The 115343-nt window shown below is 58.3% G+C and carries 95 protein-coding genes and 1 other RNA gene (2 of these 96 cut by a window edge); 57 read left to right on the top strand and 39 right to left on the bottom strand.

Annotated features, from left to right (window positions below; translation table 11 throughout):
* On the top strand, window positions 1–36 hold the 3' end of the coding sequence (locus R5R33_RS15555; RefSeq protein ID WP_318953615.1) for an arylsulfatase. 2442 nt of this gene lie to the left of the window's left edge; 36 of the gene's 2478 nt are visible here — the last part of the coding sequence; the start codon falls outside the window, past its left edge; the stop codon is at window positions 34–36.
* 85 nt (window positions 37–121) lie between these two features.
* On the top strand, window positions 122–1873 hold the full coding sequence (locus R5R33_RS15560) for an arylsulfatase (protein ID WP_318953616.1): 1752 nt from the start codon (window positions 122–124) through the stop codon (window positions 1871–1873).
* Window positions 1874–1926: 53 nt separating this feature from the next.
* Here R5R33_RS15560 and tatB read toward each other — a convergent pair whose 3' ends face one another.
* The 11 genes from tatB to R5R33_RS15615 all read right to left on the bottom strand — a co-directional run bounded on the left by tatB (window position 1927) and on the right by R5R33_RS15615 (window position 13911).
* Window positions 1927–2235: a Sec-independent protein translocase protein TatB gene (gene tatB / locus R5R33_RS15565; RefSeq protein ID WP_318953617.1), complete on the bottom strand. Its 309-nt coding sequence runs from the start codon at window positions 2233–2235 to the stop codon at window positions 1927–1929.
* A 24-nt stretch (window positions 2236–2259) separates the two neighbouring features.
* A complete protein-coding gene (tatA, locus tag R5R33_RS15570) occupies window positions 2260–2472 on the bottom strand; it encodes a twin-arginine translocase TatA/TatE family subunit (protein ID WP_318953618.1) in 213 nt (70 codons plus the stop codon).
* 108 nt (window positions 2473–2580) lie between these two features.
* Complete coding sequence (locus R5R33_RS15575; RefSeq protein ID WP_318953619.1) at window positions 2581–4239, bottom strand: GMC oxidoreductase; 1659 nt, start codon at window positions 4237–4239, stop codon at window positions 2581–2583.
* A 439-nt stretch (window positions 4240–4678) separates the two neighbouring features.
* The gene (locus R5R33_RS15580) at window positions 4679–6250 is read right to left on the bottom strand and encodes an arylsulfatase (protein ID WP_318953620.1); all 1572 of its coding nucleotides are present in this window, start codon (window positions 6248–6250) and stop codon (window positions 4679–4681) included.
* Between the two features lie 45 nt (window positions 6251–6295).
* Window positions 6296–7303 (bottom strand): HAD family hydrolase, encoded by a 1008-nt coding sequence (locus tag R5R33_RS15585; RefSeq protein WP_318953621.1) that lies wholly within the window; start codon window positions 7301–7303, stop codon window positions 6296–6298.
* Window positions 7304–7423: 120 nt separating this feature from the next.
* Window positions 7424–8584: a BatD family protein gene (locus R5R33_RS15590; protein WP_318953622.1), complete on the bottom strand. Its 1161-nt coding sequence runs from the start codon at window positions 8582–8584 to the stop codon at window positions 7424–7426.
* A 68-nt stretch (window positions 8585–8652) separates the two neighbouring features.
* The gene (locus R5R33_RS15595) at window positions 8653–10281 is read right to left on the bottom strand and encodes a VWA domain-containing protein (RefSeq protein ID WP_318953623.1); all 1629 of its coding nucleotides are present in this window, start codon (window positions 10279–10281) and stop codon (window positions 8653–8655) included.
* The gene (locus R5R33_RS15600; protein WP_318953624.1) at window positions 10278–11279 is read right to left on the bottom strand and encodes a VWA domain-containing protein; all 1002 of its coding nucleotides are present in this window, start codon (window positions 11277–11279) and stop codon (window positions 10278–10280) included. Before R5R33_RS15600 ends, R5R33_RS15595 begins: the two co-directional genes overlap by 4 nt.
* Window positions 11276–11845: a DUF4381 domain-containing protein gene (locus tag R5R33_RS15605; RefSeq protein ID WP_318953625.1), complete on the bottom strand. Its 570-nt coding sequence runs from the start codon at window positions 11843–11845 to the stop codon at window positions 11276–11278. Before R5R33_RS15605 ends, R5R33_RS15600 begins: the two co-directional genes overlap by 4 nt.
* Window positions 11846–11849: 4 nt before the next feature.
* The gene (locus R5R33_RS15610; protein WP_318953626.1) at window positions 11850–12878 is read right to left on the bottom strand and encodes a DUF58 domain-containing protein; all 1029 of its coding nucleotides are present in this window, start codon (window positions 12876–12878) and stop codon (window positions 11850–11852) included.
* Between the two features lie 40 nt (window positions 12879–12918).
* A complete protein-coding gene (locus R5R33_RS15615; protein WP_318953627.1) occupies window positions 12919–13911 on the bottom strand; it encodes an AAA family ATPase in 993 nt (330 codons plus the stop codon).
* Between the two features lie 201 nt (window positions 13912–14112).
* Between R5R33_RS15615 and R5R33_RS15620 the strand changes: the two genes are divergently transcribed.
* Complete coding sequence (locus tag R5R33_RS15620; protein ID WP_318953628.1) at window positions 14113–16434, top strand: tetratricopeptide repeat protein; 2322 nt, start codon at window positions 14113–14115, stop codon at window positions 16432–16434.
* A gap of 69 nt (window positions 16435–16503) precedes the next feature.
* Here the strand turns inward: R5R33_RS15620 and R5R33_RS15625 are convergent, their stop codons facing one another.
* Both R5R33_RS15625 and R5R33_RS15630 read right to left on the bottom strand, forming a co-directional pair.
* Window positions 16504–18018, bottom strand: coding sequence for an arylsulfatase (locus R5R33_RS15625; RefSeq protein WP_318953629.1), 1515 nt, complete (start codon window positions 18016–18018; stop codon window positions 16504–16506).
* A gap of 270 nt (window positions 18019–18288) precedes the next feature.
* Window positions 18289–19308: an AraC family transcriptional regulator gene (locus R5R33_RS15630; RefSeq protein ID WP_318953630.1), complete on the bottom strand. Its 1020-nt coding sequence runs from the start codon at window positions 19306–19308 to the stop codon at window positions 18289–18291.
* Between the two features lie 283 nt (window positions 19309–19591).
* Between R5R33_RS15630 and R5R33_RS15635 the strand changes: the two genes are divergently transcribed.
* The 7 genes from R5R33_RS15635 to R5R33_RS15665 all read left to right on the top strand — a co-directional run bounded on the left by R5R33_RS15635 (window position 19592) and on the right by R5R33_RS15665 (window position 28901).
* Window positions 19592–22171, top strand: a complete 2580-nt coding sequence (locus tag R5R33_RS15635; protein ID WP_318953631.1) for a TonB-dependent receptor — start codon at window positions 19592–19594, stop codon at window positions 22169–22171.
* Between the two features lie 85 nt (window positions 22172–22256).
* Window positions 22257–23318, top strand: a complete 1062-nt coding sequence (locus R5R33_RS15640) for a zinc-binding dehydrogenase (RefSeq protein ID WP_318953632.1) — start codon at window positions 22257–22259, stop codon at window positions 23316–23318.
* Window positions 23319–23334: 16 nt separating this feature from the next.
* Window positions 23335–24315 carry an NAD-dependent epimerase/dehydratase family protein gene (locus R5R33_RS15645; RefSeq protein ID WP_318953633.1) on the top strand — a complete coding sequence of 327 codons (981 nt, stop codon included), beginning with the start codon at window positions 23335–23337 and terminating at the stop codon, window positions 24313–24315.
* Window positions 24316–24351: 36 nt separating this feature from the next.
* On the top strand, window positions 24352–24858 hold the full coding sequence (locus R5R33_RS15650) for a 2,4'-dihydroxyacetophenone dioxygenase family protein (RefSeq protein ID WP_318953634.1): 507 nt from the start codon (window positions 24352–24354) through the stop codon (window positions 24856–24858).
* 248 nt (window positions 24859–25106) lie between these two features.
* The gene (locus R5R33_RS15655) at window positions 25107–26930 is read left to right on the top strand and encodes a DUF3604 domain-containing protein (RefSeq protein ID WP_318953635.1); all 1824 of its coding nucleotides are present in this window, start codon (window positions 25107–25109) and stop codon (window positions 26928–26930) included.
* A gap of 40 nt (window positions 26931–26970) precedes the next feature.
* Window positions 26971–27867, top strand: coding sequence for a peptidylprolyl isomerase (locus R5R33_RS15660; RefSeq protein WP_318953636.1), 897 nt, complete (start codon window positions 26971–26973; stop codon window positions 27865–27867).
* On the top strand, window positions 27864–28901 hold the full coding sequence (locus R5R33_RS15665; protein ID WP_318953637.1) for a HupE/UreJ family protein: 1038 nt from the start codon (window positions 27864–27866) through the stop codon (window positions 28899–28901). Before R5R33_RS15660 ends, R5R33_RS15665 begins: the two co-directional genes overlap by 4 nt.
* Here the strand turns inward: R5R33_RS15665 and R5R33_RS15670 are convergent.
* On the bottom strand, window positions 28896–29897 hold the full coding sequence (locus R5R33_RS15670) for a helix-turn-helix transcriptional regulator (RefSeq protein WP_318953638.1): 1002 nt from the start codon (window positions 29895–29897) through the stop codon (window positions 28896–28898). The genes R5R33_RS15665 and R5R33_RS15670 overlap by 6 nt on opposite strands.
* A 181-nt stretch (window positions 29898–30078) precedes the next feature.
* On the opposite strand from R5R33_RS15670, the gene R5R33_RS15675 reads away from it, so the two are divergent.
* The 5 genes from R5R33_RS15675 (at window position 30079) to R5R33_RS15695 (ending at window position 35833) form a co-directional block, all read left to right on the top strand.
* Window positions 30079–30612 carry a 2,4'-dihydroxyacetophenone dioxygenase family protein gene (locus R5R33_RS15675; RefSeq protein ID WP_318953639.1) on the top strand — a complete coding sequence of 178 codons (534 nt, stop codon included), beginning with the start codon at window positions 30079–30081 and terminating at the stop codon, window positions 30610–30612.
* Window positions 30613–30636: 24 nt separating this feature from the next.
* Window positions 30637–31653 carry an NAD-dependent epimerase/dehydratase family protein gene (locus R5R33_RS15680; protein WP_318953640.1) on the top strand — a complete coding sequence of 339 codons (1017 nt, stop codon included), beginning with the start codon at window positions 30637–30639 and terminating at the stop codon, window positions 31651–31653.
* Between the two features lie 17 nt (window positions 31654–31670).
* Complete coding sequence (locus R5R33_RS15685) at window positions 31671–32489, top strand: SDR family NAD(P)-dependent oxidoreductase (protein ID WP_318953641.1); 819 nt, start codon at window positions 31671–31673, stop codon at window positions 32487–32489.
* A gap of 169 nt (window positions 32490–32658) precedes the next feature.
* On the top strand, window positions 32659–34233 hold the full coding sequence (locus R5R33_RS15690; protein ID WP_318953642.1) for an AMP-binding protein: 1575 nt from the start codon (window positions 32659–32661) through the stop codon (window positions 34231–34233).
* Between the two features lie 166 nt (window positions 34234–34399).
* Window positions 34400–35833 (top strand): phospholipase D family protein, encoded by a 1434-nt coding sequence (locus R5R33_RS15695; protein WP_318953643.1) that lies wholly within the window; start codon window positions 34400–34402, stop codon window positions 35831–35833.
* A gap of 87 nt (window positions 35834–35920) precedes the next feature.
* Here R5R33_RS15695 and R5R33_RS15700 read toward each other — a convergent pair whose 3' ends face one another.
* The 4 genes from R5R33_RS15700 to R5R33_RS15715 all read right to left on the bottom strand — a co-directional run bounded on the left by R5R33_RS15700 (window position 35921) and on the right by R5R33_RS15715 (window position 40828).
* The gene (locus R5R33_RS15700; protein ID WP_318953644.1) at window positions 35921–37219 is read right to left on the bottom strand and encodes an OmpP1/FadL family transporter; all 1299 of its coding nucleotides are present in this window, start codon (window positions 37217–37219) and stop codon (window positions 35921–35923) included.
* A 59-nt stretch (window positions 37220–37278) separates the two neighbouring features.
* Window positions 37279–38082, bottom strand: coding sequence for a transporter (locus R5R33_RS15705; protein WP_318953645.1), 804 nt, complete (start codon window positions 38080–38082; stop codon window positions 37279–37281).
* Window positions 38083–38272: 190 nt separating this feature from the next.
* Entirely contained in the window at window positions 38273–39163 is an 891-nt protein-coding gene (locus R5R33_RS15710) for a DegV family protein (protein WP_318953646.1), read from the bottom strand.
* Window positions 39164–39370: 207 nt separating this feature from the next.
* A complete protein-coding gene (locus tag R5R33_RS15715) occupies window positions 39371–40828 on the bottom strand; it encodes a sugar porter family MFS transporter (protein ID WP_318953647.1) in 1458 nt (485 codons plus the stop codon).
* 358 nt (window positions 40829–41186) lie between these two features.
* On the opposite strand from R5R33_RS15715, the gene tilS reads away from it, so the two are divergent.
* The 12 genes from tilS (at window position 41187) to rpoS (ending at window position 53544) form a co-directional block, all read left to right on the top strand.
* A complete protein-coding gene (gene tilS / locus R5R33_RS15720; protein WP_318953648.1) occupies window positions 41187–42491 on the top strand; it encodes a tRNA lysidine(34) synthetase TilS in 1305 nt (434 codons plus the stop codon).
* 125 nt (window positions 42492–42616) lie between these two features.
* Window positions 42617–44248, top strand: a complete 1632-nt coding sequence (locus R5R33_RS15725; protein ID WP_318953649.1) for a CTP synthase — start codon at window positions 42617–42619, stop codon at window positions 44246–44248.
* Window positions 44249–44339: 91 nt separating this feature from the next.
* Window positions 44340–45185, top strand: coding sequence for a 3-deoxy-8-phosphooctulonate synthase (gene kdsA / locus R5R33_RS15730; protein ID WP_318953650.1), 846 nt, complete (start codon window positions 44340–44342; stop codon window positions 45183–45185).
* Between the two features lie 100 nt (window positions 45186–45285).
* Complete coding sequence (gene eno, locus R5R33_RS15735; RefSeq protein WP_318953651.1) at window positions 45286–46572, top strand: phosphopyruvate hydratase; 1287 nt, start codon at window positions 45286–45288, stop codon at window positions 46570–46572.
* A 302-nt stretch (window positions 46573–46874) separates the two neighbouring features.
* Entirely contained in the window at window positions 46875–47189 is a 315-nt protein-coding gene (locus R5R33_RS15740) for a septum formation initiator family protein (RefSeq protein WP_318953652.1), read from the top strand.
* The gene (gene ispD / locus R5R33_RS15745; RefSeq protein ID WP_318953653.1) at window positions 47186–47932 is read left to right on the top strand and encodes a 2-C-methyl-D-erythritol 4-phosphate cytidylyltransferase; all 747 of its coding nucleotides are present in this window, start codon (window positions 47186–47188) and stop codon (window positions 47930–47932) included. The genes R5R33_RS15740 and ispD overlap by 4 nt, the downstream gene beginning before the upstream one ends.
* On the top strand, window positions 47929–48423 hold the full coding sequence (ispF, locus tag R5R33_RS15750) for a 2-C-methyl-D-erythritol 2,4-cyclodiphosphate synthase (RefSeq protein WP_404810372.1): 495 nt from the start codon (window positions 47929–47931) through the stop codon (window positions 48421–48423). Before ispD ends, ispF begins: the two co-directional genes overlap by 4 nt.
* Window positions 48420–49409 carry a tRNA pseudouridine(13) synthase TruD gene (gene truD / locus R5R33_RS15755; RefSeq protein ID WP_318953654.1) on the top strand — a complete coding sequence of 330 codons (990 nt, stop codon included), beginning with the start codon at window positions 48420–48422 and terminating at the stop codon, window positions 49407–49409. Before ispF ends, truD begins: the two co-directional genes overlap by 4 nt.
* Before the next feature lie 108 nt (window positions 49410–49517).
* Window positions 49518–50189 carry a protein-L-isoaspartate(D-aspartate) O-methyltransferase gene (locus tag R5R33_RS15760; RefSeq protein WP_404810373.1) on the top strand — a complete coding sequence of 224 codons (672 nt, stop codon included), beginning with the start codon at window positions 49518–49520 and terminating at the stop codon, window positions 50187–50189.
* Window positions 50189–51148 carry a DUF368 domain-containing protein gene (locus tag R5R33_RS15765; protein WP_318953656.1) on the top strand — a complete coding sequence of 320 codons (960 nt, stop codon included), beginning with the start codon at window positions 50189–50191 and terminating at the stop codon, window positions 51146–51148. Before R5R33_RS15760 ends, R5R33_RS15765 begins: the two co-directional genes overlap by 1 nt.
* A gap of 217 nt (window positions 51149–51365) precedes the next feature.
* Window positions 51366–52199 (top strand): peptidoglycan DD-metalloendopeptidase family protein, encoded by an 834-nt coding sequence (locus R5R33_RS15770; protein ID WP_318953657.1) that lies wholly within the window; start codon window positions 51366–51368, stop codon window positions 52197–52199.
* A gap of 244 nt (window positions 52200–52443) precedes the next feature.
* A complete protein-coding gene (gene rpoS / locus R5R33_RS15775) occupies window positions 52444–53544 on the top strand; it encodes an RNA polymerase sigma factor RpoS (protein ID WP_318953658.1) in 1101 nt (366 codons plus the stop codon).
* Between the two features lie 174 nt (window positions 53545–53718).
* Here rpoS and R5R33_RS15780 read toward each other — a convergent pair whose 3' ends face one another.
* The 3 genes from R5R33_RS15780 to R5R33_RS15790 form a co-directional block, all read right to left on the bottom strand.
* On the bottom strand, window positions 53719–54045 hold the full coding sequence (locus R5R33_RS15780) for a YdbL family protein (RefSeq protein ID WP_318953659.1): 327 nt from the start codon (window positions 54043–54045) through the stop codon (window positions 53719–53721).
* A 70-nt stretch (window positions 54046–54115) separates the two neighbouring features.
* Window positions 54116–54325, bottom strand: coding sequence for a YnbE family lipoprotein (locus tag R5R33_RS15785; protein ID WP_318953660.1), 210 nt, complete (start codon window positions 54323–54325; stop codon window positions 54116–54118).
* Window positions 54326–54496: 171 nt separating this feature from the next.
* Window positions 54497–57613: an intermembrane phospholipid transport protein YdbH family protein gene (locus tag R5R33_RS15790; protein ID WP_318953661.1), complete on the bottom strand. Its 3117-nt coding sequence runs from the start codon at window positions 57611–57613 to the stop codon at window positions 54497–54499.
* A 183-nt stretch (window positions 57614–57796) separates the two neighbouring features.
* Between R5R33_RS15790 and ggt the strand changes: the two genes are divergently transcribed.
* A complete protein-coding gene (gene ggt, locus R5R33_RS15795) occupies window positions 57797–59485 on the top strand; it encodes a gamma-glutamyltransferase (RefSeq protein WP_318953662.1) in 1689 nt (562 codons plus the stop codon).
* Window positions 59486–59523: 38 nt separating this feature from the next.
* Window positions 59524–62172, top strand: coding sequence for an aminopeptidase N (gene pepN, locus R5R33_RS15800; protein ID WP_318953663.1), 2649 nt, complete (start codon window positions 59524–59526; stop codon window positions 62170–62172).
* Between the two features lie 74 nt (window positions 62173–62246).
* Here the strand turns inward: pepN and R5R33_RS15805 are convergent, their stop codons facing one another.
* Together R5R33_RS15805 and R5R33_RS15810 are read right to left on the bottom strand one after the other, a co-directional pair.
* Window positions 62247–62837 (bottom strand): histidine phosphatase family protein, encoded by a 591-nt coding sequence (locus R5R33_RS15805; RefSeq protein WP_318953664.1) that lies wholly within the window; start codon window positions 62835–62837, stop codon window positions 62247–62249.
* A 145-nt stretch (window positions 62838–62982) separates the two neighbouring features.
* A complete protein-coding gene (locus tag R5R33_RS15810) occupies window positions 62983–64605 on the bottom strand; it encodes a carboxylesterase/lipase family protein (RefSeq protein WP_318953665.1) in 1623 nt (540 codons plus the stop codon).
* A 618-nt stretch (window positions 64606–65223) separates the two neighbouring features.
* Here R5R33_RS15810 and R5R33_RS15815 point away from each other — a divergent pair.
* The gene (locus R5R33_RS15815) at window positions 65224–66537 is read left to right on the top strand and encodes an MDR family MFS transporter (protein ID WP_318953666.1); all 1314 of its coding nucleotides are present in this window, start codon (window positions 65224–65226) and stop codon (window positions 66535–66537) included.
* A gap of 113 nt (window positions 66538–66650) precedes the next feature.
* On the opposite strand, the gene R5R33_RS15820 is transcribed toward R5R33_RS15815, so the two are convergent.
* Window positions 66651–68699: an oxidoreductase gene (locus R5R33_RS15820; protein WP_404810374.1), complete on the bottom strand. Its 2049-nt coding sequence runs from the start codon at window positions 68697–68699 to the stop codon at window positions 66651–66653.
* A gap of 172 nt (window positions 68700–68871) precedes the next feature.
* The gene (locus R5R33_RS15825) at window positions 68872–69765 is read right to left on the bottom strand and encodes a LysR family transcriptional regulator (RefSeq protein WP_318953667.1); all 894 of its coding nucleotides are present in this window, start codon (window positions 69763–69765) and stop codon (window positions 68872–68874) included.
* 197 nt (window positions 69766–69962) lie between these two features.
* Between R5R33_RS15825 and R5R33_RS15830 the strand changes: the two genes are divergently transcribed.
* Genes R5R33_RS15830 through R5R33_RS15870 form a run of 9 tightly spaced genes read left to right on the top strand, consistent with a single transcriptional unit; the run spans window position 69963 to window position 78269 of the window.
* On the top strand, window positions 69963–70634 hold the full coding sequence (locus R5R33_RS15830) for a histidine phosphatase family protein (protein WP_318953668.1): 672 nt from the start codon (window positions 69963–69965) through the stop codon (window positions 70632–70634).
* A gap of 48 nt (window positions 70635–70682) precedes the next feature.
* Window positions 70683–71897, top strand: a complete 1215-nt coding sequence (locus R5R33_RS15835) for an acyl-CoA dehydrogenase family protein (protein ID WP_318953669.1) — start codon at window positions 70683–70685, stop codon at window positions 71895–71897.
* Window positions 71898–72947 (top strand): phosphotransferase, encoded by a 1050-nt coding sequence (locus tag R5R33_RS15840; RefSeq protein WP_318953670.1) that lies wholly within the window; start codon window positions 71898–71900, stop codon window positions 72945–72947.
* Window positions 72948–72978: 31 nt separating this feature from the next.
* Entirely contained in the window at window positions 72979–73755 is a 777-nt protein-coding gene (locus R5R33_RS15845; RefSeq protein ID WP_318953671.1) for an SDR family oxidoreductase, read from the top strand.
* Between the two features lie 2 nt (window positions 73756–73757).
* Window positions 73758–74552 carry an SDR family NAD(P)-dependent oxidoreductase gene (locus tag R5R33_RS15850; protein WP_318953672.1) on the top strand — a complete coding sequence of 265 codons (795 nt, stop codon included), beginning with the start codon at window positions 73758–73760 and terminating at the stop codon, window positions 74550–74552.
* 48 nt (window positions 74553–74600) lie between these two features.
* Window positions 74601–75059 (top strand): MaoC family dehydratase, encoded by a 459-nt coding sequence (locus R5R33_RS15855; RefSeq protein ID WP_318953673.1) that lies wholly within the window; start codon window positions 74601–74603, stop codon window positions 75057–75059.
* A gap of 46 nt (window positions 75060–75105) precedes the next feature.
* A complete protein-coding gene (locus R5R33_RS15860) occupies window positions 75106–76032 on the top strand; it encodes an SDR family NAD(P)-dependent oxidoreductase (protein WP_318953674.1) in 927 nt (308 codons plus the stop codon).
* A gap of 25 nt (window positions 76033–76057) precedes the next feature.
* Window positions 76058–77239 (top strand): acetyl-CoA C-acyltransferase, encoded by a 1182-nt coding sequence (locus R5R33_RS15865; protein WP_318953675.1) that lies wholly within the window; start codon window positions 76058–76060, stop codon window positions 77237–77239.
* 40 nt (window positions 77240–77279) lie between these two features.
* Window positions 77280–78269, top strand: a complete 990-nt coding sequence (locus tag R5R33_RS15870; RefSeq protein WP_318953676.1) for an NADPH:quinone oxidoreductase family protein — start codon at window positions 77280–77282, stop codon at window positions 78267–78269.
* 107 nt (window positions 78270–78376) lie between these two features.
* Here R5R33_RS15870 and R5R33_RS15875 read toward each other — a convergent pair whose 3' ends face one another.
* The 4 genes from R5R33_RS15875 to dinB all read right to left on the bottom strand — a co-directional run bounded on the left by R5R33_RS15875 (window position 78377) and on the right by dinB (window position 81336).
* Complete coding sequence (locus tag R5R33_RS15875) at window positions 78377–78835, bottom strand: hypothetical protein (protein WP_318953677.1); 459 nt, start codon at window positions 78833–78835, stop codon at window positions 78377–78379.
* 3 nt (window positions 78836–78838) lie between these two features.
* Window positions 78839–79588: an RNA polymerase sigma factor gene (locus R5R33_RS15880; RefSeq protein ID WP_318953678.1), complete on the bottom strand. Its 750-nt coding sequence runs from the start codon at window positions 79586–79588 to the stop codon at window positions 78839–78841.
* 123 nt (window positions 79589–79711) lie between these two features.
* Entirely contained in the window at window positions 79712–80050 is a 339-nt protein-coding gene (locus tag R5R33_RS15885; RefSeq protein WP_318953679.1) for a DUF6116 family protein, read from the bottom strand.
* A gap of 203 nt (window positions 80051–80253) precedes the next feature.
* Window positions 80254–81336, bottom strand: coding sequence for a DNA polymerase IV (gene dinB, locus R5R33_RS15890; protein WP_318953680.1), 1083 nt, complete (start codon window positions 81334–81336; stop codon window positions 80254–80256).
* 96 nt (window positions 81337–81432) lie between these two features.
* Between dinB and R5R33_RS15895 the strand changes: the two genes are divergently transcribed.
* The 6 genes from R5R33_RS15895 to R5R33_RS15920 all read left to right on the top strand — a co-directional run bounded on the left by R5R33_RS15895 (window position 81433) and on the right by R5R33_RS15920 (window position 89331).
* The gene (locus R5R33_RS15895) at window positions 81433–81966 is read left to right on the top strand and encodes a carboxymuconolactone decarboxylase family protein (RefSeq protein ID WP_318953681.1); all 534 of its coding nucleotides are present in this window, start codon (window positions 81433–81435) and stop codon (window positions 81964–81966) included.
* Between the two features lie 243 nt (window positions 81967–82209).
* Entirely contained in the window at window positions 82210–84420 is a 2211-nt protein-coding gene (locus tag R5R33_RS15900) for a TonB-dependent receptor (protein WP_318953682.1), read from the top strand.
* Window positions 84421–84436: 16 nt separating this feature from the next.
* Window positions 84437–84976 carry a hypothetical protein gene (locus R5R33_RS15905; RefSeq protein WP_318953683.1) on the top strand — a complete coding sequence of 180 codons (540 nt, stop codon included), beginning with the start codon at window positions 84437–84439 and terminating at the stop codon, window positions 84974–84976.
* Window positions 84977–85044: 68 nt separating this feature from the next.
* Window positions 85045–86472: a PepSY-associated TM helix domain-containing protein gene (locus R5R33_RS15910; RefSeq protein ID WP_318953684.1), complete on the top strand. Its 1428-nt coding sequence runs from the start codon at window positions 85045–85047 to the stop codon at window positions 86470–86472.
* Window positions 86473–86577: 105 nt separating this feature from the next.
* The gene (locus R5R33_RS15915) at window positions 86578–88668 is read left to right on the top strand and encodes a protein-disulfide reductase DsbD family protein (protein WP_318953685.1); all 2091 of its coding nucleotides are present in this window, start codon (window positions 86578–86580) and stop codon (window positions 88666–88668) included.
* Window positions 88669–88704: 36 nt separating this feature from the next.
* Window positions 88705–89331: a thioredoxin family protein gene (locus R5R33_RS15920; RefSeq protein WP_318953686.1), complete on the top strand. Its 627-nt coding sequence runs from the start codon at window positions 88705–88707 to the stop codon at window positions 89329–89331.
* Between the two features lie 46 nt (window positions 89332–89377).
* Here the strand turns inward: R5R33_RS15920 and bioA are convergent, their stop codons facing one another.
* The 3 genes from bioA to R5R33_RS15935 all read right to left on the bottom strand — a co-directional run bounded on the left by bioA (window position 89378) and on the right by R5R33_RS15935 (window position 94084).
* The gene (gene bioA / locus R5R33_RS15925) at window positions 89378–90652 is read right to left on the bottom strand and encodes an adenosylmethionine--8-amino-7-oxononanoate transaminase (protein ID WP_318953687.1); all 1275 of its coding nucleotides are present in this window, start codon (window positions 90650–90652) and stop codon (window positions 89378–89380) included.
* 250 nt (window positions 90653–90902) lie between these two features.
* Entirely contained in the window at window positions 90903–93356 is a 2454-nt protein-coding gene (locus R5R33_RS15930; RefSeq protein ID WP_318953688.1) for an ABC transporter permease, read from the bottom strand.
* Window positions 93356–94084, bottom strand: coding sequence for an ABC transporter ATP-binding protein (locus R5R33_RS15935; protein ID WP_318953689.1), 729 nt, complete (start codon window positions 94082–94084; stop codon window positions 93356–93358). Before R5R33_RS15935 ends, R5R33_RS15930 begins: the two co-directional genes overlap by 1 nt.
* 57 nt (window positions 94085–94141) lie before the next feature.
* Here R5R33_RS15935 and R5R33_RS15940 point away from each other — a divergent pair, with 57 nt between their 5' ends.
* The 6 genes from R5R33_RS15940 to R5R33_RS15965 all read left to right on the top strand — a co-directional run bounded on the left by R5R33_RS15940 (window position 94142) and on the right by R5R33_RS15965 (window position 99482).
* On the top strand, window positions 94142–94846 hold the full coding sequence (locus R5R33_RS15940) for an arylesterase (RefSeq protein WP_318953690.1): 705 nt from the start codon (window positions 94142–94144) through the stop codon (window positions 94844–94846).
* 252 nt (window positions 94847–95098) lie between these two features.
* Entirely contained in the window at window positions 95099–96049 is a 951-nt protein-coding gene (gene ttcA, locus R5R33_RS15945; protein ID WP_318953691.1) for a tRNA 2-thiocytidine(32) synthetase TtcA, read from the top strand.
* A gap of 151 nt (window positions 96050–96200) precedes the next feature.
* Window positions 96201–96530, top strand: coding sequence for a hypothetical protein (locus tag R5R33_RS15950; RefSeq protein ID WP_318953692.1), 330 nt, complete (start codon window positions 96201–96203; stop codon window positions 96528–96530).
* 292 nt (window positions 96531–96822) lie between these two features.
* Window positions 96823–98292, top strand: coding sequence for a sodium/proline symporter PutP (putP, locus tag R5R33_RS15955; protein ID WP_318953693.1), 1470 nt, complete (start codon window positions 96823–96825; stop codon window positions 98290–98292).
* A gap of 71 nt (window positions 98293–98363) precedes the next feature.
* Window positions 98364–98876: an O-acetyl-ADP-ribose deacetylase gene (locus tag R5R33_RS15960; RefSeq protein WP_318953694.1), complete on the top strand. Its 513-nt coding sequence runs from the start codon at window positions 98364–98366 to the stop codon at window positions 98874–98876.
* Between the two features lie 141 nt (window positions 98877–99017).
* Window positions 99018–99482 carry an Mpo1 family 2-hydroxy fatty acid dioxygenase gene (locus tag R5R33_RS15965; RefSeq protein ID WP_318953695.1) on the top strand — a complete coding sequence of 155 codons (465 nt, stop codon included), beginning with the start codon at window positions 99018–99020 and terminating at the stop codon, window positions 99480–99482.
* A 124-nt stretch (window positions 99483–99606) separates the two neighbouring features.
* Here R5R33_RS15965 and R5R33_RS15970 read toward each other — a convergent pair whose 3' ends face one another.
* The 3 genes from R5R33_RS15970 to R5R33_RS15980 all read right to left on the bottom strand — a co-directional run bounded on the left by R5R33_RS15970 (window position 99607) and on the right by R5R33_RS15980 (window position 104864).
* Window positions 99607–102801, bottom strand: a complete 3195-nt coding sequence (locus tag R5R33_RS15970; protein ID WP_318953696.1) for an efflux RND transporter permease subunit — start codon at window positions 102799–102801, stop codon at window positions 99607–99609.
* Window positions 102802–102817: 16 nt separating this feature from the next.
* Entirely contained in the window at window positions 102818–104131 is a 1314-nt protein-coding gene (locus R5R33_RS15975) for an efflux RND transporter periplasmic adaptor subunit (protein WP_318953697.1), read from the bottom strand.
* A gap of 247 nt (window positions 104132–104378) precedes the next feature.
* On the bottom strand, window positions 104379–104864 hold the full coding sequence (locus tag R5R33_RS15980) for an Lrp/AsnC ligand binding domain-containing protein (RefSeq protein WP_318953698.1): 486 nt from the start codon (window positions 104862–104864) through the stop codon (window positions 104379–104381).
* Between the two features lie 278 nt (window positions 104865–105142).
* Between R5R33_RS15980 and ald the strand changes: the two genes are divergently transcribed.
* Window positions 105143–106288, top strand: coding sequence for an alanine dehydrogenase (gene ald, locus R5R33_RS15985; protein WP_318953699.1), 1146 nt, complete (start codon window positions 105143–105145; stop codon window positions 106286–106288).
* A gap of 171 nt (window positions 106289–106459) precedes the next feature.
* On the opposite strand, the gene R5R33_RS15990 is transcribed toward ald, so the two are convergent.
* A complete protein-coding gene (locus R5R33_RS15990; protein ID WP_318953700.1) occupies window positions 106460–107191 on the bottom strand; it encodes a 16S rRNA (uracil(1498)-N(3))-methyltransferase in 732 nt (243 codons plus the stop codon).
* A gap of 5 nt (window positions 107192–107196) precedes the next feature.
* Window positions 107197–108039 carry a 6-carboxytetrahydropterin synthase gene (locus R5R33_RS15995; protein ID WP_318953701.1) on the bottom strand — a complete coding sequence of 281 codons (843 nt, stop codon included), beginning with the start codon at window positions 108037–108039 and terminating at the stop codon, window positions 107197–107199.
* Between the two features lie 269 nt (window positions 108040–108308).
* Here R5R33_RS15995 and ffs point away from each other — a divergent pair.
* From ffs to R5R33_RS16010, 3 genes are all read left to right on the top strand, one after another.
* Window positions 108309–108405, top strand: an RNA gene (gene ffs, locus R5R33_RS16000) — signal recognition particle sRNA small type.
* A 314-nt stretch (window positions 108406–108719) separates the two neighbouring features.
* Window positions 108720–110663 (top strand): M2 family metallopeptidase, encoded by a 1944-nt coding sequence (locus tag R5R33_RS16005; RefSeq protein WP_318953702.1) that lies wholly within the window; start codon window positions 108720–108722, stop codon window positions 110661–110663.
* Window positions 110664–110908: 245 nt separating this feature from the next.
* Window positions 110909–111379 (top strand): Dps family protein, encoded by a 471-nt coding sequence (locus R5R33_RS16010; RefSeq protein ID WP_318953703.1) that lies wholly within the window; start codon window positions 110909–110911, stop codon window positions 111377–111379.
* Between the two features lie 98 nt (window positions 111380–111477).
* On the opposite strand, the gene R5R33_RS16015 is transcribed toward R5R33_RS16010, so the two are convergent.
* Window positions 111478–112383, bottom strand: a complete 906-nt coding sequence (locus tag R5R33_RS16015) for a LysR family transcriptional regulator (RefSeq protein WP_318953704.1) — start codon at window positions 112381–112383, stop codon at window positions 111478–111480.
* A 203-nt stretch (window positions 112384–112586) separates the two neighbouring features.
* Here R5R33_RS16015 and R5R33_RS16020 point away from each other — a divergent pair, with 203 nt between their 5' ends.
* Window positions 112587–114560 (top strand): acetoacetate--CoA ligase, encoded by a 1974-nt coding sequence (locus tag R5R33_RS16020; protein WP_318953705.1) that lies wholly within the window; start codon window positions 112587–112589, stop codon window positions 114558–114560.
* 151 nt (window positions 114561–114711) lie between these two features.
* On the opposite strand, the gene R5R33_RS16025 is transcribed toward R5R33_RS16020, so the two are convergent.
* On the bottom strand, window positions 114712–114855 hold the full coding sequence (locus R5R33_RS16025) for a DUF3149 domain-containing protein (protein ID WP_318953706.1): 144 nt from the start codon (window positions 114853–114855) through the stop codon (window positions 114712–114714).
* A gap of 275 nt (window positions 114856–115130) precedes the next feature.
* Between R5R33_RS16025 and R5R33_RS16030 the strand changes: the two genes are divergently transcribed.
* Window positions 115131–115343: the 5' portion of a hypothetical protein gene (locus tag R5R33_RS16030; RefSeq protein ID WP_318953707.1), read on the top strand. The gene runs 174 nt beyond the window's last position; 213 of the gene's 387 nt are visible here — the first part of the coding sequence; the start codon lies at window positions 115131–115133; the stop codon falls past the right edge of the window.

The following is a 115343-nucleotide window of genomic DNA, read 5'->3' on the forward strand; positions in this document are numbered from 1 at the left end:
GGCGAAATTGAGAAAGTTGTGGTTGAAATGAAGTAACCACTTATACGGGGAATGCAGACACAACGTGACAGTGAATGTTGCTTGTATGCGACCCGACACCGCATGAACAAGGAGTTTCGTTATGCGTGTATTGCTATCGGCGTTATTCATTCCTCTCGTTATCGCCGGGTGCGGCGATAGCGGCGGAGATTCGGGAATCCGGGCGAGTTTACCCGGTGTCGCATCCGCCAAGGCCGCGCCCCAATTCGTAGAGCCGGAATCGGACCAGACGGCACCGGTCAATGCCGATACCAGTCGCACCACCGCCGGCACCAAGCCGAATATCCTGCTGATCGTGTCGGATGACACCGGCTATGGGGACCTTGGGCCTTACGGCGGCGGTGTGGGACGCGGTATGCCGACACCGAATATCGACCGCATGGCGGCAGACGGCATGACCTTCTTTTCGTTTTATGCGCAGCCCAGTTGCACGCCCGGGCGCGCGGCGATGCAGACCGGTCGTATTCCCAACCGCAGCGGCATGACCACGGTAGCCTTCCAGGGGCAGGGTGGTGGCCTGCCCAAGGCCGAGTGGACACTGGGATCCGTCCTGCAAAAAGCTGGCTACAAAACCTACTTCACCGGCAAGTGGCATCTGGGAGAGTCGGACTACGCGCTGCCCAATGCCCAGGGGTACGACGTGATGGAGCACGCCTTCTTGTATCACGCCAATGCCTACACCTACGGTGATCCGGACTGGTTCCCGGATATGGACCCGGAACTGCGCAAGATGTTCTGGAATGTCACCAAGGGTTCACTGTCCGGAAATGCGGGCGAAACCGCCAAAGAGGACTGGAAGGTAAATGGCTCCTACGACGATACCCCGGACAAGGGCATCGTCGGGCTTCCCTTCCTCGACAGCTATATCGAGAAATCCGGACTTAGATTCCTGGACGATGCGGCGCGCAATCCGGGCCAGCCGTTCTTTATCAACATCAACTTTATGAAGGTGCACCAGCCCAATCTGCCGATGCCGGCGTTCAAACACAAATCCCTGTCCAAGACCAAATATGCGGATTCCCTGGTAGAGCTGGATACCCATATCGGCAATGTGATGAACAAGCTGAAGGAGCTGGGGTTGGATAAGAACACCCTGGTGTTCTACACCACCGATAACGGCGCCTGGCAGGATGTGTACCCGGACGCGGGCTACACACCGCTGCGCGGCACCAAGGGGACAGTGCGTGAAGGCGGCAACCGGGTGCCGGCCATTGCCATCTGGCCGGGCAATATCGCCCCGGGCGTACGCAACCACGATATCGTCGGTGGCCTCGACCTGATGGCGACCTTTGCGGCACTGGCCGGCATCGACCTGCCGAAGGACGATCGCGCCGGTGACCCGATTTATTTCGACAGCATCGACATGTCGCCGGTATTGTTCGGCACCGGGAAAAGCAAGCGCAATTCCTGGTTCTACTTCACCGAAGACGAATTGACACCGGGTGCCGCCCGGGTCGGCAACTACAAGGCGGTGTTCAACCTGCGCGGGGATAACGGTATGGCTACCGGCAGCCTGGCGGTGGATACTAACCTGGGCTGGAAAGGTGCGGAAAAATATGTGGCGATTGTGCCGCAGATTTTTGACCTCTGGCAGGATCCGCAGGAGCGCTACGATGTGTTTATGAACAACTACACCGAGCACACCTGGACCCTGGTGACGTTCAACAAGGCAATCACGGATTTGATGAAAACCTACGTCAAATACCCACCGAGAAAACTGCAGAGTGAGGGCTACAGCGGACCGATTACGCTCACCGAATACCAGCGCTTCAAGTGGATTCGGGATCAGCTGGAGAAGGAGGGCGTGAAGATACCATTGCCAACCGGAAACTGATTTTATCGCCGTACGTCGAAGTGTTCATGTCAAGGGGGATGGGAATGTATTTCCTATCCCCTTTTTTCTTGCAACCGTTCTGCGCTGTCAAATCGATGGCTTAGGCTGTCTTTTTCAATGAACTCTGAAAAAGTCGGCATTTGATCTACACCCACCTCATAGCGGGTCTGTTTCAGCTTCTCTTTGATTTCTTTCGTGTTTACTTCCCGCTCGATTTCTACAGTAAACTGCCGGACCTGCCTTTTTATCTGCCCAATCATCCTGCCGGTTTTGACTACCGCCTCTGGCAAACGCTCCGGTCCCAAAACCATCAATGCGATGGTGCCAACAACCAGCATTTCGAAGAAACCAATATCAAACATAAGATTTTTCTCTGATATGCGCCATCAGTGCATAGAGTCTGGCCGATGTTCGGCTCGGTCATTGCCGTTATTGGCTGGCATAGTTGCCAGGCTGTTGTCTTCGTCGCTCATGGACTTCTTAAAGCCTTTGATGGCGCCGCCCAGATCCGAGCCGATGGTTCCGAGTCGTTTCGAGCCAAACAACATGATCGCGATTGCCAAAATAATAAGAAGCTGCCAAATGCTAATGCCTGCCATTTTTCCTTCCTGCCATTGTTGATTTCTGCATGGTGATCACAAACGATCAGGCGCCCAGGGAATAAGATATTCACAAGGGCGCTGATTTTATTGTCAACGTATCGTTTGTTAGATTGCGATGCCAATATCGTTGCGGACGATATTGTCCATGGCGCGCTCAGCAACCGCGGCAATGGTCATTGAAGGATTGCAGGCGCCGGTATTTCCTGGGATCAAGGCACCGTCCAGGACATAGAGGCCGGTATGATTGTGTACCCGGCCATCCAGGTCACAAACGGATTCCATACATGCGCCACCCAGCGGGTGCCAGGTGCTGGGAAGAATGGAATGCGTATCCCCAAGCACTGCACCGGCCCCGGCGATCTTGAACATCTGCGCCATGATCTTGCTGTGAATCTTCGCGTCGCCTTCTTTTTTCCAGTCCAGGGTGAACTCGCCGGTTTCCGCGTCGTAACTCCAGGTTCCCCGCTGGTCACTGACCCCAAAGCCCACCAGTACCGTGGTTTTAAGGTCCATGCCCAATGGCGGCAGAGATGCCTGGATAATCGTGCTGGCCCAGTTTGGATTACCCCAATCCTTGCTGCCGTAAATGACGGGGCCACCCTGGATCTCGTTGCCAAACCCGTTGATCGGTCGGGTCCAGGTAACGATTCTGTCAGCATTGGTACCCCATCCCTCACCGAGTGCCGATGGCAAATTCGGGATGGTTTGCTCTGCGTCTGCTTTCAATAAAAGCTTGGTGGTGTTCACACTTCCCGCGGCCATAACCAGTGCTGTGGTCGTGATGATTTTCTTTTCCAGCAGGGTGCCGGCTTCGTCGGTGATGTTGACGTAAACCTTCCACTTGCCATCTGCATCTTTGGCAACGCTGGTGACATTGTGCAAGGTTCTTACATCGACCAGGCCGGTTGCCTCTGCCTGCGCGATGTAGGTCACATCCACAGAGTGCTTGCCGCCATTGTTCACCCCTAGCGCCGCATCGCCATTGGTGTATGCGGGGGCCATCTCGCCATTCAGTTCGCGCAGCGCAAAATCCCAATCGATCGGCATGGGAATTTTTTCGACCTCATACCCGGCTTTCTCAACACGCTGGGCGAAAATTCTCGCTACTTCGTAGTTCGGGCTGTTAATCAACTCGTCCGGAGCGGTTTCCAGCTTGAGCATTTCGGCGACACGGGGGTAGTACACTTTATCCATCGTGTCGTAATCGAGTGCTTCCGGTAGCACACGATTAAATACTTCTTTCGACGGTTGCAGCGTCATGCCCTGGTAAACCAGGGATCCGCCACCGACGCCTGCCGCACACATGACAGTCATGTTTTCACTGAATACCGGCTCGATTAACCCGGCAAATTTGATGTCGGTGTCCAACGGCAGGCCTAGCAGGCCGGGGGCTTCACTGATATCAAGATTTTGCGGTGCATTTTCTCCGAGGCTGTCCAGGGTCTCGTACCATATCGCTCGTTCATCCGGCGAACTTGCCCTGGGGAACGTATCTGCATTCGGGCCGGTCGGCCAACGAATTCCGCGCTCCAGTACCACCGATTGAATGCCCGCTTCGGCAAATCTCAGGGCGGCAATTCCACCTCCAAAACCGGAGCCTATGATCGTCACCCTTTGAATTTCTTCTGTCGTCGGAACATCGGCTATTTCTGTGTTTGCATTCACAGAATCGTCCGCATGTGTAAGGCCCACGCCACCTAACATTCCTACCGCAGTCGCGCCTACGGCGCCTCCCAAAATTAATCGACGTTTTTTATCAACCATAATAATTCCCAGTATTTTTGGTATGCGCCATTCAATAGCGCATGGAGCTTGCATTGAAGTTGGACTGTAAAGTCACTCCCGGCATCGCTAGGTTTCGAACATCGAAATTTATTTTTTTGAGAATCAGATAATTCGTGAAGCGGAAATTATCAGTGGGAAATTGGACGCTCAATCAAGAAATTATTTTTGTTTTATAAATGTGAGGGTAATCGCCGAAAAAAAAGAACGGGTTCAACTTTTTGTTCGCGACTAATTGTTCACGCGATTGCAGTTTGTCGTAGTTTTAAACCTGTAAAAAATTGACTTTTAAGTCAGGCTGAAGGCGAATTAACGAAAAATTTTTTGTGGTGTGAAAATTGTGACAACGGGGCTGAGACGTTGATCACTAAAAAGGCCCCGCATTGCGGGGCCTTTTTTACGGGTTTACTGGTGCACCATTTTAATGGGTGACGCCTTCAGTACCTCGACGCAGATCCTCTTCAATTTTCTTCAGGTTGAATGACCCTGGAGTCTGGCTTGGGGGGTAGTCCTGCATGGTTTTCAGGAACTGGGCGGCCATCTGTTGTAATGGCACCAGCACAAAGGCGCGGTCAAGCAGCCAGTTGTAGTAGCCATTGGCGTTGTGCTGGGCGCGCTCCAGCGGATCGCGGCGCAAGTTGAAGATCAGCGGTACGCGCAGTTCGGTAAAGGGTTCCATCCACACGCCAAACGCTTGCCCGCGGTTTTCCAGGAACACGGCTTTCCAGGCGTCGTAGCGCATCGCGACGATCTGACCGTCGTCATTGACATAAATGAACTGCTTGCGCGGTGATTCCTCGGTTTTGCCGGTGAAATAATCCAGCATGTTGCTGCCGTCGATATAGTTGCGGTACTTGCGACCGTTCAGGCTTACCCCTTTCAGCAACTGATCCTTAACGTTGGGGTTGCCGGCGGCGGCGGCAAAGGTGGGCAGCCAGTCTTCATGGCCAACAATGCCGTTCAGGGTTTTACCCGCGGGGAACTTGCCGGGCCAGCGCGCAAACGCAGGTACCCGGTAGGCGCCCTCCCAGTTGGAGTTTTTCTCGCTGCGGAAAATGGTTAGCCCCGCGTCCGGCCAGGTATTGAAGTGCGGGCCATTGTCGGTGGAGTAAAACACGATGGTGTTGTCGGCGATCTTCAGTTCGTCGAGCAGATCCAGTAATTTCCCCACATGCTGGTCGTGCTCGACCATGCCGTCGGCGTACATGTTGCTTTGCGGGCCGGCCAGGTTTTTGTGCGCATCCTTCACATAGGTGGGGAAGTGCATGCGGGTTGCATTCCACCACACGAAGAAGGGTTTTCCGGCATTGACCTGCTGTTTGATAAAGTCCATGGCCGCGGCGAGGGTTTCCTCATCCACGGTTTCCATGCGCTTCATGGTCAGCGGACCGGTATCCTCAATTTTGCCATCGGCCGTCGCGCGGATAACACCACGGGGGCCAAATTTTTTGCGGAACTCCGGGTCTTTCGGGTAGTCACGGTTTTCCGGTTCCTGCTCGGCATTCAGGTGGTAGAGGTTGCCGAAGAACACGTCGAAACCGTGGTTGGTTGGCAGGTGTTCGTCGCGGTCACCGAAGTGGTTCTTGCCAAACTGGCCGGTGGCATAGCCCTGGCTTTTCATCACCGTGGCAACGGTCACATCGGTCTTCTGCCACCCTTCTTTGGCGCCGGGCAGGCCGACCTTGGTCATACCGGTGCGAATGGGCACATTGCCACCCACGAACGCGGCGCGTCCGGCGGTACAGGACTGCTGACCGTAATAGTCGGTAAACGAAATCCCCTCGTTGGCGATGCGATCGATATTCGGGGTCTTGTAGCCCAGCATGCCGCGGTTGTTGAAACTGATATTCCAGAAGCCGATATCGTCGCCCCAGATCACCAGGATATTCGGTTTGTCCTGGGCCTGGGCGGCGCTATTGCCGAGGCACATCAGCGCTACGGAGGTGACCGCAATCGGCACGCGCAGCATTCGTTTCAGGTAAGAGCGAACCATTTTTTCCTCCTGGAGGATTACAGCAAAATATGTTCGATGGGAGGATTACTGTTTGGCTGGTGGGAAAACGGTTTTCCAGTCGTTTTGCATGTCGATGACGGTCCAGCCTTTTTTCCCGGCATCATCCAGTGCCTTGTCCAGTTTTCCGACATGGGATTCGCGATCGTAGGCCCACTCCCGCTCGGCATCGGTGTGGTGCAGGATGATGCCGAAGCGCGGACCGGCTCCGGCGGTGGTCCACTCCAGCATTTGATAGTCGCCATCGGAGTTGCCGGCGGCGAAAATGGGGCGCTGGCCGATGTACTGGTGAATGCCCACGGGCTTGCCCTCCTTGTCATCCACCAGATTGATTTCCGGCAATTTGATGATGATCGGCTTGCCGTCTTTCACCTCATATTTGGCCTTGAGGCTGGAACCGATTACCTGATCCGGGGGGATACCGTAGGTTTTCTCGGCAAACACCCGCATAAAATCCACTCCGCCACCGGAGACGATAAATGTCTTGAAGCCGTTTGCGCGGAGGTAGTCGAGCAGTTCCAGCTGAGGTTGGTAAACCATTTCGGTGAAGGGGCGACCGGTTTTCGGGTGGCGCGCGGTCTTCAGCCAGTCGCTGACGTTCGCGCGGAATTTTTCCGCCGTCATATTGGCGTGGGTGGCGGCGAGGATTTTCATCAATCCCTCCTTGCCACTGGCAATGACGTTTTTCATATCACCCTTGAGTACCGAGGCAAAGGGTTCCTCGGTTTTCCACTCCGGATGCTCGGGGGCCATTTTTTTGACCTGGTCGATCGCATAGATCAATTGGAAATAAACTGGCTGTTCCGCCCACAGGGTGCCGTCGTTGTCGAAGGTGGCGATGCGCTGGTTTTCCGGCACAAAATCCGGCGATCCTTTTTTCGTGACCTTTTCCACGAATTCAACAATCGCGCTTTTGGTCGGCCCTTCGTTCCAGGACGGCAGTGGGGGCGCGGCCTGGGCTGGAATGGCGTTGACCAGGAAAAAAATCAGCAGGCCCACCGTGAGCCAGGACTGGCGTCTGTACCGTGTGTTCATGAAATTTCCTCTAAACGGCGCGAGGATTTGGCAGCTAGTACCTCTATCTTTATTTACTGTAGACGGATATTTCTACAATGGCGTGTAAAGGCAAACCGGAAACCGGCTAGATGGGGTTTGTCAGGGATTCAGTGGTGGCAGTGATAGCGGATGCGGATGAGTAGAGGCCGGGCTCAATACCTCGACGGCCTGTGCCAGTTGCTGCCATGCGGTAGCGACTGCAGAACCGCCGGGTTTGCAGCCATACTGCGCCGCACCCAGGACAAGTAGTGCGGGTTGCAGTGTTTTTGCGGCGCAAGGGCGGTAGCGTTTGAATTCGGACACTGCTTTGAGGAGCGCCGGGTAATCCTGTGCTGCGCAGGCAGTTTGCAATTGCTGCCAGGCAATTTTTCCGGATGCTTTGGCCTGTTGTGCGCGTTGTGTTTTCAAGGTGCGCAGCCGGGGGACGCCCCAGCGTAGGAGCAGCCAGGTTGCCAGCCCCGCGGCGGCGAGTATGAGAAGTTTTTCCCACAGATTGGTGCCCGCCAGTGGCCCCGGACCCCGGGCGTGCACTTTGATCGCATCGATACTACTCGTCTTGATGGTGCGGTCGTCCAGGTCGTACCAGCGCAGGGTTACTGCGGGAAGGGTGCCGCGCACGCCGCTTTCGGCCACATAAGTTACGCGCTCTGTGCGGACACCGCTGGTGTCGTCGGTGCGGGGATCGATTTTGTCTTCTGCCTGGTGCGCGTCGGCGTAGGCGGCGAGGCCTTGCGGGCTTTGCGTATTCAGCAGCTGGGGAATCAACCGCACCGTCGAGCCGTCGATGGTGGCGGTGACGGTGCGGGAAAAGGCATCGCCGGCACGCAGCTTTTCCGGCTCGCCTTCAATTTCCTGTGTAAGCGTTAACTCCCGCGCGGCAATAAACGGTTTCAGTCCCTCGGCGCCTTTGGGCGTGGCGACTGCGATCGGGGGCGGCGCGAGCTTGAGGCTGGCTTCCCGGTCGCCACCGCCTGCGGGGTTCTTGTAGGTGACCTTGATCTCCCCGGCGGGGAGGCGGTAATTGCCCGGGGCCAGGGGTACGATCAGGTATTCACGGGTAACGCCCGACCAGGTATTGCCGTCGATGACACGGCTGACCGCGAGCGACGAGCGTGCGGGCAGGGTGACGGAGAGATTGGGCTGGTCAAATTCGGGAAAATCCGCCGGCCTGGTCATCCAGGTCGGCACCAATATGGTGACAAAGAGCGAAAGCGACTGGCCGGGCACGGCTTGCTCCGCCGACAGTTTGGATTCGATCAAAGGTTCATCCGCGGCGAGAACTGCTGATGCGCTAAGTAAGCAGATGACCAGTGTGAGAAAACACCGCTTCACGGACGACGCTCCGCGTTGCTCTTTGGCAAACTGTTGGCGCCGGCCGCTTCAGCGGCAAAACGCTGTTTGAGATATTCGCTGGTGCCGGTGTCGAGGGTGGACATCCACTGTTCGGCATTGACTGGATTTTCTTTCTTCGCTTTTTCCTGGGGTTGTTGCTGCTGTTCAGGCTGTTCCAGTTCGGATTCCTCGCTGTCTTCGTCCGCCGCCTGCAGTTCGTCTTCCTCCTCCCCGCGGGTGGCTTCCATATACGCGAGAATTTTCTGTGCCAGCTCCAGGTTTTTCTGTGCCCCCGGGAATTCCGGATCCAGCTGCAGCACCTGCTGGAAGGCCGCGATGGCATCCTCGTATTGCCCGGTTTTTATCTGCGCCATTGCGCGAGTGAACAGGGCTTCCGGTGTATCCAGATCGGCGAGAACGCTGGCCGCGTCTTCGAACTGTCCCGCCTGGTACAGGGCGTAGCCCTTGCGGTAAGGATCCTGAAAACTGGCAGCAGCGTGCCGGTAGTCTTGGCGGAAGCTTAACCACTGCCCCTGCTGGTCGGCGGTGAGCAGCAGGCTCAGCAGCCCGCCGTTTACTGAGGAGTTTTGCGCGCTGGTCTGGTCGGGCGTCTGGGCGGTGGCACGGTCGGGTAGATACTGTGCGCACATCAGAAACAGGGCGATGCCCGCGCCGCGGGCAAGCGCGCTGCGCGATCCATCCCTTCCAGACATCGCCCAACCGCGGCGGAACCAAAGCAACGCGAGCAGTGCGGCCGGCCACCCCAGCCACCAACCGCGGTCTTCCCATTGCAGGTTTTTGTCGGATGCCAGTGCCTGGCGGAAGGCACTGTCGAAATAGCGGTTGAGCGCGCGCAGATCACTTTTGTCCGCTGTCACCCGCTCCACCCGCGCATCGCGCACCTGGGAAACGGCGCCGCCATTCTGGTTACCCGGCGCCACCAACAGAAAACCCAAGCCATTTTTAGTGTCGCGCTGCGACAGGGCGCTGGCATCGCCTTCGCTGAGACTGTCGAGTAAAAACAGGATGCCGCCGGGTGTTTCATTCTTGGCGAGAATCTGTTCCGCGAGTTTCAGCGCCGCTGCGGCGTTTTCTCCTGATACCGGCATGACCTCTGGACTCAGTCCCTCTAAATAAGGGCGCAGCAACGCCTGGTCTTCGGTCAAGGGCACCACGCGGTGAGCACTGCCGGCGTAAGCGACCAGCGCCGTGGGGGCGCCGTCACGGGTCTCCAGCAGGTCGAGCACTTTCTGTTTGGCGCGCGCGAGACGCTCGGGCGGTACATCTTTTTCCAACATGCTGTCGCTGACTTTCAGCACCACCACCAGCGGTGTGGTTTTGGCCATCAGCGGATCCGGCAGGCGAGTCCAACTGGGGCCGGCGGTGCCGAGGGTCAGCAGCGCGAGCAGCAGGGCAATAAAATCCACTGGTTTTAAATAATGCCGGCTGCGATCGCCCACTACCAGGGCCTCGGCCAGGTGCGGGGCAATTTGCCCGCTGGTTTCGGCATCGCTGCGCTGGCTGCGGCGGAAGTGCCACCACAGCCATAAAATCAGCGGCAACAGCAGCAGCCACGCCGGGCGCAGAAAGTGGAACGCGGAGAAACCGGCGAACAGTGCGCTCATGGCGTTGTCCTGCGTTGCGCTATCCGCGCTGTACCGGGTAGCAGGCGGGCGACCAGAGCGAGTAGGCCCAGCAGCAGTGCGAGGCCCATGGGCCAGTGCGCCAGGGAGTGGTGGGGGCGGTAGGTTTCACTGTCGACCATTTTGGGCGCCAGCTTGTCGATCTGGTCGTATACCGCTGCCAGGGCCTTTTCGTCGTTGGCGAAATAAAACTGGCCGCCTGTGCGTCTGGCGATGGCCTTGAGGGTGTCCACATCCACGCGGTTTTCTTCCACTTCGCTGTCGGGGTCTCCGACGCCGATGGTGAGAATCTTGACCTTGCGCTGGGCGGCGATGGCGGCGGCGTTGATCGGGCTCATGGTACTGGCGGTGTCGCTGCCGTCACTCAACAGGATCAGCAGGCGCTGTTCCACCTCACTGCTTTCAAACTGGCGGATCGCGAGGCCGATGGCATCGCCCAGCGCGGTGTGTGGGCCGGCCATGCCCACATCGGTCTCCTGCAGTAATTCGAGCACGGTATCCAGATCGGTGGTGAGTGGCGCCTGCACGAACGCCTTGGTGCCAAATACGATCAGCGCAACGCGCTCGCCTTCGCGGCCTTCGAGAAAAGGCGTTAACACCTGTTTGACGCCGTCGAGACGCTGCAATTTTTGGCCGTCACCGGCGATAAAGTCCTCCTGCTCCATGGAGCCGGAAATATCTACGGCGACAATCAGATCCCGCGCGGGTTTTTGCAGCGTCACCGCATCGCCCTCGTATTCGGGACGTGCCAGCGCGGTGACGATCAGTGCCCAGATCAGGGCACCCAGCAGCCACTGCCAGCGACTGCGGTCGAGCACGACCGCTCCCGAGCCGGGTTTTATGCCGATGGCCTGCACCAGTTGCTGGAAAAACGGCACCCGCAGGGCGCGCACGCGCTCCCGGTGCGCGGGGGCGAATTTCCACACCAGCAGTGGCAGCGGCAACAGCACAAACGCCCAGGGCGCGGCAAAGTCGATCACGGCGGGGCCTCGGCGTTTTTGCGCGGCCAACGAAACTGACGAAAACTCGGACGCTCGACCTTGTGCTGGCGAATCCAGTCACGCGCCACCTGCGCCAGTGCGCCGGATTGCGTTGGTGCGGCTTTGCGGTAGGGGCTTTGCAACAGGGTGCGGCCAACTTCCCCAGTGAATGCGTTGCCGGGGTAGTGCTGGTTGAGAAAGCCGAGCCAGTCGTCGCCGGTCAGTGCGGCAACTTGGGTGCGCGGGTAGGCGACGAGCGCCGTGCGGCGCAGTATCTCGGCGATCCGCGCGGGATCATCCGCGGCCTGTTGCAGTTCGGCGAGCGCGGCGCGGCGATAGGCGTTGGCGCGATAGGTTTGTATTCGCCGCCAAACAAAAAATAGAAGCATCAGAAGCAGGAGCGCGCCGACACTTTTTGCGGCGGGAGTTGCCGGCCACATGGAGACCGCAGGCGGTTCCGGCGGCGGCACCAGCTGCGCGATCATATCCGGCAGGGTTTCTTCTGCCGCTGCGGGGGTGCTGTTCAGTTTGCTGCCAGTGTCTGGTTTGGCTTGGTCTTGCTGCATCCGCTTAATCCTGTGCCGAGCGCTCTTGCCCGGGTCGTGCCCGGTGGGGCATCAATCCCAGCAATCGCTGCAGTTGTGGCAGCGTGTCTTCGCCGGTGGAAAGCTGTGCTACTGGCAGCCCGTAGCGCAGATGCCAGTCGTGAATGACCTGGCGGCGTTGGCGGTTGAACTGATCCATCGCTGCCGACGTATCGGCACTGCGTGTATCCAGCGTGGCCTGCTGATCGCCGTCGGAAATGGCGCTCACCAGCGTTCTGGGTACCGCCTCGCCGGTTGGGTCTACCACGGGCACCAGAATCACATCGTTGTGGCGGGCGATGCCGCTCAACAAGCGCTCGGTAGCCGGGCCCACTACATCGAAGTCACTGATCAGAAGCACCAGGTGATCGCGCCGGGCGATATTCGCCACCGCTTGCAATACCTGGTCGAGGGAGGTGGGCTCGGCCACCGGGGCATCGGCGTGCAGCGCCTGATTCGCGCGCGCGAGTTCCGTAAGCAAGCGGGTGAGGGCGCGGCGATTGCGCTGCGGGCGCTGGCACAGCACAGCGGTGTCGGTGACCACGATGCCACCGACACGGTCGTCCTGTTCAAGAATGGCAAATGCCGCCAGTGCCGCCGCTTCCGCGGCGGTGACGGATTTCATCGCGTGGCGGGTACCGAAGAACATGGACATACGCTGGTCGACAACGATCAGCGCGGGGCGGTCGCGCTCTTCAGAGTAAACCCGTACATGGGGCTCGCCGGTGCGCGCGGTCACCTTCCAGTCGATGGCGCGCACGTCATCTGTGGGCAAATACTCCCGCAGTTCCTCGAAGTTGAGCCCGCGACCACGCAGAGAGGATACGTGGCGGCCACTCAGTACGCTGCGGGCTTTCTGCCGTGGCAGCAGCTGCAACTGGCGCGCGCTGGCCTCCAGGGATTGCAGGTGGGCGAGATCCACATGGATTCGCGAATCCTGCTCTGTGCTTTGCACCTGCCTGGGCAGGGTATCGGCGCGGGCGCGATTGCGGAAGTGTTGGTAGAGCTTGAACATTTTGGGTACTGCGGCATCTGCTCAGGTTGGCGCGGTGGATTCATGGAAGCGCCACGTTGCGCAGCAGCTCGTCGATGGCGCCATTGGCACTTATACCTTCGCCCTGGGCCTCAAACGTCAGACCCAGGCGGTGGCGCAGGGCATCGTGGGCAATGGCCTGGATATCCAGCGGGTCCACATAATCCCGCCCTTCCAACCACGCGTGGGCGCGGCTGCATTTATCCAGCGCGATGGAGCCGCGGGGGCTTACGCCGATATCGATCCAGCGACCGAGACTGTCAGAGATTTCTGCCGGCCGCCGGGTGGCATCTACCAGGTCCGCCATATACCGCACCATGGCATCGGAAACGTGAATGGTGGCGATTTCCCGGCGGGCATCAAAAATCGCCTGCTGGGGAATGACGGCAGAAGTTTCACTTGGAGTGTCAGGCGCCGCGGCATTTTCTGCCGCCATGACCTCCTCGCCGCGCACCAGGTTGATTACTTCCACCTCGTCGGTCACCGGCGGATAGGTGATCAGCACGTGCATCAGGAAGCGGTCCATCTGTGCTTCCGGCAGCGGGTAGGTGCCTTCCTGTTCAATGGGGTTCTGGGTCGCCATCACCATAAACAGTGGCGGCAATTTGTGCGTCTTGCCGGCCACGGTGACCTGCCGCTCTTCCATGGCCTCGAGCAACGCCGACTGCACCTTGGCCGGCGCGCGGTTGATCTCGTCGGCCAAAACCAGGTTGGCGAAGATGGGGCCGGAGTGAAAGCGAAACTCTGAGCCATGCTCGTCCCGGTAGAGCACATCGGTACCGGTGACATCCGCAGGCAGCAGATCCGGGGTGAACTGGATGCGGCTGAAATCCGCCTCCAGATTTTTCGCCATGGCCTTGATGGCGCGGGTTTTGGCGAGGCCCGGCAGGCCCTCCAGCAGCAAATTGCCGTTGGCCAGCAGACCGATAATCAGGCGACGTATGACATCCCGCTGGCCAATGATCGCCTGGCCGATATTGGCTTCGAGTTGCGCAATTTGCTCGCGAGCGGACATAGAAAATCCCAGGAACATAATTGGAGATAACTGGTAAAAATTAGCAGAGCGGGGACGAAACACTGGCTGAAGTCGAACGGCGCGACGTGGAGCCCTTTACTGGCGAAAAACGCGACGACACGCAGCTATACTCAAACGCCGCTGCAGAACTCGCGGCCCCCGGCCCGTTACGATAAATGCATAACAATGTCTGGATGTCCCATGCGTAAACTGTTGTGTTTCCTTCTGCCCGCATTGCTGATGCTCGGCTGCGACAAACAGAGTTCACCCGTCGATCATCGCGATACCTTGGCAGATAAAGACAAGCCTGTGCCAGCCGCGGTAGTGGAGGCCACGCAGACGGAGGTTGAGGCCAAGGCGCCTAACTTGGCCAAACGCACCTATATGGGAGCGGAAACCTGTGCAGGTTGCCACGCGTCAGAATTCCAGTCCTGGCAGAAATCCCATCACGATATGGCGATGAAATTGCCCACTCCCGAGACGGTAGTGGGCAATTTTGACAATGCGGAATTTGATTATTTCGGTACGGTTTCCCACTTCTTCAAACGCGGCGATAAATACGTGGTGCGCACCGATGGGCCGGACGGCAAGCTGCAGGACTTTGCGGTGGCCTACACCTTCGGCATCGAGCCGCTGCAGCAGTATTTGATCGAGCTGCCCGGTGGCAAGTTACAGGCGCTGTCTATCGCCTGGGACTCCCGCAGCAAGGAGGTCGGTGGCCAGCGCTGGTTCCACCTGTACCCGAATGAGGAAATCAAACCCGGCGACCCGCTGCACTGGACCGGGCTGAACCAGAACTGGAACTTCATGTGCGCGGACTGCCACTCCACCAACTTCCAGAAAAACTACGACACCGCAACAAAAACCTTTTCCAGTGCCTGGTCGGAAATCAATGTGGGTTGTGAAGCCTGCCACGGCCCGGCGTCGCGGCATGTGGACTGGGCCAATGCGCCAGAAGATCAGCGGGGTCGCTACGGCGAAAACTTGGGGTTGGAAGTTTCCTACCGGGATCGCTTGACGGGTGCCTGGCAGATGAACCTGGAAACCGGCATCGCGCAGTTGTTAAAAAACGCGGGCGGCGCTGATATCCAGAAGGAAATCCAGACCTGTGCCCAGTGCCATTCCCGCCGCAGCACCGCCTTCCCGGGTGCGCACCCGCAGAGCAATTTCCTGGACCATTTCAATCCGGCGCTGCTGAGTGATGGCTTGTACCATGCCGACGGCCAGATCAACGATGAAGTTTATGTCTACGGTTCCTTCCTGCAGAGCAAGATGCATGGTGCCGGTGTCACCTGCAGCAACTGCCACAACCCGCACACATTGAAAGTCCGCGCCGAGGGCAATGCCCTGTGCGCCCAGTGCCACCTGCCGCAGAAGTTCGATACCGCAGAGCACCATATGCACAAGGCCGACACGCAGGGCGCCCAGTGCGTCAGTTGTCATATGCCGGAGAAAACCTATATGCAGGTGGACGCGCGCCGAGACCACAGCTTCCGCGTGCCGCGCCCGGATCTGTCACTGTCGATCGGCTCGCCAAATGCCTGCGTTGGCTGCCACAGTGACAAAACGGATAGTTGGGCTGCACAAGTGCTGGAGAAAAAATACGGCAAGCCGAAGCCCCATTACGGCGAGGCGCTGTTCGCCGGGCGTATCGGCGCCCCGGATGCAGAGGGGCGCTTGCTGAAACTGGCCATGGACGACACGCAACCGGAAATCGTGCGCGCCACCGCGGTGTCCATGCTGCCACAGTACCTGTCGCAGACCAGCGCCCAGGTGTTGCAGGTTATTGCCCAAGGCGACGATGCGCTGTTGCATCTGGGGCTGGCACAGTCGCTGGAAAATGTGCCGGAGCGGATTCGTCCCGCACTGGCGATTCCGCTGTTGTACGAGGACGAAAAGGTAGTGACCGCACTGGCCGCCAATGCGATGGCCGGGGCGCCGATGGCGCAATATCCGGAGGAAGTGCGCCGGCAGTTCAATAACGGCCTGGTGAATTACCAGCGCTCGGAAGATTTCAACAGTGATCGACCCGAGTCGCTGGCGAACCTTGCCGGCATGTATTTCCAACAGGGGCAGCCGGCGAAGTCGGAAAAATATTTCCGCGACGCCATCGATCTGGAACCGAGCTACAGCCCGGCCTATATCAACCTGGCGGATCTCTACCGTGCGACCGGGCGCGAACAGGAGAGCGAGCAGGTGTTGCGCGAGGCCCTGGCAGCCGTCAACGATAAAACGCCGGTCGAGCACTCCCTGGGACTTTCCCTGGTGCGCCAGAAAAAAATGTCGGAAGCGTTGGAGTACCTGCGCGCGGCAGCACACAGCACCACAGCGCCATCACACTATGTCTATGTCTATGCCATTGGCTTAAATTCGCTGGGGAAATCCAACGAGGCGATCAAGGAGCTCGAGCAGGCGTTAGAGCGTTTTCCGGGAGATCGTCAGATTATCTCAGCACTGGCTTCCATCCATCATGAGCAGGGCAACGGTTCAGCTGCGCAGCAATATCAGCAGCAGCTTCAGTAGCGGGCGGGATACAAAATAGAAAACAGCGCGGCTAGGGTGGCCGCGCTGCTTAGGGGGTAGCAAGGACGATTAGTGGTTTTCCTGAGTCTCCATCGCCGCTTTGATCGCTTCGTTGATATTCAGCGAGGCCGCTTTCTGTCGGGGCGGGAATTCCTTGAACGTTGCCAAGTGCTCCTGCAGGATCGCAATAGCAGGCTGGAAAACCCAGCTCTTGCGCATGATCTGGTGGAAACCGGTGATGCCATCATAGTGCTCCAGCGGGTCTTTGCGCAGGTTGTACAGCTGGGGCATGGTGTGGACTACCAGGTCCCCGTAATAGCGACCATCGGGCTTGGTGGCAAAATGCATTTTCCAGGGGCCCACGCGCAGTGCGGTCAGTTGCGATTCGTAGTAGTAGAAGATCTTGTTGCGTGCGGATTTTTTGCTTTTGCCCGTCCAGTAATCCAGGTTGTTCTCGCCGTCGATATACACGTGGTCGGACTTCTTCAGCTTCTCCCGCAGGTTGGGTTCACCCAGGGCCGCAGCTATGGTCGGGAATACATCCTCGTGGGAGGAAATGCCATTCAGCTCCAGGCCAGCTGGAATATGCCCGGGCCAGCGCACCAGGAAGGGCACACGTACACCGCCCTCCCAGGTCGTCATTTTTTCACCGCGGAACATTGTGGTGCCGGCGTCGGGCCAAGAGCTCTGCTCGGGGCCGTTGTCGGTGGTGTAAATGACGATGGTATTGTCGGCAATTCCCAGTTCATCCAGTTTATCCAGCAGTTTGCCTACCTGGGCATCGTGCTCGATCAGTCCGCTGCCGAAGAGATCGTCTTCAGAGCTGATATCGGTGGCCAGATTGCGGCTTTCCGGCTTCAGGTGGATGTATACATGCATGCGACTGGTGTTGTGCCAGATGAAAAACGGTTTACCGGCCTTTTTGGCCCGTTCCATAAAATCCAGACTGCGCGAGAGAATCTCCTCGTCGAAGGTTTCCATGCGCTTGCGGGTCAGCGGACCGGTATCCTTGATGCGACCGTCGGCAAAGGACTCGATCACGCCGCGCGGGCCAAATTTCTTTTTGAACTCTGGATCTTTCGGGTAGTCTGCCTGCTCCGGTTCCTCGGATACATTGAGGTGATAGAGGTTGCCGTAAAACTCATCGAACCCGTGTTTAGTGGGCAGGTGTTCATCCAGGTCACCGAGATGATTTTTACCGTACTGCGCGGTCATATACCCCTGAGCCTGGAGGAATTCCGCCAGCGTGGGGTCTGCCTCCTTGATGCCTAGCGGGTTGCCCGGCTGCCCTACGGTGGTCAGGCCGGAGCGCACCGGTAGCTGGCCGAGGAAGAACGCGGCGCGCCCGGCGGTACAGCTGGGTTGCGCATAGTGATCGGTAAACAGCGCGCCCTCTTTCGCGATGCGGTCGATATTGGGGGTGGGGTAGGTCATGCCATGGGTATAGGCGCTCAGGGACAACGAGGCCACGTCGTCCACCATGATGGCGAGAATGTTGGGTTTCTCTGCCGCCTGCACTGCTGCCGCCGCACCTATCCCGATAAGTAGCGCAATGGAAGCAAATCGCTTACGTAAACTGCCCAAAGGATGTCCTCCTCTATTCGTAAGGAAATTCACTGTTAGTGATGCTTTTCAGCATAGTTGAGGAATTTCTACGAATGGGATTTTCGCGCCGAATAGAGACTCATAAATCGGCGTTCGGTGGAATGATTTTCGATGCGGGGGGCAATTTAATATTGGCAATCGGAATAAAAAAGAAAGGCGTCATCGCAATTCTTCCCTCTAGCAAGTATGGAATCGCGAACGCCTCGTGGTTAATTAACACAGGAATTGAAAGGAAATAAAAATTGGCCGCTAGCAGGTCTCGCTGCGTTGACGGTTCCGGTCAACCATTGACGGCGGGTGCCCAAACCAGCGTCGGAAACTGCGACTGAATACGGCGAGGTCCGCATAGCCCAAGTTGAGCGCAATACTGGTGAGCGACATGCTACTTTTGAACACAGCGGTTTCGGCGACTTCTTTACGGGTTTCTTCCAGCAATAGGCGAAAACTGGTATCGGAGGATTCCAGGGCGCGCTGCAGCTTTTTAGGGTGCATACCGAGGCACAGCGCAACGTTGGTCTTGCTGCAGTCGCCGGTGGGCAATAGTCCCAGAATGGCGTGTTTCACCAGGGGCGTCAGGTCATTATCCGCGTTGGTTTGCAGTTGTTCGAACTGGTTGAAGATGATTTCGTTTACCAGCCGTTCCAGTGCACGCGGTTTTTTTGCCAGCGTTTCGCGATCGATATAAAAACCGTCGTGTTCCGCATTAAATTCCACCGGACAGGAAAATAGCTGCGCGTACAGGTCTTTGCCTTTTTCCGGCGGTGGGTGGCGAAAGAAAACACGACTGGAGTGCCACTGGTGGCCGGCCATATCCCGAATCAGCTGGTAAATCAAACCGATACTGAGGGCCATCAACTGCGGAAAGCGACCGGTCTGGGCGATCAGGATATCCAGCTTGAGCTCGGTTTCGCCGGTTTGCGTTGGTTCCAGGGTGAGGATTGCGCCCTGTGCGTGCAGGTGGGTGTGTTTACTGCCGACGGCCAACGCGCTGGTAATACTGTCCTGGCGGGACATGTAGGCACCGAACAGACCGAGCACATACAGGCCCTGGTTGATGCCCAGCCGCAACCCGAAGGTTTCACTGCCAATCTCGCGGGCGGTGAGCTCCAGCAGTTTGCCGAGTTTTTCGTAGGGGATCAGGTTGTCGGGATCACGCAGTTGGCTGGAGGGGAGTCCAATGGCTTTCTGCAGCTGCACCGGGTTGGCACCCATCTTTCGTGCGAGCTCATCGTATCCATTGAGGGACCCGGCCCTGACAAATTCAGTCATGCTCGTCACTCATCGCTTGTTTATTGTTATTTGTTGCTATCTCGTCGCTGCGGTCGCGGTCTGTCGCCGCTTTCTGCCTAGCGTGACACATCACCGGTGTCATTGGCGCAGAGCTTATCGCCTGTGTCCCGTTTTGCAAAGTGGTTGTCCCAAATAATCAAACGGTCATTTTCGACCTCAATTACTCTCGTCGTCGTTCCTGTAGCAGTCATGGGCAATGCCGGCACCAGATCGGTAACTCCCGGCACATATAAAAATAAACGCTAAACGAGGACGCCTAGCGATGATCCAGTCACAGCTCAATACCAAACGTACCATTCTCAGCAGTCTGATTTTTACCCTGATCCATATGCCTGCACTGGCGCAGTCCACGGCAGATGGTGACGAACGCGACAGTAACGGCCGCGTTCTGGAAACCGTCACCGTTACCGCACAGAAGCGCGAGCAGTCCCTGCAGGACGTGCCGCTGTCGGTTTCGGCAATGACCGGAGAGACAATTCAGGAGGCGGGGATCGAACGCTTCGAGGATTTCTCGGCGTATATCCCCAACATGTCGGTCACCAAAAGCTCCATCTCCGACAAGATCAATATCCGCGGTATGCAGTCCGGCGAGCAGGCCGGCTTCGAGCAGTCCGTGGGTACCTTCGTCAACGGTATCTACCGCGGCCGCTCGGCGCAGTCGCGCTTTGCCTTCGTGGATGTAGAGCGCGTGGAAGTCCTGCGCGGCCCCCAGAGTATCCTGTTCGGCAAGAACACCGTGGCCGGTGCGCTGAACATCACCAGCGCCCGCCCCACCGAAGATTTCACCGCGAAACTGAGTGCCGGCTATACCCCGGAGTTCGAGCAGACCGAACTCGAGGGTGTGGTGTCTGGCGAGCTCACCGACGGTGTGCGCGGCCGCCTGGTACTGTTGTCCCGCGAGATGGACAAGGGTTGGGTTCACAACAATTTCTACGACACCAATGACCCCCGCAGCGACGAGATGATGGGGCGCGCCACCGTGGAGTGGGATGTCTCTGACAGCACCGTGATCACTGCGATCGCCGAAAGCGCGGACTTCGAAATGGGTGCCTTCCCCCACGCCACCATGGAGGCGGGTCCGCTGGCGGCTCTGGGGGCGATTGAGAGCTCCGATGTCACCAGCATGGGCAACACGAACCCCGTGCTGGATTTCGGCTCCACACAGAAAATGACCGGTAGCCATAACGAATTCACGCTCATGAGCACGACTGAGTTCGATAACAGCACCCTCAATATTGTTGCCGGCCACTCCGCTTACGATTACGAGCGCTACCTGGATGCGGATTATTCCCCGCTGGACGGCCTGCGTTTTGACGATACCGAAGACTTCTCCCAGAACAGCCTGGAAGTGCGCTTCTCGTCCAGCATTGGTGACAAATTCGAATACATGACCGGCCTCTACTGGCAGAAGCAGGACATGACCGTCGATGGCCTGTCGCTGTTCAATATCCCGGTACTGCAACAGGTGCTGTACGGCGGCTGTGCCGCAGGCGTCGGCGCAATGGGTGGCGACCTGTCCTCCATCTACGTGGCTGGTAACGCGGTTGCCACCGGTGTCGGTGTGATCGGCCTCGGCGGTCCCGCCGGGCTGGTCAATGCCTGTGGTACCGCGGCAGCGTTTGACGGTGTGCCGGATGGTGTGGGCCGCTATGCGCGCCTGGACCAGCAGACCGATACCCTCGGTGCGTTTGCCCAGGGCACCTGGAATATTACCGACAGCTTCCGCACCACCCTCGGCCTGCGTTTCACCAGCGAAGAGAAGTCCGCATACAAGGCCACCTATGCGGTGGACTTTGCCGAGCGCAATACCACGCCGACAGAAATGGCCTGGGTCAATGCGGTGGCGAGCGGGGTAGGGGAGTTCGCCAGCCACACCTTCACCCCGGACGATCCGGGCATGACCCGCAAGGAAGACAGCCCGACCTGGTCCGTGAACGTGCAGTATGACCTGAACGACAGCGTGATGACCTACGCCACGGTGTCTACGGGCTTCAAGGCGGGCGGTTTCAATTCCTTCTATATGCGCAGCCCGACCCGCAACAACGGTGCCTTCTCGGAAGACGTGAGCTTCGAGGAAGAAAAAGCGACCTCGTTTGAAATCGGCCTGAAGTCGACCCTGCTGGGCGGCGCGGCGGAACTGAATGTGGCGGCCTTCCAGACCCGCTTCGAGGATCTGCAGGCGGCGATTTTCAGTGGCAACACCACCTTCGAAGTGCAGAACGCGGCGGAGGCCACTTCCCAGGGTATCGAGATCGACGGCCGCTGGCTGGTGACCGAAAACCTGACCCTGTCAGGCGCCCTGGGTCTGCTGGATTTCTCCTACGACAAGTTCCCCAACCAGGCGTGCACCAGCCCGCAGTTCCTGTCCGAGCGCGAGGCGCTGTACCAGGCGGCTGGCGCGGCGGGCGATATTGCCGGTCAGCTGGGTGCGGCACTGGGTTACAACAACGCGCTGTGTGCGGCGGCGGGTACCAATGACCTGTCTGGCCGCGGCGCTTCCAACGCACCGGATACCACCGCGTCGTTCGCGGCTAACCACTACCTGGCACTGGGCGATTACGAGCTGAAGTCCAATCTGGCGGTCAATTACTACAGCGATACCTATCGCTCCGATGACCTGGATCCGATCAGCCTGGAGCAGGGCAAGGCGTTCCTGAATGCCGGCCTGATCCTGATGCCGACAGACGGTGACTGGCAGTTGTCCCTGACCGGTAAAAACCTGACCGACCGCGATCACTTCAACTACATCAACGATGTACCGCTGTTCGCAGGTGCCTACAACTACATGCCGCTGGCAGGCCGTTCCTGGACGGTCAAGTTCGCCTACACCCTGGGCAATTAATGTCGCCCGCGGCTCCGGTGCGCAATGACGCCGGAGCTGCGGTAGACACATTCACGAACGATAAAAAATTACGCGAGAACAGTTTATGCAAACCATGCAATCCGTGGTGCTGCGCAACGGCAGCATCCAGCTGGAAACCGTCGATGTACCACAACCGGGTCCGGGTCAGGTGCTGGTGAAATCCCTCGCCTGCGGTATTTGCGGTTCCGACCTGCACCTCACCCGCCACACCGACGAAGTCTTCGGCCTGTATAAAAAAATGGGCCTGATGCCGGCGGATCTCGAGGTGAATCCCGACATCATGCTGGGGCACGAATACAGTGCTGAAGTGGTTGCCTACGGCCCCGATACCAAAGGTGAATTGCCGGTGGGCAGCCGTGTCACCAGCGTACCGATCCTGATGTCCCAGAACGGCGCTGGCATCGGCGTGACCCCGGGCGTAAATGGTGCCTACTCCGAATATTTCCTGCTGGACGAGGTGCTGATGCTACCGCTGCCGGACGGCGTTTCCCCGCAGGCGGCAGCGATCACCGAGCCACTGGCGGTGGGCCTGCACTCCGTCAACCGTTCCGAAATCGGTGAGGACGACGTGGCACTGGTGGCCGGTTGCGGCCCCATCGGGCTGGCGGTGATCGCGGCACTGCGCCTGCGCGGTGTGCGTCATATCGTCGCTTCCGACCCGCAGCCGTCGAGCCGCGCCATGGCGTTGGAATTCGGCGCTACCGAAGCCGTCGATCCGACCCAGGACGACGAAGTGGTGAAGGCGGCAACCATCGCCGGGGAAAATCGTGTGGTGATTTTTGAATGCGTCGGCATTCACACCTTGCTCACCAGCTTTATCCAGCGCGCGCCGGCCAAAGCCCGCCTTGTGGTCACCGGGGTGCACACCACGGAAACCCCGGTGAACTTTGCCTTCGCGCTGGTGAAGGAAATGGACATCCGCTTTACCTATTACTACACGCCGGAAGAATTTGCCGAGTGCCTCGACCGCATTGCCAAAGGACAGGTGAACTGGAAAGCCCTGTGGACCGGTACCGTGGGTATCGACGGTGTACCCGGTGCCTTCAAGACCCTGATGCAGCCCAATTCCCATATCAAGGTCATCGTCGAGCCGTGGCGTTCCGGCGAACTGGAACACGCGGAATAACCCGGGGGACTCCACCATGAAAAATGTTTTTGTAACGGGTGCGGGCGGCTTTATTGGCCGCCATCTGGTGGCGCAATTGCTGGCGCAGGGCTGCAATGTCACCGCGCTGATGCTGCCCGGCGAGCCGGTACCGCACACTTGGGCGGGGCGTGTGCGCACCGTCACCGGCGATGTGCGCAAACTGGAAGCGGTCGCCGAAGAAATTGGTGAAGTGGATACCATCTTTCACCTGGCGGCGGTGGTGAGTGACTGGGGTTCGCGCCAGGAGCACGTGGACATCACCGTACATGGCACCGAGCAGGCGATTCTGTTGGCGCTCAAGTGGAATGCCCGCTTTGTGGTGACCACCAGCATCGCAGCGTTTGCCAGCGCCATGGGCGGCGGAAAATTGAGTGAGGCGACCCCGCGCGGTATTCCTGCCTCCAGTTATGAATATGCGAAGCAACTGCAGGAAGATGTCACTCTGCAGGCGGTGCGCGAGCAGGGATTGCGTGCGGTGATTATCCGCCCGGCGAACGTGTACGGTGTCGGCAGTGTATGGGTGAACCGCTTCCGCGAATTTCTCGCCGAGAAAAAGCCGGCACTGATGGGAACTGGAGAGTGGGATGCGGGTCTTGTGCATGTGCACAATCTGGTCAATGCCCTGACCCTCGCGGGTAGCCGCGAGGGAATCGACAGCGGGGAAATTTTCGTGATCTCCGACGGCCAGGGAGTGACGTGGAAACAGTATCTCAATGCACTGTCGCAGACACTGTCGCTGCCCGCACCGAAGAGTATTCCCAACGTTGTCGCGCGCCTGCTGGCACCGGTGCTAGAGTTTTTTGGCAATCTTTTAGGGCTAAAAAAAGCCCCACCGGTAACCCGTCTCGCCTATCGACTCACCGGCGTCGAGAGCATTTTCGATGCCTCGAAGGCGCAACAGATACTCGGTTATCAACCGACCGTAACCCTTGACGAAGCCATGCAGGAAATTCGTCAAGCTTACCCCCAGCCCTGATAACAATTTTTCTGAAAAAAGTGAGAGGAAAATAATATGGTACTTCCATTTCCGATACACCCGCAGGACGCCCTGCTGACGATCAATACCGACGAGCAGCCGTTTGTTAAAAATGCGCTGCCCGGGGTACACGTGTCGCCCTGTTTCCTGGATACAGAAAATGGCATATGGGTACTGCGCGTGCAGTTCGAACCGGGTACGGTTTTACCGCGACACTTCCACACCGGCTGTGTGCATCTTTACACCCTGTCCGGTAGCTGGCACTACACCGAGTATCCGGATCAGCCACAGACCGCAGGCAGTTACCTGTATGAGCCGGGTGGCTCCGTTCACCAGTTTCAGGTGCCTGCGACCAACACCGAAGTTACCGACACCTTTATGGCGGTATTCGGTGCGAACATCAATTTCGATGAAAACGACGAGTTCATGAATGTGATGGACGCCGGCTGGATCGAGACGATTATGCTGGAAGCGGCCAAGGCACAGGGTATTGTCCCGCGCTATATCAAGCCGAAGTCCAGCGCCGGTTACTCGGACGAGTAATGCCGTAGCCTGTTAAGGCATTTCTACGGTCTTAAATCATGCGACCTTGTTCCCGAGGGATAAGGTCGCATTTTTCTATGCCCGGCTTCCCAAACAACTAATCAAAAAAATACGAGATAAAACGGATGCGACATATTTCTGGCGCCTGCCTTTTGGCCCTCGGTCTTGTGGGGTGTGGCGAACAAGTAGCGGACGAAAAGCAACAATCACCCGCGGCAGATGCTGTTGTCGAACAATCAGCGCCTGGCGTGAGTGGCGAAACTACACCCGTTGCCAATGACACTGAGCATGAGGCGGAACTCGCCGAAAATGTCTACTTCGGCAATTTTCACGTTCACACCAGTTATTCCTTCGATGCACTGACCAACGGCGCCAACACCACGCCGGCGGATGCCTACCGCTGGGCGAAAGGTGAGGCGATTCCGGCAGCGGCCGCCGCGGGCGTTATGCAGATCAAGCGCCCACTGGATTTCTATGCCGTTTCCGACCACTCCGAATATCTCGGTGTATTCAAAAAAATGCAGGACCCGGAACACCCGGCCAGCAAACTGCCGATCGCCAAAGAAATTCTCTCCAAGGACAAGAAAGTCGCGTTTGATGCCTACGCGCGGGTACTGGATACCATGACCCCGGGTATGGAAGATCCGGCGCTGGCGGATCCGGCGATCATGAAACCGATCTGGCAGGAAGTGATACGCACTGCCGATGAATACTACGAGCCGGGCAAGTTCACCACCTTCCCCGCGTTCGAATGGACTTCCACCCCGGCCATGCGCAACCTGCACCGTGTGGTGGTGTTCGAGAATTCTGTTGGGGTGCCCGAGTTGCCCTTCAGCACCAATGAATCCGAAGATCCGCAGGATCTTTGGAAATATATGGACCGCGCCCGCGCCAATGGCGCGACGCTGCTGGCAATCACCCACAACGGCAATGCCAGTGATGGGCTGATGTTCCCCACTGCCACCGCAGACGGCGAGCCGCTATCGGCGGAATATATCGAGGCGCGTATCGCCAATGAACCGCTGTACGAAGTAAGCCAGATCAAGGGCACCTCTGAAACCCACCCGTCACTGTCTCCGAATGACGAATTCGCCGGCTTCGAATTGTGGGATTACCTGCTGGCTGCAAGTACCGCGGCGGTACCGGAACACAAAAAGGGCGGCTATGCCCGTCAGGCCTATCTCGACGGTCTGTCCATGGCGGCAGAGGGGCGTCTCAATCCGTACAAATTCGGCCTGATCGGCGACTCCGATACCCACAATGCGGCGGCCTCGGTAGAGGAAGACAACCACACCGGCAAATTCGGTTTTGAAGCCACACCGCAGAAGCGCCTCGACGGCCCGCTGCCCGGCGACGAGGTGAATAACCGCCGTGTGCGCGAATTCAGCTCCGGCGGTCTGGCTGCGGTCTGGGCTCCGGAAAATACCCGCGAAGCCATCTATGCGGCACTGATGCGCAAGGAAACCTACGCGACCTCCGGTACCCGGATGAAACTGCGCTTCTTCGGCGGCTGGAATTTCAATGAAAACACCCCGGGCAACCACAATTGGGTCGAGCAGGCCTACCGCGACGGGGTACCCATGGGCGGTGAGCTGCCGGCAGCGGAAGCCGGGAAAAAGCCGGTGTTCCTCATTAGTGCGATGAAAGACAACGCCGGCGCAAACCTGGATCGCATCCAGGTGGTCAAGGGTTGGATTGAAAACGGTGAACAGCGGGAAGCGATTTTCGATGTGGCGCTGTCCGATGGCCGCAGCGTGGGCGATGACGGCAAGGTTCCGCCGGTAGGCAATACCGTTGATCCGGACACCGCAACCTACACCAACGATATCGGTGACAGCCAGTTGTCCGCCGTATGGACGGATGAAAACTTCCAGCTGAATCAGCACGCTTTCTACTACGTGCGCGTGCTGGAAATTCCGACCCCGCGCTGGTCCACCCATGACGCCAAGGCCCTGGGACGCAAACCCCGTGAGGATCTGCCGGTATCCATTCAGGAGCGCGGCTGGAGTTCGCCGATCTGGTACACCCCAGAAGCAAAATATTTTGCCGAAGCCGTAGTTGCTGAACAGTAATTAGCGAAAAATCGTTGTTGGTGATGAGTAAGTGGTTGCTATGAGTCTGAAAAAAGTCCCGCTGCTGCGGGACCCCCTGATGCACTTTGCCCTGATCGGAGGGCTGCTGTTTGCGATCGATGGACTGTTCAATGCCGCAGGGGGCAGCGCAGAAGAAATTGTGATAACCCCCAACCGCATCGAACACCTGACGGCGGTGTTCGAACGCAGCTGGCAGCGCCCGCCGAACGGCGAGGAACTGAATAAGCTGGTGGACAATTTCGTGCGCGAGGAGGTGCTGTATCGCGAGGCGTTGAAGCTGGGGCTGGAAGCGGACGACACGGTAATTCGCCGGCGCCTGCGGCTGAAAATGGAATTTCTCGCGCGGGACCTGGTGGATGCGGTTGAACCTGAATCCAGCGAACTCGAGCGGTTTTTCCAGGATCACGCCGAGCGCTACCGCGCGCCGGCGCGTGTCAGCTTCCGCCAGATCTATTTCAGTCGCGATCACCGCGCGTCGCCCGCTGAAGATGCCCGCGCACTGATGGCGGCCCTGAACACGGGCGCAGATGCAGCAGCGGGCGGAGACAGTCATCTGTTACCGCGCCAATTTGCACAGGCGTCGCCAGCGGAGATAAACAACCAGCTGGGTGTCGGGTTTGCCGAACAACTGGTGCAGCAGCCGCAGGGCCTGTGGGCGGGGCCCATCCGTTCGGAATATGGCGAGCACCTGGTATTAATCGAGGCCTACACGCCAGAGGCGACCGCCGAATTTGCCAGTGTCAGGCCGCAAGTACTGCGTGACTGGCAGGCTCAGCAGCACACCGACATGCTCGAACGCCAGTACCAGCTGTTGCGGGATGGCTATCGTGTGCGTCTGGAGAGTCCGCTAGAGAGTCCCTTGGGTGGAAGTCCCTTCGGTGACACACCGGAAACCGAAGAGGTTGTCGCGCGATGACGCTGAAGTTGGTTCGGACGTTGATGCTGATCATGGTTTTCGCCGGGAGTGTTTTTGTCAGCGATGTATTCGCCCACGAACTGCGCCCCGCATACCTGCAGATCACCCAGGTTAGCGCTGAGGAATTCAACGTGCTGTGGCGGGTACCCGCCCGCGGCCAGATGAAACTGTCGCTCGATGTACAGTTTGAGGGTGCGGTTTCCCAACTGGACAGCGCCGTAGGCAGGCTGGCAAATGGCATGTATACCCAGAGCTGGCATATCGGAAGCCCGCGCGGGTTGTCCGATACCACGGTGGTGGTGAAGGGGCTGGAACAGACCATGACCGATGTGCTGCTGCGCACAGAGTGGCTCGATGGTACGGAGCAGGTTGGCCGCCTGGTGCCGGAAAATCCGCGCTATACCTTTGCCGCCGATGCCAGCGCCGACGGCTGGTTGCAGACCTATTTTGTGCTCGGCGTCGAGCATATTCTGCTCGGCATCGACCACCTGCTGTTCGTGCTGGTGCTGCTGTTGCTGGTCAGCGGCTGGCGTTCGCTGGCCATCACCATTTCCGCGTTTACTCTGGCGCACAGCGTGACCCTGGCACTTTCTGTGCTCGGCGTGATCGCCGTGCCCCAGGCGCCGGTGGAGGCGGTGATTGCGCTGAGCATTGTATTTGTGGCGAGCGAAATCCTGCTGAAGCGACGTGGCAAATCGACCCTGGCCGTTCGTCGACCGTGGCTGGTGGCACTGGGATTCGGGTTGTTGCACGGTCTCGGTTTTGCCGGTGCGCTGGCGGACATCGGTGTCCCGCAGCAGGCAATCGCGGGTTCGCTGTTGGCATTCAACCTGGGGGTGGAAGCGGGGCAGCTGCTGTTTATCGCCGCGGTTGCGGTGCTCGCGCTGCTCGTGCGCAAGCTACTGGAAAACGGCGGTTTGCCGTTAGCGCGGATGGCCCAATTTCGTGCGACCACTACGCTGATGCTGGTCTACGCTATTGGCGGTACCGCGAGCTGGTGGCTGATCGATCGCACGGTTGCACTGGTTTCATAAGGTGTTGGCGGTTTTTTTCCACGCACTCGGGGACACTCCGGTCCAGCGTTTGAAATTGCGGCTGAAGATAGCCACATCGGCGTAGCCCAGGTTGAGCGCCAGGTCGGTAACGCTGAGCTGGCCGTGCTGCAGGTTGCGCTTGGCGACCTCCATGCGGGTCTGCTGCAGTAGTTCGCGAAAGCTGATGCCGTCTTGCTGCAGCTTTTTTTGCAATACCCGCGGGTGCAGGTTTAGCGCCGCGGCGACGCGTTCAATATTGCTCTCACCACTCGGCAGCAGGTTGCCGATGATATGGCAGACCTGCGCCTGCAGGTTGCCCGGATAGATGGACTGCAGTAGCCGGATGCGCTGCTGGAAATGTTCCCGCAGCAGTTGTTCGTCGTACTGCGGTTTGCGCGGGAGCCAACTCAGCGGAAAGCTGATACCGGCAAAATTGCTGCCGTAGAGAATGTTTTCTTTATACGGCAACGGGGTGTCGATGCTCGCCGCCGGCGCGGGCTGCGGCAGGTGCAGTTTCAGGGCGCTGCCGGTATTGCCCACCATCTGCGCCACCAGATTGAACGCTTGCCCCGCGCTCAGCTGCATTAGCTGGGTGAGTCCGCTGGCATTGGTGAAATCGAAGGTCAGCTGCAGTTCCAGTATGTCGCCGCGAGGTCTCTGTTGTACGTGCACGCCGTAAGCGTGCAGGCTGATGTGGTGGTTTGAGTAGGTGAGGGCATCGGCGAGAGTTTGCTGCTGGCGAATGGACAGTGCGATTTCGCCCAGCGCCAGTACGCTCTGTTCTGCGGTCAGGTTTAGAGAGAAAAGTGGCTCATCGCAGGCGAGGGCGGTGGCATCCAGCAGGTCGGCGAGGCGGGTGTAGGAAATGTAGGTATTCGGGTCGCGCAATTGCGCACTGCTCAAGCCGAACTTTTGCAACAGAGTGGTGGGTTTCTGACCATACTGGCTGACCAGTGGTTCATAACCTTCAATGGCACCGCTGCGGATCAGGAACATGGTGAGTTCGACTTTTGTCTAGGTGGGCTGTTCGCAAATAGTCAAACTGTGTTCGTAAAAAGTCAAGTTGGGCTTGTGCCATCTTCTCTAGACTGGGCAAATTCCTTCGCGCCTGCGAACAGGCTCCGAAGGCAGGGGGAGACACAATAACAACTACCTACGCAACTACTGGAGAATGGCGATGAGTGAGACAAAGACCCCGATTCTGGAAATGCTGGCCGCAATGCAAACCGGCGGCGTTGTATCCCGCGACCACGCCCGCGAGGCGATCCTGATTCAGGAAGCCGACCTGCCGTGGGTTCCGCTTCCCGATGGTTCCCTGCTGCAAGTACTGCACGTAGACCTGAACCAGAACCTGTGGGTGATCAAAAACAAATTCAAACCCGGCTTCTGTGTAGATACCCACTACCACACCGGCCCCGTATTCGCCGTGACCACTGCGGGCGAATGGTTCTACAAAGAGTACCCGGACAAGGTCAACAAGAAAGGCTCCTACCTGTTCGAGCCCGCGCACTCCGTGCACACCCTGACCGTCTCCGACGATGCCAAGGAAGATGCGGAAGTCTGGTTCGCGGTGTTCGGCAGCAACGTCAATATCGACGATCACGGCAATGTCACCAGCGTGCTGGATGCGAAGATGGTGATGACCGTGTACCGCGCCCTGTGCGAAGCGGAAGGCAAAACCTGCGAAAACATGATCGTCGTTGGCGAATAAGCCTCTGAATCTGACGAGGTTTCAATGAGCCAGATGAACTCGGCTTTCGTCACCGGTGCTGGCGGCTTTATCGGTCGCCACCTGGTGCGCCAGCTGCTGACGGAAAAAGTACAGGTCGTCGCCCTGATGATGCCCGGTGAGCGGGTGCCTGAAGAGTGGGCGGCCTGGGGTGACCAGCTGCGCATGGTAACCGGCGACGTGCGTACCCTAACCGGTCTCGCGGACGAAATCGGTCCGGTGGATGCCATTTTCCATCTGGCCGCGGTCGTCGGTGACTGGGGCGCGCTGCAGTCCCACGTGGATATCACCGTGCACGGCACCGAACAGGCCATCGACCTCGCCTTGCGCTGGGGTTCCCACTTTGTGGTAACCACCAGCGTTTGCGCCTATGCCAGTGCGCTGGCCAAGGGCAAACTGGATGAAGAGAGCCCCGTAGGCAAACCCTGTTCCCCGTATGAATTCTGCAAGCAGGAACAGGAGCGGGTGACCCTGGAAGCGGTAAAGCAGGGTGGCCTCAAGGCGACCATCGTGCGCCCGGGCAATGTGTTCGGCGTCGGCAGCGGCCCCTGGGTAAATACCATGCTGGAACTGCTGCGTGCCGGGCAGCCCTGCCTGCTGGGCAAGGGTGACTGGGATGCCGGTCTGGTGCACGTAGAAAACCTGGTAGCGATCCTGATCGCCGCGGCGCGTTCAGACTGTCACAACGGCGACATTTTTATCGCAGCGGATGGTTATGATGTTACCTGGCAGCAATACCTGCAGCGCCTGGCAAATCTGGCCGGTGCTCCGGCGCCGAAGTCCGTCCCCAATCTTATAGCCCGCGGCCTGGCCCCGGTGTTGGAATTTTTCGGCCACCTGCTGCGCCAGCAACAGCGACCCATGATTACCCGGCAGTCCTACCGGTTGATGGGCGGCCCCAATGAATTCTCGAATGAAAAAGCCCGCCGTCTGCTGGGCTACGTGCCGGTGGTCACTTTTGATCAGGCGATGGATGAACTGCAAGCGCATTTCAACAAGACTGCCACGGCCACGACCGCATAAAGAGTTGTAAAGAAGTTATGAGCAATTGGAAACACGGTGTGCCCAAGGTGGCATTTGTATCTGGTGGCGGTAGTGGTATCGGCCTCAACCTGACCCGCGCCCTGCTGGCCGACGGCGCCTCGGTGGCCATCTTCGACCTGAAGGTTGAAGACGCACTGCTGAATGAACTGCGCAGCCTGTGCAAGGGTAACGCGCGAGTCGAACGCTATCTGGTGGACATCACGGATCCGAAAGCGGTCGAGAACGCGATGGACGATGCGGCCGCTACCTTGGGTGCGCCGGAGTTTGCCATCAACTGTGCCGGCATTTTGCGCACCGCATTGTTTACCGAAATGTCTTACGAGATGTTTGACCAGAGTATGCGGGTCAATCTGTACGGCAGCCGCAACTTTGCCGCCGGTGTGCTGAAACACATGCGCCCTGGCGGCCACCTGGCCTTGATTGCGTCACTGGCGGGCATGTGCGGCAGCTACACCCACGGTGCCTATGCCACCTCTAAATTCGGTGTGGTCGGTCTCGCGGAAGTGCTGCGGACCGAGCTGAAGCCAAAAGGCATCGACGTATCCGTGGTCTGCCCGGGTGAAATCCAGACCCCGATGCTGGTGGAAGAGCGCCGCGTGGGAAGTCGCGTGACCGAGATCGTGAACGAATTCGCGGGTGTCTTGCCGGTGGAGGTGGCGGTTCAGGGCATTCTGGATGGCCTGCGCAAGCGTACCTTTATGATTACCCCGGGGTTCAAGGCAAAACTGACTCGATACCTCGCCCGCAGTCATACCGGGCTGTTCCGCTGGATTGTTGACCAGAAAGTGGCGAAAGCACTGAAAGAAGTTCAGTGACCGGTCTTCATCCTGGCGTATTGGACATTCGCCGGACTTGATGAACGGAGTGCCGCAGTAATAGGATGGCTCACAGCTGCGCTGTGCAGCCACCTTTTACTGTCCACACCTGACCGAAAAATAAAACAATAATTTTCGGAGCGCGTAAGCGCCTATGAGAGAGCAAAATATGAATGCACGCGAGCTGAGTCTGGAATCCGCAAACCTTGCCGACTATATCGGCCAATGCCTGCAGCGCTTCCATGACAAACCGGCCTACCACTGCCTCGGTCAGACGCTGACCTTCGGCGAGATCGAGGAAAAATCCCGGCATCTCGCGCAGTGGCTGCAGCACGAATGTGGCCTCGAGGCCGGTGACCGCATTGCCATTCAGTTGCCGAATATTACCCAGTACCCGATCGCCGCCTATGCCGCACTGCTTGCCGGCCTGGTGGTGGTCAACACCAACCCCCTGTATACCCCGCGGGAAATGCAGCACCAGTTTTCCGATTCTGGTGCCAAGGCGCTGGTGATCCTCGCCGACTTCGTGGGCAAGTTTGAAGAAATCAAATCCGCAACCGGAATCGAACACGTGTTGGTGACCGGGCCTGCGGACCTGCTGGGTAACCCGGTATCGGCACCGGAGGGCTACCACAGCTTTGTTTCCGCCATCGAGCGCGGTGCGGCCTGTTCCGATCTGGTACAGAGCAAGGCTGCGCGCACGGATATCGCCGTGCTGCAGTACACCGGTGGTACCACCGGTGTCGCCAAGGGTGCGTGTCTGACCCACGACAACCTGCTCGCGAATACCCAGCAGATGCTGGAGCGTATTCTCCAGCGCGGTAACGAGGGCGAAGAGATTTTTGTCTGCCCGCTGCCGCTGTACCACATCTATGCATTCACCGTGAACATGCTGACATTTTTCGGCATGGGCAGCCTGAATGTTCTGATTCCGAATCCGCGCGATATCGACGGCTTCGTGAAAATGATCGCACCGTTCCGCTTTACCGGTCTTGCCGGCCTCAACACCCTGTTTGTAGGCCTGTGCCGCCACCCTGAGTTCAAGCAGCTGGATTTCAGCAGCCTGAAAATGACCTTCTCCGGTGGCACCGCGTTGACCAGCAGCGCCGCGGAGCTGTGGCATCAGGTGACCGGCTGCCCGGTGACCGAGGGCTGGGGACTGTCTGAGACTTCTCCAGTGATCTGCCTGAACGAATTCGGTCGCGAAGAAATCGGCACTGTGGGTACGGTCCTCGAAGACACCGAGGTGCAGGTGTGGGATGAAGACGGCAATGCGCTGCCCCAGGGCGAGAGCGGCGAGCTGGTGGTTCGCGGGCCGCAGGTCATGCTCGGCTATTGGAATCGTCCCGAGGAAACCGACAAGGTCATGCGCAACGGTTTTTTCCGTACCGGCGATGTCGGCCTGATCCAGGACAACGGCAATATCCGCATTGTGGATCGCCTGAAAGACATGATTATCGTGTCCGGGTTCAACGTGTACCCGAATGAGGTGGAAGACGTGCTGTGCCGTCACCCTCAGGTGGTTGAGGCCGCGGTGGTGGGTGTTCCCAGTGAGCAGACCGGCGAAGCCGTGCGTGCGCACCTGGTGGTCGACGGTGAAGTGGACGAGAATGAAATCATCGAGTTCTGTCGCACCCAGCTGACTGCCTACAAGGTGCCGAAGCAGATCGTCATTCAGAAGGAATTACCCAAGTCCACCGTGGGCAAAATCCTGCGCCGGGAGCTCAGGACAGAAACCGCCTGACACCAGTCGCACCATAAGAAACGCAGCTTCTGGCTGCGTTTTTTTATGCGCACCAACTAGTCTGTTACACATCAACCTGAAAAGATTTGACGCCGGAATGTCCCGATCGTCGCGCAATCAATCCCTCAGCCTTCCGCCGGCGACAGAGTCCGGGCTGGCAACGGCAGTGCAACGAGAGTTGCAGCCTCAATGTGACCAGGATTCCGGGTTCTATCTGTTGCAGGACGGACTCTCGGCTTTCGTCGCGCGTGCCGCGCTGATTCAGGAAGCCAGTGTTTCCCTGGACCTGCAGTACTACATCTTTGAAGACGACAGTGTCGGTCGCATCCTTGTCAGCCTGTTGTTACAGGCCGCGGACCGCGGGGTGCGCGTGCGCCTGCTGGTGGATGACCTGGGGTCCCGGGTGGTGAACCCCTGGATCACGGTACTGGATCAGCACCCCAAAATCTCCATTCGCGTATTCAACCCTGTGGCTGGCCGCTCCGGGATTAAGCGCGCGCTAGAGCAGGCGCTGAACTTCGGTCGTATCAATCACCGCATGCACAACAAGCTGTTCGTGGCCGATGGCCTGGTGATGATTACCGGTGGGCGCAATATCGCCGACGGCTATTTTTCCCGCGCGGATATCGAATTTCTCGATGTGGATGTGATGGCACTGGGACGCGTATTACACGATGCGAAACAGATTTTCGACGATTACTGGAACAATCCAGTCTCGGTTTCGGTGGCGGATTTACCACTGGAAAAATTGAAAAGTCAGAGCCCTGAAAGCCAGCATCTGGACGATTTGCGCCGTGAAGTTAAGGTTTTCCTCGAGGAGGAGGCCAAGTCCGAATTTATCGACGCGCTGCGAGAGTCGAAAATGGCCGGTGAAATCCTCGCCGGTAAAATTCCCTTCCAGTGGGGGGCGGGCACCCTGTTTGCAGACCCTCCGGACAAAGCGCTGCATCCCGACAGTGTCCAGGTTGAAGAATTTCCCGGGTACAAACTGGAGAAAATTATTCGCAACAGCAATTCCAATGTGCGTATCAGCGCTGCGTATTTTATTCCCGGCAAGCTGGGCACGGAGCTGTTCACCGGCCTGCAGGGGCGGGGGGTGAATGTGGATATCCTCACCAACTCCCTCGCCAGCAATGACGTCGCCATCGTGCACGGCGCCTACGCCCGTTACCGCAAGCCGTTGTTGAAGGAGGGCGTGGACCTGTGGGAATTGCGCAAGGTTTCCGGGGAAAAGAAGCGCAAGCGCTGGTTTCAGGGGAAATCCCAGGCGACGTTGCACGCCAAGACGTTTGTGATCGACGATGATCTCGGATTCGTCGGCTCCATCAACCTCGACAGCCGCTCGATTTTGCAGAACACCGAAATCGGCCTGCTGATGCAGAATGACGGGATCAATCAGGAACTGAGTGGACTCTTTGACGATTGGGTGGCGGGAGAGTTCGCTTGGCACCTGTCGTTAAATGGGCGTGGAAAACTCCGCTGGCGCGCGCGGGACGAGGATGGCAAGACGCTACAGGAAACTACGGATCCGGAAACGACGCGCTGGCAGCGCTGGCTGTCCTGGATGCTGTCCTGGCTTCCCGTCGAGTCGCAGATCTGAATTGCACGGCGATTGTTTTTACGGTCGCAAATAAAAAGCCCTCCGTTGCTGAGGGCTTTTTATTTACAAAAGGCAAGGGTTCAGACATCAAAATTCGAACTGCACCGAGCCACCGATAAAATGCAACACGCTATCTTCGTAGGTGCCTTCCAGTCGTGGGTAGAATGGTGCGCCGCGTTGTTGATCGATGGGGATATCGCCGAGGGAACCGTAGTTGTAACCCACATCCATGGTCAGCCCGGGGCAGAGCTCAGTGCCGGCGCCGAGTCCCAAGGTCCAGCTTTTGTTGGTGACAGTATCCGCGGTCAGATTGCTTTCATCGGTCATCCCGCTTTCCAGCGCTACGCCAGTGGATAGGTACCAGCCGCCCAGCATGCCCTGGCTGAATTCGTGGCGAATGCCGACAGCAAAAGCGCCGGTATCCTGGTAGCCGCGATCTACCTTGACCGAGGTCTGCGCCGGGTTGTCGAGTGCCAGTGTCACACCGGCATACTCTGACCAGTCCTGCCAGGCGAGATTGACGTACAGCGTGGTGGAATCCGTCAGCTCCTGTTGCAGGCTGGCGGTGACGGTTGCGGGGACATTGATGTCAATATGTGTGCGCTTGCCGTTGAGGCGTTCAACGGCCGGTTCCAGCAGTGGACCGAAATTGCGCAGCGTCAACAGGTCGGTGAATTCGAGTTTCACCTTCGAGGTGTAGGTGATGCCGAAGGTGGTGCTGGGTACCGGCCGGTAGATGATACCGAGGTTGCCGCCATACCCGTCTTCCAGATCCTTGAAGCGCATGTAGGCGTCGTCGTCGATCAGCCCGGCGCGTGGCGCGGACTGGAAGCTGAAATACGCCGCCATGGCATTCAGACCCAGCCCGACGGATAGGCAGTCGTTGACCTGCCAGCTGAGCGAAGGGATCAGGCTCATGCCGATAAGATCGACGTTCTGCACAAAGCGACGCCCCTGCCAGTCGTCGTGGTAGTCGAGGCCCAGGCCAAAGTTGCCGGCCATCGCGAAGCCCCAGCCGATATCATCGGTGATTTTGCCTGCGGCGAAGCCACCGGCGCCGGGAAACCAGCCGACCGGGTTGCCGCCGTCATTGCCCGGAACATTACTCAGTCCGTCATCGGTAAATTCGATGTCGCCATACAGCATCTGTGCGGCGCCGCGCACGTCCGTCTTGTCACGCCATACGGTACCGGCGGGGTTGGTAAAGGCAGTGGCGGCATCTTCCGGCATCGCCGCCCAGCCGGCGCTGGCAGTACCCAAGGTCGGCGTGCCTATCTGCCATAGCATGATGCCACCGGCCTGCGCCGCCGGGGCAGCGAGTGCGGCGAAAAACAGTGGCATTATTTTTTTCGCGGAAATAACGCGCATGGTTCGTTGGTGCTTCATGAACCGTTCCCTCTGGGAATGACGTGGGCGGAAAATTCAAGGCAGACGCGATCGTCCGGCTATTTTTTGGCTTTCGGAAAAAGCATCACCCAGTTGAGCCGAAAGCCCCAATCCTGGCTGCCGCCGTCGGGGCTTTCCGCGTAGTAGCGCGGGCCGGCCTGGATCTGGTAGGTCTGTTTGCCCACCGTGAATACCTTCGCCACCAGGAAATGAATCGGTACATTCCACTGCTCGGTTTCCCAATCGTAGGTGGATTCGGTCTGGATGGTATATGTCCAGGAGGTAGGGGTGTTGTAGGCGAGAAACGGCTGGATGAAGGTGCTGTTCACGTCGGCGCGGTTATCGCTGCCGGCAAAAGACCAGATATGGTTGGCGAGCGCACCGATAGTCCAGGGGCCGGTCTGCTTCAGCACCACCCCGGTGGGACCAGCTCCCCATTTTTCCGTTCCCAGTAGCGGTTCTGTGCCGGTAGGCACCAAAAATACCGGGCCTGCGCCCCAGATCAGTCCGCCCGCGGTGGGTTTCTTGGGGGAGAAGAATGCGCTCTGCACCGTATCGCCCAGGCCTGTTTGCTCACCGCTGCCCGGAAAAATGTCTTTCTGGTTCATCACCGGCAGAATGGTACGGCTGATGAGATTCCAGTTGTCGCTGATCGAGATGGGAATTACCGGCTGAATATTCAGGGTGTATTTGCGGCCGTCCTCTAGCGGGCCAACACGGTTGTCCCAGTTGTGCTGGAAAGGCACGCTGATGAGATCGGAGACAGGGTTGCTCAGCTGTTTGGCGAGATCGGAATCTGCTTTCGCACTGAAGCTCGAGAACGCGAGGATAGCAGCAAAACACGCGGCGAAATTTCGGTACATCTTTTTCACCAGATAGGGGAAGTCGTAAAACGGCTTTCCTCAGTCTAGCGGCACCTGGTAGTTATTTTTCCTCTATGTCGCGCTGGTCGACATCCGCGTCGCAGCGCTCAACGCGGGTTTGTCGAAGAACGCTGGCGCGCAGCGCTCAGGTGGCGTATGCAGGCGCCACCCGATTGGTTGGAAGGGGGAATTACTTGGCAGCCATCGCCAGGGCCACGGTGCCGGGCCCGAGGTTGATACCGCCGGAAAGGCTCATGACCGAGCGATAAAGTTTTACCTTGTGTTCGGCGGCAATTTTTTCCAGCGCTCTGAAGCCCGGAACCTGGTCCAGGTCTTTCAGCGCGCCGGCGATACTCACCACTACTGCGGGCATCAGCAGGGCCTTGTCGACGATTTTTTCTTGCGCCAGTTGAAACAGGCGCTCGGTGCAACTGTCGTAGGTTTTTACCGTATCGGTCACTGCGGACCCCTGGTATGTCATGGAAATAATGGGGTGCAGGTCCAGCGACTTCGCCATAAAGGCCTTCAGCCAGCTCACACTTTTTTCATTTTTCTGGCGGCCGCGCTCGCGCAGGTAGTACACATCCTTGATGGCGGCATAGCCGACAATCTTGCGCCCGAATTCTTCCGCGCGGGATTTTATCTGCGCACCGGTAAGCCCTTTCTGGATCAGCGACAGGGTATACAGTGCCAGTAGCCCCTGGCCGGAGAACAGTGTGTGTGAGTCCACGGTGTGGATCGCTACGGACGCGCTCGCCAGTTTGCGGGCGACGTTTTCAGCATTGGCGTAGGTGGGGCTGTTGGCCGCGTTGATGGTCTGGACGACGATGTCTTGCTGTCCCTGCTGTACCAGTTTGGCAATGACCTGCTCAATCTCTGGTTCGCCGGCGGGGCCTGAGTTGACCTCGCGGGAGCGATCTACCAGCGACAGCGAGTAGAAGTGGTTCATCTGCGCAGGATTGCGCTGGTCCCCAAACGTCTCGTTGCCGAAACTGACACTGTGGGGCAAAACCGGGATTTTGAACTTACGCAGGAATTCATCGGGCAGGTCGCAGCCGGAATCGACGACTAACTGAACCATGGGTGTACCTCTTATTGTCGGTTCAATGTCGGAGAAGGGCGGCAAATTTAGCATTTCGTCACAAGTTGTGACAGTTGCAATAAAGCGTTTTGCCCGGGTAAGCGTGACTGGCAAGTGTTCAGATAGGGGCGATCAAGGGGTGCGTTAATCGGCGGAGGAGGGCGCGACACCCCCCTCCGGGCAAAAACGTAAACAGGGGAGTGCAGATCAGCCGCGCATCTGCTCCAGTTCCAATCCCTTGGTCTCGTGCACCATGTACAGCACAAATGCCACGGAGAGCAGGGCAAACAGGGTGTAGATTCCATAGGCGCCGGCCAGGCCGATACCGGTCAGCATGATCGGGAAGGTCATGGTGATGCCGAAGTTGGCGACCCATTGCGCCAGGCCGGATACTGCAAGGCCGGAGCCGCGGATTTGGTTGGGGAACATTTCACCCAGCATGGTCCACATGGCCGGGCCCCAGGAGCCATTGAAGAAGAACACGTAGGCATTGGCGGCGATCAGTGCCAGCAGGCCCATGCTCTGGGAAAGTTGTAGCTGGCCGCCTGCATCCAGGGTGGAGTTGGCAAACGCGAACGCCACCAGTCCGAGAGTGAGGGTCATGCCGATGGAGCCGACCAGCAGCAGCGGCTTGCGGCCGATCCTGTCGATCAGCGCCATGGTGATCAGACAGGCGGCGATGCTGACGCCGCCGGAGATGATATTGATCATCAGGGCGTCGGATTCGGAGAAGCCCACCGCCTGCCACAGCACTGCGCCGTAGTAGAACACCACATTGATGCCCACCAGCTGCTGGAATACGGCGAGGCCGATGCCCACCCACACGATCTTGCGCACCTTGCCCAGGCGCTGGCCGGCATTTTCCAGCAGGTCCGCCATGCGCGGGCGGTGATCACCGGCGACGGATTCGCGGATGCTTTCCAGCTTTTGTGCCACGGCGGCTTCACCGTAAAGTCTGCGCAGCACTTCCGTGGCGCGGGAAGTCTGCTTCGAAAGCACCAGATAGCGGGGGCTCTCTGGAATCAGCAGCAGGGCGAAGAAGAACAGTGCTGCCGGAGCGATTTCGATCCAGAACATCCAGCGCCAGGCGTTGTATCCCATCCACCACTCATTCACGGCGGAGCCGGCGGTATTCGCCAGCCAGTAGTTGCTGACAAAGGCAGCGAAAAGCCCGCTAATGATCGCAATCTGGTTGATGGTGGTCAGGCGCCCGCGAATCGCCGCGGGGGCAATCTCACTGATGTAGGCCGGCGACATCACACTTGCGGCACCTACGGCGAGGCCGCCCAGCACACGATAGAACACGAATTCCGCCGAACTGGCGGCGATTCCGGAGCCCCAGGCGCTGACCAGGAAGAGAATCGCGGAGATCAGCAGCAGGGTCTTGCGCCCCCACAGGTCTGCGAGGCGTCCGGCGAAAAAGGCGCCCACGGCACACCCCAGCAGCATCGAGGCCACATTGAAGCCGGTACCGGCGGTGTTGGAATTGAACGCCTGCTGTAACCCGGTGACGGTGCCGTTGATCACGCCGCTATCGAATCCGAACAGGAAACCGCCGATGGTGGCGACACCACAGATCAGGACAATAAATGAAAGTGGGGGAGCATCTTGGCGGCTCTGGGCGTTGCCCTGGATCCCGCCGATGGGTTTCTCAATCGCTTGCATGAGTGACTACCTGCATTTTTATTGTGAGTGAGCGGGCACCGGATGCCCGCCCGGTCTATGGATTTGTTGTTCTGCTTGTGCGCACAGATTCACTGCACAGACTCCCGCACAGGGGGAGTCCCCATGGTGACGCTCCGGACGGGGAAAAGCGTCCTACTTTGGGAAATATCCTAAAGTTGGACGCCTGCTGCGCCGTCGATCCGTCCCAGTTTGGGTGGGAATCCCAGCTTATGTGGGACAGTAAGTGGGCACTAGGGCTGTGGCCGTTCGGTCGAGATGGTCCCTGGCGGGTGCCGGGTATTACCGGCTGCTGGGTATAATGGCGCTCTCGAATGCCTGGTAAGCCCGGACCCGCCCAATGCCTGAAGCCCCCACATCAAAACTTTCCCGCCAGTTGCGGAACACCCTGCAGCGCCATCCTGCGCAGGGGCAACTTTGGCTGGGGTATTCCGGCGGACTGGATTCCACCGTATTGCTGCACCTGCTGGCGCGCGCGCAGGTTCCGTTTACCGCCCTTCACGTACATCACGGCCTGAGCGTCCGCGCCGACCAGTGGCAGCATCACTGCGAGGTGGTGGCGGGGGCGATGGGGGTGCCATTTGTCGCATGCCGGGTACAGGTGGACCGCAGCGGCGGCGGGTTGGAGCAGGGGGCGAGAAAGGCCAGGTATCGGGCGTTCCAGCAGCAGATGGCGGCGGGCGACCAGATTCTGCTGGCCCATCACGGCGATGATCAGGCCGAGACATTTTTGCTGCGATTGTTGCGTGGTGCCGGTGTGTTGGGGCTCGCCGCCATGGCGGAGCAGCGTTACCTGGGTAATCCGGATTGGGGTAGGACGTTGCTGCGCCCGTTGCTGAGGGCTAGCCGCTCAGAGCTTGAAGACTACGCCCGTGAGCATGCATTGAGCTGGGTGGACGACGACAGCAACGCGGATCTTACGCTGGATCGCAACTATCTCCGCCGGCAGGTGATTCCGCATCTGGTGGCGCGCTGGCCGCTGAACGAACGTGTGGCCCAGGCCGCGGATAACCTGCGCGAAGCGGACGAGCTGCTGGGGGAGTTGGCGGAGGAGGATCTCCAGCGCTGTGATCTACGGCCGGAGCGGTTTGGCCAGAGCGTTGACCTTGCGGTTTTCCTCTCGCTTGCAATGGCGCGGCGCAAAAACCTGCTGCGGAGCTGGTTGACGCGGCTGGGGGCGCGGATGCCGGAAGCCGTGCATCTGCAGCAGGCGCTGCAACAGGCGCAGGCGGCTGATGATGCCGTGCCAGAAGTTCTGCTGGGCGGGCAGGTGTTACGTCGCTATCGTGATCGCCTATATCTCACACCACAATTGCTGCCTCTGGGCCCGGGTGAAGAGGGTGAGCGGCAGTGGGATGGGAAAAGCGAACTGGATCTGACCGGTGGCTGGACTTTGTGCGCTGGGGACAGCTGGCCCGCAGGCGACTACACGGTACGCTTTCGCTCCGGTGGCGAACGGGCGAAACCGCGCGAGCGCCATCACTCCCAGACCCTGAAAAAGCTGCTGCAGGAGTATGGACTTGCGCCATGGCTCCGGGATCGGGTGCCACTTGTTTTCCGGAACGGGATTCTGCTCGCAGTAGGCGACCTGTTCGTCACAGAGGAGGGGCCCCAAACACCGCCCCGGTGGCGGTTTTCCGATTGAGTGGGTACCGGCTTTCTGGTAGTCTGGCGTCCCATCTCAATGGCATCAGGTTGCGCGACTCTGCGCCTCCCGGGCCAGCCCCGCACGCCCGAATCCGTCGGGCATTCAACTGACCAAGGTTTTGCATGACGCGCTACATTTTTGTCACTGGCGGCGTGGTTTCCTCATTGGGGAAAGGTATCGCCTCCGCCTCTCTGGCCGCTATTCTCGAAGCCCGCGGCCTCAAGGTCACTATTCTCAAGCTCGACCCCTACATCAACGTAGATCCGGGCACCATGAGCCCCTTCCAGCACGGCGAGGTCTACGTGACCGAAGATGGCGCCGAGACCGATCTGGACCTGGGCCACTATGAGCGCTTCATCCGCACGCGTATGTCCAAGCGCAACAATTTCACCACCGGCCGGGTGTATGAGACCGTGCTGCGCAAAGAGCGCCGCGGTGACTACCTGGGCGGTACCGTGCAGGTGATTCCGCACATTACCGACGAGATCAAGCGCCGCGTCATTGAGGGCGGTCGCGATATGGATGTGGCCATCGTCGAGATCGGCGGTACCGTGGGCGACATCGAATCCCAGCCGTTCCTGGAAGCTGTGCGCCAGCTGCGCGTAGAAATGGGCAGCAATCGCACCCTGCTGATGCACCTGAGCTATGTGCCTTACATCGCCACCGCCGGTGAAACCAAAACCAAACCCACCCAGCACTCCGTGAAAGAGCTGCGCTCCATCGGTCTGCAGCCGGACATCCTGCTGTGCCGCTCAGAGCGTGCCATCGACGACGATTCCCGCCGCAAGATCGCCCTGTTCACCAACGTGGAAGAGCGCGCGGTGGTGCCGCTGCCCGATGCCAAGACCATCTACAGCGTGCCGCGCATGCTGCACGAATACGGTCTCGACGACATTGTGGTGGAAAAGCTGCAGCTGGAATGCCCGGCCCCGGACCTGTCCGAGTGGGACGCGGTGGTGGACGGAAAGCTGAACCCGCAGCACGAAATCAAGATTGCCATGGTCGGCAAGTACATGGAGCTGCTGGACGCGTACAAATCCCTGATCGAATCCCTGGTGCATGCGGGCATCAAGAACCGCACCCGGGTGAACATCGACTTCATCAATGCTGAAGACGTGGAAGCGGAAAATGGCCTCGACCTGATCAAGGGCGCCGATGCCATTCTGGTTCCCGGCGGCTTCGGCGAGCGCGGTCTGGAAGGCAAGCTGGAGTCCGTGCGCTACGCGCGTGAGAACAATATCCCGTTCCTCGGTATCTGCCTCGGTCTGCAGTCGGTGGTTATTGAGTACGCGCGCAACGTACTGGGCCTCGAAGGTGCCAATAGTACCGAGTTCAACGTCAAAACCCCGCACCCGGTGATCGGCCTGATTACCGAGTGGATCGACAGCGAAGGCAAGGTCGAGACCCGTGACGAGAAGTCGGACCTCGGTGGCACCATGCGTCTCGGTGGCCAGGAATGTCGTCTGGAAAAAGACTCCAAGGCGCGTGAGATTTACGGCAAGGACGTGATTGTCGAGCGTCACCGTCACCGCTACGAGGTGAACAACAATTACGTGGATCGCCTGCAGCAGGCCGGTCTCAAGATAGGCGGCTGGTCCGCGGACGATACCCTGGTTGAAATGGTCGAGTTGCCCGAGCACGAGTGGTTCGTGGCCTGTCAGTTCCACCCGGAATTCACCTCCACCCCCCGCGACGGGCACCCGCTGTTCGAGAGCTTTGTGGCGGCGGCACTCAAGCACCGTCAGGCCAAGTAAGTTCTTTCAGGTAACGTTGAATCCGTCCGTAACAACAATTTGAATACCCGCGCCCCCTGTTTCGGGGGCGCGAAAAAGGATGTTGAAAGCGATGAAATCCATTCAGGTAGGCAGCCTGCAGGTTGCCAACGACAGGCCGTTCACCCTGTTCGGCGGTATGAATGTGCTGGAATCCCGCGATATGGCGATGAAGGTCGCGGAGCATTACGTCAAGGTAACCGACAAGCTCGGTATTCCCTACGTATTCAAGGCGTCCTTCGATAAGGCCAACCGCTCTTCCATTCACAGCTACCGCGGCCCGGGTATGGAAGAGGGGCTGAAGATTTTTGAAGAAATCAAAAAGACCTTCGGTGTTCCGCTGATTACCGACGTGCACGAACCACATCAGGCGGCACCGGTTGCTGAAGTGGTAGATGTGATTCAACTGCCGGCATTCCTCGCTCGCCAGACCGATCTGGTGGCCGCCATGGCGGCCACCGGGGCGGTGATCAACGTGAAAAAACCCCAGTTCATGAGCCCGCCGCAGATGAAAAATGTGGTGGAAAAGTTTGCCGAGGGTGGAAACGAAAACATCATCCTGTGCGAGCGCGGCGCCTGCTTCGGTTACGACAATCTGGTGGTCGACATGCTCGGTTTCCGCACCATGATCGATGCCACCAACGGTGCCCCACTGATCTTTGACGTGACCCACTCGCTGCAGATGCGCGATCCGGGTGGCGCCGCCTCCGGAGGCCGTCGCAGCCAGGTTACCGAACTCGGCCGCGCAGGCCTCGCCATCGGCATCGCCGGTCTGTTCCTGGAGTCACACCCGAATCCGAACAAGGCCCTGTGTGATGGTCCCAGCGCACTGCCGCTGGAAAAGCTCGAGCCCTTCCTGGCACAGATGAAAGCTGTAGATGATCTGGTAAAAGGATTCGAGTTCCTGGATACCAAATAATTAAAAAAGCGTGGCGCGGGAGAAGTGCCACCAAATCCAAACCTCACAGACCCATTTTTCGACTAACTATTTCTCGAAGGACAAGGAGCCCGTTGTAAACATGAGCAAGATTGTTGCTGTAAAAGCTTTTGAAGTATTGGATAGCCGCGGTAACCCCACCGTTAACGCCGATGTAATTCTCGAGTGCGGCGCGGTAGGTTCTGCCTGTGCACCGTCTGGCGCTTCCACCGGCTCTCGCGAGGCCCTCGAGCTGCGCGACGGCGACAAGAGCCGTTACCTGGGCAAAGGCGTACTGAAAGCCGTAGCGAATATCAACGGTGAAATTGCCAACCTTCTGGTAGGTATGGACGCAACCGATCAGCGCGCCCTCGACCAGGCGATGATCGACGCCGACGGCACCGAGAACAAATCCAAGCTGGGCGCCAACGCCATCCTGGCCGTTTCCCTCGCTGCTGCCAAAGCCGCGGCCATCTCCAAAGGCGTTCCCCTGTACCAGCACATTGCCGACATCAACGGCACCCCCGGCCAGTACACCCTGCCGGTACCGATGATGAACATCATCAACGGTGGTGAGCATGCCGACAACAACGTCGACATCCAGGAATTCATGATCCAGCCGGTCAAAGCGAAAACCTTCGCCGAAGCCCTGCGTCAGGGTGCAGAAATTTTCCACTCCCTGAAAAAAGTACTGTCTGCCCAGGGCCTGAACACCGCCGTTGGTGACGAAGGTGGCTTCGCGCCGAACCTGCCGTCCAACGAAAGTGCCCTGAAAGTGATCGCCGAAGCCGTTGAAGCCGCTGGCTACAAACTGGGCGACGACATTACCCTGGCCCTGGACTGCGCCTCTTCCGAATTCTATAAGGGTGGTAAGTACGTACTCGCTGGCGAAGGCAAGGAATTCGATAGCGAAGGCTTCGCTTCTTACCTGGCCGAGCTGTCTGAAACCTACCCGATCATCTCCATCGAAGACGGCATGGACGAGAGCGACTGGGACGGCTGGAAAATCCTCACCGACAAAATCGGCAGCAAGGTACAGCTGGTGGGCGACGACCTGTTCGTAACCAACACCAAGATCCTGAAAGACGGCATCGAGAAGGGCGTTGGCAACTCCATCCTGATCAAGTTCAACCAGATCGGCTCCCTGAGCGAGACCCTGGACGCGATCAAAATGGCCAAAGACGCCGGTTACACCGCGGTGATCTCTCACCGCTCCGGCGAAACCGAAGACACCACCATCGCCGACCTGGCGGTTGCCACGTCTGCCGGCCAGATCAAAACCGGCTCCCTGTGCCGCTCCGACCGCGTAGCCAAGTACAACCGTCTGCTGCGCATCGAAGCCGAGCTGGAAGGCAAAGCGCCTTACCGCGGCATTGCCGAGTTCAAGTAAGAACTGAAGCCCGGTAAACTGGCGAAAACTCGCATCCAAGCTCGCTATTCTGAACTTGGATGCGAAGGCGCTGATACCGATGCCCCTTCCCGGGACGGAGATTCGGGCCATCCGTGGCCCTCACCCTCCGGGCGCCCTAAGGGCGTCCAAAACGGCTATCCTGCCGTTTTGTCTGCGACAGGGATGTCGCGGAAGAGCGCCCATGGATGGGTTCACGGCGTGTCCCGGGAAGGGGTATCGGTAGCAGGGCCGCCACGGAATAAAATCTGTGGGTCCCCCTAAAGCCAGGAGAGAACACAAGAATGAAATGGCTGCTGGCAATTTTTACCGTCATGCTGCTGGTCACCCAATACCGACTCTGGGTGGGTGAGGGCAGTTTTGCGGATATCGCCAGGCTGGAGCGGCAGCTTGCCGAGCAGCAGCACAAAAATACTGCGCTCGAGCGCGAGAACCGCCAACTACTGCGGGAAGTTCGCAGCCTCAAGGAAGGCACCGACGGCGTAGAAGCCAAAGCCCGCTACGATCTCGGCCTTATCAAAGAAGGCGAAACCCTGTTTATTTTTCTCGACCAGGACAAGCAAAAGACTCCTGAGCAGGCACAGCGAGAAAAAGAATGACCACCTCCGTACACCCAGTTGCAAGCAATTACTGGGTCATCGTCCCCGCTGCCGGCTCCGGCAAGCGCATGGGGGCAGAAATTCCCAAACAGTATCTGCCGCTCAATGGCAAACCCATCATTGCCCATACCCTGGAAAACATCCTGTCCTGGCCCGGGCTCGAGGGGGTCATCGTCGCCATTGCCGCAGATGACTGCGAATTTTCCAGCATCGCTGCCGCGCAGGATCCGAGAGTGTTCACCGTTATTGGCGGTGCCGAACGCGCCCAATCCGTCCTCGCTGCGCTCGATTACCTGAGCGCGCGCGAGAATCCGGCAACCCCCGTCCTCGTGCACGACGCCGCCAGGCCCCTGGTGGCGCTGGACGATATACAGAAATTGCTCGCCGCCGCGCCCATGGCACTGCTGGCGCAACCCGCCAGTGACACCATCAAACAGTCGCAGCCGGGCGAAGGCGGTAGTACCGTGGTTCGACAGACTCTGCCGAGAGACCAGATATGGCTCGCGCAGACACCGCAAAAAGCACCGCTTGGCCTGTTGCGCGACACCCTGATGCGGGGGCTCGAAAACGATCCGCTGGCGATCACCGATGAAGCCAGCGCACTGGAGCAGGCGGGTTATCACCCTGAACTGGTGGCCGCCTGCCGCAGCAACTTCAAAATCACCCATCCGGCCGACTTGATACTGGCGGAGGCCCTGTTGCGACACCGGGCTGGTGAACTCTCTGCAGGAAAGAATGTATGAATTTGAGAATCGGCCAGGGCATTGACGTACACGCCTTTGGTCCCGGCGATCATGTGGTCCTCGGTGGCGTTGTCATTCCCCATGAGCAGGGCCTCGTCGCCCACTCCGATGGCGATGTGCTGCTGCACGCACTCGCAGATGCACTGTTGGGGGCGCTGGCATTGGGTGATATTGGCAAACACTTTCCCGATACCGATGACGCATACTCCGGTGCCGACAGTCGTGTGCTGTTGCGTCACGTGATGAGCCTGATTCACCAGCGCGGCTATCGCCTGGTCAATGCCGATGCCACCCTGATCGCGCAGGCCCCGAAAATGGCACCGCACATCGACGCCATGCGGGGGAATATTGCCGAAGACTGCCAGGTAAGTGTCGACGCTGTCAGTGTCAAAGCGACCACCAGCGAAAAACTCGGTTTTACCGGTCGCAAGGAAGGTATCGCCGCGCAAGCGGTGGTGCTGCTGGACCGAGCTGCAGGAAGTGCACCGTGAGCGATAACACACAAGACTGGAACCTCGACTGGCCCCGCGCTCTCGGCGGCGCCGCCATCACGGCAGATTTTCGCTCCGAGCCGGAAGACTTTGTGGTGGACGAACTCGCTGCACCGGCGGAAGGTGAGGGTGAGCACGTCTACTTACATATCCGCAAACGCGGCGCCAACACTGGCTATGTTGCCCAGCAACTGGCACAACTGGCCGGGGTGCAGAGCAACGATGTGGGCTTTTTTGGCCTCAAGGACCGCCACGCCGTCACTACCCAGTGGTTCAGTGTGTGGCTGGCGCAAAAGCCGGAACCGGACTGGAAGTCGCTGGAAAATGAAGAGGTACAGGTGCTGCAGCACTTCCGCGGCCAGCGCAAGCTCCGCCGTGGCGAACACCTGGGCAATCGCTTCCAGATCCGCCTGCGCAATGTACAGGGTGACCGGGCTGCCGCTGAAGCGGTGCTGCAGCATATCGCGGATGGTGTACCCAATTATTTTGGCGAGCAGCGTTTCGGCCATGACGGCGGCAACCTGGATCTGGTAGAAACGATGCTGGCGGAACAGGGGGCGGGAAAACGCCGGCGAACGCCGCGCAACCAGAAGGCATTTGCCATGTCCGCCGCCCGCAGCTGGCTGTTCAATCAGGTACTGGCGCGCCGCATAGAGCAGGGGAACTGGCAGGCGCTGCTCGAAGGCGAGCCGGAATCGTTCCCTAGCGGGCCACTTTGGGGGCGCGGCCGCAACCTGGCTGCCGACGCCCAACTGAACCTTGAAAGCGAGGCCATGGAGCCCTGGAAATCTTGGTGTGATTGGCTGGAACACTGTGGGCTCAGCCAGGAGCGACGCGCGCTGGTGCTGCAGCCTCTGGGCTTCCAGTACCTGTGGCAGGGCGACGATCTGACTGTCTCTTTCGCCCTTCCGCCGGGAACATTTGCCACCGCGTTACTGCGCGAAGTGGCCGAACTGGTCAATCAGTCCGATCGCGCAATAAAATAAACGACAACAAAATGTGACCGGTGGCGCGTTTGTGACCCCGGCCAGTCACTGGATGTACTTGGAGTAAGGCATTTCAGTGAATTGCTTGCAGGGAGACAGTGCGTCCTTATGGATCGTTTGAGACACGAAGGTCTGGGTATGACATCCCAGCGTACCCGCAATCGCCTGATTCAGCGCTTGCGGGACGAAGGTATCAGCAGCGAGGAGGTGCTGGATGTGATGGCATCCACACCCCGTCACCTGTTTCTGGATGAGGCCCTGGCTCTCCGCGCCTACGAAGACACTGCCCTGCCCATCGGCTACGGCCAGACCATCTCCCAACCCTACATCGTCGCCCGCATGACCGAGCTTCTGATGAGTCGTGCTCGCTCCCGCGCCCGGGTGCTGGAAGTGGGTGCTGGGTCCGGGTATCAAACCGCCATTCTCGCCCGGCTGGTAGACAAGCTGTATTCCGTAGAGCGCATTGAACCGCTGCTTACCAAGGCCCGTCAGCGGATGCGCGAACTGGGGATCTTTAACGTGGAGATGCGCCTTAGCAACGGTGGTTACGGCTGGCCGGAGCAGGGGCCTTACGACGCCATTCTCTGCGCTGCTGCGCCGGCGAGTGTCCCCGATGAGCTCAGGGAGCAGCTGGCACCGGGTGGGGTGTTGGTCATTCCGGTGGGAAGCGATCGTCAGTTTCTGACCATCGTGACCCGCAGCGAAGACGGCAACCGGTTTGATGTAGAAAAGGCGGAGCCAGTGCGCTTCGTACCATTGTTGAGTGGAGTAGTACGTTGATGTCTCTGGATTTGTTTCGCGGTCGCTATTGGGGTGTGGCTGCCCGCGGTGTTGCCATGGGGGCTGCGGATGTGGTGCCCGGTGTATCCGGCGGTACCATTGCCTTTATCACCGGTATTTATCAGGAGCTGCTGGACTCTATCAGCCGTATCGGCCCGCATACCCTGACCACCCTGTGGAAGCAGGGGGTTGCGGCCGCGTGGCGTCAGATCAATGGGAACTTTCTGTTGGCGCTGTTCGCGGGCATCCTGACCAGTATTTTCAGTCTTGCCAAACTCATCAGCTTTTTGCTCCACGAATATCCCATCATCGTTTGGGCGTTCTTTTTCGGTTTGATCCTCGCCTCGGTAGTGCCCATTGTTCGGCATATTCGAGATTGGCGGTGGCAGAGCTGGCTGGCCCTGATGCTGGGTGTCGCGCTGGCAATTCTCGTGAGTGAAATGCGGCCTACAGAACTTGCTGCGACACCCAGCACACTGTTTTTCTCCGGAGCCCTAGCGATCTGCGCAATGATCCTGCCTGGAATATCCGGCTCCTTTATATTGCTGATGATTGGTATCTATCCGCAGGTGATTGCGGCCGTACATCAATTTCAGCTAAGTGCGCTTGCGTGGTTCGCCGCCGGTGCCGCAAGTGGCTTGCTGTTGTTCAGCCGCCTGCTTTCCTGGCTGATGCATCGCTTCCCATCGGTGACCCTGTCATTTTTGGTGGGCATTTTGTTTGGCAGCCTGAAAATTGTCTGGCCGTGGAAACTGGCAACCAGCGAAATGGCGGGACTAGATGGTGAGAAACTTGCGCCGATGATGTCCAATGTATTTCCGGCGGAGTTTGCCAGTGCATCCGGCCAGCCCTCCCACTTTCTCGCTGCGGCGGTGGCGGCAGTGGTGGCGGTTATCCTGGTGCTCGCTATTGAGTGGCTCAGCTGGCGGCATGTAGGAAATGTCGTACAGGAAAAATAAGCAAAAGCTGACAATTGCGGAAGCTGGGGATTACCACGGTATTTCCGGAACATGGCGGGCGATTTGGAGGTGTAACTCCATGGAGTTACGCCGGAAAATTCCGGTGTTGATGGGCGAGGAAAAGGGCGGGCGTTTTTGACCTCGAAGCGCATAAAACCCACGGCATTCTTTAGACACTTTTTCCATAAATGCACCCCTTTGATGTAAAAAGAGAATAATGAAACGGCGCAAATATCGACAATTCAGCGTGGGGAAAACTGGAGTCTCGAAAGGAGAGTTGCGCCAATTTTACTTTTTTCTGCGCCGGGTTCTGTGCCTTCTCACGCTCTGCGCAGGCACCGCATCCTGTGCCAGCAATTTTGCTCCTACCTCGACTCTACAGCAGCCGCCGAGTCACAGAATTCAGCACCACACCGTCAGTAAAGGCGAGACCCTGTACTCCATCGCCTGGAGATATGGTAAAGATTTCAAAGACTTAGCTTCCATCAATGGTATTTCTTCACCCTATCGGATATTCCCCGGGCAGCGCTTACAGCTCTCCGGCAGAGCGCCTGTGAAGGTGACTGCGAAGCCTGTCGCGGTAGCAGAAAAGCCCCGTGCACCGGTCAAAAAAGCTGCTGTAAGCACCAGAAAACCAGTAACGGCAGGTACCCAGAAATCGTTAAATTCGGCCAAATCCACATCTGGCACGAATTGGCAGTGGCCAGTGCGAGGAAGGGTGATAGCCACCTACCAGCCAGGTGACCCCTTGCGAAAGGGAGTTGATATCGCAGGTAAAAAGGGGGAATCTGTTCAGGCAGCGGCGGATGGCACAGTGATTTACGCCGGAAGCGCACTGAGAGGTTACGGTAAGCTTTTGATCATCAAGCACAGTGAGGAGTTCCTCAGTGCTTATGCCCACAACGACAAACTGCTTGTGGGTGAGGGTGCGAAGGTCAAGGCGGGGCAACGGATAGCGGAACTGGGTTCAAGTGGTACCGACCGCGATATGCTCCACTTCGAAATTCGCCGGAATGGTCAGCCGGTAGACCCCATGGCCTACCTCCCGTAATTTACCTGGTGCTAGTGGGCGCAAGTACCTGCCTGTCGTTACGCTGTTGTGCAATAAAAATGGATTTTTATTTATAACCACTTGAGGTAGTCACCGGGAACGGCATTAACTGCCCTGCAGTGACCCTACTCACCAATGAGGGTGAGTTGCCGAGAACGGAGGCTGTCGCATCTGGCAGCGACCGGTTCAGCGATCGCGAGCTGTCGAAGCGGCTGATACAGGCACAGTACAAGGAGTTGGGGAAATGGAAGCACAACGTCGTGATCTTCTGGAATACGATAGCAGAGCCGATCTCTCGATCGACTCGATGGATAATGACGATTCCTATGATGAGTCTCTGGAATTGGATGAAGACGATTCCTTATCCGAAGATGAAGAAGTAGAAACCAGCCGCCCACGGAGAAAGGCGGCCAAGAAAAGCTCCGAAACCATCTCACCTAGATCTATAACGAAAAGTATTTCACCGAAAACCTCCATCCGCCGGATGGATGACCCCCACGCAAACAAAAATCTTGACGCTACCCAGCTTTATCTAAACGAAATCGGTTTTTCACCCCTGCTGACTGCGGAAGAAGAGGTTTACTACGCTCGCAAGGCGTTGCGCGGTGATGTCGCTGCACGCAAGCGCATGATCGAAAGTAACCTGCGCTTGGTGGTAAAAATCGCCCGCCGCTATGTGAGCCGTGGCCTGGCACTGCTGGATCTGATTGAAGAAGGTAATCTTGGGCTGATACGTGCGGTAGAAAAGTTTGACCCGGAACGTGGTTTCCGTTTCTCTACCTACGCTACCTGGTGGATTCGCCAGACCATAGAGCGGGCCATCATGAACCAGACGCGCACCATCCGTCTGCCTATTCATGTGGTCAAGGAACTCAACGTTTATCTTCGCGCTTCCCGCGAACTGGCACAAAAGCTCGATCATGAGCCCTCTGCGGAAGAGATTGCCAACCTGCTGGAAAAACCGGTAGAAGATGTTGAGCGGATGCTCGGCCTAAATGAGCGTATCACTTCAGTAGATACACCCATTGGCCCCTCGTCCGAAAAAACCCTGGTAGATACCATTCCGGATCAGCACGAATCCGATCCTGCAGAGTTGTTACAGGATGCAGACCTGTTTGAAAGTATCAATCGCTGGTTGGGCGAGCTGCCGGACAAGCAGTGTGAAGTGGTTTCCCGCCGCTTTGGTCTGCGCGGTTACGAAGCCAGCACCCTGGAAGAAGTCGGTCGTGAAATCGGCCTTACCCGTGAGCGTGTACGCCAGATTCAGGTGGATGCGCTGAAGCGCCTGCGCGAAGTTATGGAGAGCCAGGGGCTAGACGGTATGTCTCTCTTTGCCAATCTCTGATTTGTTTGCAGGAGTGAACGAAGTACTCCCTCCGCTAAACAATCGCGAACCGAAACCCGCAACTGGTGTTGCGGGTTTTGTATTTCTGGGGGTGCTTCCGCAACCTGCCTTGCCCAACTTGCTGTTTAGATTGGCGTTTTAAAGGCAGCGGCCAAGTGGCCGCCCCGCACAGAATTATTTCTGCTGCCAGCGCCCCAGATTATCCTGGTAGTACTCTCCCTTGCTCAGGCGAGCCTCGAGTTTTTCCGCAGCGCGGGCGGCGACCTGGGCAATGTCGATATTGTTGCGCTGGGCAATGGCCGCGTATTCCTGCTTGCGCTTGCTATTCACTTCTGCCACCAGCTTCTCCAGTTCCGGGGAGCTCTCCTGTACAACAGCGATATAGCCGCTGTTGGCTTCGCCAACCAGACCTTGGGTTTGCGCGTCTTTGAGGGTGATCGCGCTGGCCGGCAGGGCAATCAGCAGGGTCAGGGCCAGCAGGCCATTAAACAGTTTTTTCATGGATGTAAATCCGGACATAGTCTGTTTTCCTTCTCTCAATCGGTATGGGTAATTCTATCGCCCACGGGCGTCAGAAAATCCCTTCCTTGTCTTCAAACAGGTCGTCGAGTTCCCTGTCTACTTTCACGCGGATTTCATGTTCAATCTTGACGTTGAGATTGACGGTAATCGGCTCATTGGGCGCTTGCACCGCTATCGTTGGTGTACAGGCTGCCATCAGGGCGCTCCCGGACAGCAACGCGAGGCACAATGCGGCCTGTTTGAAAATTCCTGACTGCATCACTGAATGCTCCTTCGTTTCTCAGGTTTAAACGTTATTGCGTTTTAGTCCGGTCACAACCGAGTTACCTGAGAGCTGTTGATGATTACTATAGATATTGTCTGATTAACCGTAACTGAACAGGCTTTAGCGTCCGCTCAAAAAGGTGCTGAACCCGTGCATTGACGCGGCTTATTGCACCTGACGCTCCAGTACATCGGTGAGGTCCCGGCTGGCCTGCAGGGAGCGCAGCATGGACGGCACGTTGTTTTCCAGGTTCAGGTTGATAATCAGGTCGCGGTTGGCATCAATGGCCGCGCTGCGCCCGGTTAGTTTCAGGTTCAGGGTCAGATCCCCGCTCAAGGGGTAGCTCATGGTGCCAGAAATGTCGCGGTAGTTGTAATCTTCCAGCGCACCGGCGAGCAGTTTGAGCTGCGGGTTACTGCCGAGCATGCTGGGAGAAAAGGCGCCGTAATAGCGCAGCCTGCCGCCGGGTGGACGGGATTTTACCGTGCCGTTATCGACGGTGATTCCCTGCCGGTCGGTAGTGAGTGGGATGCTCGCGTCCAGCAGGCCGCTGGCAGCAAAATTGGTGGATTCCATTTCCTTCGCCAGAGCGCCGATAGAGAGTCCGGTGAACTGCAGCCGGGAGTGGCGTTCCTCGCCATTGAGGTTCCACATCAGTTTGTCGGCGGTAAGCGCCCCTTCCAGCAATTCGGCGGAGAAGCTTCCCAGTGTCAGGTCTCCATCGGCGGTCAGTGACAGCAAGAAATGCATATTGTTGACGGCCAGGCCTGTGTCTACCGATTTTACTGAAACCGGAACCGGATTCGCCGTTACCCATTTGCCGGCATCCTGCCGCAGGGCGACCTGTGCGTTGACACCTACGGCAAAACTGTCGTTGCGCTGGAGGGCGGTGTCGTTAAACGTGAGCTGCAGTTGATCTTTTTCTGACGATGGCCAGTGCAGGTTGGCCTCTGCCTGTAATTTACCGCCGATGATATCTGCGGGCAGCCCATGCAGGCTGCGCCCGAGGTTGTTTTTGGGGGAGAACTCCGTCTGTGGGAGCTCAAGCTTCAGATTGCCGTGGCTATTCTTCAGATTGTGCCGCCACGAGGCGTTCAGGGTCAGTGGCCCTCCGCTGACCTCGCTGCTGCCGCTGATTTGCTGATTCGCAAACTGCCATTGCCCGCGGGTGGCAATTTCGGCTTTGTATTGCTTAAGCGCGCGAATGTTCAGGCTGTCCGCATGAAACCTCGCAGCCGCCTGGAAATTCTGTGGTTGGTCACTGTGGTGGGTAAGGGTCAGGTCTTCAACAAACACTGCGCCGCGCAGCTGATCTTCACCCATGCTAAGTGGGTCCAGATTCACCGCCAGTTGCGGGCTCTCACAGGAGAGTGCGCCATTTTGCAGCTGGCAGTTGGCCTGCTGGGCAAACAATTCCGGTTTGCCAATGGTGATGTCTCCAGAGATTCCCTCGTCGGCACTAAGATTCAGCTCCCGCAGTGCGATGGACATCCTGTCAGCTTCTGCAAAGGTAACTTGCGCTTCCGCCAGTACCAGGTTGATTTTGCTCAAACTTGTACTGGCATTCGGCAGCATCAGTTCCGGTATTGTTGCTTTTACTTGCAGGGTGCAATTGACGGTAGGCAAACCGCTACAGCGAAATTTTCCGAGCTCGCCATGTAGCTCGGGTGATGGGCCGCTTTTCTGCTGGGAAGGGTGCACTTCCTGTACAGAAAAGGAAAGCTGGGAAAGCTCCAGGTCCACCTTGCCCGGAAGTTGCACGGATGAAACCTTGATTGGTCCGCCATTGAGCTTGATCAGCGGTTTTTGCCAGTTAATTGCCGCTAGCGGGTTGTTTTCTGCTGGCAGATCCAGATGGAATGCTGCTTCGCCATCCAGCCTGATTTCTGCGAGAAATTGACGGATCTCTGGCACTGCGGTTCCGGCCAGAAGCCCATCGAAACCGGGGAGCGCAAATCCGCCGGTGAATGCCGCAGAACCGCGCATGGCCGTCACTGGAAACTGCCCGCGTAAATCTTGCCACTTGTGGGTTTCCCAAAGTCGCGACACTTCGTCCAGTTGTGTTTGCCCGCGGAATTGCACTCCGGGAATACTGTTCTCTGTCGCCAGTACTAGATTGCCGGTCAACAGGGGTGGTACCACCGCGGTATTCGCTGGTGCGGGTTGGCTGCCAATGCGGAGTTCCAACTCGCCCTCAGCGGATCCCACAGACAGGGGCGCGATCGCGTGAATGTACAGGTTAATTGGCTGCGAGGTGGTGATTTCTGCAGTGAGCGGGAGGCCGGCAAATTCTTCCGGCAGCATCACGGTAAGTGCGCCGGTTTCCATATTCGCGGTGATATTGCGCAGGTCTCCTGAGCCGGTAAATCGGTCTGGGATCACTCCGCGAATTTTCAGATCCAGATTTCCGCGCAGCGATCGCACAATATCTACCCAGTCCCCCGGTTTGCTATGCTGGACCCCAATCTGCTGTACCAGTGTCGGCAGTTGTTCAGTGGCTAGAACCAGATGACTGTCAAATTGCCATTCGGCCGGATGATCTTCACTATCCGGGACTATCGCAGGCTTCAATAGTGTATCCAGTTGCGCGACGGACCCTTCTCCGTGCAGCAGGTTCAATGTGGCCTTTGCCAGAGACTTCTCATTTCGGATTCCCAGTTGCAAGCGGCATTTTCCACAGCGATCACTGCGCAGCTCACCGTCGATCCCATGCTGCGGGGACTGCACCGCAGAAAATGAAAACTTGTCATCGATCCTGTTGGGCCAGCGGATGTGTCGGACTTCTAGCTTGTGCAGCGGTAGATTGCGCAGGCTCTGCAGTGTCTTCGCCAGGGCGAGGCCGGGAGCATCATCCGATCGTTTGGCGATGCCATTATCTCCGGGCTGGGCATTTACTTTCGTATCCCCCTGCTCAGATCCAGGACCTGATTTGTCGCCGGCAGCGCTACCCGTGTCGGTGGTTGATTCCGGTGTCGAGAGGAGCGCCAGGTATTCGACGAAGACGTCAGACTCGGGCGGGGACTGTGTGCTGGCACTCAGCAACTTGCGCAGTAGGGCGGGCAGCCGGCTGACGTAGATACCGCTCAGGTCGATTGAGAGTCCGTCGCGGGTTTCCAGGCGCAGGTGCTCAATTTGTGCGCTGATGCCCTGGTCTGTGCGGGCAAGTTCCAGTCCCTGTAATTCCGTCAGGCGCACGCCATCCAGTTGGTGATTGATCAGCGCCGGTACCCAAGCATGCCGCGACACCCAGCCGCAAACGGCGACTAGCAAGAGTAGTGCCATAGAGCCTGTAATGATCTTCAGGGCGCGGGGGGCAAATCGCACGAAAACCTCGGTTGACCGACTTGAGAATCCACTTCTAAATGTAGAGACTAACTCGTGAGAATAACGACAGGGGCAAAAATTGTGAATTTTGGAATGACAGTTTTACGCGGTAAGGCCAGACAGGTCCGGGGAGTACTGGCGATGACCGCGGTATCATTGCTGGGCACACTGTCGCTGGTGAATGGCGTTCATGCCTATGACCGCATCAATGGTGAAGGGTTCGCCAGCCGTTCGCCGGTACTGGCCACTCAGGGCATGGCCGCTACCAGCCAGCCACTGGCGACCCAGGTGGCGCTGGATATCCTGAAGAAAGGTGGCAGCGCCGTAGACGCCGCCATTGCGGCGAATGCGGTCCAGGGGCTGATGGAGCCGACGGGTAACGGCATTGGTGGTGATCTGTTCGCCATCGTCTGGAGCGCGAAGGACAAAAAGCTGCACGGTTTGAATGCCAGTGGGCGCTCGCCGAAATCGCTGCCATTCCGTTATTTTTCCGACAATAATCTCGACAAGATCCCAGCCCATGGTCCGTTGCCGGTGTCCGTGCCCGGCGCGGTGGACGGCTGGTTTGAGCTGCACCAAAAATTTGGTCGGTTGCCGATGAAAGAGCTGCTGGCACCGGCGATCCAGTATGCCAACGATGGCTTTCCGGTGACGCAGCTGGTGGCCTATTACTGGAATCGCTCGGTACCGGTGCTGGAGAAGTACCCGGGTTTCCGTGAAACCTACATGCCCGGTGGTCGCGCGCCACAGGAGGGGGATATTTTCCGCAATCCGCGACTGGCGAAAACCCTGCAGAAAATTGCGGATGGTGGTCGCGATGCCTTCTATAAAGGAGATATCGCTCGGGAGATAGACCGCTATATGAAGGCCAACGGCGGCTTTCTTTCTTTTGAGGATCTCGCCAGCCACAAATCCGACTGGGTGGAGCCGGTGTCCACCAACTACCGCGGCTACGATGTGTGGGAGCTGCCGCCCAATGGCCAGGGTATTGCGGCACTGCAGATCCTCAATATTCTCGAGGGCTACGACCTGGCGAAGCTGGGGCGCCTGAGCCCCGAGTATGTTCACCTGTTTACCGAGGCGAAAAAGCTTGCGTTTGAGGACCGCGCCAAATATTACGCGGACCCGGCGTTTAACGACTTGCCGGTAAAAGAGCTTATTTCGAAACCCTATGCGGAAAAACGCCGCAAGCTGATCAATCTGGACAAGGCTGCCAAGCGTTACGATGCTGGCACCGTAGCCCTGCGCCATGGGGATACCATCTATCTCACCACCGCGGACAAGGACGGCAATATGGTGTCGCTGATCCAGAGCAACTACCGCGGCATGGGTTCCGGTATGACACCCGGTGAACTGGGCTTTATCCTCCAGGATCGCGGGGAAATGTTCAGCCTGAAAGAGGGGCATTTCAACCAGTACCAGCCGGGCAAGCGCCCGTTCCACACCATCATTCCCGCCTTTGTAACCAAGGATGGCAAGCCCTGGCTCAGCTTCGGGGTCATGGGAGGTGCCACGCAACCGCAGATGCACGCACAGGTGATCATCAACATGGTGGACTTCGGCCTGAACGTTCAGGAAGCGGGCGACGCGGCGCGCATCCTGCACACCGGTTCCAGCCAGCCCACCGATGAACTGATGGAAGATGGTGGCTACCTCAGCCTCGAAGACGGCTTCCCGATGGAAACCCGGCGCGAGCTGGTACAGATGGGACATCAGGTGCGCTTTGAAAGCGGCCCCTATGGTGGCTATCAGGCCATCCTGAAGGACAAAAATGGTGTGTATCACGGTGCGTCCGAAAGCCGCAAGGACGGACAGGCAGCCGGCTATTGATCAAAGCGCCGACCAATTTCTGAAAGAGACAGCAGTGAATGAAAGACTCCCAAGCGCGTACGATTTACCTCAAGGATTACCAGGCACCGGATTATCTGGTGGATCACACGGATCTCAGTTTTGAGCTCGACCCGCATGCCACGCTGGTGAAATCCAAGCTGAAAATCCGGCGCAATCCGGCGGTGGCCCAGGCGAACGAAACTCTGCCGCCGCTGTGGCTCGATGGCGCGGATCTGGAGCTGCTGTCTGTTTCAATAAATGGCGAGCTTCTTCCGGCCCATCGCTACCAGCAACGGGCCGGCGGACTTTCTCTCAGCACAGACGCGCCCGAGTTCGAGCTGGAGGTGCACACTCGCATCGCCCCCGAGGCAAATACGTCTCTCGAGGGGCTGTATCTCTCCAACGGAATGTACTGCACCCAGTGCGAGGCGGAGGGATTCCGCAAAATCACCTTCTATCCGGATCGTCCGGACGTGATGTCGGTTTTCACCACCACTATTGTCGCGCCCGCTTCCTATCCTGTGCTGCTGTCCAATGGCAACAAAGTCGACAGCGGCACCACCGAGGACGGGCGTCTTAGGGTGACCTGGGAAGATCCGTTCGCCAAACCCTCCTACCTGTTTGCGCTGGTGGCGGGTGATCTGCAACATGTGGAAGACAGTTTCACCACCTGTAGTGGTCGCGAAGTGAAACTGCAGCTCTTTACCGAAGCGCGCAATATTGGCAAGTGTGCCCATGCCATGACATCCCTCAAGCACTCCATGCGTTGGGATGAAGAAGTGTACGGCCGGGAATACGATCTGGACATATTCATGATCGTGGCGGTGGATCACTTCAATATGGGGGCAATGGAGAACAAAGGGTTGAATATATTCAATTCCGCCTGCGTCCTCGCCAGCCCGGAAACCGCCACCGACGCGGCGTTTCAGCGCATTGAATCCATTGTTGCGCACGAGTATTTCCACAACTGGTCCGGCAACCGTGTGACCTGTCGTGACTGGTTCCAATTGAGCCTGAAAGAGGGATTTACGGTGTTCCGCGATGCGGAGTTTTCCGCGGATATGAACTCGCGGGCGGTAAAGCGCATAGAAGATGTGACCCTGCTGCGCACCTCCCAGTTTGCCGAGGATGCGGGTCCCATGTCACACCCGGTGCGGCCCGATTCCTATATGGAAATTTCCAATTTCTACACCCTCACCGTGTACGAAAAAGGCGCGGAAGTGGTGCGGATGATCCACACCATCCTCGGGCCAGAGGCTTTCCGTCGCGGCAGCGATCTGTATTTTGAGCGCCACGATGGCTGTGCGGTGACCTGCGAAGATTTCGTGGCAGCGATGGAGGACGCCAATGGTGCGGACCTGAAGCAGTTCCGCCGCTGGTACAGTCAGGCGGGCACCCCGGTACTCGATGTGGAGGACACCTACAACGAGGCACTCGGTGAATATTCCCTCACCATTCGACAGCAAACCCCGGAGACCCCGGGGCAGAAAGGCAAGCTGCCACTGCATATCCCAATAACGGTGGGCCTGCTGGCAGAAGATGGCAGCCCGCTGCGGCTTGATGATGCCGCCGGGCAGATGGAAGTCGTGCTGCATCTCACCGAGGCGAGCCAGAACTTTACCTTCGCCGGTATTGCATCCCGTCCATTACCGTCGTTGCTGCGCGGATTTTCCGCACCGGTAAAGCTGCGCTATGACTATTCCAGTGCACAACTGCAGTTCCTGATGCAGCACGATACCGATCCGTTCAATCGCTGGGATGCCTGTCAGCGACTGTCCATAAATAGCCTGCAGACGTTGCAGCAGCAGTACCGGTCCGGTGAGGCATTGCAACAGCCAGCGGCGTTGATCGAAGGTTACGCGGCAGTACTCGACGACGCGGCCCTGGACCCGGCACTGGTGGCAAAAATGCTGGCCCTTCCCAGTGCACAGGAAATCGCGGAGCAGGGGGGAGAAATCGACGCTGCCGCGATCATCGCCGCGCGCACTTTTGCCCGCGACGCCATTGCGACGGCGTTGGCGGAGCGATTCCTCACTCGCTATCACGCACTGGAACAACACAAGCCCTATAGTCCCACGGCAGAGGATATTGCCGAACGCAGCCTGAAAAACACCTGCCTCTTCTATCTGTGTGCGGCGGGCAGTGCCGACGCACTGGCACTGGCAAAGGGGCAGTTCGAGCGCGGAGAAAACATGACGGACACCGCCGCGGCACTGGCTGCGCTGGTGGAGTTCGGTACGGAAACGCAGGCAGAGGGCTTCCTGCAGGCGTTCTATCAGCAGTGGCAGCAGGACACCCAGGTGGTCGAAACCTGGTTCGGCCTGCAGAGTGGCAGCGCCAAGTTCGGTACTCTGGAGAGGGTACAGAAGTTGATTGCACATCCGGCGTTTGAGGTGAAAAACCCCAACAAGGTACGCGCGGTGATCGCTGGTTTCGCCATGCGCAACTTCACCCAGTTCCACCGGGCGGATGGCAGTGGCTACACGTTCCTCGCGGATCAGGTCATTGCGCTGGACAAGCTCAACCCGCAGATTGCCGCGCGTCTGGTAACACCGCTGACGCGCTGGAAAAAATATCGAGCACAGGAATCCGCGCAGATTCATGCAGCACTGCAAAAAATCTCTGTCAGTGGCGAGCTGTCGCGGGATTTGTATGAGGTGGTCAGCAAAAGCCTCGAGCAGGATTGAGTGTGACCGGTCAGCGGGGTGATGAATAATCACACTCAGTAACGCAGAGCGGGGCCTTCGGGCCCCGCTCTGCGTTACTGGATCAGATTGCCGCTATTTGTTTCCCGCCCCAGCTGCACAAGATGCAATTTTCCACCTTCTATCGCCAGGCGGGTCTGCGACGTATAGTCCGGGTAAAATTGCGCTACCTGCAGATCATTACGGATTGCCGCCACCACCGAATTGATCACCATAAAGTGGCAGAAAACCAGAGTGGTGTGGAACCTTCGCTCATCCGTGGTTGAAGTTAGCCGCAACAGATAATCGGTGATGCCCTCGCGCCAATGTCCCTGCTCCGGTGTGAGAGTATCCCAGCGGCTATGCAGCAGCCCCCGAATCCATTGGCCGCGCTCTGCCAGCGGCATGCCCAGGGGGGAGGGAATCTCAATCACGTTGTATTCTTCGTCCACCTGCATCTGCCAGCGCCCGGCCACGGGTATCGCCGTTTGCAGTGCGCGTGTTTTCGGGCTGCTGACCAGTCGTACGCCTTCGCCCCGGGGAAACTGTCGGTCCAGATCGTCGGCCAGGTTTTCCGCTTGGCGCTGGCCGAGTAGTGTGAGGCCGGGATCGGCGTCGGTGGCTGACTTGGCGGCTTCGCCGTGGCGAATCAACAATATCTGGTGCAAATCATCTGCCTCTCATCCGGGGGTGTCGTCGGGCTGTCGGCCGCAAATCGAGTTGCACATTCTAACTGCATTTGAAAGCCAAAGGCCCCGGCGAGTGCATCGACGATTTGATCGATGATCGATGATCAGGAGCTATAGTCAGGAGCTATAGAAAGCCGCGTAGATTCCTGTCATCCAGAATTTCCCATACCCGCTGCAGCACTTGGGTATCCATCGGGTCACTGTCACGATTACCGAAGCAGCGGCTGTGGCCCTGGTCAAAGCCCGGCCAGCCGCCACCGGGATCGCCGCTTTCGGCAAAATTCAGCCAGGCATTGCGCATGGATTCGCTGAGGAAGTGCGGCTCCTGCTCCCCGCCGTAGAGGTGCTGGAGCGAAGGATCGCCGTGGGTGCCGAATACATACCCGAGTTCTGAAGCGTGGCAGGCACCGAGCATGGGTTGGGCGCTCAGCGGTTGCGAAAAATGATAGTGAAAGCGCTTGCCACTGTGGGCCTGCAGCAGACGAAGGCCGGGCACGGTAAATGTCATATCGGTGAGCATCAGGTTCCAGACGCGACTCCACAGTGGCCAGGGGTTTTCCGCCTGGGATTCCGCCTGCCGCCGATAGTGATCCAGCAGCGGTTGAATCCACTTGTCCGGCAACAGCCGGCGCAGATGGTTGCGAATCTGTTGGTCATCCAGTGTCAGGGTTTCCGGTCGCGCCGCGCTGAACAGATTCCATTCATCCCGGTTGCTGCCGACCATAATGGCGATGCTGGAACCGGCACCATTGCGTATGGCTTCTATGGGGGGACGGGTAATCAGCTCATTGTCCAGCACGGGTTTGAACGGAAGGTGTCCCCACTGGTGATTTGTTTCCGGGTCATTCAGCAGTATTTCCTGAGCCTTGAGTAGTTCCCGGGTTGTGGGGGGGTGACTGAGGGGCACATTTCCACGCAGGGCCGACAAAATCTCGCAGAATTTGTCCGCCATCGCGGTGGCGTTTTCCGGGTGACTGTAAACACCGGGATTGCCACTTTGTACGATCGCCTTGTGAAAGAGCCTGCCCCCAAGGGATTCGCTGTTCCCATCCTGTGCGGCAAACAGACTGGCGATACTCATGGCGCCAGCGGATTCCCCGAAAAGAGTAATGTTGTCGGGATCACCGCCAAATGCGGCAATATTTTTCTGCACCCAGCGCAACGCCGCAATCTGGTCGAGAATGCCTTCGTTGCCGGTCGCGGGTATGTCGCTGATATCTTTGAGGCGCAAAAATCCCAGCGCGCCCAATCGGTAATTAATGGTCACCACGATTGCACGGCCGCTGCCGGCGAGATACTGGCCGTCGTACAGGGGCTGGCAGCCCGACCCCAGGTAAAAGGAGCCGCCGTGAATCCACACCATGACCGGCAATCGAGGATATTCCGGATAAAGGGGGGCATGGATATTCAGGTAAAGGCAGTCTTCATTGTCTGGCTCCTCGCTATTCGGGCCCCGGATCTCAAACAGGAAGTTGGGGTTTTGCGGGGCGGGCATGGCGAAGCGGGTGGCATCCCTTACACCGTTCCACGGTGAGGGTGGACGGGGAGGACACCAGCGCAATGCGCCGACGGGGGGCTCTGCATAGGGAATGCCGAGAAACTGCCGTACCTCCGCTGTTCTACCGCCCAACGCACTGGCGTTAACCGTTGTTATTCTGCCTTTTAGCATTCCGCAGTCTGTTTCGATGAGCAGCGCATTTTCACGGACGTTGCTATCGGAATTATCTCGCTTCCTGGTATCGGGCATGGCGCAGAGCTTCCTTCTTCACGGGATTCTCAAGGGGGGTATTGGTGAGACAATCGCGCATTGGATTCACCAATCAGTATAGAAGCTGTCATATCGGTGGAGGTTGAGTACTTCTATGACCAATTTATTACCATGCGAAAAAATGCGAAAAACCCGTTAAATAGCGGTTGCGTGGAATGTTGAGTCGGATATGATTGAAACCTTGTTGTCAATCATCCAATGAATTGATGTTGGCCGGGTAGCTAGAGAATATTCGGAAACAACATCGGAAACTATTCGGCATCACCGAGTACAGATTCAAATGAACCTCCAGTTAAAGCGTACTAATTTTTCAGGCCACCGATGGCAGCAGGTAATGCTGGCATCGGCTACCTGTGTGCGCTTCTGCGTACCTCACTCCTCCAAACGCGTCTCAACCAAGGCGGATTCTGCTTTGTCTGAAGTGATTGGCGTGATTGCTGTATCGGCGCAAAACCTCGCTGAAAACCTATGTAAGTGCCTGGTCGTTTCCATGCATTGCTCCGCCGTGGCCATTCGAGTGCGCAGCATGATTACCTGACAGATTACCAAAATGTGTGTTCTGGAGGGTTTCACCAAGACCCCCCAGGAAAAGCCCGGATGGTCTTGGCCTCCGGGTTTTTTTTTGCCGTCAAATTGGGAGAAATCGGCATGGACAGGCAGTGGTGGCAATCGCTTTACAACTTACCGCCTTTGATATGGATTGTTCTGGTGGGCAGTTTTTTTGGACGCGGCACCTACTTTATGGTGTGGCCGTTCCTGGCTATTCTGCTGCACGAAAAATTCGCCCTGGGTCCGGCAAATATCGGTCTCATACTCAGTGTGTCTGCGATGGTCGCAACCCTGCTCGGGTTCTATGCAGGTACCCTGTCTGATCGCTACGGTCGGCGTAACCTCCTGATTTTGGGTACGGCGATCAATACCTGCGCGTTTGCTCTGCTGGCGTTGGCGGATTCGCTGTCGGCGTTTATTGTCTCCATTACGCTTTGCTCAATCGGTCGTGCGATCTGGGAGGCGCCGGCCAGTGCATTGTTTGGTGATCTGATTCCGGAACAGAGAAGCCGCGAACTTGCGCTGCAGTTCCGTTATTTCCTGATCAATGTGGGGGCGGCACTTGGGCCAATTGTCGGTGTCTGGGCGGGCCTCAGCGCCCAGCAGTCCACTTTCAGCCTCACCGCAGCGAGTTACCTGTTTCTGTGTCTCGGGTTTGTGTGGGCATTCCGATATACAAAATCCGGGCTGGCGGCGAAGGTAAAAAGAAATCCTGCGACAAGTTTTCGGGCAACCTTGCGGGTTTTACACCGGGATAGGGCTTTTCTGATCGTAGTGCTTGCCAATATCCTCACGCTGTTCATCTACGCGCATATGGATTCCAGTCTGGTGCAGTATCTTACTCAGAGCAGTGCACCGGGGCTGATACAGCTGATTTCCAGCATGATCCTGGTCAATGCCACCACGATTATTCTGTTGCAGTTTCCATTGCTGAAATTGATGGGTGGGTTGAGTGTCAACCATCGGATCATTATTGGGATTTTTGTTCTCGCAGCGGGACAGGTGTGGTTCGCGATCAATCCGGTTCACTGGTTCTATGGCTGGCTGGGAGCCGCCTTTGTAGTGAGTGTTGCAGAGACAATCTTGTTCCCGACGATGAGCATCCAGGTAGATCGAATGGCTCCCGATCATTTGCGGGGGAGTTATTTTGGCGCTACTTCGTTTTATACCTTCGGGTGGTCAAGTGCACCGCTGGTGGGGGGCTTTGTGATTGAGTGGCTGGGGGGATCCGCGCTGTACTGGGGAACGTTCCTGCTGTGCGGTGTGGTGTTGTATCTGTATCGGTTCAGTAGCCAATTCGAGCGTGTGTCTGGACCGGCGGCAGTGCCAGCCAACGCAGGAGAGGAAGCGGCGAACACATAGCTGTAGTCGTCTAAAAAATGCTGGCGGATTTGTTCCGGGTTGATTGCCGCCTTGATCGAAACCTCTAGAGAGCAGGATGCCCTGTGGGCATCCTGATCATCCAGTTAGTTACGTTACAGGCCAGCCGCGAGGCGGGAGCCCTGATCGATAGCGCGCTTGGCATCCAGCTCTGCGGCCTCGAAGGCGCCCCCGATCAGGTGGCTGGATTGACCCTTCGCCTGCAGGGCATCGTGCAGTGCACGCAGCGGCTCCTGGCCGGCGCAAATGATCACGTTGTCGACATTGAGAACCTTCTGCTCGTCACCCACGCGGATGTGCAGGCCCTGGTCGTCGATCTTTTCGTAGCTGACCCCCGCCAGACTCTGCACCTTGCGGTGCTGGAGGCTGGTGCGGTGAATCCAGCCGGTGGTCTTACCGAGGCCGGCGCCAACTTTGGAGGCCTTGCGCTGCAGCAGGAAGATCTGCCGCGGGCTGGTTACCGGCAATTGGGGTTTGAGACCGGCGCGGTGTTCCAGCTCGATATCCACGCCCCACTCGTCGAAGAATTCCTGCTTGCTGCTGGCGATCAGTTCGCTGGCATGCTCCTCACTGTGGGTGAGGTATTCCGCTACGTCAAAGCCGATACCGCCGGCGCCAATAATGGCTACGGATTTGCCCACCGGCTTTTTGTGTTTCAGCACATCCAGATAGGTCAGTACCTTGGCATGGTCGATACCCTCGATGGGCGGGGTGCGCGGGGAAATACCGGTGGCGATAATCACCTCGTCAAAGCCCTCAAGGTTTTCCTCGGTGGCGATGGTGTTGAGGCGAACTTCCACGCCGGTGATTTCCAGGCGACGCTTGAAGTAGCGCAGGGTTTCTTCAAATTCGGCCTTACCCGGAATTTGTTTGGCGATATTGAACTGGCCGCCGACCTTGTCGCCCGCTTCGAACAGGGTGACCTGGTGACCGCGCTCGGCCGCTACGGTGGAGGCGGCGAGGCCTGCAGGGCCTGCACCTACCACGGCGATCTTCTTCGCCGCTGCCACCGGCAGGTAGTTGAGTTCGGTTTCATGACAGGCGCGGGGGTTCACCAGGCACGAGGTGAGTTTCAGCTCGAAGGTGTGGTCGAGGCAGGCCTGGTTACAACCGATGCAGGTGTTGATTTCGTCCGCGCGGTTTTCTTCCGCCTTGTTGACGAACTCGGCATCCGCGAGGAACGGGCGCGCCATGGAAATCATGTCTGCCTGGCCGGCGGCCAGTACGTCCTCGCCCACCTGCGGCATATTGATGCGGTTGCTGGTGATGACCGGCACGCTCAGGTGTTGCTTCACTTTGGCAGTGATGTCGCTGAATGCGGCGCGCGGCACGCTGGTGGCAATGGTGGGTACCCGCGCCTCGTGCCAGCCGATACCGGTATTGATGATGGTGGCGCCGGCCTTTTCGATCGCCTGGCCCAGTGTAATCACTTCGTCAAAGTCGCTGCCGCCTTCCACCAGGTCCAGCATGGACAGGCGGTAGATGATGATGAAGTTCTCGCCCACCGCCTTGCGGATACGGCTGACGATTTCGATCGGCAGACGAGTGCGGTTTTCGAAGCTGCCGCCCCAGCGGTCATCGCGGTGGTTGGTACGCGCGGCGATAAACTGGTTGATGAAGTAGCCCTCGGAACCCATCACCTCGACACCGTCGTAACCGGCCTCACGGGCCAGGGTGGCACAGCGCACATAGTCTTCGATCTGCTGCTCCACTTCCGCATCGCTGAGTTCTCGCGGGGTGAACGGGTTGATCGGCGCCTGGATGGCAGAGGGGGCTACCAGATTGGGGTTATAGGCATAGCGGCCGGCGTGCAGGATCTGCATGCAGATCTTGCCGCCTTCCTGGTGTACCGCATCGGTAATAGCACGGTGCTCCGCGGCTTCTTCCGCCGTGGTCATCTTTGACGATCCCTGGAAAACCCCGCCTTCCTCGTTGGGTGCGATACCGCCGGTGACGATCAGGCCCACGCCACCCCGGGCGCGCTCCCCGTAAAAGGCCGCCAGCCGCGCAAAGCCACCGGGATGCTCTTCCAGGTTGGTATGCATGGAGCCCATCAGTACGCGGTTCTTCAGGGTGGTGAAGCCGAGGTCAAGCGGGGCGAGCAGGTGTGGGTAAGGCTGCTGTGACATGGTGGTCATTCTCATATTGTATGGCTCCCGTGCTGGTTCACCGGGTGCCGGTTGGGTTTCGCCTGTCAAGGTTAGCTATGCAAAAAGTTGCATAGTGTGGACCAAGGATACCAAGCCCGGGAAACGGGTGACACTGACCATTCCGACCGATTCTTCTGTCCTTCCCATCTCCTGATCCGGGCAAACGTCAGCTGCCGAACATTTCTATCACCTGTTCCCGCAGCCAGCGGTTGGCGCCTTCGTCATCCTGGCTGCGGTGCCACAGCAGGTGCCAATCCATCTGCGGTATCTGGAACGGCAGCTCGAAGCACTTCGCCGGGTACTGCCGGGCCAGGCTGACCGGTACCGTGAGTGCCAGGTCGGTCTTCAATACCACCAGCGGTGCCACCCGGTAGTGCTGCACCCGCAGTTTCACCTTGCGCCGCCGCCCGAGCTTGTTCAGTGCAATATCCGCGATCCCCGGGCCACTGCGGCGGCTGGAAACGTGGATATGCTCCAGCCCCAGATACTGCTCCAGGGTAAGGCTGGAGGCGCCTGCCAGCGGGTGATCCGGGCGCACCATGCACTGGTATCTGTCTGCTACAAGACGCTGCTGGTTGAGCTGGGTGGCGGAGACCATGGGAATATCCAGGGCAAAGTCCAGGCTGTTGGCCGCCAGCTCCTTCACCAACTGGTCCCGCGGCACATAGTAAGACTCCACGCTGACCCCCGGGGCCACCGCGTGCAGATGCTCCAGCAATTGCGGCAACACCAGTGTCTCCGCCATATCGTTCATGGAAACCCGCAAGGTTTTGTGCGCGCTGGCGGGTTCAAAGCGGTGGTGTCCGGTCACGCTACTGCCCAATAGGGCCAGCGCCTGTTGCACCTTGGGCATGATGCTCTCTGTCAGTGGTGTGGGACTCATTCCACTGGGGGTGCGGGTGAACAGTTGGTCGTCCAGTGCGCGGCGCAGGCGCGCCAGGGCATTGCTCACGGCGGGTTGGGTGATATGCAGGCGCTCCGCCGCGCGCGTCAGATTGCGGGTGTTGTAGATGGCATCGAGCACCGGGAAGAGGTTCATATCAATCTGCTGTAACTGCATGGTCACTTTTTCCTCTCGCCGGAATCGGCCGCAATGGTATCACTATGGTGAATGATTGAATATTTACATAATAAACTTTGATGATTCATAAGGAATCGATAGCTTTATCCCTCACAGGACTGAAAGAGTGAATAACCCGAGACGTAATTCGCAACGATCACCCCTTCATTTACATTGCCAACCACGGGAGAACGGCAGTGCCGGAAATATTTGTAGTGCGCCATGGCCAGGCGTCATTTGGCAGCGATAACTACGACCAGTTATCGGAACTCGGCTGGCAGCAGGCGCGCTGGCTCGGGGAGCATTGGGCAGAGGACGGATTGCAGTTCGATCACATAGTCAGTGGTGATCTGCAGCGGCACCGCGAAACCGCGCAAGGTATCTGTGAGGGGCTGGGGCTTGCGAGCCACAGTGTGGAGGAATTACCGCAGCTCAATGAATTTGATTTTAAACAGGTGATGAGTGCCTACCGCGAAAAAAATCCGCAGGCGGCGCCGAGTGCAAATGCGGAGCGTGCGGATTACTACCGCTTTCTGAAAAAGGCCATGCACGCATGGTCGGCCGGCGAAATAAGTGCGGCGGAATCCTGGCAGCAGTTCGAGCAGCGTATCGAGGAAATAGTGGGGGTGCTCGCCGCCGGCGCGCGCGGTGGCAAAACCCTGGTGGTGAGTTCCGGCGGCGCCATCGCCATGATGGTGCGGCAGGTATTGGGTGCGCCCTCAAGCAGCGTGACCCAGTTGAACATGCAGATAAAAAATACCGCGGTCAGTCATTTTTTTGCCGGCCGCAGCGGTGTGAGCCTGCACAGTTTCAACCACCTGCCGCATCTCGATAACCGCGAACGTCGACAGTTCATCACCTACAGCTAATCAAATCAGTACCAGATACCAGCGCCAGAAAAGAGCAAGAGCGAAAACATGAATTTTGAATATTCCCCGAAAGTACAGAACCTGCTGCAGCGCCTGAAACAGTTTATGGCGGAAGAGGTTGTCCCGGTTGAATCCCAGTATTGGGAGCAATTGGAGCAGGACCGCTGGGGCGAACCGCCGATTATGGAAGAGCTGAAACAAAAGGCGCGGGATGCGGGCCTCTGGAACCTGTTTATGCCGGGCAGCGAACACGGTGCCGGGCTGACCAACCTGGAATACGCGCCGCTGGCGGAGGAAATGGGCCGTGTGCTGTTTTCCTCAGAAATTTTCAATTGCAGTGCGCCGGATACCGGCAATATGGAAGTGCTTGCCCAGTATGGTTCGGATGCGCAGAAGGAACGCTGGTTGAAGCCGCTGCTGGCGGGGGAAATCCGTTCGGCTTTCGCCATGACCGAACCAAAAGTGGCCTCCAGTGATGCCACCAATATCGAAACGGAAATCGTGCGCGATGGCGACGATTACGTTATCAATGGCCACAAATTCTATATCAGCGGCGCATTGAACCGCCGCTGCGAAATCATGATCGTGATGGGCAAGACCGCGCCCGACAGCCCCGACCGCTATCGCCAGCAATCCCAGATACTGGTACCGATGAATACTCCCGGGGTGAAAGTAATTCGCCCCATGACGGTGTTCGGTTACGACGACGCGCCGGAAGGCCACGGCGAAATCATTTTCGACAATGTGCGGGTGCCGGCGGAAAACTTGATACTCGGCGAAGGTCGCGGATTTGAAATTGCGCAGGGTCGCCTTGGTCCCGGTCGCATCCACCACTGTATGCGCCTGATCGGCCAGGCCCAGCGTGCGCTGGAAATGATGTCCGCACGGGCGGAAAACCGCGTGGTGTTCGGTCGCCCCATGATCAAGCAGGGTTCCGTGCGCGAGGATATTGCCAAGTCCGCCTGCGAAATTGAACAGGCGCGCCTGCTTACCCTCAAAGCCGCCGACCAGATGGATCGCTACGGCAACAAGGCAGCGCGAGACCTGATAGCCATGATCAAAATTGTCGCTCCGCAAATGGCGTGCAATGTCATCGACCGCGCCATCCAGATTCACGGCGCTGCGGGCCTAGGGCAGGACTTCAATCTCGCGCGGGCCTACGCTTATGCGCGTACCATCCGTCTCGCCGACGGTCCGGACCAGGTGCACATGATGCAGTTGGGACGCAACCTGGCTGCGGCTTATGCAGCGGAGGTGGGTTGAATGTCAGAGGTAAAAAACCCTGCCGCAGTGGATCAGCTGGATACGGAAAAGTTGTCCGCTTACCTGAAGGGGAAAATCCCGGGCTTTGATGGCCCGGTACAGGCGAGCAAGTTTTCCGGTGGGCAATCCAACCCCACCTTCAAAATTCAGACCGGCGCGGGCACCTATGTGCTGCGCCGCCAGCCGCCGGGGAAACTGCTGAAATCTGCGCATGCGGTAGACCGGGAGTTTCGGGTAATGCAGGCACTCGCCGGCAGTGACGTACCCGTGCCCAAGGTGCTGCACCTGTGTGAAGACCGCGATGTCATCGGTTCCATGTTCTATGTGATGGAATATTGCGAGGGGCAGATTTTCTGGGACGCCGCATTGCCGGAGCTGAACAACAGCGAGCGCGCTGCTTTCTACGAGGAAATGAACCGGGTATTGGCCGCATTGCACAGTGTCAACATCGATGCGGTGGGGCTTTCCGATTACGGGCGCCCGGGTAATTATTTCGAGCGGCAGTTTGAGCGCTGGCAGGGACAGTATCGGGCATCGGAACTACAGCCCATCACTGCCATGGACCAGCTGATCCTTTGGCTGGGTGAAAACCTGCCGGCGGATGATGGCCGTGTTTCCCTGGTACACGGGGACTATCGCCTCGACAACATCATGTTTCACCCTACCGAATCCCGCGCCATCGCGGTGCTGGACTGGGAACTTTCCACTCTGGGACACCCGTTTGCGGATCTCGCATACCAGTGCATGCAACTGCGCATGCCTGCGGATAGCGGCAATATCTCGGGGCTTATGGGGGTGGATCGTCACAGCCTCGGCATTCCCACTGAGCGGGAGTATGTGGCCCGCTACTGCGAGCGTATGGGTATCGAGCGCATCGATAACTGGGCCTTCTATCTCGCGTTCAGTTTCTTCCGTCTCGCCGCCATCATCCAGGGCGTAGCCAAGCGTGCCCACGACGGTAATGCCTCCAGTAAAAATGCGGCAAAGCTCGGTGCTTTCGTCGGTCCGCTGGCCACGCTTGCACTGAATGTCATCGAACAAGAACAGTAATAAAACATCAAACGATTTTGAGGAAAACTCTATGGCGACCAATCTTTTTGACCTGACCGGAAAAATCGCCCTGGTAACTGGAGCAAGCCGCGGTATCGGCGAGGCAATTGCAAAACTGCTGGCGGAGCAGGGGGCCCATGTGCTGGTTTCCAGCCGTAAGATCGAGGGCTGCCAGGCCGTAGCCGATGCCATCAATGATGCGGGCGGCAAGGCCGAAGCCGTGCCCTGCCACATCGGCAATATGGAAGATATCGAACAGGTATTCAGCCATATTCGCAGCAAGTACGGCAAGCTGGATATTCTGGTGAACAACGCCGCAACCAATCCCTATTTCGGACATATCCTCGATACGGATATCGGTGCCTTCGAGAAGACCGTGGCGGTCAATATTCGCGGTTATTTCTTCATGTCGGTGGAAGCGGGCAAGCTGATGCGCGAAAACGGTGGTGGCTGCATCGTCAATACGGCTTCTATCAACGCACTGCAGCCGGGAGTTGGGCAGGGTATTTACTCCATTACCAAGGCCGCAGTGGTGAATATGACCAAAGCGTTTGCCAAGGAATGCGCGCAGTTCAATATTCGGGTCAATGCGCTGTTGCCCGGCCTCACCAAGACCAAATTTGCCGGTGCACTGTTCTCCCACGAGGAAATCTACAACACCGCCATCGGCCATATTCCCATGCACCGTCATGCGGAACCGGAAGAAATGGCCGGCACTGTGTTGTACCTCGTGTCTGATGCCAGCAGTTACACCAATGGTGAATGCGTGGTGGTGGATGGCGGACTCACCTCCTGTGGAGGACTCTGAGTATGGCGGAATTCATGCGGGACCCGATGCTGGACTTTACCGGCAACGTGGTACTCATTACCGGCGCTGCCAGCGGCTTTGGCGCCCTGGCTGCAGAAGAGCTGGGCCGCCGCGGTGCGCGTCTGGTTTTGGGGGATATCAACGCGGCAGGTCTGGGGCTGGTGGTAGACAAGCTCACCGCACAGGGTATTGAAGTGCAGACAATGGCTTGTGACGTTTCCTCCGAAACTGACTGCGCTGCCATGGTGGCACTGGCGCGGGAAAATTTTGGCCGCCTGGATATCGCCATCAATAACGCCGGTATCGCTCCGCCCATGCAATATTTTGAAGAGGTGGATGAAGAAACCCTCGACCTGCAGCACCGGGTGAATGTAAAGGGCGTTTTCTTCGGCATGAAGCACCAGCTCAAGGTGATGCGCAGCCAGGGCAGTGGAGTAATCCTGAATGTCAGTTCCATGGCCGGCCTTGGTGGTGCCCCCAAGGTGGCTGCCTACGCCGCTGCCAAACATTCGGTGGTGGGGCTGACCCGCACTGCAGCGGTGGAATACGCCCGTCACAATGTGCGCGTCAACGCCATTTGCCCTTTTTACACCCTGACCCCGATGGTTACCGATATTCAGGCACCAGAGGGTGCCACTGTGGATCAGGTGCACGCGCAATTGGCCTCCGGTTGCCCGATGAAGAGACTGGGAAAACCGGAGGAAGTGGTCAGTGCCATGTTGATGTTGTGTTCACCGGCGCTCACTTATGTCACCGGGCAGACCCTGGCGGTAGACGGTGGAGTTTCCGCCTTTTAATTTGCAATGACTGAATAATTTCTAACGACGTAAAGAGAGGGAGTTCACATGCCAATCATTATTTCCCCTAACGATTGCGCCAGTGCTATCGGCAGCGAAACTCAGGCCACAGACTGGTTCCAGATCGATCAGGCGCGTATCAATGCGTTTGCAGATTGCACCCTGGACCACCAGTTTATCCATGTGGACCCGGTAGCCGCTGCCAGGTCCCCTTTCGGCAGCACCATCGCCCACGGTTTCCTGTCGCTGTCCATGTTGTCCTACTTCGCTGAGCAGCTGGAAGTGGTGATGGATGGGGTAAAAATGGGAGTGAACTACGGTCTGGATAAGGTGCGTTTTATCAGCCCGGTAAAAGTGGACCAGCGCGTGCGAGCCCGCGCCAAGTTGCTGGATGTCCTCGAAAAAAATCCGGGGCAATTCCAGTTAAAGCTGGAAGTGACGGTAGAGATCGAAGGGCAGGACAAACCTGCGCTGATTGCCGAGTGGCTGGTCATGCAGTTTGTGTGATCTGCAAAAGATGATTTAAAAATAACAAGCGTTAATGGAGAGAACCATGTCTATTTCGTTCGAAGGTAAAGTGGCTATCGTCACCGGTGCCGGCAATGGCCTCGGCCGGTCCCACGCACTGGAGCTGGCACGTCGTGGTGCCAAGGTGGTCGTGAACGACCTCGGTGGCGCCCGTGATGGCTCCGGTGGCTCACTTACCGCCGCGGAATCGGTAGTGCAGGAAATTATCGCCGCCGGCGGTGAGGCCATCGCCAACGGTGCCAACGTCACCGACTTCCTGCAGATTCAGGAAATGGTGAAAGAGACAGCAGAACGCTGGGGTCGCGTGGATATTCTGGTGAACAATGCCGGTATCCTGCGGGACAAATCCTTCGCCAAGGCACCCATGGACGATTTCAAGCTGGTGGTGGACGTGCACCTGATGGGCAGCGTGAACTGCACCAAAGCGGTATGGGAAATCATGCGCGAGCAGCTGTACGGTCGTATTGTGATGACGACATCTTCTTCCGGCCTGTACGGAAACTTTGGCCAGTCCAACTACGGCGCTGCAAAAACCGGCGTGGTGGGATTGATGAATACCCTGTGCCTGGAAGGCGAAAAGTACGGCATCAAGGTGAACTGCCTGTCACCCACCGCAGCCACCCGTATGACGGAAGACATTATTCCCGACCCTAAAGCGCTGGAATTGCTGACCCCTGAATCCGTAACTGCGGGGCTGGTCGCCCTGGTGGCCGAGGATGCCCCGAATCGCTTTATTCTCTGTGCGGGTGCGGGTGCTTTTGCCCGGGCGCGCATCCTTGAAACCGAGGGCATTTACCTGCCGCCGGAGCAACAGACCGCGGAAAACGTGCTCGCCAATCTGGATGCCATTGCCGATGAAAAAGGCCAGCAGGAATTGGTGGGCGGTTTGAACCAGACGGTGAAATTTTTGCAGAAAGCTGCCCAGGGCCTGGGCATCAAGCTCGGCGGCTGAGCCGGGAAAATAGGGAGAATTGGCCATGAAAGAAGCTGTGATCGTTTCCACCGCGCGCACGCCGATTGGTAAAGCCTACCGCGGCGCATTCAATAATCTGGACGGCGCCAGCCTCGGTGCCCACGCGGTTCGCGCCGCCGTTGCGCGCGCCGGTGTCGAGGCCGGCGAAGCGGACGACTGTATTTTTGGCGTGGCGCTGCAGCAGGGTACCACCGGCACCAATGTGGCACGTCAGGTGGCACTGCGCGCGGGACTTTCGCCCACCGTTGCCGGTATGACCATCGACCGCCAGTGCTCATCCGGACTGATGGCGGTCGCCACTGCGGCGAAGCAGATTACCAACGACGGCTCGCCCATCGTCGTTGCCGGTGGCATGGAGTCCATTTCCCTGGTGCAGAATCAGAACATGAATATGTTCCGTGCTGCCGATCCGGCACTACTGGAAATGCACCCGGCCATTTATATGCCGATGATCGATACTGCGGAAATTGTGGCCCAGCGCTACGGTATCAGTCGTGATCTTCAAGACGAGTACGCGCTGCAATCCCAACTGCGCACCGCCGCCGCGCAGCAGGCCGGCCTGTTTGCTGACGAAATCATTCCGGTCACTGCCAACATGATCGTGGTGGACAAGGAAACCGGTGAGCAGTCCGAGAAGCAGGTCACCCTGTCTCTCGACGAAGGCAACCGCCGGTCCACCACGATTGAAGGACTGCGCAGCCTGAATCCGGTGCGCGACAACGGCGTAATCACCGCCGGGAATGCCTCGCAGCTTTCCGACGGTGCTGCTGCCATGGTGCTGATGGACAGCAAACTGGCGGAACAGCGCAACCTGAACCCGCTGGGTATATATCGCGGCATGGCGGTGGCAGGTTGTGAGCCCGACGAAATGGGCATCGGTCCGGTATTTGCGATTCCAAAACTGCTGGCCCGCACTGGCCTCAAAATGGACGACATCGGTTTGTGGGAGCTGAACGAGGCATTTGCGGTCCAGGTGCTGTATTGCCGTGACAAGCTCGGCATCGACAACGACAAACTCAATGTCAACGGCGGTGCTATTTCTATCGGTCACCCTTATGGAATGAGTGGCGCACGCATGGTGGGGCATGCACTGCTCGAAGGTAAGCGCCGCGGCGTGAAGTATGTGGTGGTGACCATGTGTGTGGGTGGCGGTATGGGTGCAGCCGGACTGTTCGAAGTTGTATAACAAGCCGAAGATCCAGACGAAATAACAGTTGAGGCAAAATATGCGAGCTCTGGTATGCGAGGCCTTTGGCCCGATAGAAAATCTGAAAGTCCGTGACTGGCAACTGCCGGCATTGAAACCCAATGAGGTTCGCCTCGAAGTTCACGCGGCGGGAGTGAATTTTCCCGATGGCCTGATGGTGCAAGGGAAATACCAGGTGAAGCCCGCAATGCCTTTCGTCGCCGGCGGTGAGTGTGCGGGGATCATTCGTGAAGTCGGCGAATCGGTCAAAGGGTTCAAGGTCGGCGACAGAGTGATTGCGATGCCCGGACTTGCGGCGTTTGCGGAAGTGGTCAATGTGGATCACAAACTGTTGATGCCAATGCCCGCCGAGCTGGACTTCCAGCAGGCGGCGGGTTTCTGCATCACCTATGCCACCTCTTACTACGCTTTCAAGCAACGTGCGCAACTGAAAGAGGGCGAAACCCTGGTGGTGCTGGGCGCTGCCGGTGGCGTTGGCGTAACTGCGATCCAGCTGGGCAAGCTGATGGGTGCTCGGGTAATAGCCTGTGCCTCCACCGATGAAAAATTGGCATTCTGTCGTGATCTGGGTGCAGACGAAACCATCAATTACAGCAGGGAAAACCTCAAGGATCGCATTCGCGAACTGACCGATGGAAAGGGCGCGGACGTGATCTACGACCCAGTGGGTGGTGATTTTAGCGAGCAGGCTTATCGTTCCATTGCCTGGGGCGGGCGCTACCTGGTGATTGGCTTTGCCGCCGGGGATATTCCCAGCTTGCCACTGAATCTGCCGCTGTTGAAAGCCGGGGATATTCTCGGCATATACTGGGGCGGCTGGGCAGCGCGAGACCCCAAAGCGAATATGCAGAACTTCAGTGAGCTGCTCGGCTTTGTACAGCAGGGGCGCCTGCAGCCGTTGACCACCGAAGTCTACGATCTGAGTGATTTTACCCGGGCGTTTGCTGCGATTAACGAACGTCGTGCGAAAGGCAGGGTGGTTCTCACTATGGGGCAGAATCAGGACTGATCTCGGGTAGATCCGTATCCCGCGACCAAATAAAAAAGGGAGTGGTGCAATATCACTCCCTTTTTTATGCAAGAAATTCGATATGACGTAAGAATTACGAAGGGCTGTCAGGGAAGAATTCGGCAGTGCTTACGCGCTACCGCGGCCAGATCTTTGGGCAGTATGTCTGTGTCTGCAGAGTGCTGTTGTCGTCGCCACTGGGCACATAGGCCCACGTAATTGCCGGCTTCCACTTCCGTACGCAGTGCGTGCCAGGTATCGACTTTGGCCTGAACCAGAGCGGGCTGGGGGGACTTCTGGTCCAGCCCCGTTTCTGCATTTTGCGGTGGCGTCAGTTGGCCGGGCGCAGCGCCAATGTATTGAGCCGGGTTGAGAAACACTATGGCAATGGCCACCGCACCGAACCCAGACGCCGCGCGAGACAGCAATCGGCTGGTCTTGCGACCTGCGGGGTGAATCGGTTTAACCGCCCTGATATCCGCGAGAATTTTCTTTTCGAGAGGAGTGGGGGTACGCAGTTGTTCCCTCTCCCGCCGATAAGACGACTCCCAGTGATTGCAGTTCATATTTCACACTACCTCAACCGAAGGTTCGGTGGTGGCGACGCTGGCTGCTGCAATATTCGGAGCCTTTTTCCAGCGGAACGCCAAGGACGGCTTCTTCGGTATCGTCGCGGATTCCGCGGCCTGTTTTGCTGCTGCCTGTTTTGCCGCTTCTTGCTGAGCCGCGGCGAGCGCAGCGGCCTCCTTCGCCAGGGTGGCAGCCGATTTCCAGGGCTTGCGTGCGCTCCCGTGTACGGTGAGTTCTACCATCTGGCGACTTTGGTTCAACACATGGCGACACAGTGCCAGTGGCAACTTTTCGATATCCGCCACTGTGGCCAGCGACAGGCCACACTCGGTAAACAGCAGGAATACATTGCGCTCGCGGCGCGGCAGTTGCTGTATAGCGCGCAGCACCTCGGTATTCTCCAGAGCCGAGCGCAGGGAGTCGTTCTCGGTACGGGCTTCCTCTGGCACGGCATCAGGGTTCTGCAACTGCCGATTGATGCTGATAAAAAGCCAGTTCTTCAGGCGGCAGCCGCCCAAATTCGGTGGTGCCTGTAGGAAGGCTCCCCAGAAGTTCTCCATCAATTGGGAGCATTGTCGAGGTGCCATCTGTGCGCAGTAACGGAACAGGGCATCCTTGTAACGCCGGTAGATTTCCCGAAATACGCGCTGACTGCGGGTATTACAGTACTGATTGACCAAGTCTTCATCACTGAGACTGCACAACTTGTCCGCAAACATGGGACTTGCCTCCTTGGCTTTAATTCCCATTGCCACTTACCCGGTTGCACACCCCGGGACATATCCGGTCCGCAGGTAATTCAATAAACGAGTAATCTGTTTTTAAATTTATTTCGCTCACAAATTCAGCAGTGGTGAAAACCGCTTTCTGGCTCAGTGTTTACCGTTGCCAGTCTGCTGTTCCGACGTCTTGTCCGCGTCGGTAATTTTTTCCGAATAACCTTTAACTACTTTTTCTTGTTTTTTGTTATCTGATCTTTCACGGTCGGCGGAAACAGGCCCTTCCTGTTCCACCCGGCTGTGCTTTTTCCACGCGGCAAGAAACAGCGTGGCGAGCCCCAACAACAGTTCATCCACAAAGGGCACCAGGTCGGGAATGATCAAGTCAATCAAAAACAGCGCGCAGATCCACTTGAACAGCTGGGGATGTTTGAGCCTGCGAGCATAGTTGAGAAACCAGCCCACCAGGGCACTGGGTAGAACGCGCTTCATGTAGTACCAGTTACTGGTGATGGAGACTGGTGATTGAAAATGCTTTCAGGACCGTGTTGGCAGTATAGCTCGGGGCCGGTGGACCAGCGTTCGGGGAAAAGGTTCCGCGTGTGAAAAAACGCAGATGGTGGCGCGGAAATATCGATAAGTTCCGACGGGCGTCCGGAGACGCGGCGCAGGAGTAAACGGCGAAGCGAGTAGAATCAGGCCGCCGGGCCCATTCGCTCGCGAAGCGGGAGGCGCAGCTGTTCCGGACCCAAATCGGCGCGTAAATCTCTGAGTTTCACCCCGACACCGAGCAGTCGGATGGGGTCGCTGCGCTTGTCCCAGCATTGTTGTAACAGCTGTTTGAATTCACTGATACGGGCGGCGCGACTGGCGCGCTCCTGGGTGGACTGGGTGAAATCGGCATATTTGACCTTGATGATGGCGGCGCTGATTTCGTAACGGTCGTCGAGCTTTTCCAGCCGCTCCTGCAGGCGTCCGTACAGGTTGGTCATTTCTTCAACCCATTTCCCGTGTTTATCCAAGTCTTCGGTAAATGTGTGTTCGACACTGACACTTTTGCGCGAACCGTCGCCGCTCACCGGCCGGTCGTCCTGGCCGCGACAGAGTTGATACAGTCGGTTGCCGAATTTGCCGTATTTCTGCACCAGTTCCACCAGGGAAAAACGCCGCAGGTCACTGCAGGTGTGAATGCCCTCACGGTGCATTTTTTCCGTGGTAACCCGGCCCACCCCGTGAATTTTTTTGACGGGCAGTCGCAGGACAAAATCCTCGACTGCATCCGGGCGAATGACTGTTAGTCCATCGGGTTTTTGCCAATCGCTGGCGATTTTTGCCAGGAATTTGTTAGGGGCAACGCCGGCAGAAATGGTAATTCCCAGATCCTTGAAAACCCGTGCGCGAATCTCGCGCGCGATCAAAGTTGCACTGCCATTGCAGTGCGCGCTATCGGTAACGTCGAGAAAAGCCTCGTCGAGGGATAGCGGTTCAATAATGTCGGTATAGGTGAGAAAAATATCCCGTATCTGCCCGCTAACTTCCCGATATTTTTTCATATTGCCCGGCACTACAATCAGGTCGGGACACAGTTTTTTCGCCTGTGAAGTGGGCATGGCCGAGCGCACGCCAAAGCTGCGCGCTTCGTAATTGCAGGTAGAAATCACTCCGCGACGATCGCTTGCGCCGCCCACGGCAATAGGCCGCCCCCGCAAATTGGGGTCGTCTCGCATTTCTACCGAAGCGTAGAAACAGTCGCAGTCGCAGTGGATGATCTTTCGCATGCTGGGATTATATCCAGTATCGGAAATTGGCCAACCGAATTTGGTAAATGCCAGATTCGCCGAGGTGAAAAGACGAGGTAAGTGAGGAGGTAGGTAATGAGCAGAATCTCCCTGATGGATCGCGAAGTGGAGCAACAGGTTTCCGGTATTTTCGAAGAGGTGCGGACGCAACTCGGCTTTGTACCCATGTTGTTCCGGGCTTACGCCAACAATCCCACCCTGCTGTCGGAATTGTGGGATCGCTACCAGCACACCATGCTGACCGGTGGTCTGTCGCGGCGACTGAAGGAGGAGATCGCCCTGATGGTGGCCGAGGACGAGCACAGCGATTACGGCATCACCCTGCATAGCAGTGCGCTGCGGCAACTCGGCATGGACCCCCATGAAATCCTGCGGGTGCGCACCGACCCGGACCACGCCCATCTGGAGCCCCGCGATCACGCGCTGCTGGAAATCGCACGCCACGGCAACCTCGCGCCCTATGATCACGGGGAGCGGTATATCAATCACGCGCGGGACGCCGGTGCGGCGGATGCCGATATTCTCGAAGCGCTGGCGGTTGCGAGCCTGGCGGCAGAGATCAGCCACGTATCGAGCATGTTGGATATCCCTGCGGATATTCGTCACTGACAGATTGCACCTGCCCGGTGCCTGCAAATCCGGTGCGGAGGTGATTTCCGCACTGGAGGGGGCGTGTGATGCAGTTAATTCGCCCAATTGTTGCAATCTTCTTGATAATGAGAAAGCTTCGCAATAGTATGCGCGGCATCTGAATGCTGGTGCGCTTGTACCAGTTTCTGCATTTCAGGGCGGTCGATTGGCGATTGCCCGAAACAATTATTCAAATCGACTCTTTCTCAAGGGGAACCGGACATGCCTTCCAGCCTTCATGCATCGGATGCGTTTTTCTCTGTTCATCAATTGACCCGTGCCATCAGAATTGCCGGCTTTGGTATTGTCAGTCTGTACGCGGGCGCCGCAATGGCTGAGGACGCACCAGCCCAGGCGGCGTTGGAAGAGGTGGAAGTGACGGCGGATGGCTCCCAGGTAGTGCTGTCAACGGAGTACGCCGGCGGTCAGGTAGCCCGCGGTGGCCGCGCCGGTATTCTCGGCAACCTGGACATGATGGATTCGCCGTTCTTCAGCACCAGCTACACCAGCAACCTGATGCTGCACCAGCAGGCGGTGAGCGTGGCAGACGTTCTGCAGAACGACCCCACGGTGCGCGTGGCCACGGGCTTCGGCAACTTTCAAGAGCTTTACTTGATTCGCGGCTTCCCGGTGTTCTCCGACGATATGACCTACAACGGTGTGTTCGGCATTCTGCCGCGCCAGTTTGTGGCCAGCCAATTGCTTGAGCGGGTGGAAGTCTTCCGCGGAGCGAGTGCCTTTCTGAATGGTGCCGCACCCGGTGGCAGTGGTCTCGGTGGCGGTGTGAACCTTGTGCCAAAGCGCGCACCGGGGCAGGCGCTGACCCAGGTCACTGCCGGCGTGGAAGGCAATGGCAATGTCTACGGTGCGCTGGATCTCGCACGTCGCTTTGGCGAGGGCGACAGCTCCGGTGTGCGCATCAATCTGGTGGAGCGCGCGGGCGAGACCGCGGTGGAGGATCAGGAACGTGATCTGAGCGTATTCTCCGTCGGCTACGACTACACCGGCGAGCGTCTGCGTCTGTCTGCAGACCTGGGTTATCAGAATCACCACATCGATGCGCCGCGCCCGGCGGTGACGCCGCTTGGTGCCATTCCCAAGGCACCGGACGCGGATACCAATTTCGCCCAGCCCTGGACCTACACCGATGAAGAGCAAATTTTTGGTGTGGTGCGCGGCGAGTACGACTTGACCGACAGCACCAGCGCCTGGCTGGCGCTGGGGATGCGCGATGGAACCGAGAGCAACGTGCTGGCAAATCCCAGCGCGATGGCCGATGGAGCGACCTCTACCTACCGATTCGACAATGCGCGCGAAGACAAGGTGCTGTCCGGTGAAACCGGTATCCGTACCAGCTTCGATACCGCCAGCGTCGGTCATACCGTGACAGTCTCCGCATCGACCTTTGCGCTGGAGTCTGCCAATGCTTACGCGTTCTCGAGCTTTGCCGGTTTTGCCGGTGACCTGTACAACCCGGTAGCGGCGGATGCGCCGGCGGCGGACTTCTTCGTGGGCGGCTCCCTGACCAATCCCCATGTCACGGAAAAAACCGATGTTTCCAGTCTCGCGATCTCAGACATGCTGTCGCTGCTGGATGACCGCCTGCTGGTGACTCTCGGCCTGCGCCAACAGAACATCGAAACCCGCTACTTCGACTACAACAGCGGTTCACCCCTGTCTTCCTACGATGACAGCGCACTGACCCCGGTTGCCGCGGTCGTGGTGAAGCCCAGCGAAACGATCTCTCTGTACGCCAACTACATCGAGGGCCTGCAGCCCGGTGAAATTGCACCCGCGGTCAGTGGCGGTACGCCAGTGAGCAACGTCGGTGAAGTGCTCGAGCCCTACAGCAGTGAGCAGTTCGAAGCCGGGGTCAAATACGATGGCGGCAGCTTCGGTGGCAGTCTGAGTGCGTTTACCACCAGCAAACCGAGCAGTTTTGTACAAGACGGTGTGTTTGATACCTTCGGCGAGCAGCGCAACCGCGGTCTGGAGCTGAGCCTGTTTGGCCAGCCGCTGGAGAATGTGCGTCTAATCGGCGGCGCGACCCTGCTGAACGCGGAAATGACCAGCACCGCAGGTAATCTGCATGAAGGCAACGATGCCATCGGTGCTCCGCGTGTTCAGTTCAACCTGAATGCGGAGTGGGACCTCGCTGGCGTTCCCGGGCTGACCCTGGAAGCCCGCGGCCTGCACACCGGTTCTCAGTACGCGGATGCGGCCAATACCATCGAGGTGGGCAGCTGGAACCGGGTGGACCTGGGGGCACGCTACCTGACCGCGATTGGCGACAAGCCGATGACTCTGAAAGCGCGGGTTCAAAATGTGGCGGACGACAATAACTGGGTATCCGTGGGTGGTTATCCCGGAGCCAATTACCTGGTGCTCGGCGAGCCGCGCACTTTCCTGCTGTCCGCATCCCTGGACTTTTGATCCGGAGCCCTGACGGATGGGTATGATCCTCGCCACCGCGTCCAGTGCCGCCGGGCTGTTCAGCCTTTACGGCAGCTGGCGCAACTGGTCGCTGCTACAACGCTGGGGCACATTGCTGGGTTGGAGTCTGCTGCTGCTGTCCTGTTTCCTTTGGGCCAGCAGCGCAGCCAGCGTTGCGCTGGGCATCAGCTATGCACTGCTTGCGCTCACCGCCTGCGCCTGGCTGCTGGTGGGGTATAACCGCGAACTGCGCCCGCAGCGGTCGCCGCTGCTGGCCGCCGGCAAAGTGCGCTGGCCGGCACTGCCGACCCTGGGCAAACACCTGCTGTTGCTGCTGGGCACGGTGCCGCTGGCGGGTGCTGCGGCTCTGTACGGCAGCACTGCCCTGGCCACTTTTCTGCCCTGGCAACAGGGTAATGCCCTGAGCTTTGCCATGTTGCTGGCGCCAGTGCTCTGGGGCTGCGGCGCCTACTGGCAGTGCGCGGACTCCCGTCCCCTGCGACCGGCTGTGCTACACCTTGCTGTGTTACTTGCGAGCGCCGCCGCCTTACACTGATCTCCCTGTTTCTCGCGGTCCGTCACCGGTATTCCGGGCCGCGGGATTAATCTGAAAAAGTTTTCTCGATGAAATTCAGCCTCTCTCCCGCGTTGGTCAAAAGCTCCCTCGCAAGTCATTCCTGGATTGGCCTGCTGGTGGGTTTTTTGATGTACCTGATCTGCGTGTCCGGCAGCCTGGTGGTGCTCTCCGGTTATCTGAAGCGCTGGGAGCAGCCGGCGGTAGCGGAGTACCAGACACTTGTGCCGGCCGCCGCAACCGCTGCCTACCAGGAACTGCTGGCCCGCAAGCCGGATATTTCCGGCGATATCCTGATGATGTTGCCGCGGGACGATCAGCCCCGCGGCATGCTGGTATCCGCCGGTGGCGTCTACTACCTGAAGGAAGATGGCAGCCGCGACGTTGACATCTCCACGCCCTGGAGCAATTCCATGGTGGGGTTGCACGATGCGCTGCATATTCCCAGCGACTGGGGAGAAATCCTGGTCAGTGTTTTGGGGGTGATGCTGTGCGGGCTGATCGTGTCCGGTTTTCTCGCGCACCCGCGGATTTTCCGCGATGCGTTCAATTTCCGCCTCGGAGGCTCGCGGCATCTGGAGCAGGCGGACATTCACAACCGCCTGAGCGTTTGGGGTGCGCCCTTTCATCTGGTGATCGGATTGACCGGTGCCTGGTTCGGTCTCTCCATCCTGATGTACACCCTCTATGCCAATGCATTTTTCGGTGGTGACCGCGATGCCGCCATCGAATCCATTCACGGCTCCGGGCCAAAATTAGAGCAAATCGTGCAGGTGGCGGATGTGGGGCGCGCGCTGCAGTCCATGGCATCCATCGCACCGGATGCGCGCCCGATCTATTTCAATGTGGAGAACGCCAATTCCCCTGCGCAGTACATTCTGCTGGGTGCCCAGCACCCGGACAGCCTGATCTACGTCGAGCAGTATCGCTTCGACCAGCAGGGCAATTATCTGGATAAGGTCGGCTACTCCGATGGCGAGCCCGGCAAGCAAGTGCTGTTTTCCCTTTACCGTCTGCACTTCGGCCATTTCGGCGGATTGCCGGTAATGATCCTGTATGTGGTTTTCGGGATCGCCCTGGCGGTGGTGTCGGTCACCGGCATCAATATCTGGCTGGTGAAGCGCAAGAAACGGGATTTCATCAACAACCTCTGGGTTGGGCTGGTGTGGGGCGCTCCGCTCGCTATCGCCATTTCGGGTCTGGCGGCACTGATACTGAACAGCGGCGCGGCGGGTTATTTCTGGCTGCCGCTGATCGCGGCGGCTGTTTTTGGGCTGTTTCTGGATAACGAAGCGCGCAGTAAATGCTGGCTGCAGCGGATCACTGCGGTATTGCTGTTGCTGATGGCGCTGTTGCATCTGGTTTTGTTCAAATCCCACGGGCTGCACGGCGCAGCGTTGGTGGTCAATCTTGCCCTGGTGGCGTTTTCCGGAGTGTTTCTGTGGTTGGCGCATCGCACCGGAAAATTGCTGCGCTGAAAACCCGTCAAGCCGTCTCCCGCTTGCAGGCGCAGGCGTAATCCATTTGAATGAATGCCGTCGTAGAAGACAGTTATTCAGGTTTTACGCTCAGGTGAGGATTGCGTGCTGACACGGACGTTACCCAACAAGACTTTTTACCGCTCACTGCTGTGGCTGGTGTATTTTTGTGCGGCAGTTTCTGTAAGTCAGGCTCAGGCCCAAGATACTGCAAGCGGGGATCATGTCCGCGTGCGCTGGCTGGCTCCGGAGCAATTTGGTCCGGCGACGGAAACTATCGGTTTCTATTTTGACGTCGATCCCGGCTGGCATGTGTACTGGCGCAATGCCGGTGATTCCGGCGCGGCGCCGCGCTTCGATTTTGTCGGTGCCAGCGGTGAAGTCGGGGAAATCCAGTGGCCGTCTCCCGTGCGCCTGCCCATCGAGCATCTCACTAATCTCGGCTACGAAGACGATGTCGCCTACCTGTTTTCGGTCACCCCCGATGCACCGCGCATGGAACTGGTGGTGAATCTGGAATGGCTGGTGTGCAAGGTGGATTGCATCCCAGGATACGGCAACATGTCATTGTCCCGCGAGGTTGCGGACAAGGCGCAGTGGCTGCCGCAGGATCTCGCCCTGCGGGACCGGTTTGCCGCACAGATTCCCGACGCGGCAACGCCGGACAATTTTCCTTGGGCTGTACAGCGTGTCAGTGCTGGTGCAGAGCAGGGCACGCTGCAACTTGAATTGACGGCGGCCAATGGCGGCTCACTAGTGTCGCCGCCCGAAATATTTCCCCTGGATGGCGGGCTGTTGACCGCCAAGGCGCCGCAGGTAGAGCAATCCGGCAATACCATCCTCTACACATTCGAGCGCGTTCCGGGAGCGCCCCTGTTGCCAGCAGCATCGCCGACAACCGGATTTGTCATAAGCGACGGCACACGTGCCTGGCAGCTGGACAACCTCGAAATCCAGACCGCTTCCGTCAGCGTACCTCTGGCTGTCGACGGTAGTCAGCCTCTGTGGTTATTGATTCTCGCCGCCATTGCCGGCGGCGCCATTCTTAACTTGATGCCCTGCGTGTTTCCGGTGCTGTCGATCAAGCTGTTTGGTCTGATGGGACCCGGCACGTCCGCGCAGGAGCGCGTGAAATCGGGCGTGCTGTACGGCGCCGGCGTACTGGTGACCTTTGCGCTGCTCGGCGGATTGTTGTTGGCACTGCGCGCCGGTGGAGCCGCCATCGGCTGGGGTTTCCAGTTGCAGTCGGCGCCGGTGGTACTGGCGCTGATCCTGCTGTTCTGGCTGATGGCGCTGTCTTTCAGCGGGGTGTACGAATTCGGTCACCGGCTGATGAATCTCGCCGGGCACAGTCGCGGCGGCAGTTTCGCCACCGGCGTGCTCGCCGTATTTGTCGCCGCGCCCTGCACCGGCCCGTTTATGGGAGCGGCACTGGGGGCGGCGACCCTGTTGCCGACGGCCTCGGCCATGGCGATCTTTATCGGGCTCGGTATCGGCCTGGCGTTGCCGTTTGTGCTGCTGTGCCTGTTCCCCGTATTGCTACAGCGATTGCCGCAGCCAGGCCCGTGGATGGAAACCCTGCGCCAGTTTCTCGCCTTCCCGCTCTATGCCACGGTGATCTGGCTGCTGTGGGTACTGGGGCGTCTCGTCGGTGAAGATGGCTGGCTCTTGGGCAGCCTGGTGATGCTGGGGGTGGTGCTCGCCCTGTGGCTGGCGCAACACCTGCAACGGTTTGGCAAACTGTTTGCGTGGCTGTCTGTACTGGCGGTCATTGTTCTGGGATTGTCTGGCGCCAACTTTCTTCAGGAACAGCGCGCGCAGCCAGTAGCGGCGGCGCGTACGACGGCTGAGGGTTGGCAGCCGTACGACAGGATTGCCATCGGTGAAGCACTCACACGCGGGCAGGGGGTATTTATCGATTACACCGCGGCCTGGTGTATCACCTGTCAGGTGAACAAGAAACTGGTGCTGGATACAGATGAAGTCGCTGCACTGTTTGCAAAGAACAAGGTCTATCTTGTACGGGCAGACTGGACCGATCAGAACCCGGTAATTACCCGCGCGCTGGCAGAGCTGGGGCGCAACTCGGTCCCGGTCTATGCCTGGTATGCCCCGGGTGAAAAATCCCCGGTGTTGCTGCCACAGATTCTACAAACGAGCATGATCGAGGCGTTGTTTGCTTCAGAAACCGAGTAGTTAACAGGTAAGTGAGAAAGAAAAGAGGAAGGAAAGATGAACATTAAAAAATTCGGTGCAAAACATCTGCTTAATACCGTAGGCGCCTTTCTGATTGCGGCACCGGCCCTGGTAATGGCCGCCGCCACCCCCGGCGAGAAAGCCCCGGAATTCTCCGAGGTGGATGCGGCGGGTAAAACCCACAACCTGGCGGATTACAAAGGCCAGTGGCTGGTGCTGGAGTGGTTCAACAAGGATTGCCCTTATGTGAAGAAGCATTACGGCAGCGGCAATATGCAGGCGCTGCAGGAGAAATATACCGGCCAGGATATCAACTGGTTGACCGTCATTTCCTCCGCCAAGGGCAAGCAGGGTTACCTGGAACCGGCGCAGGCGCTGGAGGTGGCCGAGAGTCACAATCTCCATGCCAGTGCGCCGTTCCTGCTGGATAGCGATGGCAGCATGGGGCGCGCCTACGGTGCCAAAACCACCCCGCATATGTTCATCATCAACCCGGAAGGGCAGGTGGTGTATGCCGGTGCGATCGACGACAACGACTCTGCAAACCCTGCGGTAATTGCCGATTCTGCAAATTACGTGGCGGCGGCACTGGATGCATCAATGGCCGGCGACGCCATTGCGGTGGCGTCTTCGCGCGCTTACGGTTGCAGCGTCAAGTATTGAGTGGATGCGCAGCGCCCGGTGCAATGCCGGGCTGCTGCAAGTTTTCCTACTCCATGTCACCCAAGGTCTCGACCATTGCTGCTGTCAGCCGGCTCAAGTCTTCTTCGCTGATTACGTAAGGCGGCATGGTGTAAACCAGTTTGCCGAACGGGCGCAGCCATACGCCGTGTTCGATCAGGCTCTGTTGCAAGGTCCTGTTGTCCACCGGTTGTTTCATTTCCACCACACCGATCGCTCCCAGCACGCGGACATCGGCAACCCCACCGGCGTGTTTCAGCGGCGCCAGCTCCTGTTGTAGCTGCTGCTCGATGTTGTTTACCTGCTGTTGCCAGTCGCGCGCCAGCAACAATTCGATACTTGCATTCGCCACAGCACAGGCCATCGGGTTCCCCATGAATGTGGGGCCGTGCATAAACACGCCGGCCTCACCACTACAGATACCCTTCGCTACCTTGTCGGTACACAGTGTTGCCGCCAGTGTCATGGTGCCGCCGGTCAGCGCCTTGCCGAGGGTGAGAATATCCGGGGAAATTCCTGCGTGCTCGCAGGCAAACAGTTTGCCGCTGCGCCCAAAACCGGTGGCGATCTCGTCGGCGATCAGCAACAAATCGTACTGGTCGCAGAGTTCACGCACGCGTTTCAGGTAGTCCGGTGAATAGAAACGCATGCCGCCGGCGCCCTGGATGATGGGCTCCAAAATGACACCTGCGAGATTCTGGTGATGCTGCTCAATCAGCTGCTGCAGTTCGGCGGTGTCCTGGGCGCTGCAGGGTTCGTCGAATTTTGGTGTGGGGGCGGGCGCAAACAGGTGCTGGGTGAGCTGATTGGCGAACAGGTGGTGCATGCCGGTGATGGGGTCGCAGGTGGCCATGGCACCGAAGGTGTCGCCGTGGTAGCCGTTGCGCAGTGCCAGCAGCCTGGATTTTTCCGGTCTGCCCTGGGAGTGCCAGTATTGCAGGGCCATTTTGATGGCGACTTCGACGGAAACGGAGCCGGAATCCGCGAGGAAAACTTTCTGCAGAGGCTCGGGGGTCAGGGCGACGAGTTTTTTGCACAGTTCGACAGCGGGCTCGTGGGTGAGGCCGCCGAACATGACGTGACTCATTTTTTCCATCTGGCTTTGCATGGCGGCGTTCAGCTCGGGAACGTTGTAGCCGTGCAGGGTGCTCCACCAGGAACTCATGCCGTCGATCAGGCCGCGGCCGTCTTCCAGATAAATTCTTACGCCTTCTGCCCGTGTGATGGGGTAGACGGGCGCAGGGTTGATCAGGGAGGAGTAGGGGTGCCAGATGTGGTTTTTGTCGAATTCTAAATCGATCATTGGGGTGCTTTGGCTTTAGTGCTTTGGTCTTGGTGAGTGGCGGCCAGGCACCGGGTATTCATTTTCAGAACCGGGCTAGGCGCCCCCCTTCAATACGTCCCTGTACGCTGCGTCGCAAACATCTCTGTTTGCGACGCTTCTGAAAATGAATCCCCGGCACCCGCCCTTCGCGTATGAGTGTTTCACTCCGTAAGCTTTTGCTCTGTCGTCATTCCGGCGAATGCCGGAATCCAGTGCTACGAAGTTGTAATTAGGCCAATTCCCGCAGGACTTTCAACGGCGGCTGGCTTACCGCACTTCGGCACGCCAGTGTGCCGGCAGTGCCTACCAGCAGTGCCCCTGCCAGCGGCCCCAATAGCCACAATCCCGGATGGAAGTGGAATGGCATATCGAATACCCGCTGGGTCAGTACGGCGAGGGTCGCTTCGGTGCCGATGGCGGCGAGTAAGCCGGCGGCAATGCCGAGCAGGCCGAATTCAATCACCAGGCTGCGGATAAGCAACTGGCGGCGGCCGCCAAGTGTGCGGATTACGGCGGCTTCCTGCAAACGTTCGGCGATGCTGGCGCGCACGCCGGCAATCAGTACCAGTACGCCGGCGACCAGCATAAGGGCGAGTACAGATTCCACGGCGATGGCGACCTGGCCGATGGTTTCGCGGATGTTTTCCAGGATTTTGTCCAGTTCGATGATGCTGACGCTGGGGAAGTTTTTCACCAGTTCGTTGATGAACAGATTGTCTTCCGGCGGCAGGTAGAAGCTCTGGATGTAGGTGGCCGGGAAGGTATCCAGGCTGCCCGGGGCAAACAGCATGAAGAAGTTGGGGCGCATGCTGTTCCAGTCGAGGGTGCGCAGGCTGGTGATTTTGGCTTCGGTTTCCAGGCCGCCGATGGAGAAGCGCAGTACGTCACCGAGACTCAAGCCGAGGCGCGCTGCGACTTCGACCTCTACCGATACGCCCTCATCAAGGTTGTCGTTCCACCATTCGCCGGCGACGATTTTGTTGTCGGCGGGCAGGGTGTCGGTCCAGCTGAGGTTGAGTTCGCGGCGGATGGCGCCGTCTTTCTGTTCCCGTTCGTCCACCGGGGTGCCGTTTACGGCGATCAGGCGGCCGCGCACCATGGGGTAGAACTCGGTGCCCTCAAGGTTTCTGCTTTCGACTTTCTGCTTCACGCCGTCCAGTTCGAACGGCGCGATGTTGATCAGGAAGTGGTTGGGGGCGTTTTCCGGCAGCTGCATTTTCCACTCGTCGATCAACGCGGTGCGTGCGTAGAACATGGCGAGCATGGCGAGCAGACCGGTGCCGAAGGCGGCGATCAGCAGGGTATTGAAGCCGGCGCGGCGCTGCAGGCTGCCGAGCGCAATACGCCAGCTGCCGCCGAGGGCCGCGAGCCTGCCGCGCACCAGCACGCGGTTGATCACGGCGGCCCCGGCCACCAGCAGGCCGAGCCCTGCGAGCAGGGCGACGGTGATGGCGATACTGCCGGACAGCCACCAGATCAGCAGCAGCATGGACAGCGGGCCGGGAATCAGCCCCAGCCACTCGCGTTTGTCCGGGTTGCTCCAGTCCTGCCGCAGGGTCTGCATCGGGTCGGTCTGGGCCAGGCGGAACAGCGGCGGCAGGGCAAAGCCGATCACACAGGCAATGCCAGTGGCGAGACCCACCAGCAGCGGTTGCCAGCCGCTGGGGGGCGGGGTGACCGGGAAGAAACCTTCCAGTAGGTTTACCGCCTGGGACTGGATCAGTGAGCCGATGGCGAGTCCGACCGCTGTCGCGATCAGCGCAAGCGCGGTCATCTGGCCGATGTAGATGCCGAGGATTTTGTTTTTGCCGGCGCCGAGGCTTTTCATCACCGCCACATAGTTGGCATGGCGCAGACCGTACCGGCGGGCGGCGAGGCCGACAGCGACGCTGGCGAGCAACACCGCAAGGCTGGCCGCCAAGAACAGGAAGCTCTCGGCGCGGTCCAGAGTGCGCGCGACCCGCGGCTGGCCTTCCTCCAGGTCGATCACCCGCTGGTGGTCGGTGAGCTGGGGCTTCAGCCACTCGAAGTATCGCTTCAGTGCGGCGTCATCACCGGCAAACAGGTAGCGGTAGGTGACCCGGCTGCCGGGTTGCAGGATATGGGTGGCGGCGAGGTCGGCCTGGTTCATCATCAACCGCGCGCCCATGGAAAACAGGTTGGTGCCGCGGTCCGGTTCGTGGTCGAGAATGCCGGCGACGGTGAAGTTGCTGTCGCCCAGCTGCAATTGGTCGCCGATCTCCAGGTTCATCAGCGGTAGCAGGCGCGCTTCCAGCCAGACCTGGCCGGGGGTGGGGCCTTGGTGGGTTTCGCGGGATTCCTCGTCCGGGGTTGCGCGCATCTCCAGATGGCCCACCAGCGGGTAGCCATCACTGACCGCTTTTACCGAGGCGAACTGGAATTCGTCTCCGGCGGACAGCATGGAGGCGAATTCGACGGTCTCTGCCTGCTGGAGGCGCATTTCGCCGGCCTTGTTCAGCCATTCCCCGGGGACTTCGGTACTGCTCTGCAGTACCCTCTCCGCCGCCAGAAAGCTCTGGGACTGGATATGCATGGCGCGGGTGAGACGGTCGGAGAAATGGGCGATGGCGGTGACGCAGCTCACCGCCAGCACCAGGGCCGTGGCGATCAGTGCCAGCTCGCCGCCGCGCCAGTCGCGGCCCAGCAGTTTTAGCGGCAGCATCAGGCGGACACCTCCGCCAATGAACCGGGAAGGTCGCCGGCGGTGATCTCTCCTGCGGTCATGCGCAGGTGGGCACCGCAGCGTGCGGCAAGGCGCTGTTCGTGGGTGACCAGTACCAGGGTGGTACCGGTTTCCCCGTTGAGGTTAAACAGCAGGTCGATGACCTTTTCGCCGTTGTGGGCGTCGAGGCTGCCGGTGGGTTCGTCGGCGAACAGGATGCCGTTGCTGGCGGTCGAACCAGTGTTGGCAATGCTGCAAAACGCACGGGCGAGGGCCACCCGCTGCTGTTCGCCGCCGGAGAGCTGGCGGGGGTAGTGGTGCAGGCGATGGCCGAGGCCGACCCGTTCGAGGAATTCCTGCGCGCGCTTGCCGGCGTTGCGCTCACCGCGCAGTTCGCTTGGCAGCATGACATTTTCCTGGGCAGTAAGGCCGGGCAGCAGCTGGAAGGTCTGGAATACAAAGCCCACGCAGCGGGCGCGGAGTGCCGCGCGCTGCTCTTCATCCATGGCGGTGATTTCCTCACCCGCCAGCCATATCTTGCCCTCGCTGGGGCGGTCCAGCCCGGCCAGCAGGCCCAGCAGGGTGGATTTGCCGGAGCCGGAGGCGCCGGTGATGGCGAGGCTCTGGCCGGCGGGAAGCTGCAGGGAGATGTCGTTTAGCAGTGTCAGGGGGCCTTCGCTGGTATTGACCCGGTGGTGAAGGTTTTCGGCTCTGAGCATCACTGACATGGCAAGTCCCTGGATTTCCTGCAAAATGCATGTTGATTGTGAGTTGGAGAGTATGACATGACGGCCGTTCATTTCCGGTATCTCGCCACCGGTTTTATCTCGCGTGGTCTGCTGTTGATCGCACTTGTTTACGCTGGGGTGGCGAAAGCGGATGCACCGGATTCCGCCGATGGGCGGAGGACGCTGTTGGTTCTGGGTGACAGTATCAGCGCGGCTTACGGGATCGATGAGCGCGAGGGCTGGGTGCAGTTGCTGCGGGAGCGGCTCGCGGAAAAGGACCTTGCGGTGAAGGTGGTGAATGCCAGTGTGAGCGGAGAGACTTCCGCCGGTGGCCTGGCGCGCTTGCCGCGACTGCTGAGCGAGCACGGGCCTGAGCTGCTGGTGGTGGAGCTGGGGGGCAATGACGGCTTGCGGGGTTATCCGCCACGGGCGTTGCAACAGAATCTGGTGCGGATGGTGCAGCTGGCGCGGGAGCAGGGGGCTGAGGTGCTGCTGCTGGGCATGCAGATGCCGCCCAATTACGGCAAGGCGTACACCCAGGCGTTTGCGGCGGTATATCCGCAGGTGGCGGCTGCAGAGCAGGTGCCGTTGGTGCCGTTCTTCCTGGAGACGGTGGCGCTGGTGGAGGGGGCCATGCAGAACGATGGTATTCACCCCACCGCCAAGGCCCAGCCGGCGCTGCTGGAGCATGTGTGGCCGTGTCTGGAATCCATAATGAAAGGCAATGTGGACACCCGGTCCAATAGCCTGTGCACTTCTTGATCGGAAAGCGTACAATCGCGCCCTGATTTTCTTTGGACCCTCGGGGGGAACTCCGTAGTCGGGTTCGAGGCGGCACTGTCGCCGTGGAAGCCTTCGCGGGACACGCCGTGAACCCATCCATGGGGGCTCTTCCGCGAGGTCCCTCTCGCGGAAGGTCCCGCAAAGGCTTCCACGCCGACAGCGCCTTCGCATCGTAGTATTCCTTCCCTGCTGACCTGCGAGGGGAGCCTGAAGATTTTTCGAGATTTACCCATGTCTGATCTGGAAAACCGCCGCGACCGGCTGGAGTTCAACAAGCTGCAAAAGCGCCTGCGCCGCAATGTGGGCAAGGCGATCGCCGACTTCAATATGATTGAAGAGGGCGACAAGGTGATGGTGTGCCTGTCTGGCGGTAAGGATTCCTACGCGATGCTGGAAATCCTGATGAGCCTGCAGAAGACCGCGCCGGTGCATTTCGAGCTGGTGGCGGTGAATATGGACCAGAAGCAGCCGGGTTTCCCGGAGCACATTTTGCCGGAGTATCTGCAGTCCATCGGGGTGCCTTATCACATCGTGAACAAGGACACCTACAGTGTGGTGAAAGAGGTGATACCGGAGGGTAAGACGACCTGCGGTCTTTGCTCACGCCTGCGTCGCGGAACACTGTACGGGTTTGCCGAGGAGATTGGGGCTACCAAGGTGGCATTGGGGCACCACAAGGACGATATCGTTGAGACGTTGTTCCTGAATATGTTCTACGGTGGTCGACTCAAGGCGATGCCGCCGAAGCTGCGTGCCGATGACGGGCGCAATATCGTGATTCGCCCGCTGGCGTACTGTCGCGAGACGGACCTGATCGCGTTTGCGGATCACAAGCAGTTCCCGATCATTCCGTGCAACCTGTGCGGTAGTCAGGAGAATCTGCAGCGCCAGGCGATCAAGGGCATGCTGAATGAATGGGAGCGCAAGTTCCCGGGTCGCAGTGACAATATTTTCGCCGCGCTCACGCGCGTGTCGCCGTCACAGTTGGCGGATCGGGATCTTTACGATTTCGAGAGCCTGGAGCTGGACCGCTCTATGCCCGCACCTGCGGCGGACGCGCGTTCGATCGAGCAGTATGTGGATTCCTGGATTCCGGAAGATGCCCGCGATGAGGATCTGGAGAGTGAGCCGGCTCCTGCTGAGGCGTCGCGGCCGCTGTATATTGAGGCGCGCAATCTGTAGAGCCGCCGTCCTCGTGCATAAGCGAGTCCGTTTTTGAGGCAGCCGCGGTGTTTACCGCGGCTGTTTCGTTTTCGGGCCGCGAAATTTCTGACGGTCTGATCAGTTTGCAGTAGCTGTCGACAAAGTCCCGCAGGCGGGCGCTGGGGCCGTGGTGGAAGTGTTTTTTCCAGAGCTTGGCCATACGCGGCAGGTCGCCGCTCTCGACTGTTTCCACCCCGGCGGCGCGGTATACCAGCCAGGCGATGGCGGTGGCGTAGCGCAGGTTGGTGGCGAGTTCGGAGTGGGGGTGCTGCAGGAAGTCGCGCTGGCTGGCCAGTCCGCGTACTTTCGAGGCGAGCGCGGGGAAATTGATCAGGTATTTATCCCATACCTGTCGGTGGGTGCTGGGCAGAATCTGGAATATGCCCATGCCGTGGCGCGAGCCCTGTTTGAGATGGAATCCCAGTTCGGATTCCTGTGCTGCAGTTCCGAGGAGCAGTGACTCCATTCCCGGTGACCAGGCACGCAACTGTTTGAGTGTGGGACGAACAACGAGCAGGCGCAGTTCGTCGAGACAAATACCCATATTTCTTTGCTATTCCCTTACTACTCAGTCTGAAAACGCCATCCGTGGTAGTTTCCAGTTACTGTTCTTAACCCTTGGTTTAGTTTGCCGATTGAGTAACCGCCAGCAAATAGGTAGATTTGCGCGCAATAAAGACTAATAACGACGGATTCAGCCTATTCTTTCGCCAAAGAAGGCAGGGTCTGCCAATTCTGACGGGGAGTCCTACATGTCCGGACAATGGGTAATTGCCTTAACGTTTATCGCCTACCTGGCCTTGATCCTTGCGATCGGTGTTTACGCTTACCTGCGCACCAAGGACGCCAGCGATTATTTTCTCGGCGGGCGCTCGCTGCCGCCGGCGGTGGCGGCACTCAGTGCCGGTGCCTCGGATATGAGTGGTTGGCTGCTGCTCGGATTGCCGGGAGCGGCCTATACGGTTGGTCTCTCCTCCGGATGGATAGCGATCGGGTTGTTCAGTGGCATTTTGCTGAGTTGGATGATCATGGCGCGACGCCTGCGGATTTATTCCTATGCGCTGGACGATTCGCTCACCGTACCTGCCTACCTGCACCGTCGTTTCAATCTCGGGCATCCGTACCTGCGCACCATCTGTGCCTTTTTCATTCTGTTGTTTTTCCTGTTTTACGTGGCTTCCGGCCTGATCGCCGGCGGCAAGCTGTTTGAAACCGTGTTCGGCTGGGACTACCAGTGGGCCGTGATCATCGGCGCGCTGGCGGTGATTTCCTATACGCTGTTCGGCGGCTTTCTCGCGGTTTCCTGGACGGATGTGATCCAGGGTCTGCTGATGAGCCTGGCGCTGGTGATCGTACCGGTGATGGTGATCTCCGATGAGGGTGGGCTCGGCACTGCCTGGACAACCATGAAGGAGCAGCATCCGGAGCTGATGCACTGGCTGAGCGACAACACCGGAGCCACGTTAAGCGTCGCCGCCATTCTGAGTTCCCTCGCCTGGGGGCTCGGGTATTTTGGCCAGCCGCATATCCTTGCGCGCTTCAAGGCGCTGCGGCACCCGGATGAAATGCCGATCGCGGCGGCAGTGGCCGCTGTATGGTCCCTGGCGGGTTTCCTCGGCGCCATGTGCGTTGGGTTGTTCGGGCACCTGGAGTTGGCGCAAACGCTGCCGGACGGCGAGCGCGTGTTCATGGCGCTGGTCGAGGCCCTGTTCCACCCGCTGGTGGCGGGCATTCTGCTGGCGGCCATCCTGTCGGCGATCATGAGCACCGCGGATTCCCAGTTACTGGTGTCATCCGCGGCGCTTGCCGAGGATATGTACCACGTCTGGTTCGGTAAAAAGGCCTCTTCCGAGAGCATCGTAAAGGTCGGTCGCTGGGCCGTGGTTGCGCTGTCCCTGATTGCGGTTGGTGTGGCCATGGACCCGAATTCCAAGGTGCTCGATGTGGTGGCTTACGCGTGGGCAGGGCTCGGCGCGGCGTTTGGTCCAGCGATCCTGATCAGCCTGTACTGGTCGCGTATGACCGGTGCCGGTGCCATCGCCGGGGTGCTGGTGGGTGGTATCACTGTGGTGGTGTGGAAGCAGCTTTCCGGTGGAATCTTCGACATATACGAGCTTCTGCCGGGCTTTGTACTCTCCGCAGCTGCTATTGTTTTAGTTAGTGCCGTGACGCATTGCCCCGAAGGAATATCCACGCGCCACCGTCAGTTAATGGGGCAGTAGCAGCAGTCTGATTGCGGCACTGACGCAGCGATGCGGAATTGACGGTTGGTGCCGCGGTTGGAGTAGTTGGAGTGATCGAAGTACACCTCGGTGATATCACTCGGTTGCATGTAGATGTGATCGTCAATGCAGCCAACCAGAGGCTCCTCGGTGGCGGTGGCGTGGACGGCGCCATCCACCGTGCGGCGGGCCCGGAGTTGCTCGAAGCCTGCCGCCAAATTGGCGGCTGTCCGGTGGGTGAAGTACGTGCTACCCCCGGATTCCGCCTGCCAGTCAAACGTATCTATCACACGGTCGGCCCAGTTTGGCGAAGCGGCAACCTGGGTGAGCCGGAGTTGCTGGCCAGCTGTTACCGCCAGTGCCTGAATCTCGCCCGCCGTGAAAATGTTCACTCCATCGCTTTTCCTGCCATCAGCTGCGGGGTTTACGATTACCCCCCAGAACTGGCCGTGGAAATTGCGGTAGAGCAGGTACAGCATCACCTGGAGCGAGAAGGGGGCCCGCGCCATATTATTTTCTGCTGTTATGACGACGCTATGGCGGAACTGTACCGGGCACAGCTGGATGCCTGCGTGCGCAGGTGAAGCCGACAGCCGAGTGATTGAAAATTCCGGTATGGTTTTTTGAACTTTTTGACTGCTCGGTTTTGTATTTCAGTTGAAGTACCATCGTCCCAGAGCCAATCCCAATAACAACCCGAATAACAGCCAAGGCGAGGGACAACCATGCGCAGCGCACAGCAGTGGTTCAGCGAATACGGCGAGAGCCACCAGAATCCCACCAACAAGGCCATCCACTGGGTGGCCGTCCCCCTGATCTATCTGACCGTTGTCGGGCTCTTGTGGTCGATCCCGCAGCCCCAATGGATGGCACCGTTACCCTGGCTGAACTGGGCTGTGGTGGCACTGGTGCCGACGATTCTGTTTTATCTGCTGATGTCCCTGCCTCTGGCGGTCGGGATGCTGGCACTCTCTGCGCTATGCCTGTGGGCCTGCAGTGCGTTGCAGGCGGCTGGGCAGAGTGTGTTGTGGTGGTCAGTGGGGGTATTTGTGGTGATGTGGGTGTTTCAGTTTATCGGGCACCACGTCGAGGGCAAAAAGCCTTCTTTTTTCAAGGATATGCAGTTCCTGCTGATCGGCCCGGCCTGGGTGATCGGCTTTCTCTACCGCAAGCTCGGTATCAAGTACTGAATCAACCGTTAAGCGTTGTCAGCATGGCGCCAGCAATCGACCGCTGGCGCCGGGTTGAGGTTGTGTCTGGCCGCGGTGGCCAGGCTGGGTGGTAGCCGTTTTCCTTTCCCTGTTGTCCTTTCTTCTACTCCGCTGGCTTGTTATGCCCGTGGCCATATTCCGGCGCTGGCGGAGGCGGTGTATCGGACGATCCCGTTTCTCCCCCGTGCACCTTCTCGCGCAGCCCCTGCACGACCTTAAAGAAGATAGGAACCAATAGGGTACCTGCGATACACGCCATAATCGTGCCGCCCATGACGGCGGTGCCGAGCGATATCCGGCTGGCGGCGCCGGCACCCGAGGCGATCACCAGGGGAATCGAACCCACCACGAATGAGAGGGTTGTCATGATCACCGGGCGGAAACGCAGGCGCGCGGCAGTCACGGTGGCATCGTGCAGGGACAGTCTTTCCACCTCGCGCTGCGATTTGCCGAATTCAACAATCAGGATCGCGGTTTTTGCGGCCAGGGCGACCAGCAGCACCAGGCCAATCTGGCCATACAGGCTGAGGGGTTCACCCGCTATCAGCAGCGCAGCAACGGCGCCGACGATAGCGATTGGCACCGACAGGATAATCGCGAATGGGGTCATGAAGGATTCATACAGTGCGGCGAGGAACAGGAAGGTAAAGATCAGTGAAAGCACCAGGGCGATGGTAGATGCGTTGCCGGCTTTGCGTTCCTCGAAGCTGGAATCGGACCAGTCGTATTTGAAGCCGTCGGGAAGCGTCTCTATGGCCACACGCTCAAGCGCGTCCATGGCGTCGCCGGAGCTGTAGCCCCCGGCGACATTCGGGCCGCCGCTGATTTTGGCCGAATCATAGGTGTTGTAGCGTTTGAGGGTTACCGCACCGAGTACGGGTTCGGTACTCAAGATGGCCGGCAGCGGGATGGGCTCGCCCTTGTTGTTGGTGACGAAGATTTTTTCCAGGTCTTTTTCCTGCTGGCGGAACCTGGAATCGGCCTGCACCATCACCTTGAAGGTTTTGTTGTACAGGTTGAAGTCGTTGACGTAGATGGCTCCGAGCTGGGTCTGCAGCGTCAGGAAAATATCACTGATTTTTACCCCCAGCGTCTTCGCCTTTACACGGTCAATGTCCAGACGGATCTGCGGTGAGCCGGCCTTGAAAATCGAGAAGGCGCGGGCGATCTCCGGCTGCTCGGTGGCGGCAGCCGAGAAATCCTGCACCACCTTGAACAGTTCCTGGGCGCCGACCCCCTGGGTATCTTCGAGCATAAACGAGAAGCCGGCCATGGTGCCGAGACCGGGAATCGCGGGTGCACCGAATACCAGCACCTGGGCCTCCGGCAGCTGGGCAAATTGTGCCTGATATTTCTGCTGCAATGCCTGCTGTGATACGTCCGGTGATTTGCGCTCGTCCCAGGGTTTGAGCTTGGCGATCACCATGCCCGCGTTCGATTGCAGCATAACGTTCAGCACACTGAAGCCATTCACCGACAGCACTTTATCGATGGCGGGATCCTGCATCAGAACTTCATTGATCTGGTCGACGACCGCGGCGGTACGCTCCAGCGCCGCGGCTTCGGGCAGCGAGACGTCGATCATGAAGTAACCCTTGTCTTCATCCGGGATAAAGCTTCTCGGCACGGACTGGAACAGCAGGAACAGACAGACGAACAGGCCGGCAATGACGGCCAGGCTTATCAATATATGCCGGGCGAGCCAGTCGACGATTTTAAGGTAGCCGCTGGAAACCTTTTCAAAGCCCCAGTTGAAGCCGCGGATCACGGGATTGGGCTTGCTGTGGCCCTCCTTCAAAATGGTCGAGCACAGCGCCGGGCTCAGCGTCAGAGCGTTGACCATCGAGATCAAGACCGAAACGGTAATCGTGGTACCGAACTGGCCGAACATTCGCCCGGTCATGCCCGGCAGCAACATGGTGGGGCCGAATACGGCCACCAGCACCATGGAGGTCGCGACAATCGGGCCCGATACTTCCTTCATTGCCTTGGCGGTGGCTGCACGCTTATCCAGCCCCTCATCGTGCATGATCCGCTCTACGTCCTCGACGACGATGATGGCATCATCGACCACCACACCGATCGCGAGGATCAAGCCGAAAAGGGTCACGGTGTTGATCGTCATTCCCATCGCATTGAGTACGGCGAGGGTGCCGATGATGGACACGGGCACCGCCAGGGTTGGCACTAGTGCCGCGCGCACGTTGCCGAGGAACAGATAGGTGACGATGATGACCAGGATGATGGTCATGATCAGGGTGAACACCGTCTCTTCCAGGGAGACGGCAATAAACTCCGTGGTGTCGTGGCCGATGACCGCTTCAACGCCTTCGGGGAAATACTGTGAAAGTTCTTCCACCTTGGCTTTGACATTTTCAGCCACTTCCAATGCGTTGGCGTCAGACAGTTTGTAAATGGCCAGCAGTACACCGGGGCCGTTGTTGTATTCCCCGTACCCCTTGTAAATCTGGGCACCGAGCTCCACTCGCGCGATATCTTTTACCCGAACTACCCCACCTTGTTCATCGGCGCGCAGCACGATCTCGCCGAACTCCTCCTCCGAGTTCAGTCGGCCTTTGGTGGTAAGTACATACTGGAACTGGGTGGACTCGGGCGACGGTGGTGAACCGAGTTGGCCCACCGCGGCCTGGATGTTCTGCTCCTGAATCGCGGCGAGGACCTCGGGAACTGAAATCTCCAGGTTCGCCATCTTTACCGGGTCGAGCCAGATCCGCATGCCGTAATCCAGCGGACCGATGATGTTCGCCTCGCCAACGCCCGGTACGCGCGCAAGTTCGTTGACCAGGTTCAGCGAGGCAAAGTTGGACAAGAATACACCGTCAAACCGGTTGTCCGGAGAGAACAGGTTAACCACCATCAGCATGTCGGAGGAGCGTTTGCGAACCTTGATACCGCGCTTCAGCACTTCCGGGGGCAGGGACGGTTCCGCCAGCGCCACGCGGTTCTGCACATCCACCTGCGCCATGTCGTCGTCGGTATCCATGTCGAACGTCATGAACAGTGTATAGGTGCCGTCGCTACCGGAGTTGGAGGTCATGTAAACCATGCCCTCGGCGCCATTCACCTGCTCCTCAATGGGTATCGCAACGGCGTTTTTTACGGTCTCGGCATCCGCGCCGGGGTAAACCGCAACCACGGAAATTTTCGGCGCCGCGATATCCGGGTACTGATCCACCGGCATGACGAGCGCCGAGAGCAGGCCGAGGAAGGTGATCAGTATGGCGATGACAAAGGCAAATCGCGGTCTGCGGATGAACAAATGTGTGTTATCGCTCACAGTTATTCATCCTGTGCTACTTGCCGATGTCGTCGGGAATATAGACGTCGCCGGGTTGGTTCCGCTGCCTCACTTCCATAGTTTCCCGCTGATACTCCTGGAATGCTTCCCGCTCCTTGCGCAGCTGTTCGCGCAGAGAGTGGGGCGGAGGACGCAGGCCCTGGGGCGTCTCATCGTCGGATTGCTTGATTACCACCGGGGTGACTTCGACCTCGTCACCCGGGCTCACTTTCTGTAGGCCTTCCACCAGTACTCTGTCGCCGACTTTCAGGCCTTTAGTTACGGCCCAGTTGGGTCCGATGCGCATGCCGACCTCGATGTTGGCCCGCTTGACCTTGTTTTCTTTGTCGAGCAGATAGACGAAGTGGCCCTGCTGATCCTGCGACACGGCCTTCTGCGGGATCACAATACGCTGAATTTCCTCCAGGAGTTTGCCGTGTAGCGTGACGTTTTCTTCGGGGAGAAGCAGGCCGTCGGGGTTGTGGAATAGGACACGTGCAGCGACGGTACCCCGGGTGGCGGCGGCAGTGGCGTCCCAGGAAAAGAACTCCCCCTTGAACGGATACACGGTGTCGCCGGGCAGCACGATGTACAGGTCCATATTGGGGATCGCGCGTCCCTGCTGCTTTAGTTTCTCCACCGCACTGTAAAACTCGTTGTAGGCCTTCTGGCCGACGTGGGCGAGTACATACACCGGGTCCACCTTCACCAGCTGGGTGATTGGCACCGTGTTGGGGAGGATGAAAAAGTCGCCCACGGCGTAATTGGGATGCCCCACGCGCCCGGAAAACGGCGCGACGATCGAGGTATGGGACAGGTCCTGCTTGGCCTGGTGCAACGAGGTCTGTGCGGTGTTGAGTTGCGCTTCCGCCGCCTGCATGGCCGATTTGGCGGTATCAAAATCTTTCGCTGAGATGTATCCCTGTGGGCGCAGGTTTCGTGCGCGCACAAAGTTGGCCTTTGCCTGTTCATAATTTGACGTCGCTTCGGCGATGCTGGCTTCCGCGGTGGCAACTTTCGATTCGAAGGGGTAGGGGTCCAGTCTTACGAGTTCCTCGCCCTGCCTGAAATATTTACCGGGCGAGATGTTTTGGTAGAGGATTCTGGATGCGACCAGTGGGAAAATCTGTGCAGTCTCCACCGCTTCTACCACCGCCGGCACTTCAAAGCTTGGCCTGAAGCTCATCAGCTTGGCTTCGACAACCTCCACCTTTTTCGGGGGCGGAGTGGGTTTGGCCGCCTCTTTTTCCCCGCAGCCAACGGGAAGCAGGCATACCGCAAAAAAAAGATTCCGCCAACGAAAGGGGTTACGTAGAGATTGGTACATCATTTCCCGCAACTTGAGTCAATAAACCTACTTCCCTTAATCCTAGAGGGTGTGGCGTTAAGCGGAGTTGGCAGGGATGATAGTTGGCGCGTGTTTTGTGCTTCGGCGTGAATACGTGACTTTTAGGTTGAGGAGTGGGCCTCTGGCCGGTCACAAGACGGGAAGTTACAGGCGGCAGTGAATATTTTCGCGCCGCCCAACGATGGCATTTATTAAGGCCCGAGCGAGGTTAATGTCGCGTTATCGAGTGTTAACGGTTGTAGTGCACCGGTACTTCCAGGGTTTCTTTTACCTGCTCCATGACCACATAACTGGTGCACTCCTGTACCTCTGGCAGGGTCAGCAGGGTCTCGCCGTAAAACCGCCGATATGCACTCATATCTGCAACCCTGGCCTTGATCAGGTAGTCAAAGTTTCCCGACACCAAATAGCACTCCTGAACCTCCGGTAGCGCGGAGACGGCGTTGCGGAATGCTTCGAAGGCGTCTTGGGCGGAACGATTCAGGCTGATCTGGACAAACACCACCAGTGCGGCATCGAGAAATTCCGGATTGATCAGTGCGGTGTATCCCTGGATCACGCCATCGGATTCCATTCTTTTTACGCGCTCTACACAGGGGGTAGGGGTGAGCCCCACCTGACGGGCCAGCTCTGCATAGCTGGTGCGCCCGTTCTTTTGCAGCACGCGCAGAATATTGCGATCAATGGTGCTGAGCTCATTGGCACGCCGTTTCATGAGTTGCTCCGTAAGTTGGCCATCGGCTGTCTATGGATTTCCGCTGTAGTGACGGGACGGTCGCAGCTGTGCGCTTGACATGTCCCAACCTCGAATACGGGTTCTATTTGGCGAAAAAGCGTACTTTGCGCCAATTAACCAGTGGATTCAACTGGTAACGGTTGAAAATGTACTGAAATCAACTCGATAAGCGCTCTTATACTGCACAAATCCAACAAAGAAGGGGCGCTCTAGATTGCGCTCACATTGCATAAACAGAGTATTGAGGAGAAGTCGCTATGTTGATCGGTGTCCCTAAAGAGATCAAAAACCACGAATATCGTATTGGTCTGACTCCGGCCAGCGTCCGTGAACTGGTAGGTCATGGCCACGAAGTAATCGTGCAGAAAGATGGCGGTTCTGCCATTGGCTTTACCGACGAAATGTATGAGCAGGCGGGTGCCAAGATCATCGACACCCCCGAAGAAATCTTTGCCTCTGCGGATATGATCGTGAAGGTAAAAGAGCCCCAGCCCCACGAGTGCGAAATGCTGCGCCCGGGTCAGCTGCTGTATACCTACCTGCACCTTGCACCCGACCCCAAGCAGACCGAGCTGCTGGTGAAGTCCGGTGCAACCTGCATCGCCTATGAAACCGTAACCGATCGCTTCGGCGGTCTGCCGCTGCTGGCGCCGATGTCTGAAGTGGCCGGCCGTATGTCCGTGCAGTGCGGTGCCCACCACCTGGAAAAAGCTCAGGGTGGCCTGGGTGTGCTGCTGGGCGGTGTTCCCGGTGTAGCTCCGGCGAAAGTACTGATTATCGGTGGTGGTGTGGTTGGCGCCAACGCGGCCAAGATGGCGCTGGGCATGGGCGCGGATGTGACCATTCTGGATCGCTCGCTGCCGCGCCTGCGTCAGCTGGACGATATTTTTGGTGGCGCAGTGCGCACTGAATACTCCACCAATGACGCGATTGAGCAACACGCGCTGGAAGCGGACCTGGTGATCGGTGCTGTTCTGATCCCCGGTGCAGCCGCACCGAAACTGCTGACCCGCGATCACATCAGCCGCATGAAGAAAGGCGCGGTTGTAGTGGACGTGGCCATCGACCAGGGCGGTTGCTTCGAGACCTCCAAGGCGACCACGCACCAGGAGCCCACTTACGTGGTTGACGGCGTGGTGCACTACTGCGTGGCCAACATGCCCGGCGGTGTTGCCCGTACCTCCACCATGGCACTGAACAACGCAACCCTGCCGTTTGCGGTTGCGCTGGCGAACAAAGGTGCCAAGCAGGCGCTGCTGGATGACGCCAACCTGTTGGAAGGTCTGAACGTGCACGCGGGTATGGTGACTTACAAGGCGGTTGCCGATGTGCTGGGCTACGAATTTGTAGACCCGAAACTGGCTCTGCAGAAATCCGCGGTCGCCTCCGACGAGGCCGCCTGATCGCGGAAACAACGGAAAAAAGGTTTTCACACAGTTCTCTTCCGGGGCGTCCCCACGCCCCGCTCTGTGAGACCCGGCAGTGTCTTGACTGCCTTTATGGCCGCGCTTTTTAGCGCGGCTTTTTTATGTTTAACGCTGGCAAAAAGTCCTTGGGCGCCTGGAAAGGAGACCTTAGCGGGCTGGGAAAAGTCTACTCAGTAATACCGGTAGCGCGGTTTCCACCCGCAGAATTCTCGGCCCCAGGTGTACGGACTGGAATCCCACCTCCTGCAGCTTTTCCACTTCGTAGGGAATGAAGCCGCCCTCGGGCCCCACTGCCAGCGTGGCGGGTTGGTGAATATCCACTGGGCAGGGAGTGTCGGTGACGGGGTGGGCGACCAGCTTGAGGGAGCCCGCGGCGATTGCAGGCAATTCATCTTCCACAAACGGCTTAAAGCGTTTGCGCAGCTCAATTTGTGGTATGGCGGTATCCACAGCCTGCTCCAGCCCCAACAGGCACTGTTCTCGCAGTTGGTCTTCTGCGAGCCAGGGGCTCTGCCAATAGGATTTTTCTACCCGGTAGCTGTTGATGAGATACAGCTTCTTTACGCCGAGAGCTGTGGCGTGCTGGATGGTGCGCTTCAGCATTTTCGGGCGCGGCAGCGCCAGGATCAGAGTGAGGGGCAGCGGGGGCGGCGGCGCGCGGTGCAGGGTAACCTCGAGAGTAACTCCGCTGTCCTCGCGCTTCAGGACCCTGCCTTCACCGATGTCGCCATCGAGTAGCCCGACTTTCAGAACATCGCCCACCTCGGCGCGGTGTACCTCGAGAATGTGCTGCAGACGCCGGCCGCGAAGCAGCGCGATCTGCGTGGGCGCGTGCTCTGGGGACAAAAAATCCCCCGGTTCCAGAATGACCAGATTCATTGGGTTCAGCGCCTTGCGCTGGCAACGGCGCCCTTGCCGATACCCTCGTAGGCGCGCACACGCACGTCGTGTCCGGGATTGGCCGCAGCGAGCTCTTCGGCAATGTACTGGGCCAGTTGTTCCACCGTGGTGTCGCAGTCCAGCAATTCACAATAGCTGGCGGGAATGCTCAGGGTGAAATCCCCCTGCCGCGCGCGGTAGGCAAAGTGCAGGGTGTCGGCGTCCTGTTTGACCAGGTCTTCCCGGGTGCCGAGATAGATGTCTTCCCAGCGCTCGGCCCACTCGGCTTCGAGGGTGCTGTTGCGCTCGCCATCCAGGTCGATGCGGATACGGGAGCGGTGGCCATGGGCGATACGCTGGCAATTGCCATCGTGTTTTTTCAGGCCGTGGCTGTAGTGGTAGTAGGGCGTGTCGATAATTTCGCTGGTGAAATCCAGGCTCAGGCGGTCGACGCTGGTAGGGAAGATGCCGTCCAGCTGCTGCACACACCAGTTGGCTACGGATTCCGGGGTAATACGTTCGGCGCCCACCAGCGCAAATGCCTGCGCAGGTCCGCTCACGCTAATGGTTTCACCGCTGTCCAGTTTCCAATGCAGTTCAATCTGTTCGCCATTAGCAATGAGCTGCAGATTCGGGGCGTCGGCAGGCACAGCCAAGCGGTGATCCAGCTCGCTGTCGAGCCAGTTGCGCAGGGTTTTTTTGACGATGCCGAAATCGCACACCATGCCCTGATGATCCAGCGCGCCGTCGAGGGCGGCATTGGCGAGCCAGGTTTCACCCACGATGCCGCGGCTGTGGTGGAGGTAACTGAAGTCCACGTTGGTAAGGCTGTCGACAAACAGGTGCATATTGATTCCGGTAACAGTGACATCTCGCCCGGTTTTGGGCGCGGCACAGTATAGCCATTTGAGGGCTCAAATTGACCTCGTGGCCAAGGAATTTGCGTTGGTGAGTCATGAAAGTTGAATTGGGGCTGGCACCTGGCGCCTTGAGTCTCTATAATCGCGCCCTCTTCGAGTGCGGCGGTCTATGCCACAAGGCAGTTTCTGACCACAGAGCGGTTCTTGCACCAGCAACGGGCTGCGCTAATCTGAGTGCTCGAGCGTGATGGCGGCCCTTCCGGTCTCCTCGCAATGATCAGCTGTGAACCCCGCCAGGCCCGGAAGGGAGCAACGGTAGCAGTGACATCATGTGCCGGGGGTGTGCTGGTTGGGCTGCCTCCAATCCTCTCTTTTCCTCTCCTTTGTTTCCACGTTCCAATTTTTTGTTTTGCCAATGGTCTGCAACATGACCAAATTCCGTTCACAGCCGCGATCGCGTTGATTGTGCCGGCCGCCTAATCGTGCAAAATTATTCCCTATTCGCCCGGTGAAATGGGGAATATGGTGCCTATGTGTTCCCTCGTGCAGTGGCCTCGTGCCGGCCGATCGGATGCATGTGCTATAAATCGCGACAGTCATTCAATTTGTGCCTCCCCGTTTCCGGGGCTGACTCAGTAAATAACTCGAAAAAAGACCAGAGGATGCCGATGAAAAAGCTCGCGTTGGTGATAGCCGCTGCCACCCTGGCGGTAGCGGGATGTGATCGTGGAACCGACAAACCGGAAGTGCTGGAATCGGAGGTCGTCACGACTGCCGAGAACGCCTCTGCCGACGCAGCTGCCGACCAGGCCCCCGCTGCTGCTACCCAATCTGCATCGACAGGCTCCTCCAGCGCCGATGCCAAGGCCTTTCTCGACAGTGCCCAGGAGCGTCTTGAGAAAATGGCAGAGGAGGTGAGCCATGCCAGCTGGGTGGCGTCCACCTATATCAATATGGATTCCCAGTACACCGAGGCATTGGCAGTTGAACGCTATACCGCGCTGGCGGTGGAGCTGGCACAGGAGGCCGCGAAATTTGATGGCGCAGACCTGGACCCGGAAACCCGTCGCATGCTCACCATGCTGAAGCAGGGGCTGGTATTTCCCGCGCCGAAAGATCCCAAACTGACTGCGGAACTCGCCCAGATCGGTTCAAAGTTGCAGGGCATGTACGGTGCCGGCAAATACTGCCCGGACCAGAATACGGATGCCAAGGCGGCTGCAGGCGGCGCGGATGCAGAGGCCAAATGTTACACCCTGACCGAAATGGGCCAGATCATGGCCAATAGCCGCGACCCGAAACAGCTGAAAGACCTGTGGGTAGGCTGGCGTAAGGTGGCGCCGCCGATGAAGCCGCTGTACGAGCGCCAGGTGGAGATTGGCAATGCCGGTGCCAAGGAGCTTGGCTATGACAACCTCAGTGTGATGTGGCGCTCCAAATACGATATGCCGGCGGATGCCTTCGCCGCGGATATGGACAAGCAGTGGAACAAGGTGAAGCCGCTGTATGAGGCGCTCCACTGCCATGTGCGCGCAAAACTGAACGAGCACTACGGGGATGAAGTGGCCCCGGCTACTGGCAAGATCCCCGCGCACCTGCTGGGTAACATGTGGGCGCAGGAGTGGGGCAACATCTACGACATCGTCAAAGATGAGGATATGCAGGCGCCTTACGACCTCACCCAGCTGGTGGTGGATTCCGGCATGAGTGAGAAGGATATGGTGAAGACGGGCGAGACGTTCTTTACCTCCCTGGGCTTCAAGCCGCTACCGGAAACCTTCTGGGAGCGTTCGCAGTTTGTGCAGCCGCGGGATCGCGATGTAGTGTGCCACGCCAGCGCCTGGGACCTGGATGGTAAGGATGACATCCGTATCAAGATGTGCATCAACAAAACCGGTGAAGACCTGATTACCGTCCATCACGAGCTGGGGCACAACTTTTATCAGCGTATCTACAGCGACCAGCCTTTCCTCTATAAAGAAGGTGCTAACGACGGCTTCCACGAAGCGGTGGGCGATACCATTGCGCTGTCCATCACGCCGAAATACCTGAAGCAAATCGGCCTGATGGACGAAATCCCCGGCGAGGACAAGGATCTCGGCTATCTGATGCAGCAGGCGCTGGACAAGATCGCCTTCCTGCCATTCGGTCTGATGGTGGACAAGTGGCGCTGGCAGGTTTTCAACGGCGAAGTGCAGCCGGGAGACTACAACAAGGCGTGGTGGAAACTGCGGGAAGAGTACCAGGGCATTCAGGCTCCGGTAGCGCGCAGTGAAGCCAACTTTGATCCGGGCGCCAAATACCATATTCCCGGCAATACGCCGTACGCGCGTTACTTCCTCGCGCGCATCCAGCAGTTCCAGTTCCACCGTGCACTGTGCGAGGCCGCAGGGGAGACCGGCCCGCTGCACCGCTGCTCCATTTTCAAAAATGAAGCTGCGGGTAAAAAACTGCGCAACATGCTGGCCATGGGCGCAAGCAAGCCGTGGCCGGATGCCATGGAAGCGCTTACCGGCCAGCGCGAACTTGATGCTTCAGCCATCGTGGATTACTTCCAGCCTCTGATGGTTTACCTGCAGGAGCAGAATAAAGATCGCGAATGCGGTTGGTAATCCACTGCTGGCGATTGGGTGTGGCTATTGACCGTATATCCACACTCAATCGCGTCGGGGGTTTGAATAACGATTGCAGACGTTAGTATTACGCACGACTTGATGTAAATCAGATGAAGTCACTGATACCGGTGACATCATCCGGTAGCGTTCGCGGGGCTGGAAAATGACTGCTCAAGCAGAGTATCTGCGGGCAGACCGGTTCCGCTAAAGGATTGAACCCGAGCCAGAAAAAGAGGTTGCTGATGAGCAATATTGATATCGGAATTGGTGCAAAGGATCGTGAAAAAATCGCGGATGGGCTGAAGCGACTGCTGGCGGATTCCTACACTCTGTACCTGCAGACCCACTATTTCCACTGGAATGTTACGGGTCGTCTGTTTCGCGAATTGCATCTCATGTTCGAAGAGCAGTACACCGAACTGGCGACGGCGGTAGACGATATTGCCGAGCGTATTCGCACCCTGGATGTGGTGGCGCCGGGTACGTATAAGGCGTTTGCAGGACTCAGCTCCATCAGTGAAGTGGAAGATGTGCCGCCTGCGGAAGACATGGTGCGTATCCTTACCCAGGGCCATGAGCAGGTAGTGAAGACCTGTCGCGAGGTGCTGAAAGCGGCCCAGGAGGGCGAGGATGAATCCACCTCAGCGCTGGTGTCCGACCGTATGCGTGTGCATGAGAAAACCGCTTGGATGCTGCGGGCTACCGCCCAGTAAAGGAAACCGTTCCTGCCTCAAGAACCGGCCTCTGGCCGGTTTTGTTTTATCTGTACCCAGTGATTTCCGCCTTCATTTCTACTTGGTGTCTATTTGGATTAATCCTGGGCTTGCGGGCTGCCGAGCGCCACGGATAAAAACGCCTGCGCCGGCGCGGACAGTGCGCCTGATTCTCGCACCAGAACCCCCACTTGGTGAGTGAGTGCCGGCTCGGTCAGCGGTTTGCAGATCAGCCCGTAGGATTGCATCTGCGCTTCGCACAGGCTGGGCACGGCGCTCACACCCAGACCCGTCTGTACCAGCCTGCCGATGGTACTGAGCTGGTTCGCCTCGCACAGCAGTCGGGGTTGTGCGCCTTCTTCCTTGCTTTGGGAGAAGGCTTCATCCGTCCAGCGGCGCACGGCCGATCCCCGATTCATGGCAATAAACGGTTCGCGGGCGAGATCCTGCCAGCGCAGGGTTTTTCTGCGCTGTAGCCGGTGGTCGGTAGGCAGCACCGCGATAAAGCGGTCGTCGCCGATGGGGGTAAAACTCAGGTTGCCGAGATCGTCCGGGCGGAAACTGATCCCCAGTTCCGCGCGCCCCTGCTGCACCGCATGTACCACCCGCTCCATCACAATATCTTCCAGCACGATATTGATGTCCGGGTGTCGTCGGTGAAACTCCCGCAAAAGCTCCGGCAACTGGTTCAGTGCGAAAGCGGGTATGGCGGCAATGGATAGCTGCCCCTGTTGCAGGCGAAAGCGCTGCTGTACCGCGTCCAGGGTGTTGTCCCAGTTGTGCAGCAGCTGCTGGGCGCGTTCGACAAAGGTGGTGCCTTCCGGGGTGAGGACCAGCTGGCGACCGTCGCGGCTAAACAGGGCGCCACCGAGGGATTCTTCCAGGCTGCGGATGGCGATGGAAATGGCCGGCTGGGAAACGTGCAGTTGGGCGCTGGCCTCGGCGAGGCTGCGGGTTCTGGCCACGGCAACAAAGGCGCGCAATTGCTTGACGGTCGTGCTCACGGTGCTAACTCAAGCTCGTATTGATTAAGTAAAATTTAACAGTCGTTAACAAGTTTAAATTAGTCTTAAGTGTTAGACCAAGGCATGATTGTTCACATGGCGAGATAGCCAATAATGGTCAACCATTCAGGCGGGCATGGTTTCTTCCGTGAATCACCAGAGGCCCGATCGCTAAACCGACAATAAGAGAAGAGCCAGTCGAGATGAGCAACCCAGCGCAACCCCTGTGGCAACCCACGGCAGCGACCATCGCCACCACCCAAATGGATCAGTTTCGCCGTCAGGTCAATGAGCAGTACCAGCAGTCACTGCCGGATTATCACGCCCTGTACCAGTGGTCGGTGGAGAACCGCGAGCAGTTCTGGAACCAGCTATGGGATTTCGGTCAGGTTGTCGCCAGTGTTCGCGGTTCGCAGGTTCTGGGGCGCGACTCCATGCCCGGCGCGGAGTGGTTTCCCGAGGCGCGGCTGAATTTCGCCGAAAACCTGTTGCGCTTCCGCGATGACAAGCCGGCGCTGATCGAGCGGCTGGAGAACGGCAGCCGTCGCGAGCTGAGCTATGGCCAGCTGTTCGAAAATGTAGAGCGACTCGCCGCAGCGCTGGCAGCTGCCGGTGTGGTCAGAGGCGATCGTGTTGCCGGCTTTATGCCGAATATCATCGACACCGTGGTGGCCATGCTCGCCACTACCAGTCTCGGAGCCATCTGGACATCCTGTTCCCCGGACTTCGGTATCAACGGTGTGCTGGACCGCTTCGGCCAGGTTGAGCCCAAAATCCTGTTCGCCTGCGAAGGTTATTTCTACAACGGCAAGGTCATCGACTCGTTGCCGCGCCTGCAGCAGATCGTCGAGCAGATAGACTCGATCCAAAAGTTGGTCGTGGTGCCCGTAGCCCGCTCTGCGCAACAGACCGCAGAGGGTATCGTCGGGCTGGATCGCGCGATCACTCTCGATGAGTTTGTCGCAAAGGCGCCGGCGCGCCCGCTCACGTTTGAGCAAACCGAATTCAATCACCCCCTGTACATCATGTATTCCTCCGGTACCACCGGAGTTCCCAAGTGCATCGTGCACGGGGTGGGCGGTACGCTGCTGCAACATATCAAAGAGCACCGACTGCACACGGATATCTCCCGCGACGATACCCTGTTCTATTTCACCACCTGTGGCTGGATGATGTGGAACTGGCTGGTGAGCGGCCTCGCCTGCGGTGCCACGTTGGTGCTGTACGATGGTTCGCCGTTTTACCCGGCGGCTCAGTGCTTGTGGGATATGGCGGACGAGGAGGGCATCAGCGTGTTTGGCACCAGCGCCAAATATATCGCCGCCCTGGAAAAGGCCGATTGCAAACCGCGCGAGAGTCACAAGCTCGAGCGTCTGCGTGCGGTGTTGTCCACGGGTTCACCACTCGCGCACGAGGGCTTCCGCTATGTGTACCGGGATATCAAGTCCGATGTCTGCCTGAGTTCCATTTCCGGTGGTACCGACATCGTTTCCTGCTTTGCCCTCGGTAACCCCACCCTGCCGGTATACCCGGGTGAACTGCAGTGCCGTGGCCTCGGCATGGCGGTACAGGTGTGGAGCGACGACGGCAAGCCGGTGCTGGAAGAGAAGGGCGAGCTGGTTTGCGCCAGCTCTTTCCCCTGTATGCCGATCGGTTTCTGGAACGATGCCGACGGTAGCAAGTACCACGGCGCCTACTTTGACAGCTGGCCTGGTGTCTGGGCCCACGGCGACTATGCGGAAATCACCGAACACGGCGGTGTGATCATTTACGGACGCTCCGACGCGGTGCTGAACCCCGGCGGCGTACGTATTGGCACTGCAGAAATCTACCGCCAGGTGGAGAAGGTGGAAGAGGTGCTGGACAGCATCTGTATCGGCCAGGACTGGGGCGACGATGTGCGCGTGGTGCTGTTTGTGGTGTTGCGCCAGGGGCTGACGCTGGACGAAGAACTGACCCAGAAAATCCGCGCCACCATCCGCGCCAACACCACCCCGCGTCATGTGCCCGCCAAGGTGATCCAGGTGGCGGATATTCCCCGTACCATCAGCGGCAAGGTTGTCGAGCTCGCGGTGCGCAATGTGGTACATGGCAAGCCGGTAAAGAACCAGGAGGCACTGGCGAATCCGCAGGCGCTGAAACTGTTTGAGAATCTGCCTGAACTGGCGACGGAGTAATAAGGTACGAGACTAATCGCCGTCACAATGTATAACGCTGCATCTTCCGCATAAAAATGCCGGGCCAGACGTAGCATGCGTGATCGCTGCTGATAGCACGATCACGCAAAAACTTACTTACAGATAGATGGTAGGCAGGGCTGGTGAATAGCTATTTGGCCTGTTGCTCCAGCTCCTTGTTCATTTTGTTCAGGGCCATGCGGGTAAAGTATCCGGCCATAACACATACGAACCCGATAATGCCCAGGCTCAACAGGCCAGAAAAGCTGGTGAAAAGATCGATCATTGCGTCCATGACGGCCTCCTGAGTTGAAACTAATCTCTTGTTTTTACATGTCCCCAGTGTAGAGTGGCGCCCGCTGGCGCCCTTGACCCAAATCAAGCCGGTGGTAGATTTTGCGGTCCCGGCTCTGAGTTCAGGTAGAGCCGAACGTCTGCCTGTGTAGATTCCGTCCCCCTCCCTCGAACGGTTTCCCTGCCATCCGCGCTATGCCGCGCCAGCCAATCTGCGCTACCCTGTTGGTAGCAAAAAACAGTGCCCGTAAACCAATAACGTCACGGAAGATAAGCATGATTACATACCTGTATTGGGCCGCCGTTATCGCTCTCGTCATTTTGAGCCTGTTTGCCGGCAGCCGGCTGGGCAGCCTCAGTAAGGGTGCCATCGTCGCCGCCATCATCTTTCTGGCAGGTTGGCTCGCTTACTACTTCCACTTCGAACAGGTGTTCGTTAAACGCTTCGGTGGTGTCATGCGCATCAGCGTACCTGAGGGGCAGCGGCAC

Source organism: Microbulbifer pacificus (assembly GCF_033723955.1).
Taxonomy (GTDB): Bacteria; Pseudomonadota; Gammaproteobacteria; order Pseudomonadales; family Cellvibrionaceae; genus Microbulbifer; species Microbulbifer pacificus.

Bases quoted from the DNA above. Each gene is read 5' to 3' on its own strand.
- R5R33_RS15560 (WP_318953616.1), top strand. From the start codon at position 122: ATGCGTGTATTGCTATCGGCGTTATTCATTCCTCTCGTTATCGCCGGG.
- tatB (WP_318953617.1), bottom strand. From the start codon at position 2,235: ATGTTTGATATTGGTTTCTTCGAAATGCTGGTTGTTGGCACCATCGCA.
- tatA (WP_318953618.1), bottom strand. From the start codon at position 2,472: ATGGCAGGCATTAGCATTTGGCAGCTTCTTATTATTTTGGCAATCGCG.
- R5R33_RS15575 (WP_318953619.1), bottom strand. From the start codon at position 4,239: ATGGTTGATAAAAAACGTCGATTAATTTTGGGAGGCGCCGTAGGCGCG.
- R5R33_RS15580 (WP_318953620.1), bottom strand. From the start codon at position 6,250: ATGGTTCGCTCTTACCTGAAACGAATGCTGCGCGTGCCGATTGCGGTC.
- R5R33_RS15585 (WP_318953621.1), bottom strand. From the start codon at position 7,303: ATGAACACACGGTACAGACGCCAGTCCTGGCTCACGGTGGGCCTGCTG.
- R5R33_RS15595 (WP_318953623.1), bottom strand. From the start codon at position 10,281: ATGAGCGCACTGTTCGCCGGTTTCTCCGCGTTCCACTTTCTGCGCCCG.
- R5R33_RS15605 (WP_318953625.1), bottom strand. From the start codon at position 11,845: ATGCAGCAAGACCAAGCCAAACCAGACACTGGCAGCAAACTGAACAGC.
- R5R33_RS15610 (WP_318953626.1), bottom strand. From the start codon at position 12,878: ATGTTCAAGCTCTACCAACACTTCCGCAATCGCGCCCGCGCCGATACC.
- R5R33_RS15615 (WP_318953627.1), bottom strand. From the start codon at position 13,911: ATGTCCGCTCGCGAGCAAATTGCGCAACTCGAAGCCAATATCGGCCAG.
- R5R33_RS15620 (WP_318953628.1), top strand. From the start codon at position 14,113: ATGCGTAAACTGTTGTGTTTCCTTCTGCCCGCATTGCTGATGCTCGGC.
- R5R33_RS15630 (WP_318953630.1), bottom strand. From the start codon at position 19,308: ATGACTGAATTTGTCAGGGCCGGGTCCCTCAATGGATACGATGAGCTC.
- R5R33_RS15635 (WP_318953631.1), top strand. From the start codon at position 19,592: ATGATCCAGTCACAGCTCAATACCAAACGTACCATTCTCAGCAGTCTG.
- R5R33_RS15640 (WP_318953632.1), top strand. From the start codon at position 22,257: ATGCAAACCATGCAATCCGTGGTGCTGCGCAACGGCAGCATCCAGCTG.
- R5R33_RS15645 (WP_318953633.1), top strand. From the start codon at position 23,335: ATGAAAAATGTTTTTGTAACGGGTGCGGGCGGCTTTATTGGCCGCCAT.
- R5R33_RS15650 (WP_318953634.1), top strand. From the start codon at position 24,352: ATGGTACTTCCATTTCCGATACACCCGCAGGACGCCCTGCTGACGATC.
- R5R33_RS15660 (WP_318953636.1), top strand. From the start codon at position 26,971: ATGAGTCTGAAAAAAGTCCCGCTGCTGCGGGACCCCCTGATGCACTTT.
- R5R33_RS15665 (WP_318953637.1), top strand. From the start codon at position 27,864: ATGACGCTGAAGTTGGTTCGGACGTTGATGCTGATCATGGTTTTCGCC.
- R5R33_RS15670 (WP_318953638.1), bottom strand. From the start codon at position 29,897: ATGTTCCTGATCCGCAGCGGTGCCATTGAAGGTTATGAACCACTGGTC.
- R5R33_RS15675 (WP_318953639.1), top strand. From the start codon at position 30,079: ATGAGTGAGACAAAGACCCCGATTCTGGAAATGCTGGCCGCAATGCAA.
- R5R33_RS15680 (WP_318953640.1), top strand. From the start codon at position 30,637: ATGAGCCAGATGAACTCGGCTTTCGTCACCGGTGCTGGCGGCTTTATC.
- R5R33_RS15685 (WP_318953641.1), top strand. From the start codon at position 31,671: ATGAGCAATTGGAAACACGGTGTGCCCAAGGTGGCATTTGTATCTGGT.
- R5R33_RS15690 (WP_318953642.1), top strand. From the start codon at position 32,659: ATGAATGCACGCGAGCTGAGTCTGGAATCCGCAAACCTTGCCGACTAT.
- R5R33_RS15700 (WP_318953644.1), bottom strand. From the start codon at position 37,219: ATGAAGCACCAACGAACCATGCGCGTTATTTCCGCGAAAAAAATAATG.
- R5R33_RS15705 (WP_318953645.1), bottom strand. From the start codon at position 38,082: ATGTACCGAAATTTCGCCGCGTGTTTTGCTGCTATCCTCGCGTTCTCG.
- R5R33_RS15710 (WP_318953646.1), bottom strand. From the start codon at position 39,163: ATGGTTCAGTTAGTCGTCGATTCCGGCTGCGACCTGCCCGATGAATTC.
- R5R33_RS15715 (WP_318953647.1), bottom strand. From the start codon at position 40,828: ATGCAAGCGATTGAGAAACCCATCGGCGGGATCCAGGGCAACGCCCAG.
- tilS (WP_318953648.1), top strand. From the start codon at position 41,187: ATGCCTGAAGCCCCCACATCAAAACTTTCCCGCCAGTTGCGGAACACC.
- R5R33_RS15725 (WP_318953649.1), top strand. From the start codon at position 42,617: ATGACGCGCTACATTTTTGTCACTGGCGGCGTGGTTTCCTCATTGGGG.
- kdsA (WP_318953650.1), top strand. From the start codon at position 44,340: ATGAAATCCATTCAGGTAGGCAGCCTGCAGGTTGCCAACGACAGGCCG.
- eno (WP_318953651.1), top strand. From the start codon at position 45,286: ATGAGCAAGATTGTTGCTGTAAAAGCTTTTGAAGTATTGGATAGCCGC.
- R5R33_RS15740 (WP_318953652.1), top strand. From the start codon at position 46,875: ATGAAATGGCTGCTGGCAATTTTTACCGTCATGCTGCTGGTCACCCAA.
- ispD (WP_318953653.1), top strand. From the start codon at position 47,186: ATGACCACCTCCGTACACCCAGTTGCAAGCAATTACTGGGTCATCGTC.
- ispF (WP_404810372.1), top strand. From the start codon at position 47,929: ATGAATTTGAGAATCGGCCAGGGCATTGACGTACACGCCTTTGGTCCC.
- R5R33_RS15760 (WP_404810373.1), top strand. From the start codon at position 49,518: ATGGATCGTTTGAGACACGAAGGTCTGGGTATGACATCCCAGCGTACC.
- R5R33_RS15765 (WP_318953656.1), top strand. From the start codon at position 50,189: ATGTCTCTGGATTTGTTTCGCGGTCGCTATTGGGGTGTGGCTGCCCGC.
- R5R33_RS15770 (WP_318953657.1), top strand. From the start codon at position 51,366: ATGAAACGGCGCAAATATCGACAATTCAGCGTGGGGAAAACTGGAGTC.
- rpoS (WP_318953658.1), top strand. From the start codon at position 52,444: ATGGAAGCACAACGTCGTGATCTTCTGGAATACGATAGCAGAGCCGAT.
- R5R33_RS15780 (WP_318953659.1), bottom strand. From the start codon at position 54,045: ATGAAAAAACTGTTTAATGGCCTGCTGGCCCTGACCCTGCTGATTGCC.
- R5R33_RS15785 (WP_318953660.1), bottom strand. From the start codon at position 54,325: ATGCAGTCAGGAATTTTCAAACAGGCCGCATTGTGCCTCGCGTTGCTG.
- R5R33_RS15790 (WP_318953661.1), bottom strand. From the start codon at position 57,613: ATGGCACTACTCTTGCTAGTCGCCGTTTGCGGCTGGGTGTCGCGGCAT.
- ggt (WP_318953662.1), top strand. From the start codon at position 57,797: ATGACCGCGGTATCATTGCTGGGCACACTGTCGCTGGTGAATGGCGTT.
- pepN (WP_318953663.1), top strand. From the start codon at position 59,524: ATGAAAGACTCCCAAGCGCGTACGATTTACCTCAAGGATTACCAGGCA.
- R5R33_RS15810 (WP_318953665.1), bottom strand. From the start codon at position 64,605: ATGCCCGATACCAGGAAGCGAGATAATTCCGATAGCAACGTCCGTGAA.
- R5R33_RS15815 (WP_318953666.1), top strand. From the start codon at position 65,224: ATGGTCTTGGCCTCCGGGTTTTTTTTTGCCGTCAAATTGGGAGAAATC.
- R5R33_RS15820 (WP_404810374.1), bottom strand. From the start codon at position 68,699: ATGAGAATGACCACCATGTCACAGCAGCCTTACCCACACCTGCTCGCC.
- R5R33_RS15825 (WP_318953667.1), bottom strand. From the start codon at position 69,765: ATGCAGTTACAGCAGATTGATATGAACCTCTTCCCGGTGCTCGATGCC.
- R5R33_RS15835 (WP_318953669.1), top strand. From the start codon at position 70,683: ATGAATTTTGAATATTCCCCGAAAGTACAGAACCTGCTGCAGCGCCTG.
- R5R33_RS15840 (WP_318953670.1), top strand. From the start codon at position 71,898: ATGTCAGAGGTAAAAAACCCTGCCGCAGTGGATCAGCTGGATACGGAA.
- R5R33_RS15845 (WP_318953671.1), top strand. From the start codon at position 72,979: ATGGCGACCAATCTTTTTGACCTGACCGGAAAAATCGCCCTGGTAACT.
- R5R33_RS15850 (WP_318953672.1), top strand. From the start codon at position 73,758: ATGGCGGAATTCATGCGGGACCCGATGCTGGACTTTACCGGCAACGTG.
- R5R33_RS15855 (WP_318953673.1), top strand. From the start codon at position 74,601: ATGCCAATCATTATTTCCCCTAACGATTGCGCCAGTGCTATCGGCAGC.
- R5R33_RS15860 (WP_318953674.1), top strand. From the start codon at position 75,106: ATGTCTATTTCGTTCGAAGGTAAAGTGGCTATCGTCACCGGTGCCGGC.
- R5R33_RS15865 (WP_318953675.1), top strand. From the start codon at position 76,058: ATGAAAGAAGCTGTGATCGTTTCCACCGCGCGCACGCCGATTGGTAAA.
- R5R33_RS15870 (WP_318953676.1), top strand. From the start codon at position 77,280: ATGCGAGCTCTGGTATGCGAGGCCTTTGGCCCGATAGAAAATCTGAAA.
- R5R33_RS15875 (WP_318953677.1), bottom strand. From the start codon at position 78,835: ATGAACTGCAATCACTGGGAGTCGTCTTATCGGCGGGAGAGGGAACAA.
- R5R33_RS15880 (WP_318953678.1), bottom strand. From the start codon at position 79,588: ATGGGAATTAAAGCCAAGGAGGCAAGTCCCATGTTTGCGGACAAGTTG.
- R5R33_RS15885 (WP_318953679.1), bottom strand. From the start codon at position 80,050: ATGAAGCGCGTTCTACCCAGTGCCCTGGTGGGCTGGTTTCTCAACTAT.
- dinB (WP_318953680.1), bottom strand. From the start codon at position 81,336: ATGCGAAAGATCATCCACTGCGACTGCGACTGTTTCTACGCTTCGGTA.
- R5R33_RS15895 (WP_318953681.1), top strand. From the start codon at position 81,433: ATGAGCAGAATCTCCCTGATGGATCGCGAAGTGGAGCAACAGGTTTCC.
- R5R33_RS15900 (WP_318953682.1), top strand. From the start codon at position 82,210: ATGCCTTCCAGCCTTCATGCATCGGATGCGTTTTTCTCTGTTCATCAA.
- R5R33_RS15905 (WP_318953683.1), top strand. From the start codon at position 84,437: ATGGGTATGATCCTCGCCACCGCGTCCAGTGCCGCCGGGCTGTTCAGC.
- R5R33_RS15910 (WP_318953684.1), top strand. From the start codon at position 85,045: ATGAAATTCAGCCTCTCTCCCGCGTTGGTCAAAAGCTCCCTCGCAAGT.
- R5R33_RS15920 (WP_318953686.1), top strand. From the start codon at position 88,705: ATGAACATTAAAAAATTCGGTGCAAAACATCTGCTTAATACCGTAGGC.
- bioA (WP_318953687.1), bottom strand. From the start codon at position 90,652: ATGATCGATTTAGAATTCGACAAAAACCACATCTGGCACCCCTACTCC.
- R5R33_RS15930 (WP_318953688.1), bottom strand. From the start codon at position 93,356: ATGCTGCCGCTAAAACTGCTGGGCCGCGACTGGCGCGGCGGCGAGCTG.
- R5R33_RS15935 (WP_318953689.1), bottom strand. From the start codon at position 94,084: ATGTCAGTGATGCTCAGAGCCGAAAACCTTCACCACCGGGTCAATACC.
- R5R33_RS15940 (WP_318953690.1), top strand. From the start codon at position 94,142: ATGACGGCCGTTCATTTCCGGTATCTCGCCACCGGTTTTATCTCGCGT.
- ttcA (WP_318953691.1), top strand. From the start codon at position 95,099: ATGTCTGATCTGGAAAACCGCCGCGACCGGCTGGAGTTCAACAAGCTG.
- putP (WP_318953693.1), top strand. From the start codon at position 96,823: ATGTCCGGACAATGGGTAATTGCCTTAACGTTTATCGCCTACCTGGCC.
- R5R33_RS15965 (WP_318953695.1), top strand. From the start codon at position 99,018: ATGCGCAGCGCACAGCAGTGGTTCAGCGAATACGGCGAGAGCCACCAG.
- R5R33_RS15975 (WP_318953697.1), bottom strand. From the start codon at position 104,131: ATGATGTACCAATCTCTACGTAACCCCTTTCGTTGGCGGAATCTTTTT.
- R5R33_RS15980 (WP_318953698.1), bottom strand. From the start codon at position 104,864: ATGAAACGGCGTGCCAATGAGCTCAGCACCATTGATCGCAATATTCTG.
- ald (WP_318953699.1), top strand. From the start codon at position 105,143: ATGTTGATCGGTGTCCCTAAAGAGATCAAAAACCACGAATATCGTATT.
- R5R33_RS15990 (WP_318953700.1), bottom strand. From the start codon at position 107,191: ATGAATCTGGTCATTCTGGAACCGGGGGATTTTTTGTCCCCAGAGCAC.
- R5R33_RS15995 (WP_318953701.1), bottom strand. From the start codon at position 108,039: ATGCACCTGTTTGTCGACAGCCTTACCAACGTGGACTTCAGTTACCTC.
- R5R33_RS16005 (WP_318953702.1), top strand. From the start codon at position 108,720: ATGAAAAAGCTCGCGTTGGTGATAGCCGCTGCCACCCTGGCGGTAGCG.
- R5R33_RS16010 (WP_318953703.1), top strand. From the start codon at position 110,909: ATGAGCAATATTGATATCGGAATTGGTGCAAAGGATCGTGAAAAAATC.
- R5R33_RS16020 (WP_318953705.1), top strand. From the start codon at position 112,587: ATGAGCAACCCAGCGCAACCCCTGTGGCAACCCACGGCAGCGACCATC.
- R5R33_RS16025 (WP_318953706.1), bottom strand. From the start codon at position 114,855: ATGGACGCAATGATCGATCTTTTCACCAGCTTTTCTGGCCTGTTGAGC.